Here is a 112,080-nt window from a genome sequence, read left to right as displayed (position 1 = left end):
ATCGGCAACACTACGGTTTTTGGTACCGTCATTCTAGGTTCGAGTCCTGGTGGGGAAGCTTTTTATGTCCCCGTACACTGTCGGAAGTGTCGGAGTTAGAACAGCGCAATGCCCGCCGCTTCATCGCGGCCCAAGGACTGCAAGGCCTTGCGGATCAACTAATTAATCCCAAGACAATTCTGCCTTGGCTGTTGAGTTCAGCGGGCGCTCCCCATGCCGCCCTCGCCCTCCTGGTGCCGGTACGCGAGGCGGGCTCCATGCTGCCGCAGGCGTGGTTGACCGGATGGGTAACCTCCCACAAGCTGCGCTCACGCGTATGGATAGCCGGCGCTCTAGGCCAGGCGGTCTCCGCGGCGGCTATCGCGTTGTCGGCGGCGCTTTTCGACGGTCTTTTGCTCGCCGTCTCGGTCATCGCTGCGCTCAGCGTGCTGGCGGGTTTTCGGTCCCTGTGTTCTATCGCCGCCAAGGACGTGCAGGGACGCACCGTAAGCAAGCGCATTCGGGGGCGCATCACCGGGCGAGCAACTGCTCTTGCAGGTTCAGCGGCGCTGGTCGCCGGTGTGATCCTCACGCTTTACGAGGACGCCTTGCCTACCTGGTCGCTCACTCTTCTGCTGGGTGTCGGAGCGGTTGTCTTTGTCCTGGCCGCCATGGTGTTCTCTGCGATTATCGAACCCACAGATGAAGCGCAGCGCGGGGCTCGCCCGTGGACGTCCCCGTGGTCACTTTTGCGCAGCGACAAGCTGTTTCGGGACTTCGTGATTGTCCGCTCCCTGATGTTGGTCTCCGCGCTATCCACGACGTTCATCGTGGTGCTATCCCAGGAAATAGGCCATGATCTGCGCAGCCTGGGGCTCTTCGTCGTCGCTTCGGCCTTAGCAGCGCTGATCGGCGGGCCGGTCGCCGGTCGGCTGTCCGATGCGTCCTCGAGTTCTGTCATGGCGTGGTCGGCGGGGATCTCCAGCTTGGTGATCATGGCAGTCATCGCTAGCGCCCACTACTCCCCTGACAAGGCAGCCACCTGGGCGCTTCCTGCCGGGTTCTTTGTGGTTCAGCTAGCGCACACAGCGATCCGGGTGGCGCGCAAGACCTACGCGGTCAATCTGGCCGAGGGTGATACCCGCACCCTGTACACGGGGGCCGCCAACACCCTTATGGGAGTTTTTCTCCTGGTCGCTGGTTTCATCTCCGCCCTGCTGGCTCAGGTGGGTGCGAGCGTCGCGCTGGCGTTTCTCGCACTCGTGGGGATTGCTGGGGTCGTACGTGCGGCTTCCCTCGCGCGTAACTAGGCGGCGTTATGCTTGTGCGAGATCATTGATCCACAAGTGGAGGAGAATCCATCTCGTGACATCCGAGAATCCCTGCGCGATTGTTGTTCTCGCAGCAGGTGCTGGCACACGCATGAAGTCTGCGAAACAAAAGACTCTGCACTCGGTCGGTGGGCGCACCATGCTCGCCCACGCCCTACACGCCGCTGATGGCGCTGCGCCCGAGCACATCGTTGCCGTCGTTGGCCACCAGCGCGACCAGGTCATTCCCGAGGTCGAGCAGGTCTCCCAAGCGTTGAGCTCACAGGTTCATGTTGCGGTTCAGGAGCAGCAGAACGGAACCGGTGACGCGGTCGCCCATGGACTGGCTCCGCTGGGGGACTTTCAGGGAACGGTCGTGGTGACAAACGGCGACTCCCCACTGATTCGTCCCGAAACGTTGCAGGCACTGATCGCCTCCCACACCAGTGACAGTTCTGCGGTCACCGTGCTCACGATGACTCTGGAGGATCCCACCGGTTACGGGCGCATCGTGCGCAATGAGTCCGGCGAGGTCACTGCCATCGTCGAGCAAAAGGACGCCTCTGATGCCGAGCGCGCAATCCGCGAGGTCAACTCGGGCGTGTTCGCTTTCGACGCGGACGTCTTGCGCTCAGCATTGACCAAGCTTGACACCGACAACGCTCAGGGCGAGCTGTACCTCACCGACGTGCTGGGCATTGCCCGTTCGGAAGGCCTGCCCGTCCGGGCACACATCACGGCGAACCCGGAAGAACTGGCGGGAGTGAATAACCGCGTGCAACTTGCCGAGGCTGGCAAGCAGCTCAACCGTCGCCTCGTTGAGGCCGCCATGCTCGGAGGCGCCACTATCGTCGATCCGGACTCCACCTGGATCGGTGTCGATGTGCGCATCGGTCAGGACGTCACTATCTACCCAGGCACTCAGCTCTGGGGCGAGACTGTCATTGAGGACGGGGCAATCATTGGCCCGGACACCACCCTGACCAATGTGACTGTGGGCGAAGGCGCAAGCGTGATCCGCACTCAGGCTGATGACTCCACTATCGGTGCACAGGCCAGCGTGGGTCCGTTCACCTACCTGCGCCCGGGCACCCATTTGGGCGCCCGTGGCAAACTCGGCGGATTCGTAGAGTCCAAGAATGCCACTATTGGCGACGGCTCCAAGGTGCCGCACCTGACTTACATTGGCGATGCCACCGTGGGCGAGGAGTCCAACATCGGCGCCTCCAGCGTCTTTGTGAACTACGACGGAGTGAATAAGCACCACACCACAATTGGTTCGCACGTGCGCACCGGATCCGACACGATGTTTGTCGCTCCCGTCACCGTTGGTGACGGCGCCTACACCGGTGCCGGTACAGTTGTGCTCGACGACGTCCCTGCCGGTGCGCTTGCCATCAAGGAGGGACGCCAACGAGTCATCGAAGGATGGGTCGAAAAGAAGCGACCGGGTTCTCCGGCCGCTGAAGCTGCCAAACGTGCACGCGAGAACGAAGGGAACTAACACCCATGACTGGACAGTGGACTGAGAGCCACAAGAACATGATGCTCTTTAGCGGGCGGGCTCACCCGGAGCTCGGCGAGGAAGTCGCCCGCGAGCTCGGCGTCGATCTCACCCCCATGTCCGCACGCGACTTCGCTAACGGCGAGATCTTCGTCCGTTTCGAAGAGTCCGTGCGTGGCGCTGACTGCTTCGTTCTCCAGGCACACACGCAGCCGCTGAACAAGTGGATCATGGAACAGCTCATCATGATCGACGCTCTCAAGCGCGGTTCGGCAAAGCGCATTACCGCGATCCTGCCGTTCTACCCCTACGCTCGCCAGGATAAGAAGCACCGTGGTCGCGAGCCGATTTCTGCCCGCCTGATTGCGGACCTGTTGACCGCCGCCGGTGCGGACCGCATCGTCTCGGTGGACCTGCACACCGACCAGATCCAGGGCTTCTTCGACGGCCCAGTCGACCACATGCACGCCATGCCGATTCTGACCGACTACATCAAGTCCAAGTACAGCCTGGACGACCTCGTGGTGGTCTCCCCGGACGCTGGCCGCGTGAAGGTCGCAGAGAAGTGGGCCAACATCCTGGGCGACGCTCCGCTTGCCTTCGTGCACAAGACCCGCAGCGTGGACGAGGCCAACAAGGTCACCGCTAACCGTGTGGTTGGTGACGTCAAGGGCAAGAACTGTGTGCTGCTCGACGACATGATCGATACCGGCGGAACCATTGCTGGTGCTGTGCGCGTGCTCAAGGAGGCCGGTGCCGGCGACGTGGTCATTGCTTGTACGCACGGTGTGTTCTCCGATCCGGCCCGCGAGCGCCTGTCGCAGTGTGGCGCTGAAGAGGTCATCACCACCAACACCTTGCCCCAGTCGACCGAAGGCTGGGACAACCTGACCGTGCTGTCGATTGCTCCGCTGCTGGCACGCACGATCAAGGAGATCTTCGAAAACGGCTCCGTTACCACCCTGTTCGAGGGACAGGCGTAAAGGAGACTTTCGACCCTTTCGCCCGGGTCACATCTGGGCTAATGTGTGCCTCACAACACATCTCGACGTTAAGGAATGATTGTGAGTCACACAGGCCACTCCCCCGTCCTCAGTCCTGATCATGCCCGCAAGGCATGGGAGGAACTGGGGACGCAGCATTTTGACCTCCTCATCATCGGTGGAGGTTCAGTCGGCGCAGGTACTGCGCTTGACGCAGCTACTCGCGGCTTGAAGGTCGCCGTGGTCGAGGCACGCGATATCGCTGGCGGAACCTCCTCGCGTTCCTCCAAGATGTTCCACGGTGGACTGCGCTACCTGGCCATGCTGGACTTTGCCCTGGTGGCAGAGTCGCTGCGCGAGCGTGAGCTGTCTATGTCGCATCTGGCTCCGCACCTGGTAAAGCCGCTCCGGTTCATCTTCCCGCTGACCCACCGGATCTGGGAGCGCCCGTACATGGCCAGCGGCTTCGCGCTCTATGACCTCATGGGTGGCGCGAAGTCTGTCCCGTTCCAGAAGCACCTCAGCCACAAGAAGATGATGCAGCTGGCCCCGGGGCTCAAGGAAGACGCGTTGGTGGGCGGCGTGCGCTACTACGACACGCTTGTCGACGATGCCCGTCATACCCTCACCGTTCTGCGTACCGCCGCCCAGTATGGAGCCCTGATCCGCACCTCCACCCAGGTCACAGGCTTTGTCAAGGACGGCGAGCGCGTCACCGGTCTGGAGCTGAAGGACACCGACACCGGTGAGGTCACCACCGCACACGCCAATTGCGTCATCAACGCCACCGGTGTGTGGAACGACGAGATGGAAAAGCTCGCCGGCACCGAGGGCATGTTCAATGTTCACGCGTCTAAGGGTGTGCACATCGTCGTCAAGCGAGATGTCATCGATGCCGATGCCGCGATGACCTTCGTTACCGAAAAGTCCGTGCTGTTTGTGATCCCGTGGAAGGAGCACTGGATCATTGGCACGACGGATACCGACTGGACCGGCAACCGCGCGAACCCGGCTCCCACCGCCGAGGACGTCGATTACATCCTCGATCACGTCAACGCCAAGGTGCGTCGCACGATCACCCGCGATGACATCGTGGGGGTGTACTCGGGCCTGCGCCCATTGCTGGAGGGCAAGTCCGAGTCGACCTCCAACCTCTCGCGCAACCACGCAGTTGCCAAGGTCCTGCCGGGCATGGTGTCCGTGGCCGGCGGCAAGTACACGACGTATCGCGTGATCGGTAAGGACGCTGTGGATCGCGCTGCGGATGAGATCGCTGGTGAGGTCCCCGAGTCCGTCACCGACCAGGTTCCCCTGTTGGGTGCCGACGGCTACCACGCACTGGCCAACCAGGTTCCGGCGCTGGCCCGTCGCCTGCAGCTGTCCGAGGCACAGACCACCCACCTTTTGGATCGCTACGGTTCCCTCATCTTTGAGGTTCTGGAGCCAGCCGCGGATCGCCCCGAGCTGCTCGAGCCGGTCCCGGGAGCAGAGGACTACCTCAAGGCGGAGGTGCATTACGCGGTGACCCACGAGGGCGCTCGCCACATCGACGACGTTCTCTCTCGTCGTCTGCGCGTGAACATGGAGTACGCGCACCGCGGTGCCGAGTCGGCGGAATATGTGGCCGACGTTCTGGCCGAGCACCTGGAATGGAGCGACGAAGATAAGCAGCGCGAGCGCAGTGCCTTCGACGGCTTCCTGAAGGCTACGCTCGCTGCCGAGCGCGAAGCCACCGACGAGCAGGCCAACCAGGTGCTGGCGGGCATTACTCCGGTGCACCGTTTCGTCGATACGCGTCAGGACAACTGACATGATTACAGGAGCATCTGCATTCGGATGGGAAGTTCTGGGCACAGCCCTCCTCATCCTCTTCGGTAACGGAGTCTGCCTGGCTAATAGCCTGCGCAGCTCGGCAAGTCGCGAGTCCGGTTGGCTGCTCATCGCCTTCGGCTGGGGTTTCGCGGTGTTCATCGGCGCATCCGTCGCTGATCCCTCAGGCGGACACCTCAACCCAGCCGTCACGCTCATGCTGGCTATCAATGGCGGGGTGAGCTGGTCCTTGGTGCCGTTCTACATCGCTGGTCAGCTTGTGGGAGCGATCATCGGCGCCGTCCTGGCGTACCTGACGTTCAAGCAGTCGATCGATGATCACGGGGACGGCAACCTCGGCGGCAACTTCTTCACCATTCCCGCTCACCCTGGTAACGCCTGGAACGCGGTAACGGAGTTCATCGCCACCAGCGCCCTGTTGCTGTTTATCGCGCTTGGCCCCTCGGGCGGAGAGCTCGGCCCGATGACCTACTTCGGCGTTGCCATCATTGTCGTCGCGATCGGTATGTCCCTCGGTTCACCCACTGGTTATGCCATCAACCCGGCGCGTGACCTGGGCCCCCGTTTGGCCTACGCCTTCCTGCTGCCTATCAAGGGCAAGTCCAGCGCCCAGTTTGCTTATGCCTGGGTTCCCATCGTCGCCCCGCTCGCCGCCGCGGTGTTTGTGGGCCTTCTCGCTTCTGTTCTCACTTAAGTCAAGGAGTTCTGAGACATGACCCAAAAGTACGTAGCTGCCATCGACCAGGGAACGACCTCGACCCGCTGTGTCATCGTCGACCATGACGGCCAGCTGGTTGCCTCTGGCCAGTTCGAGCACGAGCAGATTCTGCCCGAGGCCGGCTGGGTGGAGCACGATCCCGAGGAGATCTGGCACAACACTCGTCGTGCGGTCGGTGCGGCGCTTGCCGACGGCGACCTGTCCCCCGCGGACATCGTCTCGCTGGGCATCACCAACCAGCGCGAGACCACCGTCGTGTGGGATCGTTCCACGGGCAAGCCCGTCTACAACGCCATCGTCTGGCAGGACACCCGCACCACCGACATCTGCGAAGAACTCGTCGGCGACGAGGGCCCGGACCGCTGGCTTGAGCGCACCGGCCTGCTGATCAATTCCTACCCCGCTGGTCCGCGCCTGATGTGGATCCTGGACAACGTCGAGGGCGCGCGCGAGCGGGCCGAGGCTGGGGAGCTGTGCTTCGGCACGATTGATACCTGGCTGTTGTGGAACCTGACCGGCGGTGCGCAGGGCGACGGTGATCGCGACGCCCTGCACGTCACCGATGTGACCAACGCGTCGCGCACCCTGCTCATGGATCTGAAGACCTTGCAGTGGGACGAAGAACTCTGTGCAGAACTGAACATCCCGATGAGCATCCTGCCGGAGATCCGCCCCTCGGTGGGCGACTTCGGCACCGTGCGCCAGCGTGGTTCGCTTTCTGGAGTACCAATCCGCGCGGTTCTCGGCGACCAGCAAGCAGCGATGTTCGGCCAGGGCTGCTTCCGCGAGGGCGAGGCCAAGAACACCTACGGAACCGGCCTGTTCATGCTGCTCAACACGGGAACTACCCCACAGTTCTCCGATAATGGCCTGCTGACGACGGTGTGCTACCAGATCGAAAACCAGAAGCCCGTCTACGCACTGGAAGGCTCGGTGGCTATCGGCGGTTCTCTCGTGCAGTGGTTGCGCGACCAGCTCCAGCTGATCCCCAACTCCCCCGCCGTGGAAAACATGGCCCGCGAGGTCAAGGACAACGGCGGCGTGTACATCGTGCCAGCGTTCTCCGGTCTCTTCGCTCCCCGCTGGCGTGCCGACGCCCGCGGTGTGATCGTCGGCCTGACGCGCTTTTCCAACCGCAATCACCTGGCCCGCGCGGTTCTGGAAGCCACGGCTTACCAGACTCGCGAGGTCCTCGACGCTATGGTCGAAAGCTCCGGCATGGAGATCGAGAACCTGCGCGTCGATGGCGGCATGGTCTCTAATGAGCTGCTGATGCAGTTCCAGGCGGACATCCTCGGCGTCGACGTCGTTCGCCCCAAGGTCATCGAAACCACCGCGCTGGGCGCAGCCTTTGCTGCCGGGTTCGCGGTGGGGTACTGGGATGAGCTATCGACGGTGCGCTCTACCGGTGCCGTGGACAAGGTCTGGAACCCCTCCATGGACCAGGAGGAGGTGGACAAGCTCTACCGCGATTGGAACCGAGCCGTGGAGCGCTCCTACGGGTGGAAGACCGGCGAGGACACCACACTGCAACTTGGTTAGGCCCGCCGCCTGCTGCTAGTCTTGGATCCGTCTCGGCGAGGGCGCACCATGTGTGAGCCGTTATCGACGCGATGATGAAATCCAGACTTACTTTTCAAGCCTGCGATGACTCGACGAGAACACGCGAGTCCGTCGCAGGCTTTTGTGCTTGCCCTCGGCCGCGAGAACGCAACATTCTCAACTATCAAAGGAGAAAAGTCATGGCACAGACCCCTGTGATCAAGGCTGAGAACCGTACCGAGTTCGGCAAGGGTGCTTCCCGCCGTCTGCGTCGCGATTGGCGCCTGCCCGGTGTTCTCTACGGACACGGCATCGACCCGATCCACTTCCACGTGGACCTGCTCGAGATGACCGCCCTGGTGCGTAACGATGGCGTCAATGCCGTCCTCGAGCTCGAGATCGAGGGTGAGCAGCACCTGGCTATGGTCAAGCACGTTGACCAGAACGTTCTGACCCTGGACATCGACCACATCGACCTGCTGGCCATTAAGCGTGGCGAGAAGGTCGAGGTCGAGGTCCCGATCATCACCGAGGGCGAGGTTGCCCCGGGTGCTCAGCTGCTGCAGGACGTCGACTCCATCCTGGTCGAGGTCGACGCGCTGAAGATTCCGGAAGAGCTGACCGTCAACGTCGAGGGCCTGGAGATCGGCACTCAGATCACCGCTGGCGAGCTGACCCTGCCGGACGCCTGCACCCTGCTGGCCGAGGAGGATACCCTCGTCATCAACGTCACCGAGGAAGAGATTCCGGACGTGCCGGAGGAGGGCGAAGAGGCCGAGGCTGTCGAGGAAGGCGCCCCGGAGGATCCGTCCGAGGTCGAGGCCACCGAGGAGTCCTCTCAGTCCGAGGAGAGCTAAGCACTCTCTAGTGGCTTGTTAAGCCCCCGTCGCGTTGATTCGTGGCGGGGGCTTAAGCTTGTGCACTGTGACTTCTAGCGACCTCCTAGTCATTGCGCTCGGCAACCCCGGACCGAAGTACGAGAACACTCGGCACAACGCGGGCGTCTCGGTTCTCGACGAGCTCTTGTCGCGCCACCAGGCTCGCCTCAGCGCGCATAAGCGGACCAACACCGAGTGCGCTCGCCTGCACACCCCCGGGCGAACGATCATCGCTGCCCGCACCCGCAGTTACATGAATCTGTCGGGTGGCCCGGTCAAGGCTCTCGCGGATTACTTCGGCTGCTCCCCCGCTGATCTCGTGGTGCTTCACGACGAATTGGAGCTCGACCTAGGCACAGTCCGCCATCGTCTGGGCGGCGGGGACAAGGGACACAACGGCCTAAAGTCCATCAGCTCTGCTTTGGGCACGCGCGATTACCACCGCGTGAGCCTGGGAATCGGCCGGCCTCCGGGCCGCATGGACCCGTCGGTGTTTGTGCTCAAGCCGTTTAGTGCCAAGGAGCGCATCGAGCTCTCAATCATGGCGGCAGACGCTGCCGATGAAGTTGAGCGTCTGGCAACTGAGCTCTAGACCGTGAGCTTGTCTGCCTGGCGGGCGATCGTGGTCAGGTTGTATTCCCAGTCGCGTAGCGCTGCAGGTAACTGCCCCTTGGAGGGGTCGGTGAGGTATTCCCGACGTGCCGGGTCGTAATTCCACAACCAGTCCGCGTAGTGGAACCAACCATGCCGCTGTGCCATACGGAACGTCTCGTTGCGTACGTGGCGCGCAATGCCATCTACGTGCCAGAGCTCTCCCCATAACCGCGAGGTCAACTGAATGCGAGTGCAACGCGGGACGCGCTCGTCAGAGACTTCGCGCAGTACCGTTCCCCAGTGAACTGACCCAGACCGGGCATTGTCAGCCGCGTACTGCGCTAGCGTCTCAGCATCTTCCATCGCCATAATTGCTCCGGAAGCGATGTATTGCAGGGGTGGGTGAGCGGCATCCCCCATCACGATGATGCGATCACTAACCACCCAATCGGTCAGGGGGTCGCGATCCGCCATCTGCCACCACTTGTCCAACCACATGTGGGAAAGACGTCCCTGAATCTTCTCGCTGGTGTGGCCAAATGCATCGCGGAATTCATCGTTGTTGCCCCAATCGTCCGGTGCTTCTTGGCCCTTCATCAAGGATTCCAGGTAGCGCGGCGACTGGAACACGGCTACCTGATTGAGAAGCTCCCCTCCCCGAAGCGGGTACTGGATGAAGTGACAACGAGGACCGATGTAACCAACGACTGATTCCAAACCCGCCATCTCGGGATCGTCGGGAAGCGATGAGGTCCCCCGGTAGGCAACATAAGCCGAGGGAACAGGATCGTCGTCGACAAGCTTTTTTCTCAACACTGAGTGAGTGCCATCAAAGCCAACGAGGACGTCAGCTGTGACTGTCGAGACCTCTTGAGATGCACAATCCTGGATATCGACCGAGACGTGGTCCCCTTCATCTCTGCCGTCTATTACCTTCACGCTGTTGACTAGGCGAGCGCCAGCTTTTCGCGCAGCATCAACGAGGAGATTGAGCAGGTCAGAACGATGGATCACCAGGTAGGGCTCCCCGTAGTGCTCCCGGAATTCTTCTCCAAAGTCCATCGACAGGATTTGCTCTGCGGTTACTGCATCACGAAACTGCATGTGCTTAGGCAAGTAGCCTGCGGAGATTGCTTCATCAGCTAGTCCCCACTGACGAAGCATCTTGACGCCGTGAGGACCGATCTGCAGCCCGGCTCCCACTTCCTTGAATTCGGCGTGCTGTTCGTACAACGTGACTTCCGCACCACGTAGCGCCAACGCCAGTGCGCCCGAGGCCCCGCCAATGCCGCCTCCGGAGATGATGATGCGTTGTCCCTTGAGTTCAGACGTCGTAGTCATGCTGTGCTCCTTAAAAGTGAGAGGTTTTTCTTAAGTTCGATTGCGGCGAGTGCGCTGGAGTCGCATAAGTACGAGCAGACACCCAGAGGACAACAAGGCCGCGACGGCGAACATGAGGTAGTTGGATGTGGGCCCCAAGCCCCATCCGAGAAGAAGCCCTGCCAACTGGGGCGCCAGGACTGCACCGATGCGCCCCATTCCCAGGGCCCATCCCAGGCCCGTACCCCGTAGTTCGCTCGGGTAGAAACGGGAAATCGCTGCAATGATCAGGATCTGAGTACCATGCGTTCCCACACCGGCCAGGATGAGAATGACGTAGATCGCCACTGTCGATGGGGTCGCGAGCAGGCTTAGCAGGGCAAGACCAGCAAGCAGCGCGGCGACAGTTCCCGATGCCAAAGGCCCGAACCTGTCTCCTGCCCACGCCGTGATCACCGAACCAGCCACTGCGCCCAGGTTGAGCGCTAAGGCGAAGTTCAGGGACGCGCCAAGGTTGTATCCCTGATCCATCATCAGTTTTGGCAGCCAGGTCCCCAGGCCATACCAGGCCAACAAGGTGACAAAGGTAGCAACCGTGAACATCACAGTGATGGGAGCTAAACCCGGGCTAAAAAGCGCCGAGAAGCCTGCAGTTTTCCCCTTGTGCTGGGCTCGATTGTTTTGGACAGCGATCGCTTTGTCCGAAGGGATCAGACGCATCGCCAAAGGCAAACCGATGAGGATGGGGATGAGCGCAAGGAAGAACATGATGCGCCAGCCGTGCTCTTCATGGCTGGGAACGATGACTTGAGCCAGCAACGCGGCAATGGAACCGCCCAGCGGAACGCCCGACATCATGACGGTCGACCAGGCAGACAGCTTGTCCTTGGGGACGAGGTCAGCAACCATCGCGTTCACAGAGGGAACCAATCCGCCCAAGCCGATGCCGGCAATCAACCGGCAGAGACCGAACACTGCGGCAGATGGAGCCAGTCCACACAACAGGGTGAAGATGGACAGAACGACCACGGAACCAATAACTGCGGTTTTTCGTCCTACTCGGTCCGATAGACGTCCGACGGTGACTGCTCCGATAACCATTCCGATGAAGGCCATAGACCCAAGCGTTCCTGCCTGCGCTGGGGACAGCCCCCACTCCTGCATCAGTTTCGCCTGGACAGTGCCATAGACGATGAGGTCGTACCCGTCGAAGATGACAAAGAACCAACCGAGGAGGACGGCTGCGAGGTTGCGTCCGGACGCACCGAGGATGGTGAGGCCCGAAGCTCTAGATGTGGTCTGGGTCATGCACACATACTTCGGGTGTCAGGGGTTACCATCAAAGGAATTCCACATAGCGGAAAGAGAGTCCATGAATCTCAACACCCCCATCCACGGCACAACCCCCAAGGACTATCTTCAGTCCGTCGATCTAGCTCTCGCGCTGGTTACTTTGTTGCGCTCCCACGGAGAGGTAACCATCTCCACCGCAGCGCGGAGATTCGGAATTTCCCCTTCAACAGTGCACCGCTCGATGGCAATGCTGGTGTACAGGGGATTCGCAGTCCGCACCGAGTCCCGCTCCTATTTGCCCGGGCCAGCTTTAGGCGCACCCCCACTGCGCCCTGGGGTAGGCCGTGCCCTGGTCGAGGCCGCCTCCCCCTATATGCACGCCATCGCCACTGAATGTGGCGAAACCTGCCATCTCATGATCCTGACCGAGGGGACATGCCACTTCTTACACTCAGTCGAGGGCACCGCCCCCGTCCGCGTGGGGTCCAGAAGAGGGCAAGTCATGCCTGCTGAACTCAATTCGGGTGGCAGGGCGATGCTCGCAGAGCTCTCTCAAGTCGAGCTTCGTCGGCTATATCCCGACATGGCCGATGAGCCTTTCACCGACTTCAGACGCCAACTCCACCGGATTCGCCAGAGCGGCATTGCCGTAAATCGAGGGCTTTACGAAAGCGACGTATCCGCTGTCGGGGCGTGCCTAAAAAATGACCTGGGAGACATCGTTGGCGCCCTGTCTATCGCCTCCCCGTCTTCCCGATTTCCCAAGTCGCAAAAGCTCAGTACAACCACGCTTTTGAGGCATGTGCGAGATCTCAACCGGAGGCTTATCCACAGATCAACGCCCGATACAGATCACAAGTGGGGGTGAAATCACCCCCAACATGCCCCTGATTTTCCGCTATATGGAATGCAATTGAGGCCCCCGAAAGTCTTACATACGTTCTGTGACACACCACACCCATACGATCAGTGAGGAGAGGTGAGGCTTTGTGAACGAGAACGATTACTCGACCACCCATGTCGCACCCCAAGTGCCTGAGCCCACGCCCGAAGAGGAACGCGAGCTCAACGCGATGTATGACCGCATGGAGCAGCTGCATCTCAAACCGTTGTGGCGCCAGATCGGCAACCTCATGCCGAATCATCCGGAGCCCGATGCAGTTGCTCACCGTTGGGATTGGGAGGAGTTGTACTCCATCGCCCAGCGTTCGGGTGAACTCGTCCCCGTCGGCCGTGGCGGCGAGCGTCGTGCGCTCGGGTTGGCCAACCCCGGTCTTGGCGGCCCCACCTACATCGCTCCCACCCTGTGGGCAGCCATCCAATATCTCGCCCCTGGGGAAAACGCCCCGGAGCACCGACATTCCCAGAATGCTTTCCGCTTCGTCATCGAGGGCGAAGGCGTGTGGACAGTTGTCAACGGCGACGCAGTGCCCATGCGCCGCGGTGATTTCCTGCTCACCCCAGGTTGGGCCTATCACGGCCACCACAACATCGCCACGGAGCCGATGGCTTGGCTCGATGGCTTGGATATACCCTTTGCTCGCCAGATGGACACTGGCTTTTTCGAATACGGCACAGAGCGCCTGACAGACGAATCAACCCCAGAGCACTCTCGCTCGGAGCGCTTGTGGGCCCATCCGGGGCTACGCCCTGTTGCCTATCCGGGAGCACGCGCAGCCTCCCCCATTGGTCGCTACGCCTGGGAGTTCACCGATCGCGCTCTGAGCGAGCAGCTCGCTCTGGAGGATGCCGGCTTCCCCGGCGTAGTCTCCCCTGGCCACGCTGCAATCCGCTTTACCAACCCCACTACCGGTAGCGATGTCATGCCTACCATTCGTGCTGAGTTCCACCGCCTGCGCCCTGATGCGGTGACCAAGACTTTGCACGAGGTGGGTAACCGCGTGTTCCAGGTTTTCGAAGGTTCGGCTACCGCCTTTATTGGTGAGAAAACCTTCGAGCTCAAGCGCGGTGACGTGGTCAACGTACCGTCGTGGAAGCCCTGGCATATCGCCGCAGGCAGCGAGGGTGCTGACCTCTTCTGCTTCAGTGATCACCCAATCTTTGAAAAGCTCGATCTCAATCGCACTTTCAACCCGGAAGGAATTTAAACAGCTATGCGTCTTGCAACTCTGCGTAGGAACAACTCCACCCACGCCGCCCGCGTGGAGGGTGAGAACAGCGCCGTCATCATCGAGGGCTTCGCCAACGTCGGTGATCTCCTCGCCCAGGAGAACTGGCGCGAGCTGGCCGCCAACGCCTCCGGCGAGCAGGTTTCCTTTGAGCCGAACGAGCTGGACGCCGTCGTTCCGGCACCGAAGAAGATCGTGTGCGTTGGCCTGAACTACGCCAATCACATCAAGGAGATGGGGCGCGAGCTCCCGGAGCACCCGACCCTGTTTGTGAAGTTCCCGGACGCTTTGACCGGGCCATACGATGAGGTCAAGGTCCCGGACTATGCCGCTGGTGCCCTGGACTGGGAGGGCGAGCTGGCAGTGATCATCGGCAAGCGCGCTCGTCGCGTGTCCGAGGCTGAGGCCAACGACTACATCGCCGGCTACGCCATCATGAACGACTACACCACCCGCGACTACCAGTACCGCACCCTGCAGTGGCACCAGGGTAAGTCCCTGGAGAAGTCCTCCGGCTTCGGCCCCTGGCTGACCACCCCGGACTCCTTCACCTTCGGCGGCGAGCTGGCCACCTACCTCGGTGAGGAGAAGGTACAGACCACCCCGACCGATGATCTGGTCTTCAGCCCGCAGAAGCTCATCGAGTACATCTCCCACATCTATCCGCTGGACGCTGGCGACGTGATTGTCACCGGTACCCCGGGCGGCGTCGGTCACGCTCGCGACCCCAAGCGCTACATCGGCAACGGCGACACCGTCCGCGTCGAGATCGAGGGCCTGGGCCACATCGCCAACACCACGGTGTTCGAGTAATGACGTCATTTCACGACCTCTCTCTCGAACAACGGCTCGACCTCGTTCGTCGCGGCACTGCCCTGTACTCGGGGCAGCTCTCCTCTATCGACAATGAGGACTTCAGCGAACCGACGCTTCTCGACGGTTGGGACCGCGCCACTCTCATCGCGCATGTGGCGTATAACGCCAACGCACTGGTGAACCTGGTAAATTGGGCCACGACAGGGGTAAAAACCCCGATGTACGCTTCCCCGGAAGCACGCAACGAGGAGATCGCCCACGGGGCTACGCTGCGCCCAGATGCCCTGCGCAATCTGCATGACCATACGTTGGTTCGTCTCGATGTGGCCTGGCGCGATGCCCCTGAAACGGCGTTTTCCCACACTGTGACTACCGCTCAGGGTCGAGAAGTCGACATGGCCGAGACATTCTGGATGCGTGCCCGCGAGGTATGGATTCACTCGGTTGACCTCGATGTGGATGCGACGTTCTCTGACATTCCCGACGTCATTTTGCGCACTCTGTTACCCGAGATCCTGGGCAAGTGGGCAAAGAGCGACACTGGTCATGGCTTGGTACTGCTCAACACCGATACCGGAGAGAAGTTGGCGGTGCATGAAGGCGAGGAGGACACCGTTATTACGGGTTCACTGCCAGGACTGGTCCGCTGGGCCAGTGGCCGCGGCGATCGCGGAGTAACCACCCAGGATGGCTCGACAACTCCTACTCCTCCACGATGGCTTTAAGTTCCTCCATGATGTCTGCTGCTGGTCGTTCTCTGTCGTCCCAGTGAGCACCCACTAGGCAATAGGCATATTCAGGCTCGGTGCGTCGCTGCTTCAACAACGCGTTGAGGTAGGGATACACCGGGCCTATGTCATGCGTATCCGTAAAAGGAGTGCGCAGCCCGCGTGCGTATCGCCCAGAAAATGCGCGCGTGCTCACGCTTTCACCGCCAGCCAGCAAGAGCTGGCGGTTCATGGAGCTGGTACCGGCTTCTGCTGCCAGGAGGAAGGCTGAGCCGAGGGCGACGGCATCGGAGTGCTGGTGGACGTCGAGAAGCGTCTCTCTTGTGATTCCCCCAGCGGCGATGACGGGCAGGGAACCGCGGCACGCATAAAGCAGGTCGATGAGGTCTCGTGAGTCGGGCTCTTCCTCGACTGTCCACGTGGAGCGGTGCCCTCCAGCTAGCGGCCCCTGCACAATGAGTGCGTCGGCGCCCCGATGAGTGGCGGTCGCCGCGTCCTCTGGGCGCGTGACCGTTACCCAGGCCTCGATTCCGCGTTCATGCAGGGCAGCGATCTGTTCTGCACTGAAACATCCAAAGGTGGCACTCAACACCGCAGGTGGGTGTTCTGCGGAGAGTACGGCCTGGAAGATGGCATCGAAGTCGCAGGTGAAATCGACCTCCGGCAGTTCACTCACCCCGAGCTCTGCGGCGAGCTTGCGGACCTCAGACAGATCCTCCAGCGGCTCCTGGGGCATGAACACGTTGACCCCGTAGGTCAGCCCAGCACATTGCTGCATCCAGGCCTGAGCCTGATTTGCATTCACGGTCCCGGTGGCTAGAAAACCAAGGCCACCAGCTTCAGAAACGGCACGCACCAGCTCTGGGGTGCTGGGGCCACCGGCCATGGGGGCAGCGATTATCGGCATGTCTAGGTCTGCAAGCACGCTCATGCTTGTCGACTCTATGCCACACTGTCTGCTGTGAAGTGGCTTAATTTCTTTCGTCGCCGTCCACCCGAGGTCTCTTGGCTGATCGTGGGCCTCGGCAATCCCGGCAGCGAGTACGTCGACACTCGGCACAACGTGGGATTCGCCGCAGTGGATACGCTTGTCGACGAGCTGCGCCCGCAACCGCGAGTGAACGCTGAAGGCGCGATCGTGGGCAAAGCGCTAGCGGTGAAGCCCTTGACCTACATGAATGCCTCCGGTGAAGCGGTTGCCCCGCTTGCCCGTCGCCTCGGCGTTGCCCCCGAAAACATCGTGGTCATTCACGACGAGCTCGACCTCCCCGAAGGCGCCATCAAAATCAAACGCGGAGGAAATGAAAACGGCCATAATGGCCTGAAATCACTCACTGCCGAGCTCGGAACCCGCGATTACATTCGCATCCGCGTAGGAATTGGACGCCCGCCTAAGGGAGTCAGCGTGCCCGATTACGTGCTGGACCGCAGCGAAAACGATCAAACTCAGACGATCAACACCGCCGCCGAAGCTGCGCGTTTGGTCACTACAGAGGGCCTCGAGCGAGCTCAGCACAAGATTCATAGCAAACGCTAAGTGTGAGACTTTTCTCATGTATTTCGCACCCGCGGGCTTAGCGTATCTATGGTCGTAAGTACGTATTCGCAACTTCTACAAAGGAGCCAAGATGACACGTACTTTCGGAATCGCCCTCGTCGCCTCCGCTGGCCTGGTACTCACCGCCTGCGGTGATCAGGCGACCAACGTGGAGGAGAAGGCTAAGGACGCCACCTCCAGCGTCACCACAGTCACCAGCGCCGCCCCGACCTCCACGGAGAAGGCTCAGCCGGAGATCTCCAAGGAAAAGGCCGAGGACATCGCTTTGAAGGACGCCGGTGTACCGCGCGACCAGGTCACCGAGTGGGACCGCTCCGACTTCGACACCGACGACGGGCGCGACAGCTGGGAGGTCGAGTTCAACGTGGGTAACGACCAGTTCGAGTACGACATCGATGCTCACTCCGGCGAGATCATCTCCAAGGACGTGGAAAAGTAGTTACCCTGGCGGGCATGCGAACTTATGTGATCACCGGCGCCTCGGACGGCATCGGCAAAGCCGCCGTCGAACGCCTGCGTACCGCACATCCGGATGCCCGCATTCTCGCAGTCGGTCGCTCTGCAGCTAAGACGAAAGCGGTAGCTGAGCAGTTCGACTGTGAACCCCTGACGTGCGATTTCGTTTCGCTCGATCAGGTCCGCGCGTTGGCCGAGCAGATACTGGAGACCACTGATTCCATCGATGCCTTGGCCAACAACGCCGGTGGAATTTTCGACGGTCCCGACATGACCGAAGACGGGTACGAAAAGACGTGGCAGGTCAACGTCGTAGCTCCGTTCTTGCTCACCAATTTGCTGCTCGAGCCGCTGCGCAAGTCGCGCGCCACGGTGGTGGCTACCTCCTCGCTAGCCGCGCTCATCATGGCCAAGTTCGACCCCATGGACGTGCAGTCGCTGAAGAAGTTCGACACCTCGCGCGCCTACGGCAACGCCAAGCTGGGTGATGCCCTCGTTTCCGCCGAGCTCGCCCGCCGCGTTCCAGAGATCAATCCTGTCTCTTTCCATCCCGGAGTGTTGGCCTCGAATTTCTCGTCCGGAACGAACTGGGGTTTTAGCAAGTTTTACAATCTGACCCGCAAAATTGGTGTGCTTCAACCTTCCTCCGGCGGTAACCGTCTGGCCCACTTTGCCGATGGCACCCCGGGCGTGCACTTCGAACGCGGAGCGTTCTACCTCACTCCGAACAGGCCCGTGCGCATCCCGCATGCTGACGCCGCCGCTGGGGTAGTGTCCACCCTCAATGCCGAGCTCAACCTTCAGTGGTAAGAGCCTGCTTTATCGGTTCATGCGCGCCACAAACTAACCTGGAGCGCTATGAGCACCTCCTCCGAAGCCAAGCGTCGCCGCACGTTCGCCGTCATTGCCCACCCGGACGCCGGTAAGTCCACTCTTACGGAGGCATTGGCGCTGCACGCGCACATCATTTCGGAGGCCGGCGCGGTGCACGGCAAGGGCGGGCGTAAGGCCACCGTCTCGGACTGGATGGAGATGGAGAAGGACCGCGGCATCTCGGTGGCCTCTTCTGCCCTGCAGTTCGAGTACCAACCCGAGGGCCATACCGGTGAGCCCTACATGATCAACCTCGTGGACACCCCGGGCCACTCCGACTTCTCGGAGGACACCTACCGCGTGCTCTCTGCCGTGGACGCCGCGGTGATGCTTATCGACGCTGCCAAGGGCCTCGAGCCCCAGACCCTGAAGCTCTTCCGAGTGTGTAAGGCCCGCGGGTTGCCGATCGTCACGGTGATCAACAAGTGGGACCGCGTCGGCCGCGAGCCCTTGGAGCTGGTCGACGAGATCGTCACCGAGATCGGTCTCCAGCCCACGCCTCTGTACTGGCCGGTGGGCCCGGCCGGAGAGTTCAAGGGCCTCGCACACATCAACGAGGACGGCGAGGCCGATAACTACATCCACTTCCTGCGTACCGCCGGTGGCGCCACCATCGCCCCGGAGGAGCACTACTCCCCCGACGAGGCTGCTGATAAAGAGGCCGACCTATGGGAGACCGCGGTGGAAGAGGCGGAGTTGCTCGCCGCCGACGGCGCCCTGCACGACCAGGAGCTTTTCGAGGCCTGCGAGACCTCTCCCCTCATCTTCGCCTCGGCGATGCTCAACTTCGGTGTGCACCAGATCCTGGACACGCTCTGCGCCATCGCACCTGCTCCTCGCCCGCGCTCAAGCGATCCGGCTGCCGTCGCTGCCAGCACGAGCGCCATGGATGAGACCCGCGAGCTCGATGCCGACTTCTCTGGCGTGGTGTTCAAGGTGCAAGCCGGCATGGATAAGAATCACCGCGACACGTTGGCGTTCATGCGCGTTGTCTCCGGCGAGTTCGACCGCGGAATGCAGGTCACGCACGCACAGTCGTCGCGAAGCTTCTCCACCAAGTACGCCCTCACCGTGTTCGGACGGACCCGCGCGACAGTAGAGACTGCCTACCCGGGAGACATCGTGGGTCTGGTCAACGCGGGATCGCTCGCCCCGGGCGACACGATCTACGCCGGACGTAAGGTGCAGTTCCCACCGATGCCGCAGTTCGCCCCGGAGCACTTCCGTACCTTGCGGGCGAAGTCGCTGGGCAAATACAAGCAGTTCCGCAAGGCGCTCGAGCAGCTCGACGCCGAGGGTGTGGTGCAGATCTTGCGTAACGACGCTCGCGGTGACGCCGCCCCGGTCATGGCCGCGGTCGGCCCCATGCAGTTCGAAGTGATGCAGGCCCGCATGGAAAACGAGTACAACGTGGAGACCGTCACGGATCCGATCCCCTACTCCGTTGCCCGACGCACGGACGCGGAGTCTGCGCCTGTGCTGGGCAAGCAGCGCGGGGTGGAGATCTTTACCCGAACCGATGGCGAACTGATCGCCCTGTTCGGGGATAAGTGGAAGCTGGCCTTCGTAGAGAAGGAACACCCGGAGCTCACAATGGAGCCACTCGTCGCAGACTAATTTTTGCACCGGGTGTGCAATTTTGCGCTAATTATGTAATGTTGCACGGGTACTGCATCGTTTGTATCCGGAAGGACGCTGTCCCGTGTCAACATTCCTCTACCGCCTGGGACGCCTTGCCTATAGGCGCTCCTGGCCGTTTATCGCAGCTTGGATTCTCGTGCTAGCCGTTGTGGGAGGCTTTTCCGCAGCATTTGCCACCTCTCCTGCCTCGTCATTCTCCATTCCCGGACTACCCGCGGTGGAAACCCAAGACCGGATGAAGGAACTCTTCCCCTCCGCGGAAGATTCTGTCTCTGCCCCGTCCGGTTCCATCGTGATCAGGGCGAATGAGGGCACTCTGCGCGATCCGGAGGTGCAACACGAAGTCCAAGCCATGTTGGACGAGGTCAAGCAGACCGGTGCGCTTAAAAACCCCGACAGCATCGTCGATCCGGCAACCGCCGCAGCCGGGATCGAGATGAAGATGCGCCCGCAGCTCGAGGCTCAAGGTATGCCTCCGGAAGAGATCGCGAAAGACCTGGCCTCTGCCTCCCCACTTAGCGAGGACGCGAAAACCGGCACTGTCGCAGTCACCTTCGATGCCCCCACCGCCCAAGACGTAACGACTGAGCAACGCCAGGCAGTCACGGACGTACTGCAGAACGATCACCACCACATCCAGGTGGCATACAACGGCAATGGGTTTAAGGACATGGCCGGCCCCGGAGGCTCCAGTGAGCTCATCGGTCTCGCCGTTGCAGCAATTGTCCTTCTCATTGCGTTCGGATCGCTCGTAGCCGCAGGTATGCCAATTATTTCTGCCCTTATCGGAGTGGGGTTGGGATCTATGGGCATCATGCTCACCACGGCTTTCACCGACCAGGTCACTGACATGACTCCCACCTTGGCAGTCATGATCGGTTTGGCCGTTGGCATCGATTACTCCTTGTTCATCGTTGCGCGCTTCCGCACGGAGCTTGTCCGAATCACTAATTCCCAAGACCTGGGACCACAGGAATTCTCCGAGCGGGTGCGTTCTACCGACAAGCAGACTCGCTCCCATGCCATGGGGCTGGCAGCCGGCACCGCCGGTGGATCCGTGGTGTTTGCCGGGCTCACCGTCATCATCGCCTTGGCTGCGCTGTCGATCATCAATATCCCGTTTCTCACAGCCATGGCATTGGCGGCAGCAGGGACCGTCGTCATTGCGGTCCTCGTGGCATTGACCTTCTTGCCCGCCCTCTTGGGACTATGGGGCAAGCGCGCATTCAGTGGGCGTATCCCTGGGCCCCAGGTTCCCGACCCCGAAAATGAAAAGCCGACCATGGGTCTGCGCTGGGTACGCCGCATCCGTCAGCATCCCGCCCTCCACCTCGTTGCCGGCGTGATTCTGCTTGCCTTGCTCGCTATCCCAGCCGCACACATGCGCTTGGCTATGCCCACCGATGCCAGCGAGGCGCCGGGAACCCCAGCGCGCACGGCTCATGAGATGGTTGCGGACGGGTTCGGTCCTGGACGCACCGCCCCGATGATCGCACTGGTAGAGATGCCCGATGTTCCTGCCCAGGAGCGCCCGGCAGTGACAGCTCAAGCCGTGCATGACTTCGAGGCAGTCGAGGGAGTGGTCAACGCGCAAGTAGTCGCCATGAATGATGACTCAACGGCGGCGCAGGTCCTGATCACGCCTTCCACTGACGCCGTCGACGAGGCCACGAGCAATGCTCTGCAAGAGCTGCGCAACAATGAAGCGCAGTTCCACGATGCGACCGGCGCAACCTATGGCATCACTGGCGCGACTGCAGTATTCGACGATATGTCAGATCGCCTGCAAGACGTGCTCATCCCCTACATCGCCATCGTCTTGGTCTTGGCATTCATCGTGCTCATGGTGGTATTCCGCTCAATCTGGGTTCCACTCATTGCAGCCCTGGGCTTTGGGCTCTCCGTGGCAGCCACCTTTGGTGTCACGGTCGCGCTGTTCCAGGAGGGATGGCTGGGTCTGATCAGCGATCCGCAGCCGCTGATCAGCTTCCTACCGATCATGCTCATCGGCCTCGTTTTCGGCCTCGCCATGGACTATCAGGTATTCCTGGTCACGCGCATGCGTGAGGGTTATTTCCACGGCAAGACGGCCGGAAACGCTACCGCCAACGGGTTCAAGCACGGAGCCCGCGTAGTCACCTCAGCCGCGCTGATCATGATCGCGGTGTTCGCTGCGTTCATCGCGCAAGACATGCCGTTCATTCGCACTATGGGATTCGCCCTGGCCAGCGCTGTTGCCATCGACGCGTTCATCGTGCGCATGACTATCATTCCCGCAACGATGTACCTCCTCGGGGATCGCGCTTGGGCCTTCCCCCGATTCCTGCAACGCATCGTCCCCAAGGTAGATATTGAGGGAGAGAAGCTTGCTAAGGAGGTTCCGACGACATGAGCGGACTGCGGGAGGCCAAGAAAGCCGCAACGAGTCGAAAGATCGCATACGCGGCGGCGGCTCTGTCCATGGATGAAGGCGTCGATGGCCTGACGGTTGCCGCTATCGCCTCCCGCGCCGAAGTGTCTGTCCGGACCTTTCACAATTACTTCCCGTCCCGAGAAGCTGCCCTGGTCGCTTATTGTCAATTGCGTGTCGACGACTTTGCAGAGCACCTAGCTGCGCTGCCCGCACAGATCGATTTGATCGATGCTGTGGAAGAACTCCTAGTGCATATGCTCGAGACGGATAACCAAGGGCTAGATACTTTCCCCGTCATGTTTCGGGCATTGGATGTGTTGAAAGTGCTTGCCCCGGATGCGCACGAGCAGATCGACCACAAGGCGTTGGACGACCAGGCTGCGCTGCGCTTGGAGTTTGAATCGGAGCGCGAACGCGAGCTAGTCATGCACCTTCTCGGGGTCACCGCGCTCTCAGCTTTGGAGGAGTTCTACGATCTCCCAGATCCCCGCACCCCCGAGCAGGGTCAGGTCATCGCGCATCGCGCCTTTAGCGTCTTGCGGCGCCTAGGCGCTTAAGAACTCAAGCCACTGTGGCCATTCCTGCTCGAACTGGGCGCGGCCCTCTTCATAAAGACCAGCGAGCTTTTCCGGATCACGCTCGCCTGTGGACACCAAACGCGCTGTTGGGTGAAATACCAGAGCGTCGCCGTTTTTCTCCAGGCGAGCGATCTGCTCTGCAGAAGCGTTATAGCGAGAAGGCCGATTGATCATCGCCTCCGCAACGGCGGGAGTGCGCCTGGCTAGCTGGCGCACCGCCCGGGGACTGCGCACCGGTGGCTTGCGATACCCGCGCTCGCGGGTGGACAGCACGGCGAATTTGCTAAATCCCGCATCTCGCGCAGCCTGGATGAGCAGGCCGCCCGAGCTGCCCAGTGCCCCGTCGACGTAGTGCACCCCATCGATGGCTGGGGTGCGCATCAAGCCGGGCAGGGTCGAGGACGCCCGCACCCTCTTGAAGAGGTCGACCGGCTCCTTAATGTCCTTTCTTGTCCAGGCCACCCCCTCCCCAGTGTCCACCCGTGTTCCCTCGATGTGGAGCTGAGCCGGGTGGTTTAGGAACGCCTCAAAGTCGTACGGCAGGTAGTCCTCCGCCGAATTCTCATAGATGAACTCGGCATTGAAATAACCACGGCCCCGCATAAACGAGCCCCAACCACCGAATTCTGGATGTCCGGCGAAGTTGGTAAAGGACTCGCGTGCTCGGCGGGCATCTCCGCTGAGGTAGTTGGCTGCATGGCTGGATCCGGCGGAGATTCCACCCACCCAGCCGAAACGCACGTCCTCCTCAATGAGTTTGACGATGGCCGGCGCAGTCACCGCGGCCCGCATTCCACCGCCCTCGATGATGAGGGCGACCTCGTGTGCATCGATCGTCTGGTGGTTCATGCCTGACTAGTCTAAGCACATGGGATTTCTGGCTCGTTGGCTCAACAGTGAAAAGCTCCCCGAACTACCTGAAGAGGCGCTGATAGCCGACCACGCCCGGGCCGAGGTGCGCACCGCCGCCGGTTACGTGATCGTAGTGCTGGCAACCGATGCTGCCCCCGCAGTAGCCCGAGCATGCCGCCAGCGCCAACCAATTCAACTGCGCGGCGGGGATCGTCACGTCACCATCACCCCAGTTCCTCGCTCCCGCAAGGTCGCTCTGGATCCGGAACACGGGTGGATCATCCCGATTACGGATCCCATCTGCACCGCCCTGGCCGCCATGACCTCCACGCCACATACATTCGAATTCGACGGGTTGGCATTCGTCGTCGAGTGATACACCACATTCCCCACACGGCGTCTCACCCTGTGAACAACCCGGGGGTTCGCTACGATGACGCTTTAGTCCATTTTCATCTTTTTTGGCATGCATTGGAGTAACGCAGTGAAGGTTGCGATCCTCGGCGGTGACGGCTTCTGTGGCTGGCCCGCGTCCCTGTATCTATCTGACCAGGGGCACGACGTTGTCATCGTGGACAACTTGTCTCGACGCGCAATCGACGAGGAACTCGGTGCTGAGTCGCTGACTCCCATTGCCTCTATCGACGACCGCCTGGCCGCCTGGGAAGAGGTCTCCGGTAAGAAGATTGGCTTTGCCAACATCGACGTTGCCGAGGAATACGATGCGCTGCTCGATTTCCTCAACACGCAGCGCCCAGATGCCGTGGTGCACTTCGCTGAGCAGCGTGCCGCTCCGTACTCCATGAAGAACGCGCGCAACAAGCGCTACACGGTAGACAACAACGTGCGTGCGACGCATAACCTGCTGGCGGCGATCGTCGAGACGCAACAAGACATCCATGTGGTGCACCTGGGCACCATGGGCGTGTACGGCTACGGCACCGCCGGCATGAAGATTCCCGAGGGCTACCTCGAGGTGCAGGTAACCACGGACGAGGACGAGAACGGTCAGCCGGCTGAAGAGCGCACCATCACCCAGGAGATCCTGTACCCCTCCAACCCGGGCTCGGTCTATCACATGACCAAGGTGCTGGATCAGCACCTCTTTGCGTACTACGCCAAGAACGACGAGCTGCGCATCACTGATCTCCACCAGGGCATCATCTGGGGAACCACCACGGAGCAGACGGCTCGCGATGAGCGCCTGATCAACCGCTTCGATTACGACGGCGACTATGGCACGGTGCTCAATCGTTTCCTCATGCAGTCCGCCGTAGGCTACCCCCTCACCGTGCACGGCACCGGTGGCCAGACCCGCGCATTCATCCACATCCGCGACATGGTCCGCTGCATCGAGATCGCTCTGAACAATCCGCCGGCTCGTGGACAGAAGGTCAAGATCTTCAACCAGATGACCGAGACTCACCGCGTCCGCGACCTGGCAGAGCTCATCGGCAAGGTCTCCGGGGCCGAGGTCGCCCTCGTTCCCAACCCACGCAAGGAGTCCGCGGAGAATGAGCTGCACGTGGTCAACGAAACCTTCCTCGACCTGGGCCTGAACCCCACGACCCTGGCGGAGGGCCTGCTGCACGAGGTCGAAGAGGTGGCCAAGAAGTACGCCGATCGCGCTGATCTGGACAAGATCCCGGCGCGCTCCCTGTGGACGCAGAACCAGCAGGCGGGCGATCCGCGCGCTGCTGAGAAGTAGAGCCGCAAGGCCAGCACCATGCGCATTTCCATGTTCACCGAGGTCTTTTTGCCCAAGATCGACGGTGTGGTCACTCGTGTCACTCGCACCCTGGAGCAGCTGAGTGACCTAGGGCATGAGGTCCAGCTGTTCGCGCCCGGCAACCCTCCTGCCGAGTACGCCGGGTGTGAGGTCGTGGCGGTTCCCGGTTTGTCTTTCAAACCCGTCTACCCGGAAATCACGGTGGGAATCCCCTCCCCCAAGATCAACCGGGAGCTCAAGCGCTTCAACCCGGATGTGGTGCATGCGGTCAATCCGGTCGCGTTGGCCGCCTATGGTTCCATCATCGCGCGTCAGCAGGGCCGCCCCCTGCTGGGCAGCTTCCACACCAACGTGCCCGACTACACGGAGAGTCTGCGCATCGGGTGGCTGCGTCAGCCCGCCGCCTCCTGGATCCGTATGGTGCACAACATGGCGGCGGTGAACCTGTGCACTTCTGGCCCCATGGTGGATAAGGCAATCGACCAGGGAATCCGCAACGTGGAGTTGTGGCCCAAGGCGGTGGATACACAGTCGTACCGTCCTGATCGTTTCAGCCCCGCCATGCGCGAGCGCCTAACAGACGGGCACCCCGAGGCTCCGCTGGTGGTGTACGTGGGCCGCATGTCCTTGGAAAAGGACTTAGACCAACTCGCCCCGATCATGCGCGCAGTCCGCGAGCAGGTCCCCGGCGCGCGCTTGGCCATGGTGGGTTCGGGCCCAGCCATCGACGAGCTCAAGCAACTAATGGACCCGGCCTTCACCACCTTCACCGGCTACATGTCCGGCTCGGAGTTGGCCGAGGCCTTCGCCTCCGGCGACGTGTTCGCCTTCCCCTCTACCACGGAGACCCTGGGTCTGGTTGCGCTGGAATCGTTCGCCTCCGGGGTTCCCGTCGTTGGGGCGCGTGCTGGCGGCATCCCCTTCGTCATCGACGACTCCCGCACGGGGTATCTCGTCGAGCCGGGTGACACCGCTACCTGGGCTGATCGCATCTCTCAGGTGCTTCTCGACGCCTCCCTGCGCTCTTCATTGGGCACTGCAGCCCGTGCCGAGGCCGAACGCCATGGGTGGCGCGCTGCTACGGAGCGCGTCGTGGACTTCTACGAGTTGGCCATTGAGGGCAGCCCCCGGCGCTAAAGGTGGGCGATGCCCAGCCCCACCAAAAAGGTAGCGACCACGTAGCCACCGACCTTGCTCACAGTTGCCGGGTTATTACGCGCCCAGGTAAAGGCCTGGCCCACCTGGGAATGTGGTTTGCGGCGCACGTAGCCGACGCCGATGGCCACTGCGGTAGGCAGGCTGAGTGCTACCGATGCGTACGCGAACATTCCGCCGTAGCGCACCAGGTTGGAGAAATCGCCTCCGGCAAGAACCGCGATGCCACCAAAGAACGGCACCGAGGTGATGGACTGGACCAGGCCCAGGACCATGCCGGTAAAGAACGTCTTGGCGGTGGGTTGCTGCAAGGGCTCCAGCAGGCGCTGCACCAGCGGCGAGGGTTCTCCTGTGGGCCGCGAACGCAGAGTCAACAAGGCGGTGACAACACCGAGTGCGATGAGCACCATGCCAAAGATGGGAGATTCGAGTGTGCGTCGAACCACCGCTGCCAGCCCCACAAAGATGCGCATGGTGATCAGCGAGAGTACGAAGACCCCCATCCAGTCTCCGGCGATCAGCAGCGGTGTGACCTTTTTGTATTGGCCCCGCGGCAGCATGATGCCCACGCCCACGATCACGGCGATGAGCAGGGCGTTGATGGAATCGGCAAAGGCGAAAGTTGCTGCGGCAAACATTAGTAACCAACATTAGCGCCTTCCTGGCCCCATCCTGTTGTGTGCGTCCGGGCCTTCTGACATCGCCAGACTGCGTTACGTTAGGGCACATGGATCTTTCACCACCTGCCACGCTTGCTGATGTCATTGCTGATGGCCTCATCGAGCAGGCAGGGTACGACCTCACTTTCCCGCCCGCGACCAAGACGGAGATCGTGGCGCTGGCCGCGGATCCCCATATGCTCGATGCCCCGGCCGTCCTGCGCATCTTCCCGGGCAATAGGAAGTTCAACGCCACCCGCATCGCCCGCATCGTTCGCGGAGAGTGGGAGTGGCTGGCAAGTCGAACCGAGACGGTGAACATCCCGCAGTTTTTAGGCCCACAGGTGCCCAGCGAGGAGCTGTTGTACGCCGCACGAACGCTCTACGCCAACGCTCCGGTGGTCCTGGTTCCGTGCTCAGCCGAGGAAATGTTGGTCTTCGTTCTGGATGCCCACGGCGGCCAGCCGCCGTTGAAAGATGCACTTCTTACCGGACTGCCCCGCATAGAAGCTGGCTTTGCTCGGCGTGCGCTGCGCGCAACCGCGGCGTTTCGGGGCCTGGGTATCCATGAGGACGCCTACGCAGTGGAATTCTCCTCCGGTGATCGGGTGGAACTGGAAAACGACCTCCCCGTCAGCCTGGGTCCTAGTCAGCACCGGTTTGCAGACATGCGCTCGGATGGCAGCTACCTCGCCGCTGAGCACCAGCTCCTGTTTGACGGGGTGTTTCCCCGTCCAGACGTCCACGTCGATGCTCAGCAGGCGCGTGCCCGCCTCACGCCTGCGCATGGTTCGCCGGTGCTCGCGGGCGCGCAGATCGTGGCGGTGATCAGCGGCTCGACCTGGCAATGGGCGTGGGCACACCCCCAGCTCGCACCCCACCCTTGTGCGCAGGTGGCGCATGCGCTGCGACAGTTCGGTCAGGCCTACGGCATCATCCCGCTGCTGACTCCGCGTATGCCCGCCCAACGCGCTCACGACATAGGCTTGCTAACCGCACTCAAACCGGTGGCGGGCCTCTACGCTCACGGGATAGCTCCCCTCGGCGCAGATAACGCCGTCACGCTACTTCAGCATCCGGCTCTGATTCTGCCGCCCCCTACGGAAGCCGCCATAGTGGCGACGTTGAAGTCGTCGGTGGACAGTGGCGTCGATACGCAGCGGGCCATTGCGACGTACGCCCGTGCGCGCGGGATCACCACGCATGGCACCCACCTCGTCGCCCCGGACACGGGGCGACTCATTGAGGTCACTCCTGGTCAGGGCGGGCCGAGCGTAAGAGTGCTCGATACGCATTAGCGTCGCCGACCGGCCCAAAGTGCGGCGAGCGGTCCTTGTCCACGAGCACTGCGCGCACACCTTCGATGAAGTCGGGCTCGCGCCGCATTCGTTCTCCCAGCACGCGCTCGTTTTCCAACGCCTGCTCCAGGCTCACGGAGTAGTTCGCGGCAAGCAGCTCGGTGATCGCCACGAGTGCCGACGGGCTGGCGCTGGCTAGCAGCTCGCGGGTGAATTCCACGAAGTCGACATCATTGCTGGCCTCGAGAGCCGCGGAGATCTCCTCCCACGTATCAAAGCCAAAGGTCTTGTCGATCTGCTCGCGGAATCGCTCCAGCGGAGAATTCCCCACCGTCTCACGCGGCAGGCCCTCCAGTGCTGCGACACCGCGCTCGACCACGTCTGCCAGTTCCACGGTGCCGACGTGCGTAGCCAGCCCCGTGTAGACCAGGTCAGCGATGTTGAGCCGGTAGCCGGTCAGAGAGATAAAACGGCCGATCGCCTTCCCCGAGGGCAGGTGCTGCAGGGTGTGCGACATTCCCACGTCGGTGACGTAACCGATCGCGGCCTCCGGCATGGCTGCAATCGTGTTCGGGCTCATCACGCGGTGGGAACCGTGAATGCTGATTCCCATCCCACCGCCCATGAGAACGCCGTCGATAAGCGCGATATACGGCTTGGGATATTCGGCGATAAGCAGGTTGAGGGCGTATTCCTCCGCGAAGAAGGCATCCACCTCATCTTCATGTCCGTCGAGGATTTCTTGGCGAGCCCCGCGGACATCGCCACCCGCGCAGAATCCGCGCTCGGCCGCTGTCACCACCACGTGTGTGATGGCCGGATCCTCTCGCCATTGTTCAAGCTGGGCCTTGATGGCAGTCACCATGTCGGGTGAAAGTGAATTCAATGCCCGCGGGCGAGTCAGCTCGATGACTCCGGTAGTGTTTCGCACTGATAGGGCCACGTTTTCCGTCATGGCCCCAGTGTTACACATCACAGTCCCGATGCGCCGGAGGTTTTTCGTGCGAATTGTTGCACTCGACATGGATGGAACGCTTCTCGACGCCGCTGGCGCCATTCCACCAGGCTTTTGGGACGTAAAGCGCCGAGCCGAAGAGCGCGGGTGGATCATCGCCCCAGCATCCGGGCGACAGCTGGCCACCCTGGAGAACACCTTTGCCGCCGAGCCTCCGCGCGCTTTCATCGCGGAGAACGGCACAGTGGTCAGCATCGGCGGTGAGATTGTCTCCACCACGACCGTGCCCGCAGCAGAGGTTTCCGCAGCACTTGCCCGGGCCACGCAGATCGAGGCCGCCGTCGTTGTGTGCTCTCCCACGGTGGCGTTTATTCAGCGTGGGTTGCCTGCTAGCACTCGCGCGGAGATCGACAAGTACTACCACAGCGTCGAGGAAGTCGACGATGTTTATGCCTGCAGCCCGGAGGGTGTGATCAAGCTGGCGTTCTTCGGCGAGGCAGAGGCCGTGATCGCTCCTGCGCTGCGCGAGTGCGTTGACCAGGCCACGGTCGTGGTGTCCGGTGCGCAGTGGGTGGACATCATGCACCCAGAGGCCAACAAAGGCGTGGCGTTGCACCAGCTCGCCGTGGCGCTCGATTTCGACCTCGCAGATACCGTCGCGTTCGGCGATTACCTCAATGACTATGAGCTCCTTCGAACTGCCGGCACTGCCTATGCCATGGAGAACGCCCACCCGCAGCTAAAAGAAATCGCCGACGCGATTGCGCCGGCGAACACCGAATACGGTGTGGTGACAGAGCTGAACAAGCTCTTGGAGGACTAGTTCTCCACGCTGAACTCGGCCATGCGGTCCCACTCGGTCTTGCCCTCGATGAGGGTGTTGATGATCTCCGGGGTCTCCAGCAGAATCTGCGGGAACAGCTCGGTGGCGTCCTTGAAGTGCTGGGAGTTCACATGGGCCTCGGCGGCATCGTCCTGGAACGCCTCAGCCAGGTAGTAGACGTTCTCGTCCTCGGTGGAGCGGTACCAGTCGAAGAAGATGTTGCCCTCTTCCTCGCGGGTCTTACGGGTGAACTCGGCGACGTCATCCATGAAGGTGTTGACGTTTTCGGGCTTGGGACGGAATTTCACGTTGATAAGGATCATGTGCTCGATCCTAACCCCTTAGGCCTCCAGCTCTTCGCCCAGTTCCAACCACTCCATTTCTAGCTCCTCGCGCTCAGCTTGGGCCTGGCGCAGGGCCGCGTCGGCGTCTGCCAGTGCACCCACATCGGGCGTGCCGGTGGCTGCCAACTCAGCGAGCTTCGCCTCGTGCCTTGCAATCGCAGTGTCTACCTTGGCGATCTTCCTCTCCAGCGCGTTCATCTTCTTGGTGATCTCGCGTTCTTGCTGGCTCGTGAGCTTCTTCTCGGGCGCAGCTGCGGCAGGCGCAGACGACTTCTCCTCGCCCAGGTTTAACACTCCGGTATCTTGGCCCAACTCGGCACGACGCTGGAGGTACTGGCTGATTCCTCCCGGGAGATTCGTAAGCTTTCCATCACCGAAGAGGGCATAGGTGGAGTCAGCAATGCGCTCGATGAGGTAGCGGTCGTGGGAGATCACCACCAGGGTGCCCGGCCACGAGTCGAGCAGCGACTCCAGCTCCTGGAGAGTGTCAATATCCAGGTCGTTGGTGGGCTCGTCGAGAAGCAGCAGATTCGGCTCGGCCATGAGAACGCGCGTGAGCTGCAGACGGCGGCGCTCACCACCGGAGAGATCCCGAATGAAGGTGCGCTGCCGTTTCGCGCTGAACCCGAGGCGCTCGGCGAGCTGGGAGGCGGACAGTTCCTTCTTTCCCAGAGTGACATAGGTGGCTACGTCCTCGACGGCGTCGATAAGCCGCCGATCCTGGTCCAGATCGTCGAGCTCCTGGCGCAACCATCCCAAGCGGACGGTGCGCCCCTCGATACGGCGACCGGCATCTAGGGGGTGCTCCCCCGCCAATGTCCGCAGCAGCGTCGTTTTGCCCGATCCATTGACTCCGACCAAGCCGATGCGCTCGCCCGGCGCGAGGCGCCAGGTCAGGCCCGATACGAGCTCTCGCCCGTCTGGAGAGCTGATGGTCGCATCCTCGAGCTCGACCACCACGTTGCCCTGCCGCTGCTTGGAAAATGCCATGAGCTCGACGGTGTCGCGGGGAGCTGGCACGTCGGCGATCAGCGCCTCGGCTGCCTCGATGCGATAGCGCGGTTTCGACGTCCGAGCCGGCGCACCGCGCCGCAACCACGCCAGCTCCTTACGAGCCAGGTTCTGGCGACGCTGCTCCATCGCGTCTGCCTGTCGAGCCCGTTCCGCTCGTGCAAAGGTCCAGTCGTTGTATCCGCCCTCGTAGAAGTCGACACGCCCGTCGTGGACCTCCCAGGTCTTGGTGGCCACGGTGTCCAAGAACCAGCGATCGTGGGTAACCACCACGATGGCAAGCTTGCGGCTCAGCAGATGGTCCGCCAGCCACTGCACACCCTCCACGTCAAGGTGGTTCGTCGGCTCGTCCAAAACGATGAGATCGAGGTCCTGCACGAGTGCGGCAGCCAGGCTCACGCGCCGGCGCTCTCCGCCCGAGAGCTGCGACACCGTGGTATCTAGCCCGAGCTCGGCAACTCCGAGACCAGCCAGGACGTCACGCACGCGGGCGTTCGAGGCCCACTCGTAACGCTCCAGCCCCAGCGGTGCCACCACGACATCGAGGATCGTCTGCGCGGGGTCTACGTCCGTGCTTTGCGAGACCACCGCCATGCGCAGAGAGGAGGTGTGCGACACACGCCCGGCATCCGGCTCCTGCTGCCCCGTGAGCACCTTGAGCAGCGTGGACTTGCCTCCACCATTGAGGCCCACCACTCCGATGCGATCACCGGATTGAATGCCCAGGCTGACACCGTCGAGGAGAGTCTTGAGGCCATAGGAAAGCGTGACGTTTTCCAGGTTGATCAGATTTGCCATGATGCCCCTCAGTCTAAGTGCTGGCTCCGCGCTCTTTTAATTGCGCTCAGGCAACGATTTAACACGGTCTGTTACTGTCGACCTTTATGAAAAAGATTGTCACTTTCACCGCGCTCGCTGTCAGCGCGCTGACCATCGCGTCCTGCCAATCCACCAGTGATTCCGCTGCACCCACCTCCAGCAACTCCAGTGCCGCTGAGACCACAGCGGCCTCCTCAACCGAGGAGAAGGAGGTCTCCACCCTCACTCCGCGTGTCACCCTGAGTCACGACGGTGGCATCGTCACCCTCAATGCCATCAACGGCGAGATTATCTCCCAGGTCAATGAACCTGGTTTCTACCGCTTAAACCAGGCCGGTGATGGTCGCCACCTGATGGTGACTCATGGCGATGAGTTCGCGGTCTACGACTCTGGCAACCACGCCAAGGAACACGGCGACCACTACCACTACTACGAGTCGCAGCCACATCTGACTGACGCAACATACCCGGCAGAACATGCGGGGCACGTCGTCCACCACGACGACCTCACGGCCCTGTTCGCCGATGGATCCGGCGATATCACCGTGGTCAAGACCGAGGACATCGCAAACCCGGATGCAGACAAGCGCACCATCTCCACCGGTGAACCCCACCATGGTGTCGCCGTCCCGCTCGAGGATGGCTCGATCGTCCACACCGTGGGCACTGAGGATGAGCGCCACACCATCCGCCACGTCTCCGCGGACGGTAAGACGCTGGCAGAAACCACCGACTGCCCCGGCATCCATGGCGAGGCCGTGGCAGAAGGCGAGGCCCTGGTCTTCGGCTGCACCAACGGACCCGTCGTTTTTTCTGACGGTGAGTTCCACAAGATCCCGGCCGAGGGCTACCAGCGCAGCGGCAACCTCGCAGGCTCCGAGGAGTCGCCGATCGTCCTGGGTGACAACAAGGTGGACAAGGACGCCAAACACGAGCACCCCGAGTCGGTCCTGCTGATCAACTCCGCAGACAAGACCGCCAAGAAGGTCGACCTGGGCGCAACCTACTGGTTCCGTTCCCTGGGCCGTGGCCCCGAGGGTGAGGCCCTGGTGCTGACCAACGACGGCAAGCTCGTGGTCATCGATGAGGAAACCGGTGAGATCACCAACCGCATCGACGCCATCCAGCCTTGGGAGGAGAAGGAAGAGTGGCAGCAGCCGGGACCGATCCTGAAGGTGTCCGGCTCTGATGCCTACATCACCGACGCTGAGAACAACGAGCTGGTCGTAGTCGACCTGAAGAAGGGCGAGGTCTCCCTGCGCCACAAGCTCGACTTCTCCCCGGTGGAGATGGAGATCTCTACCGGCAAGAACGACTAGTTTTCGAGCTGCGCTCCCGGCACCGGGCCTCCGGCAGTGATGCCGAAGGTTCCTGATGTCTCTGACGTCACTGCACCGATTACCTCGCGTGCGGTGGCGTCGTTTTCACATAGGAAAGCCACTGTGGGGCCAGATCCGGAAACCATTGCTCGCAGCGCACCCGCTTGGTGACCAATGCGCATGATCGTTCGTAGCTCGGGCCGCAGGCTGCAGGCTGCCGCCTGCAAGTCATTGCTCATAGCCTGAGCCAGTGCCTGCTGGTCACCGGCAGCCAGCGCCTGGGCAACAGCGGAGTAATCCAGGCTGCTGGTCGCGCGCCCATCCAGCCGCAACCGATCCCACGTCTGGAACACCTCGGGCGTGGACAAGCCACGGTGAGACATCACAAATGCCCACGTGTACTCGCCTCGCTGAATGAGGGAGGTCAGCTCGTCTCCCCTACCGCGACCCAAGGCAGTACTGCCGTGCAAGCAGAAAGGCACATCCGCGCCCAACTGAGCGGCTAACTCGTGCAAGCGCTGCTGGCTCAGATCCGCGGCGAAGAATGCGTTGGCGGCCACCAGAGCGGCTGCGGCATCCGCAGATCCACCGGCCATCCCGCCAGCCACGGGAACCTCTTTGGTGATTGAGACTTCCACCTCTGGCACCACGTCAATCTCTTGGGCCACCAGCTCAACTGCTCGCCATGCCAAGTTGGAGGTATCCAGAGGGGTGAGGTGCCCATAACGTCCACCGGCGTTAATTACCTGCGGACGCCCAGCAGTGATCTCCACGGTTTCCCGCAGAGACACCGCCTGGAAAATAGTGACCAGCTCGTGGTAACCATCAGCGCGGACGTCTCCGCACCCGAGGAAGAGGTTGACCTTTCCTGGTGCGCTCGCCTTCATCGAGCCAGCCTCACGTAGTCGTCAACGCTCAGGCGCTCACCGCGCAGCTTAGGGTCGATGCCAGCTGCTACGAGTGCATCCTCAGCGGCCTGGCCTGAGCCATAATGGCCCGACAGGGCTGCTCGCAGGGTTTTGCGACGCTGGGCAAAGGCGGCGTCGATAAGCGCGAAAACCTCGGGTCGTACTGCGTGATCGAATCGATCGCGACGATCGATACGCACCAGCTTGGAATCCACGTTGGGCTCGGGCCAGAAAACGCGGCGGCCGATGTTTCCGGCCAGGCGGACGTCGCCGTAGAAGTCGGCCTTCACGCTTGGCACGCCATAGATCTTGGACCCGGGCTGCGCCGCGAGGCGATCCGCAACCTCGGCCTGCACCATCACAAGCACCCGCTCGATGGAGGGGAAGATCTCCAGAAAGTGCAGGAGCACGGGAACGGAGACGTTATACGGGAGGTTGGCCACCAAAGCCGTCGGGGATTCGACGTCTGTGGCAGTCACTTGGAGGGCGTCCTTATTCACCACGGTCAGATCACCGAAGGGTGCTCGTTGGGCCACGGTTTCCGGTAGCTCCGCGGCAAGGCGGGGATCGATTTCTACCGCGGTGACCCGCTGGGCGGTATCGAGCAATGCCACGGTGAGCGAACCCAGGCCAGGGCCGATCTCTACGACGTGGTCAGAGCTGGTGACGTCGCCAGCTGCCACGATGCGGCGCACCGTATTGGGATCGTGCACAAAATTTTGGCCCAGCTTCTTCGTGGGAGAAACGCCGAGCTTATCGGCGAGTTCACGAATTTCCGCTGGGCCAAGGAGGTGGGCTTCCGAGCGCGTCATGCCTTACAAATTACACGCCGGCCCACCGCGAAGGTGCTAGTGCTGCCCTTCCGCGAACTCCTCGACGACCTTCGCGTTGAAGGCCGGGAGATCATCCGGGGTGCGGGAGGAAACGAGCCCCTGATCGCAGTGGCACTCCTCATCAACCCAGGTAGCACCGGCGTTTTCCAGGTCCTTGCGCAGGGAGGGGTACGACGTCAGGGTGCGACCGCTTAGCACCTCAGCATCGGTCAAGATCCACGCGCCGTGGCAGATCACGCCCAGGGGCTTGTCGGCCTGAACGTGAGCCTTCACCAGCGCGACCGCGTCCTTGTCCATGCGGATGTGGTCGGCATTGCCGGTGCCGCCTGGCAGCAGGATGCCGTCGAACTGCTGATCCTTGGCGTCTGCGGAGGAAAGGTCGACGTCGACCTTGGTACCGTTCTTGCCCTCGATGGGTGCGCCGGTCTCGGTGGAAACGATGACGACTTCACCGCCGGCCTCACGTACAGCCTCTGCGGGGCTGGACAGCTCCGAATCCTCAAAGCCGTTGGTGGCTACAACTGCGATGCGCTTTCCCTGCAAGGTCTCGGTCATGGTGACAAAACTCCTTGTTCTTCATCGGGGATCGATGCGTACACCCGCCACCATAGAGACAAAAGACAAACGCGGCATCAGTGCAGTTCAATCAAGCACTCATGCCGCGAAAGCTTAAATCGGAGAGGTCTTAGCGGATACCCAACTTGGAGGTACATGCCGGCCAAGCGCCCCAGCCCTGGGATGCCTGCACCTTCTGGGCAACAGCGATCTGCTGCTCGCGCGACGCCATGTGGGCCGAAGGCGCGTACTGGGTGCCACCGAATGCCGCCCAGGTGGACGGGGTGAACTGCAGGCCGCCAGAGAAACCATTGCCGGTGTTGATGGACCAGTTACCGCCAGCCTCACACTGTGCCAGGGAGTCCCACACCGAGCCGTCGCCGACGGCGGGGGCAGCTGCGCCGGAAGCAGCCGTGACCTGCTGCGGCTTCTTGGTGCCACGAGCAATGGTGGCCGGCTTGGCTGGGTGAATCTCCACCTCGGAGAGCACCTCGGAGCCGGTCTCCTGACCATTGGTGCTGGTAATGCGCTTAACCACGCGGCGCTCACCCGGGGTTCCCGGGGTGAGCACACGCTCCTCGCCCACCTCGGCTTCCGGGTCATCCACGTAGTTAGCCGGAGCGTCGAAGGGAACTGTCTCGACGGCATTGCGCACGTCGACACGCTTGATCTTGATCTCGGTGTTGGCCGTCAGCGGCGTATCCAGGGAGGGGGAAACCTCATCGAAGGAATCCACCGTGACGCCACGGGCGGCAAGGGCCTCGCCGACGGTAGCTGCCGGGATCTCGGTGTAGGTGACCTGGCCACCATCATTGATGGCGATGATCTTGGGGGTGGTGACGTTCACGGTCATGCCCTCGGTCACCGGCGCCTGGGCGTCACCCTCCACGTTGGAGGCCGGGGAAAGCCCGTCTACCTGCCCTACCAGGTCGTTAACGGTAGCCGCGGTCGAGGTGATCTCGCGCGTTGCGCCATCGACGACGAGCGCAACCGGCTTAGCGGTCTGCACGGTGATGGTGTCTCCGTTATGCAGGCCCTCGCTGGGCGCCGGCGAAACCAGGTCGCCGTCCTTGACCTGCACCCCTGCCTTATCCAGGGCACCGGCGACGTCAGAAGAGAAAGTGGACAGAGCCATCTGCTTGCCGTCGTACTCGACGGTGACGTCCTTGTGCGTTCCCGCGGCAACTACTCCACCCAGCGCCAATGCGCCCAGTGCGCTGCCGGCAGCAATGCGGGCAGGGGTGGACGTGCGGGGGTTCATACGTGTGTGCTTTGTGCTCATGAGTGGTGTTGATCCTGTTCGTCAGGGAGACGGCCGGTCACGATCGCCAGTTCTTTGCGTAACAATAAGGTAACAAGCCCCTATTTGCCAAGCTCCTGCCCTGATTAGTGAACAACGTCCAGTCCCATCATTCACATCAGATAACTGGCCTTAACTCTCCTTTACTTGAGTTCGGGGTTTACACCAAAGACCCGATCGAAATTGGCGCTCATGTGAGAGGCGAATTCCCGCACGTCCATTCCCCGTTGTTCGGCCACGCACAGCGCCGTATGCCCGATCAGGCTGGGCTCGTTGCGCGCACCCCGGAACGGCTCTGGGGTCATGTAGGGCGCGTCCGTCTCGATGAGCACCTGCTCGATGGGCGCCAGCGCGGCCGCCTGCCGCATCTCGTCATTGCGCTTGAATGTCACATTGCCGGCGAAGCTCAAGACCCAGCCGCGATCGAGGGCGGCCCGCGCCACGTCCAGAGGAGAGGAGAAGCAGTGCAGCATCACAGTCGTAGGCAAGACACAGTCGTCCAGGATTCGCAGCAGGTGCTCATCCGCCTCGCGGTTGTGAATCATGAGCGCCTTGTCGTGACGGTGCGCTAGCTCGGCGTGCCAGCGCAACGCTTCTTCTTGCTGCTCGAGTGTGGCGGTCTTGTCGGGGTCGTGCTTGATCCAGTAGGTATCCACCCCGGTCTCTCCGATTGCCACGCAACGCGGGTCGGCCGCCATCTCCTCCAAACGGGCGCGAGTAGTCTCATCGAGCTCGTGAGCCCGCGTGGGATGAATGGCGCACGCCGCAAAGACTCGATCATTAGCGTGGGCTGCGTCCAGGGCTGCCTGAGCCTCCTCAATGCCGTCCCCCACCGTGCACATGCGTTCCACGCCGGCTGCCACAGCACGGTCAACGAACTCCTGCACGGAGGCAGCATCATGAGCTCCCGACGAAGCCAGGTGGGTGTGGGCATCAATGAGCCCAGGGATTGTCTCCGCAGGAACCGGGGTGGGGCGCGACTTCTTCTTCGACATGGTTAACCACTGTAACTACCGTGAGGCTTCATGCAGATACGCGAAGCCACTGAGGCTGATGTTCCCAACCTCACCGACATCAACACGTGGGCCGTCGAAGAAACCGTAGCGACCTTTGTGGAGGTTGCTCCCACTGAAGCCGAACGCGCAGAGTGGATGCGTGAGCGACAATCCCGCGGCTGGCCTGTTTTGGTGGCCTACGAGGGTGAAGAGTTTTTGGGATACGCCAGCTACGGGGAGTTCCGTCCGGCATCGGGGTATCGGCACACACTGGAGCATTCGATCTACGTCAGCCCCTCCACCCACGGCAAGGGCGTAGGTACAGCGTTGATGCGTGCGCTTATCGACGCTGCCCAGGCCGACCCCGAAGTATGGGATCTCATCGCCACCGTGGAGGGATCCAACGAGGCCTCTTTGCGCATGCATGAAAAGTTGGGATTTGTTGAGCGAGGCCGGCTGCCGGGCGTTGGCTTTAAGTTCGGCCGCCGCCTGGATCTGGTCTATCTGCAGCTATCGACGGAGAACACTTAGTTGGCGCGTGCCAGTTCGTCGTCGATGTACACCCGCCGGGCAGCCCGAATCCCGACCAGCCCCTGAATCACCGAGGCCAACAAGAGCGCTAGCAACACCGGCGTCCACTGCGGATCCTCCGGGCTATAGACCAGTCCGATGAGCAGCGGACCTAGGGCAGCGATGACGTAGCCGAAGGGCTGCACAAACCCGGATAGTCGCGCCGTCACCTCCGGAGACTTCGAGCGTGCAACGATCAGCGTGAGCGCGGCCGGGAAAGCCCATCCGCCTAGCCCCAGGAACACCGACCACACCAGCGGAGCTGCCGTAGGCGCCAGAATGAGGCCCAGGTAGCCGAAAACTGCGCACGCAGCGATGCCGATCAGGTGTGGCGTCAGCGATTCTGCGCGATCAATGAGCGTGGGCATAACCAGTCCGCCCACGATGCCCAATCCGCCCACTACAGCCAGCGCGGTACTGGCAACGGACTGGCGTGCACCGGCGTCGATAAGAATCTGTGGCAGGTACCCCATCTGCGAGTAGGCGTTCATGGACTGCAGCCCAAAGAACAGCGTGAGAAAAAGCGCGGTGGGAGCTTTCCACAGGGCAACTTGCCTGCGGGGCTGCTCCTTCACTTGCTGTTTCCCGGGGAAGTCAAAGCCCTGGCGCCAGGCGACGAATAGCCACACGATTACCTGCGCCAGGCCAAGGTAAACCCAGAAGAACAGGGCATGCCGCCAGGCCTGCGGGCCGTCGTAAAGCGCAGCACTGAGCGGTCCGAGCGCACCGGAGGCACCGAGCAAGGACCCATTGATCGTCATCAGGGTGACCACGTGTGATCCCCCGTGCAACTTGATCCAGGCCGGCAGGAGCACGTTGGCCAGGGCGATTCCCGCAACCACGAGCGCGGTCAGAGCGATGAACGGCAGCGCGCTGCTTACCCACGGGCGAAAACTGAGGCCAACAAGAACCAGCCCCATCCCCAGAGTGAGGGTCCGCGTCAGTCCCAATCGACGGGCGAGCGGAACCGCAGATAACCCCATGACGGCAAAGAAGGCGCCAGGCATTGCGGTGATTACCCCGGCAAGTCCACCGGCGGCGCCGAAGGCGGCCAGCACATCACCCAGCACGGGGCCTACTGAGGCAATGCCCGCGCGAAGATTCAGCGCGGCAACGATAACCGCAGCAAAAGCCACCCCAGCTGGCAGGGCAGATGAGGTGGAGGCGCGACGTGCCATTAGCTGTTCACGGGAGCCCACTCAGGGCCGGTCTGCCCCAGCTCGGGATCCAGCTTGGCCACCAGCGGCTTGGGCTTAGACAGCGCAGTTCCCGGCTCGACCGAGATGCGCTCCCAGCGCGCCTGCTGCTGGGTGTAGTCGCCGGTAATGATCGGGTAGGTCTGATCCGGGTCAGGCAACCCGACGCCAATCGGGTCGATCGGGGAATCGTCCTTGACCTCGCGGACCTCCGGCATCGCGGCCCACACGCCTTCGCGTCCCAGGGTCTCGTGGACGGCCTGCGCGGTCTTGGGCAGGTAGGGAGTCAGCATGACGTTGCAGTCGCTGACCACCTGCAGCGCAGTCCACAGCACGGTGGCCAGGCGCTCGCGCTGGGACTCGTCCTTGGCCAGCTTCCACGGCTCCATCTCGGCGATGTAGGCATTGGCCTCGCCCACCACGTGCATGGCTGCAGAGATGCCGTTCTTGAACTTGGCCTTGGCCAGATTCTCCCCGACCTCATCCATGGTGCGGCTGGCCAGGTCAAGGATGGCGTTGTCAGCTTCGGTGAGCTCGCCGGGAGTGGGCACCTCACCGAAGTTCTTGTACGCCATGGACACCGTGCGGTTGACCAGGTTTCCCCAACCATTGGCCAACTCGTTGTTGATGCGGCGAACGAACTCATCCCAGGTGAAGTCCGTATCCGTGGTTTCCGGCCCGGCAACTGCGATGAAGTAACGCAGTGCGTCTGCGCCGAACTCCTTCAGGAAGTCCTTGACGTAGATGACCACGCCCTTGGAGGAGGAGAACTTCGAGCCCGACATCGTCAAAAATTCCGACGAGACGACCTCGGTGGGCAGATTCAGCGTGCCGTAGGTGCGCTCGGACTCGCCGGCACTGTATCCGAGCAGCTCAGCCGGCCAGATTTGGGAGTGGAAGGTGATGTTGTCCTTGCCCATGAAGTAGTAACCCGGGGCGTCGGGGTTCTGCCACCAGGCCTTCCAGGCGTCGTCATCGCCGATGCGGTGCGCCCATTCGATGGAGGCAGAGAGGTAGCCCACCACGGCATCGAACCACACGTACAGCTTCTTGGCACCGTTGTCCTGCCAGCCCTCAACCGGGATCGGGATTCCCCAATCGATGTCGCGGGTCATGGCACGCGGGCGCAGGTCCTCCAGGAGATTCAGGGAGAACTTCAGCACGTTCGGGCGCCAATCCGTGCGGGTCTTCAGCCAGTCCCCCAGCATGCCGGCGAGGGATGCAAGATCCAGCAGGAAGTGCTCGGTCTCGATGAACTTCGGCGTCTCGCCGTTGATCTTGGAACGCGGATCGATGAGGTCGGCCGGATCGAGCTGGTTGCCGCAGCTGTCGCACTGATCTCCACGCGCATCGGTCGCCCCACAAATGGGGCACGTACCCTCGATGTAGCGGTCCGGCAGCGTGCGCCCGGTGGAGGGAGAGATCGCACCCAGGGTGGTCTCTTTAATCATGTAGCCGTTTTCGTACAGACCCTTGAAGAGCTCCTGCACGACGGCGTAGTGGTTGCGCGTGGTGGTGCGGGTAAACAGGTCGTAGGACAGCCCCAGGCCGGCAAGATCCTCCACAATCTGCCGGTTGTAACGATCCGCCATCTCCTTGACGGAAACGCCCTCCTTGTCGGCCTGCACCAAAAGCGGCGTTCCGTGCTCATCGGTTCCCGACACCATGAGGACGTCTGCCCCACGCATGCGCTGGTAGCGGGCAAAGACGTCAGAGGGGACGCCAAAACCGGCGACGTGACCGATGTGGCGCGGGCCGTTGGCATACGGCCAGGCCACGCAGACGAGAACGGGCTGGGCTGGAGCAGTCATGCCCACCAGGATAATTGACGCGTAAACGCCACGCGCGTGCAGGGTCTACGGGGCAAAACCCCAGACCCATCTCAGGCACTGCGCGTGGCGTTGACGTGTAAGGCGAGACTACTTCTTGTGCGGAAGCACGTGGCGACGTTGTTCGCGTCGCGCCTGGCGTGCCTCATGCTCACGGTGCAGGCGACGCTCGATGGCCAGCTGACGCTGGAAGCGCTGCTGCTCGCGGTGATCCAGGTAGATCACGTCGTTGCTGAGGTCGCGGTAAATCGCAAACATCAGCAGAATCACGATGAGCAGGAACGGGGTTGCGGCCACAATGGTGACGTTCTGGACAGCGTTGAGTGCGTCGTCGCCACCTGCGACGAGCAAGGTCAGGCCGACCAACGCGGCCAGGACGCCCCAGACCGCGGACAGCCAGGGCGCTGCGGTGGACTGTCCCTGCTGCGACATGGAGCCCATCACGGTGGAGGCAGAATCCGCCGAGGTGATAAAGAAGGTGCCCAGCAGAATCACGGCGATCACACCGGCGATGGCACCACCCGGCATCGTGTGCAGCAGGTTGAACAGCTGCTCCTCCGGGTTGCCGCTGCCGACGATGGACTTGCCATCCTGCTCCAGGGTGATGGCGGTGCCGCCGAAGATGGCGAACCACACGGTAGACAGACCAGACGGAATAAGCATCACACCTAGGCAGAACTCGCGGATGGAGCGACCACGCGAGATGCGCGCCAGGAACATGCCCACGAAGGGGGACCAGGAGATCCACCATGCCCAGTAGAAGATGGTCCAGCCGCTGATCCATTCCGCCGCGGCGCCATCGGCGCTCTCTGCAGTGCGGCCTGCCATGGCAAAGAACTGGCTCAGGTAGGTACCGATGGCACCCGGGATCAGGTTGAGCTGGGTGATGGTCGGACCGAAAACAAAGACAAAGATTGCCAGCAGAGCCGCCAGGACCATGTTGGCGTTGGACAGGTACTGGATGCCCTTGCCCACACCCGAGAGCGCGGAGAGCACGAAGGCCAGGGTGAGAACGGCGACGATGCCGGCGATCAGCCCCATGCCCGGGTTCTGCACAAACCCAGACGCCTCTAGACCGGAGCGGATCTGCAAAGCGCCTAGGCCAAGGGAGCAGGCGGTACCAAAGACAGTGGCAAAGATCGACAGGATGTCGATGATCTTGCCTACCGCGCCGTTAGCGGCCTTCTTGCCGATCAGCGGAGTAAACGCCTGTGAGATCAACTGCGGGCGGCCGATACGGAAGGTGGAGTAAGCGATGGCCAGGCCCACGATCGCGTAAACAGCCCACGGGTGCAGCGTCCAGTGGAACATCGCAGTAGCCATCGAGGCTCCCACGTTGTGTGTTCCTTGGCCTGGGATTCCGTCGGTGTAGAAGGACAGCGGCTCGGACGCACCGTAGAACATCAGACCAATGCCCATGCCGGCGGCGAACATCATGGCCACCCAGGAAATGGTGCGGAACTCCGGCTCCTCATTAATCCCGCCGAGGCGAATGTCACCGAATTTGCTGAAAGCAATGAACAAGACAAACGCGACGAAGATCGTGCCAAACAGGATGAAGGCCCAGCCAACGCTGTTGATCACCCAGTTGAAGGCGCCGGTGGAGAAGTCGCTGAAGCTTGTCGGCGCTCCCAGACCCCACGCCACAACTGCAATGATCAAAAGTGCTGCGGGAATAACGACCGACCAGTCGATCGAAGCGTCCGCGCGCTCGGACGCCAACTCGACCGGCTTGTCTTCCAAGGAGCTATCGATGGCTCCGTGGTTGTCCAGCATCGCGGCCAGCTGGCTCGTTGCAGACACCGTCGGTTCGGGTTGGACATCAGAGTGGACAGAGTGAGAGCCACCGGCGTTCACGTCTTCTGCGCGAGCGTCGGTGGCCTCCTCTTTCTGTGTTGATTTAAAGTCTGCCATGTTGGCCATTGTGGGAAAGTCCTGCGCCTTTTTCCAATTGACGCTGCGCATAGGTGACGTGCCCCTATCCCCTCTTCCGGTGGATTGCCTCAGTCCCCGTTCAGCTACCTGGCAAAACGCCCAGAATGTCACGGAAATATAACAATTTCACACCGGGCTTAGCTTTCTCGGGCAGCCAGCGCAGCGTCGTAAAGCTCGCGCGTGGGAACGGAGTAGGTACCGGCGACCTCCTTGCACGCATCCTTAAGCCGGTATCCCTGATCGACCAGCACGTGGACCTTGGGCACCAGATCCGCCGGGTCCAGCGACTCCGCCTGAGTAGCACCCTCGATGACCACGGTAATTTCTCCGCGCGCGCCCTCCTCGGCCCACTGCGCCAGGTCCCCGAGGCCGCCACGCTTGACCTCCTCGTAGGTTTTGGACAGTTCTCGACACACCGCCGCCCGCCGTTCTGAACCCAGAATCTCTGCGGCGACAGTAAGCGTCTCCGCCAACCGATGCGGCGACTCAAAGAAGCACACCGCCCGCTTCTCCCCCACCAAAGAGCTCAACCATTCCCGGCGTGGGCCCGTCTTACGGGGAGCGAACCCGTCAAAGATGAAGTGGCCGACGTTCAAGCCCGACAACGCCAAGGCGGTGGGTACCGCTGAAGGACCAGGCAAGCAGGTCACCGAAACCCCAGCGTCGTGGGCGGCGTTTACTACTGCCAGGCCCGGGTCGGACACCAACGGCATGCCGGCGTCCGAGACGACGAGGACGACTCCGTGCGCGGCGGCGTCGATAAGCGATTGCACCCGGGAGGCCTCATTGTGATCGAAGTTGGAGATCACCTTGCCTCTTATCTCCACTCCCAAAGCCGTCGCTAGGGACCTGGTACGTCGGGTGTCCTCTGCAGCGATGACGTCCGCCGCCCCCAAAGCAGCCTTCAACCGTTCCGAGGCGTCAGCGACATTGCCTAAGGGAGTGGCAGCGATAATCAGTCCGGAAGAGGGAAGGCTCGGCTGTGCGTTCATAGATACGAGCATGACACACCGCGCGCCCACCCATATACGTAGACTTGCCAGCTGTGATCAGCCTCCGCACCGCACCACGCCACAGTTCTCCCCCGCGCCGTGCTGCTGACCCCACCCGATTCCTTCCGCCCGCTCCTCGCCGGTATCGCTACGGTCGCGCGGACGTGATCTCCACAGCCGTAATCGGTGTCCTCGCCCTGGTGCTGCGCCTCCTAGGACTGGCCAAGCCCACGGCCCAAGGCACCCCAGTCTTTGATGAGAAGCACTACGTCCCGCAGGCCTGGGACATGGTGCGCTCGGCAAGCGACCCGATCCTGGGGGGCATCGAGTCCAACCCCGGCTACGGCCTGGTTGTTCACCCTCCGCTGGGCAAGCAGCTCATCGCGTTCGGTGAAATGCTGTTTGGCTACTCCCCGCTGGGCTGGCGGCTTATGACCGCGATCTTTGGCACCCTCACCGTCCTGGCAATCATGGAGCTGGCGCGCCGCCTTTCGCATTCCTGGCTCGTGGCGCTGTTCGCTGGGATCATCGCGCTTTTCGACGGTGTTCTCCTCGTCGCATCCAAATTCGGCATGTTGGACATCTTCCAGGTGTTCTTCATCGTGGCCGCAGCCCTAGCTTTGGCGCTTGACCACGAACAGATGCGCCACCGCCTCCATGCGGCCTGCGTACACGGGCTATCCATGGGGGCATTGGGCCCACGCCTAGGATTTCGCTGGTGGCGGTTTGCTGCCGGAGTCCTATTGGGGTGCGCCCTAGCGGTGAAGTGGTCGGGCCTGTACTACATCGCGTTCTTTGGACTGATGAGTGTGTTTAGCGACCTCGCACTGCGTCGCAGATACGGTGCCGCCCGCCCGGTACTAGGAGCACTAGCCCGCGACACTCTCCCCGCGCTGGCCTCGCTCGTAGCGGTCCCAGTGGCCGTGTATGCCTGGTCCTGGCGAGCGTGGTTCGCCTCGGAGACGGGGGTCTTTCGCCAAGCCGCAGTAGACGGCTCGATCGAACAGGGCTCGTGGCTGCATGCGTTGCCCGATGCCTTGGCATCCTGGATCTACTACCACCAGTCCGTGCTGGACTTTCATGCTTCCCTGACCAGCTCCGCGGGACATTCTCACCCGTGGGATTCCAAACCTTGGTCCTGGCTGGCGGCTACCCGCCCCATCCTCTACTACTCCTCCACTGACATCCCCTGCGCCAACACCACGTGCCGTTCCATGATCTACCTCTTTGGCACCCCAGCCATCTGGTGGCTGACCGTTCCGGTAGTTGCCTGGGCGCTGTGGAGGCTGGTTATCGGTCGCGATCGGCGGATGCTCATCCCCGTCGTCGCATTCGCCGCCGGATTCCTCCCGTGGCTTGCCGCCTACGATCGCCAAATGTATTTCTTCTATGCCACCGCCCTGGTGCCCTTCACCATCGTTTTGTTGGCCATGGCACTGGGGTCACTGGTGGGGCGCGGGCCCAGACTGGGGATTACCCGTCTGATTGCGCGTGAGCCGGTGATCCTTGGCTCGCTGCTGGTGATTGCCTACCTCAGCTACGTCGTCGCCTCGTTTTTGTACTTCTTGCCGCTGTTCTACGGACTCATCGTTCCCGACTGGTACTTCAACGAGCTGATGTGGCTAGAAAGCTGGCGCTAACTCGGGTTAGCACTCAGCGAGCGCCATGCCTGGCGCAGCTGCACGCCAGCATGGGCGACCCAGGTCCCCACCAGGATAAGTACGGTGACCAGGATCGCAGCCAGGGACAACAGATCGGCCATGGAGATCTCTCCAAGCACAATGTCGCGAACCGTGAAGCCGACCAAAAAAGCCGTCAACGTGGCCGGCACGACGACGAATCCAGGAATAAGGCTAGGCTTCCACGCGCACAGCGCCAGTCCAACGGCCAGCGCAAATCTCAGCCCGGCGGCTTCTACGCTTAACCTGAATAGCTGGGGATCGACCCAATCCTGGGCACGCGCAATATCGTCCGCACCAGCCAGCAATACCAGCGCCCAGCCCAGATAGGCCACAGCAAGGACAGCAACTGTGATGCGTCCGCCAGCAAGCCACGCCAACCGTGGCGAGGTGCGCCGCCGCCACTCTGATTCCACTCCCGCGAGGATCGTGTCGGAGAAGTTTTGCGGGGGCGCCATCCCCGTCGACTGCGGCTCGATGAAAGATAGCTTGTCAGACAAGCTGACCACCCGAGCCTTGTAATCCTGGCATTCCGGGCAGTTGGCCACGTGGGCATCCACGATGTCATCAGGGATGCCGGAAGATTCGCCGTCGAGACGCGCGGACAGAGCCGCCTGGATGCGCTCGTGCTCAATCACGGGTGAGCACCCCGTCCACGCTCGCTCGCCCGGGCCCAAAGACGATGACGATGAGCAGGGCAGCCGCAAGCACAGCAACGAATTCGATCCCGCCATCGCGCACAAAGAACCCGTGGCCGAAGTGAACGAAGTAACCTGCAGATAGCGCCAGGAGCATGAGCAGACCCGCGGCCGCACTCGTCAGCACACCGACGACCAGCATGGACCCGGCGATGAGCTCGACGATCGTGGCTAGCCACGCAGAGATCTGCGGCTGGGGTACGCCGCCCGCGGAGAACTGGCCGGTAGTCTCAACGATTCCGGTGACCAAAATTTTGTCCACGCCGTGCGCGATGAAAACGACGCCTACGACCACACGGACGATCAGCAAGGCTGCGTCTCGTACTGCGGGTGAATCCATGCGCAATAGACTACCTTTTCACTATGGCTCACACGCATCAGCTCCTGGACACCCCGCTGGGCACCCTGACTGTGGTGAGCTCCTCGCGTGGGCTGGTCCGCCTTGGGTTCGACGGCGAGGACGTCCTTTCGCTCTACCCCGATTCCCGGCGCGGTGAAGTTCCTGCCGCAGCGTTGATCGCGGCCTACTTCGAGGGCACCGATTGCTTGGGGCAAATCGCCGTTGATGTGGAGAACACCGGCTTCCAAGGCCATGCTCGCCAGGCGATGCGCGAGATCCCTTTCGGCCAGACGCGCACTTATACCCAACTCGCCGCTCTCTCCGGCAGCCCCAGGGCCGTGCGCGCAGCCGGCACAGCGTGCGCTACCAACCCAGTCCCCCTGGTGATCCCCTGCCATCGCATCACGCGTTCCGATGGTTCCGTGGGTAACTACCGTGGCGGACACAGCGCCAAAATTTTCCTCCTCGAGCACGAGCAACGGAACCTGAACGGCCAAAGTCACGTCTAACTCACCATGCACAACTCACCAGACCTCATCACCGGCCCCGACGGACTCGCCCGCACTCCCTGGGCATACGGCACTGACCTGCTCACCGAGTACTACGACACTGAATGGGGCATGCCCATCTACGAAGAATCCGGCCTCTTCGAGCGCCTGTGCCTCGAATCCTTCCAGGCCGGCCTGTCCTGGTCCACGATCCTGAACAAGCGGGAGGCGTTTCGCCGCGCTTTCCTGGGATTTGATGTCGATGCGGTGGCACAGATGACGCCGCAGGATGTGAAGCGCTTGCTTCTCGACGCCTCCATCATCCGCAATGAGAAGAAAATCCAGGCGGCGATCACCAATGCCCGCGCAACCGTGGAGCTGCGTTCGCAGGAAGGCTTGTCCGAGCTGATTTGGTCCTTCCGCCCAGAAACCACTCCGGAGCCGATGAGTTTGAGCGAGGTTCCCTCGAGTTCTGCGGAGTCGAAGGCTTTGGCCCGAGAGCTTAAGTCCCGTGGCTTCGCCTTCGTCGGTCCGACTTCCATGTACGCCCTCATGGAAGCCATCGGGATGGTAGATACGCACCTAATGGGGTCTCATCGCCGCGGTTGTTCGGGGTTGTGGCCCCGCTAGTGTCTCCCTCGAGTCCGGTTAAAGTAATACTTTTAGGCTAGACTTCTTCCCTAGTGCCGTCCGTTGACGACGGCGAAATACGTTCCCAGGGATTAATCGCGTGCTCTGGGGACGCACTTATTTTGTGGAGGATTCGCCCGCAGTGTTGGACATATTTGCAGATAATATTTTCCTCACCATGTTCTTGGTGATTGCCCTAGGCGCTGGCCTGGGTGCTATCCCGTTTGGTGGTATTCGCTTCGGAGCAGCGGGAACCCTGTTCGTCGGGCTCTTGGTCGGCGCGCTGATTCCCGAGCCGAGTGCTGACCTGACCATGCTCCAGAACTTGGGGCTCGGCCTTTTCGTCTACCTCGTCGGCCTGGAGGCTGGAGAGAGCTTCTTTAAGCAGCTGCGCTCCCAGCTGGGCATGATTGCCTCGGCGATTGCGGCCATCGTGGTTGGCGCAGCGGTCGCCATCATCGGCGGGTTGCTGCTGGGGGCTTCGCGGGAGATCACCGTGGGTATCTTCTCCGGCGCGCTGACGAATACCCCATCACTCTCCCTGGCTCAGAGCCAAACCGGATCGGACCTGCCGGCGGTGGGGTATTCCCTGGCCTACCCCACCGGTGTGGTGGTGGCCATTCTGGTGGTCTCGGTCTTTGTGAACCAGAAGTGGAAGGCCAAGAAGGACTCCCAGGATTCTGACGATTCAAAATTGGTGATTCGTCGCGTCAAGCTTGCCCGAGACATGACTGTCCAACAGCTCAACGACGCAGCCGAGGGCAAAGTTCGCGTGGCCACAGTGCGACGTAACGGGCACTCCTCCATCGTCGATCCGGAGCAGCCCTTAAACGCTGGTGATGTGGTCACCGTCTTTGCCGCCGAATCCATCATGCCTGCCGTCATCGAGGCTGCCGGTACCGCTGTGCCGCGGCGCTGGGGCCGCGACCGCAACGTCGCCATCGACGAGCTCACTGTCTCCAACGACGACCTGGCAGGCCGCCAGCTCAAAGAGATCAAGCTATTCCGCCGCCACCGCTCGGTAGTCACTCGCATCCGCCGCATGGATGAGCTGATTCTTGCCACCCCGGAGACCTATCTCGAGGCCGGCGACATCGTCGAGATCGCCTTCCCCATTGGCAAGCGCGACGACCTGGTCACCTTCTTCGGAGACTCCAAGCGCAACGTTTCCGAGGTAGACCTGGTCAACTTCGCCGGCGGTCTGACCCTCGGTTTCGCCGCCGCGCTGATCGTGATCCCTCTGCCGGCTGGCGCTTCCTTCGCCCTTGGCTCCGCGGCCGGCCCGCTCATCGTCGGCCTCATCCTGGGCGCCCTGCGCAATGCCCCCTGGGGCGGCACGTGGAAGCTGCCGCGCAGCGCCAACTTCACCTTGCGTCAGTTCGGCCTCATGCTCTTTCTCGCTGCCGTGGGAATCGCCTCCGGCCCAGCGTTCGCCGCCACGGCGATCAGCATGACGGGCCTCATCTCGATGATCATCGGTGCTGCCGTCACCGTGGCCACCTTGGCTACCTTCTACCTGCTCATGCGAGTCCAAGGCCAGTCGACCGCTCGTGCCAGCGGCGGTGCCTCCGGCATCATGAGCCAGCCGGCCATCCTGGAGTTCGCCTCCAGCCGTGCCGTCGATCCCCGCGTCATGCTGGGTTACAGCACGGTCGTGACCATCGCGGTGATCGTCAAGATCATCATGGTCCCGCTCATTCTTCTGGTGATTTAGGCACCAGCCAGCACCGTCAACTCCTCACTGCGCGGACGCCACAAGGCGGCTCTTCGCGCAGTGAGTTCTTTTATGTGCGGCGAGCTGATCTCATCGAGTGCGGCTATGTAGTCGGGAACCTGACGACGCGGTATCCGCAACCCCATAGTCAGATGCGGAATCCACCGCTCTCCCCGACCATCCGGATTCGCCGCACTAATCTGCCGCGCTGCCCGCTCTAGCTCCTCGTTGGTCTCCAACAACCACGCCACTGTCTGTTTGCTTTTGGTGCCAAAGACGACGGTTCCCACGCGTCGAAAAGCCGCCGGGATTAACCCAGGTAGGACTTCCCTCGCCTTATCGACGGCTTTCTCACCCATCTGCGGAGCAAACGTCACCGTGATATGAGGTGTTTGCTGTTGAGCAGGAAACCCGCGTGCGGCCAGCTCTCTGAAGATCTCCCGGATGTACTCCTCGTGCTGGTGCTCAAGGTGCAGCAGGATGTTGTCGGGAGATGTCATGTCTCAAGGGTAACCAAGCCCTATAGCCACTGTGCCCTGGGCAGACAAACGCAAAACCCGGCTCAACTGAACCGGGTTTAAAATAGTGGAGCTATGGGGAATCGAACCCCAGACCTTCGCATTGCGAACGCGACGCTCTACCAACTGAGCTATAGCCCCGCACTGCGGATCAGAGTACTCCCCCCCACCCGCGAGCGAAAACCCCTAGCTGGCGCGGCGCAATGGGCGTCGACGAGGCAGCGGCTGGTGCGGTTCCGGGGCGTCATCCACGGTGTAGCGGGCCTCGGGAAGGTAATCGAAGTCGGGCGAGGCGTCGTCTAGCTGCACCACGACTCCACCTGGGCGGCGGAAACGCTCCGGAGCGTCCACCTGGCGCACACCCATGCGTGCGCGACGCAGGTGGCGAATACGGCGAGCCCGCAGTTCGTTTTCCTGGCGCACCTGCGTACGCAGAGCAGCCAGGTAGGCAACGAGGATCACACCCGTTACAGCTGCCGCTGCCCAGACCCAGCCGCCGAAGATGATGCCGAGCACGACGCTTATCAAACCAACACCCACGATGATGGCCAGTGCTCGACGACGTCGCGCGTAGCGGTCGAGCGTGCGCGTGCGATCCGCGTCCGGATCCCAACCGCCGCGCTCACTGCGGCGGCGGGCGAACTCGATTTCTTCTTCGCTCAGCTCCGCAGGTTCGTCGGTAAGCTCGGCCTCTTCGTCCCGAGGTGCGGGCTGGTAGCTGGCGGCAGCATCGGCACGCGCGGCCGGGTGCAGGGTATCCGAGGGGCCTTCGTAGGAGGCATCGACCTCATAGGCCTCCCCAGCACCGGCCTCCTCGACCTCGTCCTCGTCCTCGAGCACCAGTGCGCTGGCAGCAGTCGATCCGCCGGCGGAAACGACCTGCTCGGTCGGCTGTTGGTCCTCAACAACCTCGCCGTCGAGGACGTCCTTGCGGCTGGCCGGCTCGTCGACAAGCTCGAACTCCTCCGGCTCGGCCGCCACAACCTCATAGTCCTGTGAGTCGCGCGGGGCGCGGCGCACGTCGGAGGCGCGCAGGCGCGGCATGCGCGGTGCAGCAACCTCACCGGAGCCACCTTCGTGCAGCACGCGGGTGTCGTCGAAGGCCTCCCCTGCCTGGCTAATCGGGCGCTGCTTACGCAACAACAGCGGCGCCAACACAAACAGCCACACCACGATGATGAGCACAACGATCAAACCGTTGGACACGCGGGTGATCCTTTCACTAGGGGTAATCAGATCACAGGATAATTGCGAAAATCGCGCAGGCTTATCGCCACGCCGCAATCTTGCCCGCTCGCACCAGGCGAGCAACACACGATTGGGGGAACTCATCGTTGAGAAGGGCGACCACGTGGTGGTCTCGCCACTGCCCATCGATGTGCAGGTTGCCTACCAAGAACCCTTCCTCACGGAAACCGTTCTTCAGCAGCACCGCTCCGGAAGCGGGGTTGGAGGGCAGATAGGTTGCTGTTAGTCGGTGGAGGCCGATGCGTCGAAAGGCGTGATCCACCCCCAACGCACACGCCGCGGTGGCCGCGCCCTTGCCCATGTGTGCGGAGTGCACCCAGTACCCAATCCAGGCATCCGAGATGGTGCCGTGCTGAATGTTGCCTATGGTGACCTGACCAGCAAATTCACCGTCGATCTCGATGACCATGGGCACCAACGTCCCGCGCTGCGCCTGTTCCTTGAACGCGCGGAAAAGACTGCGCCACGCCACGGTGCTATGGGCCTCGTGCCAAGTGGTGTGTTGCGTAGGTTCGACGGGCTTGAGCCACGCCTCGTCGGCACGCCGCATACGTGACCAGGCTGCCCCGTCGCTGCTGACCACCGGACGCAGGCGCAATTCCTCGCCGCTAAGCAGTGTGACGCAGGGTGTGACCTCCGGCCAGCCGGGGTGCACCGGGTGGGGGCGCGCGCTACTGGGCTCGCGGTTGCGGTAGGGCTTGGCCCAGGAATTGAGCATGGGCCTTAGCTTTGCGCCATGAAGAGAACGTCGACCACGTCACCGGGGCGGACCTCGGTAACATCCTCGGGAATGCGGATCATCGCGTTGGCCTCAGACAACCCCGCCAACAGGTGCGCGGGAGCACCAGTGGCGCCGCCCAATCCCTCGACAAGATAGTCCTGTGTGTGGGCATCGCGCATCAATCGAGCGCGCACATAGCCGCGACGCCCAGCAATCGAGGTGACGTGGCCGATGGACCGGGCTCGCACCACCCGGCGCGCTGCCGACGGGCGGCTCAGCGACGTCCGGATCAACGGGCGGCCGAAAACCTCGAAGCCCACCAGCGCCGAGATGGGATTTGAGGGCAACAGCAGGGCCGGGATGCGCTCGGATCCAAGCAGGGCAAAACCCTGCACCGAACCGGGGTGGAGGGCGACTCGTGAGGTATCCACATCGCCGATTTCCTCGAGCACCTCCCGCATGACCGTAGCGCCCTGCCCACCAACCGCACCGGAGATCACCAGAAGCTCGCTGCGCTGCATGTGTGTCTCGACGATCTGACGCAACCGCCGCGGCTCGCCCTCCGCAATGCCTACCCAGTGCGCATCGGCGCCAGCCTCCGTGGCGGCGGCCGTCAGAGCGTGCGAGTTTACGTCGTAGACCTGGCCCAGCTCGGGTGTCTGATCCAGTCCGACCAGCTCATGTCCGTAAGACAGTACTGTCACGCGCGGACGCGGGTAGACCAGCACTTTGGAGCGCCCCACGGCAGCCAGCAACCCGACGTGCGCTGGAGAAATCAGAGAGTCCGCAGCAACAGCAATGTCACCCGGCTGTATGTCATCTCCCTCTCGGCGCACAAAGTCCCCGCTGCGCACAGGGCGTTTGGCGGTCACGCGCTTGCTGCCACGGTCCGTCCACTCCAGGGGAAGCACCGCGTCGGCCAGGGTGGGCAGGGGCGCGCCAGCGTGCACACGCACTGCCTGCTTTGGCTGAAGACGCATCGGTTGCTGAGATCCCGCGGGCACCTCCCCCACCACCGGCAGGGAGCGCTCGACGCGAGCGGGCTCAACCTCCACCACGTCTTCCTGCTGGTCAGAATCATCTGGAGCAGGAGCAGCCTTGCGGGCCAGGCCCCGCTCTCCACCGACGTCAACAGCGCGCACGGCGTATCCATCCACCACAGCCTGCGAAAAGCTCGGCTGAGGGGAACTAGCTTGCACGTCCTCCGCGGCGATAAGTCCCAGCGACTCCGCGATTGTCACGCGCACCGGCTCAGGGGTAATCGCCGCATCGCACACGATGGCGAGATGTTCCTCAACGGATCTCAACGTCTCTCGCACCTCCTCTAGCGCCTGAGGTTACCCCGCCGACTGGGCCTCGCCCGCGCCAGACTCACCACAGGTGGTTGTGGACTTTAGAGTCCGTTGCGCTGCTCGTACTCAGCCAGGATCTTCTTGATGGAGCGGTACAGCGCCGGGGCATATCGCTCGTTGCGCAGACCGAAGTCCACGTTGGCCGGGATGTACCCCGCCGGGTTGCCCAGGTCGTGGCGCTGACCATGGTGAACCACGACGTGCACCGGGTGACCTTCCTGAATGAGGAGCTCGATGGCGTCGGTCAGCTGCAGCTCGCCCCCCTTGCCCGGCGTGATGCGCTTGAGAGCGTCGAAGATGGCGCGATCGAGCAGGTAGCGCCCGGCCGCGACAAAGTTCGAAGGGGCGTCCTCGGGCTCGGGCTTCTCCACCATGCCCGTGACCTTCTTGACCGTCGCCGCGTCGGATTCGCTGTCATCGGGAATCTCAACCACGTCGAACACGCCGTAGTTGAACACGTCCTCCCGGGCGACTTCGAAGGCACACAGCACGCTACCGCCGAACTCGGCGCGCACGCGGGCCATCTCTTCGACTACTCCGTTGGGCAGCACGAGGTCATCCGGCAGCATGACGGCAAAGGCGTCCTCATCCTCGTCGAGGACCTGCTCGGCAAGTCCCACGGCGTGGCCGAGGCCCAAGGGCTTGTCCTGCACAACGGCGACCGGCTCGATGAGCTCGCCGGCGCGCTTGACCTTGCGAACCTGCTCGTCTTTTCCGCGCTGTTCCAGAGTCTCTACCAGCTGGTCAAACTCACCAAAGTGCGCGAGGACCTCATCCTTGTTCGGCGCGGTGATCACGGCCAGGCGAGTGGCCCCGAGCTGCGAGGCCTCCTCCGCGATGAGCTCGATTCCAGGAGTATCCACGACGGGAAGCAGCTCCTTGGGCACCGTCTTCGTGGCAGGCAGGAAACGGGTTCCCATTCCGGCGGCAGGCACGACCACAGTGCGCACGCCATGTGGGGATCGGTGATCAGGGTGAACCATAGCGGTTTACCTTACCTGCTGCGTGCAGCCCGACGTTACGATGGTGAACATGAACAAGGGTGATGTTCGTCGCGCAGTCCACCAACGCCGCCGGAGCATGGATCCAGCCCGGCGCAATGAAGCGTCGCAACGCATCACCGAAGAAATCACCACCCTGTTGAGTGCAGAGGCTGCGACCCGAGTGGCCGCCTATGCTCCCGTGGGTACCGAACCAGGGGCAGGGGTACTCCTCGAGGGGCTGCGTGACAGTGGCGTCGAAATTCTGCTGCCCGTTTCCCTCCCCCACGGCCGTCTAGTGTGGGGTTTCGACCACGGGCCGGAAAGCCTCACCACCTCCGCCTACGGGCTATTAGAACCTCGCCAGCCCCACCAGGGCACCGAGGTCCTTACCACCTGCGACTTCGTGTTTACTCCAGCTTCCGCGCTGAGCCCGGAGGGGGTACGCCTGGGTAAGGGTGGTGGGTATTACGACCGCACTCTTGCGCAGCTGTCTTCGCTTGTCGACGCCCGTGGCAACCACCCAGTCATCGTCGCCGTGGTCTATGCAGCGGAGATTGTGGCAGAGGTGCCCGTGGAAAAGCATGACCTCCCCGTCGATGCCGTCGTGACAGAGCAGGGAGTGAGGTACTTCAACAGGAGAGTTGGGAACCGCTAACCCCAGTGCGTCGTCTAAAGGAGGTATGCAGACTCCTTCATTCCTTAATCATCTCCGTGCACCGGGCTATCGACGGCAGGTAACCCTCCGCCGCATTTGCGCCCTTGCTTTGCTGGCAGTCGCGGTGGCGCTAGCTGTGGCGCATGCCCGGCAGAGGGACCCGCACACGCTGGTTTTTAGCAAAGACGTAGCCCCTGGGGCCACGTTGCGTAGCGAGGATGTCACCCTTCGCCGCGTTCCGAAAGACCTGATCCCCTCCAACGCGCTGACCTCCCTCGACGAGGTGACGGGACGACAAGTCCTCTCAGCTGCGGTAGCCGGAGAACTGGTGACAGCCACCAGGGTCACTGGCCAGGAGGCACTCACCGCGCTGGGCGCAGATGCAGCAGGCTCGGCCCAGCTCAATGTCGTGCCCGTCCGGCTGGCCGACCCAGCCACCGCAGCGGTCCTGGAGCATGGAGACACCATTTCCGTGGTCACTGCTGCCGGCGATGAGCCCCAGGGGCAGCCGATCGTCATTGCGGAGCGCGGTCGCGTAGTCGTCGCGGACGACGAGAATCCCGATACGGTTTTGATCGCGTTTCCCAGCGAACTCGCCACCCGCGTAGCAGCCGCCTCGCTGACCTCTCCCCTGTCTGTCGTCCTTTTAACCTCACCCGGACCGTAATCTCCCGTACTATTCGGCTTCAGCCCTTCCAGTGAATTGGAGGCGGCAGCTATTCCCCCTATGCGAGAGTTTGAGGTTTTTAGGTGAAGGATATTCTCACTGGCTTTAAAGAGTTCATCATGCGCGGCAACGTCATCCAGCTGGCCGTCGGTGTGGTCATTGGTAGCGCGTTCACGGCAATTGTCACGTCGATCACCAAGAGCGTGATCTACCCGATCATCGCCGCATTCGGAGAGCCGAGCGCCCCTGGCCTGGGCTTCCACCTGCGTTCGGGCAACCCGGCCACCTTCGTTGACCTGAGTGCTGTAATCACCGCGGTCATCAACTTCTTCCTGGTGGCGGCCGTCGTTTACTTCATCATCGTGCTGCCCATGAACAAGCTGGTCGAGGCCCAGAAGCGTCGCGCCGGTGTGGACGAGGAAAGCGCTGATCCGACCGAGACCGAGCTGCTCGCTGAGATCCGCGACCTGCTGGCCAGCCAGGCCACCCCGCAGCAGGAGCGCAAGGCTGCCGAGGCAGAGGCTCGTCGCACGGCTGAGTCCACGGAGACTCCGGGTTCCACGCGCGTAGCCGAGTAAGAATTTAGGGCTTAATTGCCCCGTAATGAGGAGGGCGATCGTCGAAAAGGCGATCGCCCTCCTCTTCCTCTATGTCGCGGCGACCATCATAGGAATCCACTCCACCAAATGCCCCGTGCCCAGGCGAATCCGCAGTACGGTCGTAGTGTTGCGCCGTCGATGGGCGGACCGCTCGCCGGCGCGACGTACCGCCTTTAGTGGTCTTGGGGTTATTCGGCATTGTGGCTCTGCAGCTCATCGACAAGATGGTGCACGAGTGGCGGCAGGGTCGCTAGACCGTCGCGAATCGCTGACCGAGACGAAGCCAGATTGACCACCACGGTTGAGCCGGAGACACCAGCAACGCCACGGGAAACCGTGGCGTCGATCGCGCCACACATCTGTGCCGAGGTGCGCAGGGCTTGGGAGATACCGTGGACCCGCTGATCCAGGATGTCGCGCGTTGCCTCTGGAGTCTTGTCGCGCGGGCCGACTCCGGTGCCACCGATGGTAAGGACGAGGTCAACTCCGCCGATCACACCGGTCTCGATCGCCTCGCGGATATGCGAGCGCTTGGAGCGCACGATCACCACACCGTCTACGGCAAAGTGCGCCTCAGCCAGCAACTCCGCCACAATGCGAGAGGTTTCCTCGTGATCCTTGCGCTGGTAATCACTGACCAAGACGATCAGCGCCCGGCGCTGTGCAGGCACGCTCTCCTCCTCTTCGGAAGCAAGGAGAAAAGCAGCGTCCGGCTCAGCGACGTCTTCCAGACGCTTAAGGCTGTGGCCTCCGGTGAGGGACTTTTCGGCGGTGTTCATCGGGGGCGAATCTCCTCGTCTTCCTACCTGCCCAGTGGCAGGTTCTTTGTGCCCTTGAACCTACTACTTGGAGAGGGTCGCTTCTACCTTTCGAGTCTCATTGCTATTCGCATCGTGGACCTCGAGGGTGACGGTTTCCCCGAAATCGCGCGAGCGCACGGCCGCGATCAGGGCGTCAGAGGAGTCAATAAGGCGATCGTTGAGGCGCACGATGACGTCTCCCTCCTTGATGCCGGCCTTCTCCGCAGGCCCCCCGGGCTCTACCCCCGCCACTGTGGCACCGTCCACGGGGTTGCGCCCATCGACCATGACTCCAAGCAAGGGCTGAGAGGCCTTGCCATCTTCAATGAGCTGGCGAGCCACGCGCTGCGCGAAGTTCGAGGGAATAGCAAAGCCCAGACCGATGGATCCTGCCTGCCCGCCGGCACCCGATGACAGGCTAGCGATCACGCTGTTCATGCCGATGAGGTTGCCGTTCATATCCACCAAGGGGCCGCCGGAGTTGCCTGGGTTGATAGCGGCGTCGGTTTGAATGGCGTCGATTAGCGACGATTCCCCTCCCTCCTGAGAGGCGCGGACCGGCCGCTGCGTCGCGGAGACGATACCGGAGGTCACCGTGCCGGACAGGCCCAACGGCGCGCCGACCGCGACGACTTCCTGACCAACGCGCAACTGGCTGGAATCACCGAATGAGATCGTCGGCAGATCCTTGACCCCCTCAATCTTGATGATCCCGATGTCCGTGGCCGGGTCCGACGCCACGTATTCCGCATCATGGGTGCTGCCATCGTTCAGGGTGACCTGAATGCGACCGCCCTCTGCGCCGGCGATGACGTGGTGGTTCGTCAGGACGAAACCGTCGGGGGTGATGATCGAGCCCGAACCCTCGCCCGCTGCCGTAGCGGTAGCAACTTGGATGGAGACCACTGCCGGCAAGACAGCGGTGGCTACCTGCTCCACGCTGCCGTCTGGCGCCGGGGCGACGTCGGCCGGGCGCTGACGGAGGGCTTCTGAGGCTGAACTCGTCTCAGGGGTGGAATCTCCTTCACCCAGTTGATTCGCAGCGACCCCGACGACTCCACCGGTTACCACAGATCCAGCCAACATAAGCGCTAGCGCGGTCCCCAGGCCAACGCTCTTCTTTGGCTGCGGCTGTGCGGAAGCCCCGTACACCGGGGAGGCCTCGTAGCTCCTCTCCAAAGGTTCAGTACCAGCCTGCGGGTTCGGCGGGGCGGTCTGATAAGGCGAATCCACGCGTTCGTAGCTGGACGTGGGGTGGTCTTCCGGAGAGTGGAATGAGGATGAGGCGGAGTTCTGATCGCCGGTGAACCGAGAACTCGAGGAACCTGCGGAATCGTTCATAAGTCCTAACTCTTCTCCTTCGTGCTGTGATCGGACTGATGCACTACTGCGTTAAGGAAACGCACAGTCTGAATGTTTGCTGTGAACTATTTCCCCCGCTTCGCCTTGCACAAACGCGAAAAAGCCGCACTGTATTCCTGCAAGCTCCAACCAAAGTTGGAACCTCAAGAAACAGCGCGGCAGAAGAGGTGATCCGCCTAGGCGGGGGCTAGTTCCTTAGAACTGCTCAACCTCAACCAGGCCAGCCTTAGCGGCCTTGACCAGACGGCGCGGGATACGCACGGTGCGGCCGTCGATGGTGACCTCCTGGAGGGCGACGTTGTCTGCCTTCCACTGCGAACGACGCATGCGGGTGTTCGCGCGGGACATCTTGAACTTCGGAGTTGCCATGTTTTTCTACCCTCCCTCTTACTTGACTGCGGTCTTCTTCTTGCGGCGAGCCATGCCGCCGAAGCGACGCTGGAACTTCTCCACACGGCCAGCGGTATCCATAACGCGCTGTGCACCGGTCCAGAACGGGTGAGACTCGCTGGTGACGTCAACGACGATCAGCGGGTACTCGTTGCCATCCTCCCAGGTGACCGTGCGGTCAGAGGTGACAGTGGACTTGGTCAGGAACTGGGAACCGGTACCAGCGTCCTGGAAGACCACCGGGTGGTAGTCGGGGTGGATATCCTTCTTCATAAATAACCCTTCAGGATTGAGACTTCGGGTCGGTTCTTTACGGCGATTGATCCGTAAGATCGTGCCCGAGTTGGGGTCAGTAGTACATACAGCATCTTGTGCGCGAGCGCGCGCCAAAGATGAACCTTGAGTAGCCTACACGCCAAGTGGCGGTACACCTAAATCCCTTCCGGGGATCGCCCAACGCAGCCACTCCTTATATACGGCGCAACCGTTTCCAGCCCGTGATTAGGTTTTGCCCGCCATTCGCGGTAAGGTTCTCCCTTGCTGTTGTCGAAAGTAATCGTTTACGCCCCGTCAGCCAGTCGTTGGCAGTGCCCCGAACCATCCCTCACTCTCGGTTCGGCGCGGCGCTCCTGCAGGCAGATGTGGGCGGCAAGGAGAAAGAAGCACCCATGTCGGCTATTTGCCAGGTCACGGGACGCAAGCCGCAGTTCGGCAAAACCGTCTCGCACTCGCACCGCCGCCACTCGCGCCGTTGGAACCCCAACGTGCAGCGCAAGCGGTTCTACCTGCCCTCCGAGGGCCGTACCATCACCCTGAACGTTTCCACCAAGGGTCTTAAGGTCATCGACCGCGACGGTATCGAGTCCGTCGTTTCCAAGATCCGCGCTCGCGGAGAGAAGGTGTAAATCATGGCACGTAATGACATTCGCCCGATCATCAAGCTGAAGTCTACGGCTGGCACTGGTTTCACCTACGTCACCCGCAAGAACAAGCGCAACAACCCGGACCGTATCTCGCTGCGCAAGTACGATCCGGTCGCCCGCAAGCACGTTGAATTCCGCGAGGAGCGATAAATATGGCTAAGAAGTCCAAGATCGCTAAGAACGAGCAGCGCAAGGAAATTGTCGCCCGTTTTGCGGAGCGTCGCGCTGAGCTCAAGGCCATCATCAAGAACCCGAACACCTCTGACGAGGACCGTCTGGACGCTCAGTTTGAGCTGAATCGCCAGCCGCGTGACGCCTCCCCGGTGCGCGTCCGCAACCGCGATTCCCACGACGGCCGTCCGCGCGGTTACCTCCGCAAGTTCGGTCTGTCCCGTGTCCGTATGCGCGAGATGGCTCACCGCGGTGAGCTTCCCGGCGTTCGTAAGTCCAGCTGGTAAGGGGTAGCGATAACATGAAGCGCACCAATCACAAGAAGGCGCGGATCGAGCAGTCCCGCCGCCCGAAGAAGAACCCACTCAAGGGTGAGGGCATCGAGAAGGTGGACTACAAGGACATCAAGACCCTGCGTCTGTTCATCTCCGATCGCCACAAGATCCGTTCCCGTCGCGTCACCGGCCTGACCCCGCAGCAGCAGCGCGAGGTCGCCACCGCCGTGAAGAACGCACGCGAGATGGCTCTCCTGCCGTTCACCGCCCGCTAAGAGCACGCAACGTTTCTTTTCATAACAGCAGCGCGCTTGTGCCGCTGGTTATGTGACTCGGCAGAAGCTGGCCCGTTACCGGATAATCCCCGGTGACGGGCCCTTTGGCGTTCATACGGTACCCTCAGGTTTTAATACTTGTGTGCGAATAGCCCCGCAGGCGCAGCCGGTCTACGCCGGACGAGAAAAGGATGTAGAAGTCAAACCCATGCCCCTTCACGATTCCCTCCGCGAACTGGCTGAACACGCCCCGGTGTGTGCCCATCCAGCCGAGCTGAAAGGTGTTCTTGCTGAGGCCCAGGATCTCCTGCGCGCCGCACTCGACCACCGCTCCCCTGCCCCAGAACTCACCGCCTGGTTCTCGCAGCTGGTGTTCGACTGCCTGCGTAGCCCCGCTGCTGCAGACCTCTTGGCAGGTTCAACAATCGCTCCCACCGGCTCGGTAGCACGGGGAGAGGCCATGCCGTCGATGCCACTGGAATGGATTGTCACCTCCGGTTCCGGCTCCGATGCCCTCACCGAGGTATTTGCGCACGTCGGACTTCAGGCGCATGCCGTCGAGTCCCGCCCCGCGTTGCGTATCGACGCCCGCCTGGCGCACCCAACAGCTGCAGAGCCTGAACTTCTCCAGTTAGCCGTTGACCACCGTCCGCCGAGCGTGTCCACCCAGGACGGACTACCGGACCGTTCCGCACCGGTGGCTCTCGAAGGGGCCATTATGCGTCCGGTGGCCGACCTCGCTCGCTGGGCAGCCGCGGGGCAGGCTGGTCAGTTGACCGCCACACCGGATCGCCTTGCAGCCGGCACGTCAAACGGGCTTCTCACCGAGGACGAGTCTGCGGCCCTCTTGCAGGCCTGGACCACCGGCCTGACGTTGTGTCTGCGTCGCTGGGCCGGCAGGGTCAGCGACCGGGAGGTAACCCTTGGGGACCTGCCAGCCATTGACCGTTCGGCTTATGGGGACGCCGCCCGTACAGTATCTACCTGTATTCGGGCGGTGGCTGCGCGCCATGACATCGCCGTGACAGAGAAAGGATCGTGGTCTTAATGGCTGGAGCAGTGGGCCGTCCCCGCAAGAACAGTCCTCGCCGCCGCGGATCAACTGCGCGGGAAGAGATCCTGGATGCGGCTTCTGAGCTGTTTACTACTCAGGGGTTTGCCACTACATCAACGCACCAGATCGCCGAGGCCGTCGGCATCCGCCAGGCGTCTTTGTACTACCACTTTCCGTCGAAGACGGAAATCTTTCTCACGCTGCTGAACTCCACTGTCAAGCCGTCGTTGACCTTGGCGGAGCGTCTTGCCGAGTACAGCGAGACTGCTGCACTCCGTCTTTGGGCACTCGTTGCCGCGGAGGCCCGGCTATTGCTGACTCAGCGCTGGAACGTGGGCCGCCTTTATCAGCTGCCCATCGCCACGTCGGAGGAGTTTTCCGACTACCACGCGGCCCGCGCCGAGCTCGAACGCATCTTCCGCGAACTGACCATCAGCCTGGTCGGGGAAGACGACCGTCGGATTGAGCTCCCCTTCCACATGTCCCTGGCGGTCGTGGAGATGCGCGCCAATAACGGGACCGCACCTGAGTCGGTTTCCGATGAACGCCTACCCGACACCGCAGTCATGCTGGCCGACGCCGTGCTCGACATGCTGCACGTGGAGCTGCCCGAAGAGCGGGAAGCAAAAACGCTAGCCCTGCTGAAGCAGGACTAGCGTTCCTCTCGCCATCAGGCGTTAGTGGGCGAAGTGACGCTCACCAGTTAGATACATGGTCACGCCGTGCTTTTCGGCCGCGGCAATAACTTCCTCGTCACGGATGGAGCCGCCCGGCTGAACCACAGCCTTGACGCCTGCCTCCGCCAGCACCTCGAAGCCGTCCGCAAACGGGAAGAAGGCGTCGGATGCAGCCACCGCACCGGTGACGCGGTCAGCATTATCTGCCAGGGTGTTAGCTCGTTCGACGGCTAGCTTGGCCGAGTCCACGCGGTTGACCTGGCCCATGCCCACGCCGACGGTTGCCCCGTCCTGAGCGATAAGGATGGCGTTGGACTTCACACAACGCACAGCCCGCCATGCAAACTCGAGATCGGCGAGCACCTGCTCGTCAGCGGCTTCACCTGCGACGAGTTTCCAGGAGGAAGCATCATCGCCAGCAGCCTGCAGCGCATCGGCCTCCTGCACCAGGAGTCCTCCCGAGATCTGCCGGATCTCTCGGCCGCCCCGCTCTGGTGCCTCAGCGGTCAGGATGCGCAGGTTCTTCTTTTGCTTCAGGATCTCCAGGGCCTCGTCGCTAAACGACGGTGCAATGATGACCTCCGTAAAAATGCCCGACACGGTTTGCGCCATTTCCGCGGTGACCTCGCGGTTGGCGGCGATCACTCCGCCGTAGGCGCTCATCGGGTCGCAGGCATGGGCTTTGGCGTGCGCCTCGGCGATCGAATCGTCGGAAACACCGATGCCACACGGGTTCGCATGCTTGATCACCGCCACGCAAGGACGTGAGTGGTCGTGCGCTGCGCGCCAGGCCGCGTCGGCGTCCTGGTAGTTGTTGTAACTCATCTCCTTGCCATGGTGCTGCGTCGCACCGGCCAGGCCCGAAGCGCCCGGAGTGGTGTACAGAGCTGCGGACTGGTGCGGGTTCTCTCCGTAGCGCAACGTGGCCGAGCGCTGGTAGGTCTGGGCGATCCATTCCGGGGTGGTGGATTCCTCGTCCAGCTGCTCTCCCAGCCAGGTGGCCACGGCGGCATCGTATGCCGCGGTGTGGCGGAAGGCTGCCAGTGCAAGACGGGTGCGCTGCTCGCGGGTGAATCCACCGTCGTTAAGCGCGTCCGCAACGCTGGCGTAGTCCTTTGGGTTGGTGACCACGGCGACCGACGGGTGGTTCTTGGCAGCCGCGCGCACCATCGAAGGCCCGCCAATGTCGATCTGTTCAACGCACTCGTCGAAGCTGGCGCCGCTGGCGACCGTCTCCGAGAACGGGTACAGATTGACCACAACCAGCTGGAACGCAGCAACGCCCAGCTCCTCTAGCTGGGCGTTGTGTGATTCCAAACGAGTATCGGCAAGAATCCCGGCGTGTACGCGCGGATGGAGAGTCTTGACTCGTCCATCGAGGCACTCCGGAAATCCGGTGAGCTCAGAGACCTCGGTAACCTCCACACCTGCATCCTTGATGCGTGCCGCAGTGGAGCCAGTGGAGACGATCTCTACTCCAGCCTTTCCCAGGGCGCGGGCCAAGTCCTCCAGCCCAGTCTTGTCATAGACGCTGATCAGCGCCCGCTTCAGCGGCTTGCGATCCTCGCTCATACTGAAAAATTCACCTTTCCCGTTGTGGTGTCGATGTCGGCGCTGCGCAGGACCTCGACGATGAGCCTGCGCTCGACCCGCTTGATCTTCTCATGAAGCGAGCCTTCATCATCATTGCGGTCTATACGCACTGGTTCTTGAGCGATAATCGCCCCAGAATCTACCCCCGCGTCCACGTAGTGCACGGTCGAACCGGTGACCTTGACTCCATAGTTCAGCGCATCGCGTACCCCATGGGCTCCGGGGAAGGAGGGCAGAAGCGCCGGGTGCGTATTAATTGTCCGCCCCTCAAAGGCTTTGAGAAAGGCCGGTCCCAGGATCCGCATGAACCCAGCGGAGACCACAACGTCTGGGGTTTGCTTTTCGACGCTGCGGGCCAGCTGCTCATCCCACTGGCCCCGATCCCCTTCAAGGGCGACCACGCTCGTGCCGACCCCGGCGCGTCGAGCGCGCTCGAGCGCTGGGCATTCCTTATCTGCGATGACGTGAGTCACCCGGTAGCTTTCCCCCTGCGCGTCGAGAATGGCTTGCAATAGCGTTCCCGAGCCAGAGACGAGTACGACGATTGATGCAGTAGTCACGACGGTCGATCCTAGTCGGTGCGAGTGGATCCGCCCTGAGGAGCGTCGTTCTCCTCAGGATCAACGGTTTCTTCGCTGTCCTTATCGTCCTCGATGTCTTCTGCGTCTTCTGCGCCTTCTGCGTCCTCGGTGTTCTGCGCTGTTTCCGCATCGGTTTCCACCGCTGACTCCACCGACTCCACCGACTCGGCCGAATCCGCCGACTCCGCCTCTGGCGCCTCATCCCCCTCTACGATCTCGCCTTCAGGCTCCTCTACGCTCTCCACGTCCTCAGAGCTCAGCGACTGATCTTGGCCACTAACTGGGGCAAAGCGTCGTGCCAGAGCCCATGCTCCAGCCACTGCTAGTGACAGCCCTCCTAGCCACAGCAACGCCAAGCCAGCTGCAATCCAGCCTGTCGGGCCGACGTATCCATACCAACCGAGCACGCCGGCACCGAGGTAGGCAGAAAGAATGGTCATAGTTGCAGCGCCCAGGCCTGCCCCGAGCGCGCGCAGCGGATTCGGACGGGCCTTAAGCGCTACCACCAGGGCAACAATCGCGGGCACAGCAAGAAGAACTGGCGCATACCGCGATGCGACCGGCGGGATAAGAGCGAACAGAGGCAATGGGGGCAGGGGGACGAGAACGACGTCGAAAAGCCCCGCCGACCCCTGTGCCCCCACTGTGAAGTCTCCACCGAGCAGTACAGCGATCATCGCGATAATTGCATTCGGAAGGTAGAGCAGGGTCAGTGCAACCAGTCCCGTCACGCCCGATTTATCCAAGAGTGGGTACGACCCCAGCATCGCGGAGATATCGGGGTAACGCAGGATCGCAAGCACTCCAAGCAGCAAAAGCGAAAGCCCGCTGAGTAGCAGAAGGAAACGTCGTCCGTCGCGGAACCCGTCGAGCAGATCGACCGGGACGTCATACTTACGCGCTACCGCGTCCCAGAGTTGCGAACCCACGCCGATCACAAATGCAACCAGGCTGATAATGAGGCTGCGCCCAACGAGAGAGCCAAACGGGGGCGCCTGGAAGTGCCCACCGACCTGCCCCAAGACGAGGCCGGCGATCATGGTGAGCACTAGCGGAATGGCTATAGCAATTGCTGCAACGTATGCCAAGTCGATGACTGTGACTTTGCCGCGCACTATCGACCGAACCCGCCGGGCATACATCGCAATAACCAAGATGATGGGAACGAGCGGGAGCACACCGAGCGTGACTCCCTCGTACGTCATTGGCGCCCCGTGGCTGACCAGCCACCCGACCAGGAGGATTCGAATGAAATAGACCGGCGGCGCGGACATCAGGACGACTGCCGCGAGTGAAATGATGGAGACAAGTACCAGGACGAGGGCAGGTGCGATGCTGAACGTCGGGGCAAAGCGCCGCAATCTGGCCCCGGGGGTAGCCGGGCGGGGGGTGGGAACCTGCGGACGCACCGGCGTATTGGTCTTCAAACGAGTCCGCGGCGTGCGTTCTGTTCGACGACGGGGACGCTGATCGGGCTTGGCTCTCTTATTCATCGCTCACTACTGTGCCATGAGGGACGTGCGTTACGGGTGTGACGCGACGAAGGGCCCTGCGCAATGGGTGTAACGACGCCTGTGAGAAAGCCAATAAGTTATCCCCACAATCTCAGTTGCCCCCGCTGAATCGAAACGCTATTGTGACCATTCGTAGATAACAGGATGGTCACGGAAGAGTTACGAACCCACCGTGACTGCGGGCAGGTAGGACAACACTTCATGCGACATAAGACCATTGGGTCGAATGCCGGCAAGCACCGCAAGGTCAGCGCCGCGCAGACGACGAAGGGCCGTATCGCCTTCGTCGCACTCGCCACCGGGGCAATTTCTGGCGCTGGCGTCGGCGGTGCAGCTGCCGCTACCGCAAACAGCCAGCCCGAGCAGGCCGAGGCCACCCCGTCCCCGGATGTGGAGCTGTCCAGCCAGTCTGAGCCAATCGCTGACGCCCCCACCCAGGCCGCCCCGCAGGTCCTGGCCATCCCGGAGTTTAAGCCGGTCAGCGGTCTTGCCGAGCAGCTTGACAAGGCTGTTCAAGCCTCCAGCGAGCGCGCAGCCGCCGACAAGGCAATGCGCGGCTCCTCCGTGGTTAACCCGGCCGAGGGCGCTTTCACCTCCGGATTCGGTATGCGCTGGGGATCCATGCACAACGGCATCGACATCGCCAACGCCATGGGCACCCCGATCCTGGCAGCCATGGACGGCACCGTTATCGATGCAGGTCCAGCCTCTGGTTACGGTAACTGGGTCCGCATTAAGCACGACGATGGCTCCATCACCGTGTACGGCCACATGGAGACCATCGACGTCACCGTTGGCCAGCACGTGACCGCCGGCCAGAAGATCGCCGGCATGGGCAGCCGTGGCTTCTCCACCGGCTCCCATCTGCACTTCGAGATTCACCCGGGCGGTGGCGCCCCGGTCGATCCGATCGCATGGTTCGCCAGCAACGGAGTGACCATCTCTTAAGAATTACGCACCCAAGACACCGCGTCCCCATTTCCTGTTGGGGGACGCGGTTTTTTGTTGTTTCCACAAAGACGCCAGGCCCACACCCTCCCCCTCCGCACCGCCACACTAGTAACACTCGACACTTCACTCGCAGTAATCAGGTTTCCCCCCTAGGGGAACAAAACTCTCAGGAAAAAACTATTTTCACTCCAGTTTCGAACCCTGACCTGGCATGTTCGAACATTTTCGCAGCTCAATGCGCCGATTGCGGATTGATAGGTTTACCCCTAAGGACTAGCTTGATAGCAGCGTGCCTCGCGGCAGCGTTACACCATCGCAAATAAACCGATAAGGAACGACACGCCCATGAGCCAAGTCCGGACCCAACGTCGCATCGTTGGCAGCCTCAGCACTGCTGCGGCAGCTTTCGGCGTGAGCACTGTAGCCATCCCTACTGCAGCCGCCCAGGACGTCACTATCGACCTCAACGCGGTGGCAGCCGCCATTCAGGCCGCAGAGGCGTCCTCACAGGCCTCTCAGGGCAGTTCCGGAACCGACGTGCGTTCCCTCGCCAATACCGCTTCAGCGCTTTCCAGCGCCGTGGAGATCGCCACCACGCAGCCCAGCACCGCGAGCACGACGGCCACCGCGCCGTCGGCAAGCGCAGCCGAGAACGCAGCCGCAGCTGAAGCAGAGCACGAGGCCTCTGCCCTCAACCTCGCCAACGCTCTGCACCCAGAGCGCGGCCAGACCTCAGACGGCCGCACCGTGGTCTTTCCCACTAAGGGCGAATTTACGTCCGGATTCGGTCCGCGCTGGGGAACTGTTCACGAGGGCATCGACATCGCCAACGACGTGGGAACTCCGATCAAGGCTGCGATGGACGGCACCGTGGTGAACTCTGGGCCAGCATCGGGATTTGGGCAGTGGGTCGTGCTCAAGCACGACAACGGGGAGAAGACGGTGTACGGCCATATCTCTGAGTCGTACGTGTCCCCGGGCCAGCGCGTCGAGGCAGGCGAAACTATCGCCGCCATGGGCAACGAGGGCCATTCGACTGGCCCGCACCTTCACTTTGAGATCCGCCCGGACGGCAACACGGCCGTCGACCCGGTGGCCTGGTTCGCTGACCAGGGCATCGCGATGAACCTGGCCCGCCTCTAGGGTTTTCCCGTAACGCTAGAGCTTTTCCAGCGGAGTACCGGGCAACAGCATCAGACGCACTGTCCCATCGCGGCCAAAGTCGATGGTGGCCGTGAGCTTATCGCCCACCATCGAGGTGGCGGTAACGGTGCCCAGCCCGTACTTCTGGTGATTGACCTTATCTCCCACGTCCACCTTCAGCGCTGGCCCGGTAGCGGCAGTGGGCATGGACGTGCGCCGCGGCTTAGTACCGGACGTCCCCACCGGACGAGGTTCTCCCCAGCGACCAGTGCGAGAACTCGGTGCCGGCGATGACCACGCAGACTGCCCGTGAGGCTCGACGCGTCGCCAGTCGATGAGCTCCTCTGGGATTTCTCCCAAAAATCGGCTCGCCGGATTGGTGGTAGGCGCTCCCCACGACGAGCGCAGCATGGCGCGTGACAAGTACAACTGCTCCCGGGCACGCGTAATGCCCACGTAAGCCAGGCGCCGCTCTTCCGAAAGCTCCTTGGGATCACCCAACGCCCGCAGGTGCGGGAACTGCCCGTCCTCCCATCCGGTGACAAATACGACAGGAAACTCGAGGCCCTTGGCGGTATGAAGCGTCATGAGGGTGACCACTCCCTGATCATGATCCGGGATCTGGTCTGCATCAGCAACGAGGGAAACGCGCTCCAAGAAGGCTTGCAGCGATCCTGGTTCCGGCTCCCCTTCTGTGCGCTGGGCCGGTTGGCCATCCATGGTGTCGTAGGCCATCTGACGGGCTGCCTCTGAAGAAAACTCCCGGGCCACCGAGACAAGCTCATTGAGGTTGTCTAGACGGGCACCGTCCTGCGGGTCATTGGAGGCCTCGAGCTCTGCCCGGTAACCGGTGGAATCAAGCACGTCGGTTATCAACTCACCCAGATCCGGCATCCCGGTGACGTCATTGCGCATGTGCGGAAGGCGCTCGCGGATCCCGTCGATCATCTCATTGAAGCCGGCGACCGCCTTGCGGGCTCGAGTACCCAGCAAGCTAATCTCTCCAGCCGCGCCTGCGGTAAGCGCCTTGCCAAAGGAAATGCCCATCGTGTCGGCATGCAACGCCAGTGCGGCCTGCGCCTTGTCGCCAATGGCCCGGCGTGGCACGTTGATGATGCGTCGCAGGCTCACGGTGTCATCAGGATTGTCCAAGATGCGTAGGTAGGCAATGATGTCTCGGATTTCGCGACGCTCGTAGAACCTGGTTCCGCCCACCACTTTGTAGGGAATTCCCGAGCGCATGAAGATGTCCTCCAGTGCGCGCGAGGCGTTGTTGGTGCGATACATGACGGCGATGTCATCAAAGGATCGACCGCCTTCCACGAGCGAGTCGATCTCCCCGGCAATGAAGCGGGCCTCGTCGTGCTCGTTATCGGCCACGTAGCCGACGATCTTCTCCCCTACCCCATGATCGGTCCAGAGGTTCTTCTCCCGCCGGTTCTCGTTGCGGGCAATAACCGAGTTCGCAGCGTCCAGAATGGTTTGGGTGGAGCGGTAGTTCTGCTCCAGGAGGATGGTGCGTGCCTGGGGATAGTCACGCTCAAACTCTTGGATGTTCCGGATCGTCGCCCCACGGAAGGCATAAATCGACTGGTCGGAGTCGCCCACGGCACACAATTCCGGGGCATCGGGCCCATCGCCGACCAGCGTGCGCACGAGCTGGTACTGCGCGTGGTTGGTGTCTTGGTACTCGTCGATAAGCACATGCCGGAATCGCCGGCGGTAATAATCCACTACCTGCGGGTATTCACTAAAGATCCGCACGACCTCGCCGATGAGGTCATCAAAGTCGACCGCATTGGCTGCCCGCAGTCGTCGCTGATATTCCCGGTAAACCTCGGCGACGGTGGTCTCATATGGGTTCTTGGTCTGCTCGGCTGCCGTGGCCGCTTGTTCAGGGCTGACCAGCTCGTTCTTATGTTGCGAGATACCGTTGGCCAGGGCGCGCGGGGCGAACTTCTTGAGGTCGATGCCCATGTCCTTGGCAATGAGCGTAAGTAACCGGCGGGAATCGTCGCCGTCGTAGATGGAGAAGTTGGTATTCAGCCCCGGGACGAGCTGCGCCTGCTGACGCAGGATGCGCACGCACACAGAGTGGAACGTGGACACCCACATCGATTCCGCGACCGGCCCCACTAGCGAACCGACGCGCTCTTTCATCTCGGCGGCGGCTTTGTTGGTAAAGGTGATGGCCAAAATCTGCCACGGTGCGCAACCGCGCTGCCCGATGAGATAAGCAATTCGTCGGGTCAGCACAGCGGTCTTTCCGGAACCCGCGCCTGCGACAATGAGCAGGGGCGAGCCCTGGTGGAGGACTGCTTCAGCTTGGTGTTCATTGAGCCCGGCAAGGAGCGACTGCGCACTGGTATCCATAGCAACTGTCTAACCTACCTGCCGCTACGGACATCGATGGATCACCTCGCAGAGAAGATCGCACACATGTTCTTTTCCGGTCGTGGTAAAAGTTGAATACGTGTCCATGTCTGCAGCAAGAGTGCAAATGACACGCCCCCTGACGGCGTGGCCGGTTCCACTTGCCACCTTCGTCAGCACGCTAGTCACCACCGCAGCAGTTTTCATCGGCTATGGCTTTCTCAGTGGAACGTCGATGGTCAAAGCTGCCCAGGGAATCCTGAGCGCTGATGCCTCCTACTTCGCCCCAGCACTTACCGCCTTCGACACCTGGGGCTTCCTCCATTTGATGTTGCTGGTCTATGCAGTGTGGCAATTGACTCCGGCGGCTCGCCGCAGCTCCGTGCAGGAGGAGATCCGCCCTCGGGCCATTACCGCGTTCGCTTTACACGCCGTTTGGGTTTGGGCCTTCCAACTCGAGGCGCTGTGGGTGTCGCTGTTTAGTAGCGTGGCCACACTTCTCACCCTGCTCAGCATCATGCGGATAGTGCGCACCGAGTCCCGCGCCTGGCACACCCTGCTCAGCTGTCATTGCACCTTCGGCGCGTACTTGGGGTGGACGCTCGTGGAAGTTCCCATCACGCTTTTCCAGCTATGGAGCTACCAGTCTTTGGCTCTTGCCCACTCAGAATGGTGCGCCGCCGCCGCGATAACACTGCTCACGGCGACTTCGATGGGTCTGTCCTATCTCAACCGCGGTCGCCTCGTACCCGCGATCTTCACCGCCTGGCCGGTCGGCGCCATTGCTGCCGCGCGCTTAACCGGCACACATGAGTCGCTTGGGCTGGTGGCATTAGCGAGCATGGCCACCCTGGCAATCCTTGCTAGCCCCGTGGTCATCCGCCTAGCGCACCTCACGCTGCCGCCGGCGCGCTAATCTAAAGCGCATGAGCGATCCCATCGATATCCGCATGCCCTCCGGAACGGACGACCCCCTCTCCGATGCCGAGATCCAGCGCTATCGGCAGGAGATCAACCGTCTTGACCGAGAGATCCTCGATGCCGTCAAACGCCGTACAGAGATCTCACGAGCGGTGGGCAAAACGCGCCTGGGATCTGGCGGTACGCGCCTGGTTCACAACCGTGAGGTGGCCATCATCAACCAGTTCCGCGACGAGCTGGGCGACGAAGGCCCCAACCTCGCCGCTGTCCTGCTGCGCCTCGGCCGCGGCCGTTTGGGTTAGAGGTTCCTAAAGAGGCAGCGCGATGAACTTGGTCTCCAAGTATTCATCGATCCCCTCGAAGCCGCCCTCGCGCCCCAAGCCGGATTCCTTGACGCCGCCAAAGGGGGCCGCTGCGTTGGACAGTCCGCCCTTGTTTACCGCGACCATGCCGGCCTCGATGCCTTCGGCCACCCGCAGAGCACGGTCCATGTCCTGCGTGAACACGTAGGCGGCCAGGCCAAACTGCGTGTCGTTCGCCTTGGCCAGTGCCTCGCCCTCATCTGAGAACGTGTCCACGACCACGACGGGGCCAAAGATCTCCTCGCTGTGGATGCGCGCCCCCTCACCCACATTGGTAAGCACAGTGGCCGGGTAGTAATAACCTCCGTTGTCCAGTCCCTCCGGCAGGCTATCTCCGAGGAGTCGCTGGGCACCGTGGTCGAGGGCATCGTCGACAAGCTCCGTGACCTTGTCCACCTGGTCCTTGCCCGACAGCGGACCGTAGTCCGAGGACTCCGCGGTGCCGGGCCCCAGGGTGAATTCCTGAATTACCTTGACCACGCGCTCAACGAACTCATCCTTGATCGACTCCTGAACCAGGAATCGATTGGCGGCAATGCAGACCTGACCTGCGCCCCGCATCTTTGCCACTGCGACTGCCTTAGCTGCGGCGTCGATATCCGCATCCTCGAACACAACATAGGGCGCGTTTCCGCCGAGCTCTAAGGAGGTATTGATGGAGCGTTTCGACGCCTGTGCTGCCAGCTCCTGCCCCACCTGCGTGGAGCCGGTGAAGGTGAACTTGCGCAACCGTGGATCCTCTAACAGGGCTGATACGTTCGCGGAATCAGCCGTGGGCAGAACCGACAACAGTCCCTTGGGCAGACCGGCCTCGCGCAGAGCCTGGGCCAAGAACAGCATCGTCAACGGCGTCTTAGAGGCGGGCTTGATGGCAATGGTGCATCCCGCTGCCAAGGCCGGCGCGATCTTGCGAGCTCCCATCGCCAGCGGAAAGTTCCACGGGGTGATGGCCAGGCATGGCCCGACGGGTTGACGGACCGTTACCAAGCGCGCATCGCCACCAGGCGCATGGCGGTAATCGCCTCGAATCCGCACCGCTTCCTCGGCGAACCAGCGGAAAAATTCTGCGCCGTAGGCCACCTCGGCGCGCGAATCAGCCAGCGCACGCCCCAGCTCCGCAGATTGCAGCAAGGTGAGCTCGTCCTCGTGTTCCAGCAGGTACTCATAGGTCCGGTGCAAAATCTCCGATCGCTCGCGGGCGGGCGTGGCTGCCCATTCCGCTTGCGCCTGGCAGACCGCGTCAAAACCGCGCTGGGCATCAGACGCAGACGCGGCAGCAACCTGGGCTAGTGCAGTGCCGGTCGAGGGGTTGATCACCTCGAAGGTGGAGCCGGATTCGGCGTCGACAAACTCACCGTTAATAAACAGGCCAGTAGGTACGGAGGCGAGAAGTTCCTGGAGATCATTAGTCATGTCTCCGTTGTACCCGCCTTTGGGTAAATTTGGCTTAAGAATGCCCGCGTCGATCAGAGGAGCTAAATCCCATGGACATCACCGCTACGCCCCAGTGGGCGCAGCTCTCGGAGCTATTTGGACGCAAGAAGGACCTCACCCTGCGTGAGCTGTTTGCCGCGGACTCGCAGCGCGCCTCCACCCTCACTTTCGACGCAGCCGGCCTGCATGTCGATCTGTCCAAGCACCTTGTCGACGATGAGGTGTGGCAGGGACTTCTCGCACTCGTCGAGGCAGCAGGTGTCCCCGAGCGTCGCGAGGCCATGTTCCGGGGTGAGCACATCAACTCCACCGAGGACCGCGCCGTTTTGCACACCGCACTGCGCATTCCCGCCGAGGACGACCTGACCGTCGATGGCCAGGACGTGGCCGCCGACGTGCACGAGGTACTGGGCCGCATGCGCGACTTCGCGGCCGACCTGCGCTCCGGACGTTGGCTCGGACACAGTGGCCACACGATCAAGAAGATCGTCAACATTGGCATCGGCGGGTCGGATCTGGGTCCCGCGATGGCTACGCAGGCCCTGCGCTCCTATGCCACGGCTGGCATCACCGCCGAGTTCGTGTCCAACGTCGATCCGGCCGACATCTCTGCGGTGCTGGACGACGCCGATCCGCATTCCACGCTGTTCGTCGTCTCCTCCAAGACCTTCACCACGCAGGAGACCCTGGCCAATGCGCATGCCGCCAAGCGTTGGATCGTCGAGGCCTTCGACGGCGACGAGCAGGCCGTGGCCAAGCACTTCGTCGCGGTGTCCACCAACGCCGAGAAGGTGGCCGAGTTTGGCATCGACACCCAGAACATGTTCGGGTTCTGGAACTGGGTGGGCGGCCGCTATTCGCTGGACTCTGCCATCGGCCTGTCCCTGATGGCCGTCATCGGCCCGCTGGACTTCATGCGTTTCCTGGAGGGTTTCCACGCCATGGATACCCACTTCCGCACCACGGACGCGCAGCACAATGTTCCGGTCCTGATGGCCCTGCTGGGCATCTGGTACTCCAACTTCCACGGGGCACAGACCCAGGCTGTTCTGCCCTACTCCCAGGACCTCGGCCGCTTCCCGGCCTACCTCCAGCAGCTGACCATGGAGTCCAACGGCAAGTCCGTGCGTTTCGACGGCTCCCCGGTCAGCCTGGATACCGGAGCTATCTACTGGGGTGAGCCGGGTACCAACGGCCAGCACGCCTTCTTCCAGCTCATGCACCAGGGAACACGGCTGATCCCGGCTGACTTCATCGGATTCGCCCGTCCCAAGCAGGATGTGCCCACCGCCGACGGCACCGGTTCCATGCATGACCTGCTCATGGGCAACTTCTTCGCGCAGACCAAGGTGCTTGCCTTTGGTAAAACGCAGGAAGAGATCGAGGCCGAGGGCGTGCCTGCCGAGCTCGCACCGCACAAGGTCATGCCGGGCAACCGTCCGTCGACCACCATCCTGGCCGAGGAGCTGACTCCCTTCGCCCTGGGTTCGCTCATCGCGCTTTACGAGCACATCGTGTTTGTCCAGGGCGTGATCTTTGACATCAACTCCTTTGACCAGTGGGGAGTCGAGCTGGGCAAGCAGCAGGCCAACGACCTGGCCCCAGCCGTTTCCGGTGAGCAGGATCCGAATACCGGTGACAGCTCCACCGATGCTCTGATCACGTACTACCGCTCGGTGCGCTAGTAACTAAATTGCGTAGCGCACGCGAACCCCAGCCACCTCGGCATAGGAGCCTCCCACACGATAGAGTGGGAGGCTCCGTTGCAACTTTTGGTCGACGCCCGTGTTCGGCCGATCCGAGGTCATTTGAAATTCAAGTGATCGCATAGACGTGTGATTGAAAGGTATGTAGCAACTAGTGCAAGCAATCGTTGACTGGGTCGTCCATCTCATGCAGATCCTCGGTGCTCCCGGCGTGGGCATCGCCATCTTCCTGGAAAACATCTTCCCGCCCATTCCCTCTGAGGTGGTCCTCCCGCTCGCGGGCTTCACTGTCTCGCAGGGCACCCTCGGCTTCCTGCCTACCTTCATCTGGGCCACGCTCGGCTCTGTGATCGGCGCCTGGGTGCTCTACGCCATCGGCGCCATGGTCGGCGCAGACCGCCTTCGCCGCATCGCGGATTGGATGTGGTTGGTCGAGCCCGAAGACGTGGACAAGTCGCTGAGCTGGTTTGATCGCTACGGTCCCGCCTCGGTGTTCTTCGGTCGCTTCATCCCGGGCGTGCGTTCGCTGATTTCCATTCCGGCAGGTATTCATCGCATGCCCATCTGGAAGTTCACGCTCTGGACGGGCCTTGGCTCTGCAGGATGGAACGCCCTGCTCATCGGCCTAGGAATCTGGCTCGGTGAGAGCTACACCTTGGTGGAAAAGTACGTGGGCAAGTACTCCAACGTCATCTACGCCATCATCCTCGTCATTGTGGTCGTGGTGATCGCCCTCCTGATCCGCCGCAGCAAGAAGCGCAAGCAGGCATCCTCTAACCGCGTGGATTAATTCTTCATCGGCTGGCACTGCGGGCACCACCAGATGACCCGCTCCAAGTCACCATCTCCGCCGAGAAATCCGTTAACGATGCGGGTTCCGCATCTTCGACACGGCTTATTGTTCCGCCCGAATACATAGGAGTTCTCCCCGGCGCGTTTGACTCCCGTGGTCACGCGTATCGGGGAGTTTCTATTTGCCCAGATCAGGCGGCGCGACAGCTCCAGGACAGCGCGCACGTCTACACTTTTTACAGGTGTGGCGGGATGCACTCCCATGAGAAAGCAGATCTCCGCCCGGTATTCATTGCCCAGCCCAGCAACCAGCTTTTGGTCGAGCAGCGCCTGCCCAATGGTGCGCTCAGGATCCTGCTCAATGCGTGCCTGCGCCTCCTCGATGTCGAAGTGCTCGGCCAGGATATCGGGGCCCAAATACCCCATGCGCTCGTGATATTCGGCGACAGGAAAGACCCGCACCAGCCCCAGATCGTGACCCACCACCTCGATGGGGCGCGGATGCGGAGCACCTTCCAGGGTGAGCACGACGCGCGCGGTGTACCCGGGTTTACGCCAACGATCCCCCTTCAGATGCATCGCCCACGTTCCCTCCATTTTGAGGTGGGTATGCAGAATCCGCTCGTCAAACTGCATGAACAGGTGCTTGCCCAGTGGCCAGATTCGCTCGCACGTCGAGCCGGTGAAGGAGATCGTCGCAAAGCGCGGAACTCGCAGAGAAGTCGACAGCACCTCCCTCCCGGCCATGAACTGCAGGCGGCGAGAGAGTTGAAAGACGGAATCGCCTTCGGGCATGTGCGCTCCTCCTCTCCTACTCCAGGTCCTCGATGGCTTCGCTCAGGCTGCGTCCCCGGCGCACGGTACGCGGCGTTTGGGCGCGCCCGGTGATACGGATTCCGCGCGGGCTTATCGACGCCCCAGCCCGGCGCATTACCTCCAACAGCCCGGATTCGAGGGCCGCTGTCCCGTCGATTTTCTCAATGGTCAGGGCAGACAGCGTCCCGGACGAGACCACCTCGGCTAAGGCAGCCACGACGCGGGCGATGACCTCATCCGGGTCGATGCCGCCGGGGAAGGAATCGGCAAACGTGGTCATTGTGCGCCCGCCTCGGGTGAGATGGGCTGCCAGGAGGCCGTCGATGAGCACGACCAAGGCGCCCGCTGCCCGCGATGGCCCCTGCTGCGGCCACCCCAGGGCAGCACCGTAGGGGTTGGCCGGATCCGCGGCCGCCAGGACGACCACCTCGGGATCCGTGGTGCCTGACGGCCACCCGCTCACATCATGAGTATCGGCGTACCCACGCAGCCGGTCGATAATGGCCGGGGTGGAAAACTGCGCCGCCCCCAGGCCCTCCACCAGGTAGCCACGCAGGGCTTTTCCGGAGGCCTCGAACTCGCTGAGCACCTTGTAGGCCAGGGCGAAGCCGCCGGTCACGGCCTCAGCCACCACGCTGCCACGGGTAAGCGCTCCGTAGCGTTCCAGCCAGGTTTCTCCACGGATGAGTGAGCGGGCGGTCGCGTCTTGCGAAGCAGCCGGGGTCAGCGCCCAGCGGCCCACCATGTCCGGCGGGACCTGCTGGCGAGGGATGCCGGCGCGCCCCATGCGCATCCGGCTGCGTGCGGGACGTCGCTTTGCACGGTGAGCGGTCTTGCCCCCAGACAGTCGCGCGCGTACCGGGGCAAACCCGTCTGGAGAGACCAACCCGGCCTCCACCAATCCCCACAGGGCCTCGCGCACCTCATCGGTACTGCCGCTGGCGTGCGCGGACAACTCCGGGAAGTGGAATCCGCCCCCGCGACGGAGGACCTCCAGCAACTCGTGCTGGATCAGGCTCAGGCCTTCTTCCTCCAGGTCCGGCAGGAGATCTGCAGCGTAGTCTGCGGGCAGCAGCATGATCCATGGGTCCTTGGCGCCTGCTGTTCCCGCACCGACGATAAGGACCTCGCCGCTGGCGGTGAGCTCGTCAAGCATGAGCGGGGAATAGTCGCCCACCCGCGACGGCAAAACCAGCGACTCCCACGCGGAGGCGGGCAAACGCACTCCGGCGAGCTGCTCGATGACGGCGAACACCCCGTCGGCCCCTCGCAGAGGTGGGCGTTGGCCGACGCTGGCAACGTTGTGCCAGTCAACCAGGAAGCGCGCGAATGCGCTCTGGCTGACCGGTTGTGTCTGCGCACGGGCAGCCGCCAGCGAACGCGTGCGGATGTTCTTGAGGACTTCGGCAGCACAATATTCCTGCTCGTCGACGCCTTGACGGTACCGGCCTTCGATGACTTTGTGGGAATCAACCAACGGGCGCAGCGCGGAATGCGCAGCCCCCATCCCCAGCCCGAAGGCCTGTGCGAGTTCTCGCAGGACGAAGGGCCCGCGGGTCCTCACCCAACGCGCCACTAGCTGCTCCAGCGCGTCCACGATCGTGGCCTGCTGTGCCGGTATCCCCGGCGGCACCGGCACACCGAGGCCATCGCGCAGCACGGCTGCATCGGCGACCTGCGCCAAATGCGGCCTCCCCCCAATGCGCACCTGCATGACCCGTCCCGCCAGATTCGCTTCTGCGACCGTGAGCGGATCCTCCATGGTGCAGTGCAGGGTGAGCTCGTCGACAGGGACGGGTCCAATCACGCGTACCAGGTCCGCGATGTCCTCGGAGGTTTGCGCCCGAGACACCCACTGCAGCTTGTTGTGTACCTCGGCGATGATGTCGGGGTCGAGCAGCTCGCGCAGCTCGACGGTGCCGAGGAGCTTGGCCAGCAATGCGGGATCGAGAGCGAGCGCGGCGGCGCGCTTTTCTGCCAGCGGAGTATCGCCCTCGTACATGAAGGCCCCGGTGTAGTTGAACAACAGCGAGGTAGAAAACGGACTGGGTTGCTCGGTGGTGACCTCGGCGACCCGTATCCTGCGCAGCTTTAAGCCCTCCATGACCTCGCGCAGCGCAGGCAGGTCGTAGACATCGCGCAGGCACTCGCGCACCGTCTCCAGGATGATGGGGAAGCTGGGGTACTTGCGGGCTACGTCGAGCAGCTGCTCGGCGCGCTGACGCTGCTGCCACAAAGGAGCGCGCTTTCCAGGATGGCGTCTGGGCAAAAGCAACGCGCGCGCCGCGCACTCGCGGAAACGGGAGGCAAACAAGGCGGAATTACCCACCTGGTTGGTCACCGTCTCCTCGATGTCATCGGCGTCGAAGACGAACAGGGACGCATCCGGTTCCGTATCTGCCTCGGGCAGTCGCAGAACAATGCCATCGTCGCCTGCGACGGCTTGGGCATCCATGCCGGTCTCTTCGGCTATGCGTGCTCCCACCGCCAGCGCCCAAGCCGCGTTGACTCCCCTGCCGAAAGGTGTGTGCAGGACTACTCGCCAGTCACCGAGCTCATCGCGAAAGCGCTCCAACACCAGCGTCTTCTCATCGGGCACCAGCCCGGTGGCCTCTTCCTGCTCCTTGAGGTAGGCCACCACGTTGGCTCGGGCATCGGTATCCAGGTCGGGCATGTCCACCTCGCCTGCGCGCACGGCTCGACGGAACTCACCCAGCGCTACTCCCAACTCATAGGGTCGACCGAGGGAGTCTCCTCCCCAAAACGGCAGGCGTCCGGTATGCCCTGGCGCAGGGCTGACCAACACCTGGTCGCGCGTGATGTCCTCGATGCGCCAGCTGGTTGCTCCCAACGTGAAGGTATCCCCCACGCGAGACTCGTAGACCATCTCTTCATCGAGCTCTCCGACCCGGCGCGGTGTGCCCTCACCACCGGCGAGGAAAACCCCGAACATGCCGCGGTCGGGAATGGTTCCGGCATTGATCACGGCCACCCGCTGCGCTCCCGGGCGCGCGCTGAGCACACCAGTTGCGCGATCGTAGACCACACGCGGTTTTAGGTCCGCAAAGTCGGTGGAGGGGTATGTTCCGCTGGCCAGGTCGATGACTGCGTCGAACACATCGCGGGAGAGGTCGCGGTAGGCGAAGGCGCGGCGGACAGTGTGATACCACTCGTCCACATCCCAGTCCTCCACGGCCACGGCGGCCACCGTCTGCTGGGTGAGCACGTCCAAGGGGTTTTGCGGGGTGGTCAACTCCTCGATGAGTCCGGCGCGCATGCGCTCGACGGTCACGGCCGTCTGCACCAAGTCAGAACGGTGCTTTGGGTAGAAGCGCCCCACTGAGACGGCTCCCACCGAGTGCCCGGCGCGGCCCACGCGCTGCAGGCCAGAAGCCACCGAGGGAGGAGATTCGACCTGCACGACCAGGTCAATCGCTCCCATGTCGATGCCCAGCTCAAGGGAGCTGGTGGATACCACGGCTTTCAGCGTGCCCTCCTTGAGCGCCCGCTCGGTCTCCGCGCGCTCCTCTTTGGACACCGACCCATGGTGGGCCCGCGCGATTATGGCCGGGGCCTTGCCGGCCACGTCCGTGGGCTTCATCAGCTGGGCAGGATCGCGACGCAGCTGTGGACTCAGCGACTCCGGGTCGTGTTCTTCCGCCCACAACTCATTGAGCCTGCTGGTCAGACGCTCGGCAGTGCGCCGGGAATTTACAAAGACCAACGTGGAGCGATGCTGCCCAATACGCTCATAGAGCGACTGCTCTATAAACGGCCAGATCGAGCGCTGCTGAGGCAGGGCGGATTCGTGGAGGGCAGGGGTAGCGTCGACAAGCGTCTCCTCCCCCGAGCCTGAACCGAGGCCCAAAGGATCGTCGACCACGGCATTACCGATGGTCGAGCCTTCCTCGGGCACCGGGAGGTCCGCCATGTCCTCGACCGGGACCTCCACCACCAAGTCCCACTTCTTGGCCCCGGGAGGGTCGATGATGTCTACCGGACGATCCCCACCCAGAAAGGCCGCGACGCCGTCGAGGGGACGCACCGTTGCTGATAGTCCGATGCGCTGGAAGTCCCCGGCCAGATGGGCCAGCCGCTCGAGCGTGAGCGAGAGGTGCACACCACGCTTGGTGCCGGCCAAGGCGTGGATCTCATCGATGATGACGGTGTCCACGTCTTTGAGGATCCCGGCTGCCTTGGACGTCAGCATGAGGTAGGCCGACTCCGGTGTCGTGATCAGGATGTCCGGCGGGCGGCGCACCTGACGCGAGCGCTCTGCCGACGAGGTGTCCCCGGAGCGCACCCCCACAGAAATGTCCGGGACGTCGAGGCCCAGGCGCTGTGCGGTGCGCGTGATACCTGTCAGCGGCGCACGCAGGTTGTTTTCTACGTCCACGCCCAGGGCCTTCAGCGGCGAAATATACAAGACCTTGACTCCGCCGTGGCCGGAGGTCTTTTGAGGCCCCACATCGAGGTCGAGGGGCTGCTGACCTTCGCGCTCTACCAACGAGTTCAGCGCCCAGAGAAACGCGGCCAGGGTCTTGCCCGAACCGGTGGGCGCAACCACCAGGGCGTTCTCTCCCCGCGAGATTGAATCCCACGCCCCACGCTGCACGGGGGTGGGCTGTTCAAAGACGTCCCGGAACCAGGTGGCCACCTGGGGGCGGAATCGGCTCAGGACATCCTTGGTCATGATGACCAACTGTAACTGCGTGACTAGACTTTCAAGTTATGAGCGCCCAGTACTCCGATTCCCGTCTGACCGACCTGCTGGCCCAAGGCACCGGTGAGATCCTCAAAGGCATTCGCGGCGTGGGCCTGCTGCGTGGGCGTGACCTCGGCGAGGCCGGTGATGACCTCGCCCAAAACTGGATCGCCCGCGTGCTCGCCCAGCACCGCCCCGACGATGGTTTCCTCTCCGAGGAGGCTGCCGATAATCCTGAGCGCCTGGACAAGGAGCGCGTCTGGATCATCGACCCCCTCGACGGCACCAAGGAATTTGCCACCGGCCGTCAGGACTGGGCCGTGCACATTGCGCTGGTAGAAAACGGCGTGCCCACCCACGCAGCTGTCGGTCTACCCGACTTGGGTGTGGTCTTCTCCTCCTCGGAGGCGAAGTACGTGGAGGGACCGCTTGCCCGCAAGATCGTGGTGTCTCGCAACCGCCCGCCGGCAATTGCCCGTGAGGTGGCCGACAAGCTCGGTTTTGAGGCCGAGGGCTTTGGCTCCGCAGGCGCGAAGGCTATGCACGTGCTGCTCGGTGACCACGACGCCTACGTCCATGCCGGCGGCCAGTACGAGTGGGATCAGGCCGCACCTGTGGGCGTTGCCCTGGCCTCTGGCCTGCACGTCTCGCGCCTCAACGGGGAGCCTTTGACCTACAACAACCGCGACACCTACATCCCCGATCTGCTCATCTGTCGCCCCGAGCTGGCCGACGAGATCCTCGGCATCGCCGCCGAGTACCTCGAGGAGCACGGCTCGTTCCTCTAAATTCGGGGCGCTAAAGTGTGGGGCATGATCCCCACTCCCTATGAGGACTTGCTTCTCGACGTCCTGAACAACGGGTCCGCCAAGGGCGACCGGACTGGCACCGGCACGCGCAGTGTGTTCGGCCGGCAGGTCCGCTACGACCTGTCTGAATCCTTCCCCCTGCTGACCACCAAGAAGGTGTACTTCCACGCGGTGGTCGGCGAGCTGTTGTGGTTCCTCTCCGGCGACTCCAACGTGGGCTGGCTGCAGGACAACGGCGTGCGCATCTGGAACGAGTGGGCTGATGAGAACGGCGAGCTGGGCCCGGTCTACGGCGTGCAGTGGCGCTCCTGGCCCACCCCGGATGGCAGCCACATCGACCAGATCGCCCAGGCCGTGGAGATGCTGAAGTCCAACCCGGACTCGCGGCGCAATCTCGTTTCCGCCTGGAACGTCTCCGAGCTGGACAAGATGGCGCTTCTGCCCTGCCATCTGCTCTTCCAGCTCTATGTGGTCGACGGTCGCCTGAGCCTGCAGGTGTACCAGCGCTCGGCCGACATGTTCCTCGGCGTGCCATTCAACATCGCCTCTTACGCGCTGCTGACGCACATGTTGGCGCAGCAGGCTGGGCTCGAGGTGGGCGAGCTGATCTGGACCGGCGGCGACTGCCACATCTACAACGACCACGTGGATCAGGTGCGCGAGCAGCTTAGCCGCGAGCCGCGCCCCTACCCTCAGCTTGAGCTGCGCAAGGCTGACTCGATCTTCGACTACACCTTCGAGGACATCTCGGTCACGGGTTACGACCCGCACCCCACCATCAAGGCGCAGGTCTCCGTATGAGTTTGAGCGCGATCTGGGCGGCATCACGCGACGGCATCATTGGCGACGGCCAAGGCATGCCCTGGCACCTGCCGGAGGACCTGGCGCACTTTAAGGAGTGCACCCAGGGTTCCACGGTGATCATGGGCCGCGGCACCTGGGAGTCCCTGCCCGAGCGCTTCCGCCCGCTGCCCGGCCGCGAGAACATCGTGGTGTCCTCGCGCGCGCCCGGTGAGTGGTCCCGCGGCGCCCTCGTGGTCAGCTCCATCGACGGCTTGGATGGCTGGAACATCGGCGGCGGGCAACTGTACGCCTCCACCATCGATCTGGTGGATCGTGTCGAGGTCACCGAGATCGACTGCACGCTCGCCGGGGTCTACGACCAGCCCGTTTTTGCGCCGTCGCTTGAGGGCTTTGCAATCGTCGAGAAGCGAGAATGGCAGGAGTCCGAGCGCGGGCGGCTGCTGGGGGAAGAATCCGGGCGGCCGCTGCGTTATAGGTTTGTAAGTTACCGACGAAAGGACGCTTCATGAGCCACGTAACCATCTACTACGCCGACTGGTGCCCCTTCTGCAAGAAGCTGCGCGAGCGCCTCGACCGCACTGAGACCCCCTACGACCTCGTCGACGTCGAGGCTGACGCCGAGGCCTCCGAGTGGGTCAAGTCCGTCAACAACGGCGACCGCATCGTGCCCACCGTGCGCTACTCCGACGGCACGCATGCCACCAACCCCGAGGCCAGTGCCGTGCGCCGCAAGCTCGAGGAACTCTCTAACGCTTAGCGACGCCCCTGAGCAACCGGGGAATGATAGTCATCGCCACGGTGCCCGCGCCGGCTACTGCGAGAGTGGTGGCTGGGCCGAGGGCGGCGACGACGGGAGCGCCCACGACGTAGCCGACGAGCATGGCGGAGTTGTTGACGCTGCCCATCGTCGACAGCGCCTTGGGCTTGATGTCCGCAGGCACGGAGTTGACCACCACTAGGCGCAGGGCCGCGACCTGCACCCCGTTGGACGCGCCGGCGATGAAGAACAACGGGATGCAGACCCACAGCGAAGGCAGGATTCCGGGGATGCCGATCCCTAGGCCCATCACGACGCCGCTGACCAGGAGCGCTGGGAGTGCGTTGTCGTTGGTGAGGCGGGAGGAAGCGGCGGCGCCGGCGATTCGCCCGACGATGAATGCTTGAGCTATGAGTGCAAAGCCGAGGCCACTGACGTTGAGGGTCTGCGTGGCGTAGAAGACCAGGGCGACGTTGTACATCGAGGTGAAGATGATCGCCGCCCAGATGCTGGTCATCGCCTCGCGCACGACCGAGGTACCCAAGAGCAGGCGTGGGGCCTCGATGATCTTAGCCAGGAAGCTTTGGGCGGGGCGCTGGGTAATTCGTGAGGTTGTTTGCTGGTGGCCCCTGGCGGCTGCGGCGATCGTGAGCAGCGCAATGATGAGTGCTGAGGATTCGATGAGCAGGGCGAGGCGTATGGAGGCTGCGTCGAGGAGCACACCGCCAATCGCTGGGCCAACGAAGCTTCCGACGAGGCGTGCCGTGTCCAGCATCGAAAATACCTTGGCTTGGTCTTCTTCGGCCCTGCCGTCCTCGGCGAGGGTGAAGAGCGCTGGAATCGAGAGCCCGCTTAAGACGGCGGCAACGAGGTTTCCGGCGATGAGCACTGCTGGTTGCGGGAATAGCGCGAGGATAACAAGCGTTGCGGCCTCGAGAGTGAGGCTGCCTGCGATCACGTGGCGCACGTGGAATATGTCGAACAATGGTGCCAGGACCGGCGCCACGAATACCTGCGCGCACACCCCAGATACGAGCACCGCTGCGACGAGGGCTTCTCCGCGCCCGAGTCCCGCGAAGTGCAGCGTGATCGCAATGTGCGTCATTGCCCCGCAGGTGGCGATGAGAAAATACGCCGCAGCGAGGAGCCTAGGCATCAAGGAGTCACCCCCCTTCCCTTGCATGTTGAACAACCTTCAACGCATCCCGAACCGCAAAGTTGCCCCTGATTCCACCCAGGCCAGGCCATGGTTTAGGGTTGACTCTACAGACACCGAGCGCCCTTAAGCGGAAAGTTCGGAGTTGATCCGCCCCAGTAGCTCAGGGGATAGAGCACCGCTCTCCTAAAGCGGGTGTCGTTGGTTCGAATCCAATCTGGGGCACAAAATTTCAGCCGGTCGCATATCAGTGCCCGGCAATACTTCGGCCGCTGTGGACCTGCAACTATGCAAAGTCCACAGCGGTTTCACTTTCTCCGCCAGAGCTCTAAAGGAATTGGACCAAAGGAGTGGCCCTTTAGAGCTCTAGCGCCAAAAATGGCGCCCTTTGGTCCTATTCCTTTAGAGCTCTGCACCTAGCACCTCAAATCCGCCGCAGCTCCCTAGCACCCGGAAATTCGATCCTGTTACACACGTTTCGCAATGTCACCAATGTTGCTAAAGTTCCAGATGTTACTGCCCTCATAGGGCTCATCCCGCCACTCCATCACCAGCGAAGGTAGGCACACATGCCCTCCCCGTCCTTTTCTCGACGCGGCTTGCTTAAGATCGCCGCTGCCTCTGCCCTAGCCGGAACAGCTGCCACCGCCCTTCCCCGCGTAGCCATGGCCGACCAGCGAGTTCTCGGCACCGTCATCGACTACGCAGCTGGTGTACCGTCGGCCCAAGCCGTCAAGAACGCCGGCCACATCGGCGCGGTGCGCTACGTGTCGGCGCGCCGTCCGGGCGCGGAGTGGATGATCGGCAAGCCGGTCACCGCCACCGAAACCGCAGACTTTGCCGCCAACGGCCTGGCCGTGGCGTCGGTCTATCAGTTCGGCAAGAACGAGACTGCGGACTGGAAGCAGGGAGCAGCGGGCGCAGCTGTCCACGCGCCGCAGGCCATCACCTTCCACGTTGCAGCCGGCGGCCCGACCGGCGTGCCTGTCTACGTGGCCATCGACGACAACCCGAGCCGCGAGCAGTACGACTCCCTCATCAAGCCGTACCTGCAGGCCTTCGGCATTGCTCTGGAAAAGGCCGGCCTCAAGCTCGGCATCTACGGCAACTACAACGTGATCAACTGGGCTATCAGCGACGGCATCGGCGCCTACTTCTGGCAGCACAACTGGGGCTCTAACGGCAAGATCCACCCGCATGCCCACCTGCACCAGATCCGCATCGACAAGGACAAGGTTGCTGGCATCGGCGTAGACATCAACAACGTCTACCGCGAGGACTGGGGCCAGTGGACGCCGGGCAAGGCTGCCCACACCACCGCCCCGAGCACGCCAGCAACCAGCACGCCGGCCGCCTCCACTACCCAGCCAAAGCAGTCCACCCCAGTAGCGGTCTCCCCCAACCCGGGTCAGTTCCCTGACATCACGGTCAACGGGTCGTCGATTAGCGGGGAGCAGATCAGCCAGGGTGTCAAGATCGCCCAGCAGATCTCCTCCACGCTGAACTAGCTACTCGCCTGCTCGGCTAGCTTGCCGAGCTGGACCTCGGCAAACGCGGTGAGGTCGTCGGCCGAGCCGGTCACCGCGGCGGCGGCCACGTAGTTTTCCCCGAAGGTCACCGAGGAGTGCAGGGAGAGGTCGTTGGACCATCCCCACTTGGTTCCCTGCGCTCCGGGCAGCTTTGCCGTGCCAAAGTCCTGGCCATAGCCATCGGCCGCCACAGGCCCGGAAAGCGCCATCGCCACGAGGATCGGGTGGGTCTTGTCCGCCTTGATCAGGGCTGCGATGAAGCGCGTGACATCGTAGGTCGAAGTCACCGAGGTCCCCCACTCCTCAGAGCCGCGCGTGGAATACAGGTTGAATTCATCGGCCACGCGGTCGATGGACTCGGGATACTTTTCATACAGCCGCGTGGCTTCCTCATCGTCCGAGGAACTGATCATCATGACCGCGTCGTATTGCTCGTCCTCCGTGCCGTGCTCGAAGACATAGTAGGCAACGTAGAGCTTGGCCAGACTCAGCGCGGGGCGAGCGAAGCGCTCGGTGGCGGTACCAACGTGGGAACCATCGTCGAGACGCAACAGCGTGGCTTGGGAGCCCGTGGCGTTCTTCTTAAACTCCACCACGCTGGGATCCGGCCGCTCCGGCTGGGGGATTACTCCCGGGCGGGCCGCCACCGTCACCGTCGTTGTGGCGGGTGACCCGAGGGAGCGCGGGGCGTCGGAACGCCCGAGAAACCACGTCAAGGCCGCTGCACACAGGGCGCAGATGACCACGAGGCTTAAGCCAGCGGTCACAGCGGGGCGCGAAGTTGTAAACACGAGCAGTAATGCTAATGCCGCCGGTACGCATAACGCGTATCGACGGCTTTAGTCACCGAATTGCCTGAATACGACCTAGTGGTCGACGGGAGCTTCCACTCCGACACCAGTCAACGAGCGGACCTCCATCTCGGCCTGCAACGCGTCGAGATTGTCCGGCTTGCCCAGGTAGGTGCCGATCACACCAGCCAGGAAGCCCAGCGGGATGGACACGATGCCCGGGCTGGACAGCGGGAAGATCGCCCAGTCTGCGTTGGAGAACATCGCGGTCTCCGAACCGGAAACGGCCGGGGACAGGAAGATCAGCAACAGGCAGGACAGCAGTCCGGTGTACATGGAGGCCACGGCACCGGTGGTGTTAAAGCGCTTCCAGTACAGGGAGAACAGGATCGTGGGCAGGTTTGCCGAGGCCGCGATGGCGAATGCCAGGGAGACCAGGAAGGCCACGTTCTGCTGCATCGCCAGGATTCCCAACACGCTGGAGGCGATGCCGATGACCACCACGGTCACGCGGGAGACGCGCACCTGATCCTCTTCGGAGGCCTTGCCGTCACGCATCACTGCGTCGTAGATGTCGTGTGCCACCGAAGCCGATGCCGTGATGCACAAGCCGGCCACCACAGCGAGCACTGTGGCGAATGCGACGGCTGCGATGATGGCCATGAAGATCGGGCCGGCCAGTTCGAGGGCGAGCAGCGGCGCGGCGGCGTTGGCACCGCCCGGTGCGGCCAGGATGCGGTCCGGGCCGACGAAGGCTGCGGCGGCGTAGCCCAGCACGAGCGTCATCAGGTAGAAGGAACCGATGAGGATGATCGCCCAGGTCACGGACTTGCGGGCCTCGCGGGCGGTCGGCACGGTATAGAAGCGCATCAGCACGTGCGGCAGACCGGACACACCAAGTGCCAGGGCGAGGCCGAGCGAGATGAAGTCGAGCTTGCTGGTCGCAGTCTTGCCGTACTTCAGACCCGGCTCCAGGATGTCTTGGGCCTCGTAGCCCTTCTTGGCCAGGGTTGCCGACGCAGCGTGCGCGTCCACTGCCCGATCCAGGAGGGCGGCCAGGCCACCCTTGGCCATGATGAAAGCCAGCACGACCATGATGACCACACCGGTCACCAGGAGGACAGCCTTGATCATCTGCACGTAGGTCGTGCCCTTCATTCCACCGACGAGAACGTAGAAGGTCATGATCACGCCCACGACGGCGACGATGACCCCCTGCCAAAACACGTCGTGGATGTCCAGCAGAACGGCGACGAGCGAGCCGGCGCCGGCCATCTGGGCGATGAGGTAGAACAGCGAGACGAAGAGGGTGCCAAAGGCCGCAGCCAGCCGGACCGGCTTCTGGCGCAGGCGGAAGGAGAGCACGTCCGCCATGGTGAATCGGCCGACGTTACGCAGCGGCTCTGCCACGAGCAGGAGCGCACCCAGCCAGGCCACGAAGAAGCCGATCGAGTACAGGAAGCCGTCATATCCGGTCAGCGCAATGGCGCCGACGATGCCCAGGAACGATGCCGCTGAGAGGTAGTCACCCGCGATTGCCAGGCCGTTCTGAGTTCCCGAGAAGGAGGCTCCACCGGTGTAAAAGTCGGAGGCCTCGCTCGTGGTCTTGCCAGCACGAGACACGAAGTACATCGTGACCACAATGAAGGCTACGAAGACGATGATGTTGAGGACGGGGTTACCCGCAGAGGATTCTGCAGCTGCACCATCGGCAGCGAGATGGTTCACAATCATGCGTTAGCCCTCCATCTTCGAGCGAATTGCGCTTTGGCGCGGTTCAAAGTTCTTGTTGGCGTAGCCGATGTACACCCAGGTGATCAGGAATGTGGTGAAGAACTGCGCAAAGCCCAACCAGATCCCTAGGTTCAGGCCGAGCACTGTCCGTGCCATGACCTCGGGCAAGTACATGGCTGCGAGGGTGAAGCCCACAAACCACACCAAGGCTGCGATGGCGATCGGGATGGTGAATCCGCGAAAGGCTGAACGCAGCTCGCCAAATTCTGAGCTCTTTTGCATTGCGAGGAAATCCTCAGCCGTAGGTTGTCGCCGCTGCGACACAGCTACTGAGGTCGAGCCATTGCTGGCGGGTGCACTTCCCATGAAGTCTTACCTTTCTTTGTGTGGCGCACGAGATGAAGATCACCTCTTGTGCGTTACATCACTCCACTAACAGAAAAAGGTAACGTGCGACACACACCTGCGTCCACGAAATGCGAAAAAACTTAAGAATCACTGGGAGCACCCACCCCCTAAAACCATGTCCACCTGCATTTATCCCCCACCCCCTGCGACACCCCCAGAAAATAAAAAGCCCCGCGTGCCATGGCGGCATGCGGGGTGAAAGGTGGGGTACTAGTTCTGACGCACCTCACCGGGGAACTCGCGCGGATCACCAGAAAGGCGACCGATTCCCTCCACACCATCGAGCGCATCCAGGGAAGCAAGCTCCGCCGGCTCCAACTCGATGTCAACCGCTGCCGCGTTCTCCAACAGGCGTGCAGGCGTCGCCGTCTTCGGGATCACCGACACTCCCTTGTTCAGCAGGTAGGCGAGGACAATCTGGGCCTCAGACACACCGTGGTTGGCGGCAATTGAGCGCACCTCGGGATTTTCCATCAGCACTCCCCTACCCAGCGGGGCCCAGGCCTGGCCAACCACGCCCAGCTCGGAGTGCAGCTGACGCAGCGGCGCCTGGCTGAATCCCACGTGCATCTCCACCTGGTTAATCGCCGGGGTCACTCCCGTGGCGTCCACGAGGTCTTGGAGGACCTCCTCGTAGAAGTTGCACACACCGATGGATTGCACGTCGCCGAGGCCCTGCAGCTTGGCCATCGCCTCAAAGCTTTCGTTGTACAGTCCCCGCTGCGGCCACGGCCAGTGCAGGAGGTACAAGTCCAGGTAATCCAGACCAAGGCGAGCCAGGGAGCGGCGGAATGCCTGCGGGATCTCGTCCTTGCCCTGCTCGTTGTTCCAGGCCTTGGTGGCCACGAAGAGCTCTTCGCGCGTCACATCACCGGCAGCGATAGCATCCCGGATTCCCTGCCCAACGGCCCCCTCGTTGTCGTAGAGGGAAGCGGTGTCAATGTGGCGGTAACCTGCGGCGATGGCTTCGCGGACCATGCGCACGGCCTCATCGCCGTGCAGTTTGTAGGTGCCAAAGCCGATTTGCGGCATCTCAGCACCGTCGATAAGCGAAAAGGTGGGTATCGGCGTGTTGCTCATACCCACCATTGTGCCCTAAAAGGAAGGGCTTTTACTCAGCTCGCAGAAGATCGATGATGAATACGAGCGTCAAGCCAGCTAGCGGGTGACCGCCACCGGCGGGGCCGTAGGCAAGCTCCGGCGGGATGGTCAGTTTGCGGCGACCGCCAACGCGCATGCCGGGGATGCCTTCCTGCCAGCCAGCGATCAGGCCGTTAAGGGGGAATTCGATGGACTGACCGCGGTCCCAGGAGGAGTCAAACTCCTGGCCAGTGGCGTAGTCGACGCCCACATAGTGGACCTCGACCATGCCAGACTCTTTAGCCTCTGCTCCATCGCCAACGATGAGGTCCTCGATGACGAGCTCGGCAGGTGCTGGGGTGTCGGGCACCTCGATATGCGGTTTCTCCGACTGCTCCATGGCGGGGGTTCTCCTTGCGGAATTGACGTCAGTTCTCAGCGCCTGTCCATACCTACCTCAGGCATGTACGGCAGGCGAGGTCGCACCCAGTATATAAAAGCAATCGCAAAATCCCGCCCCAGCCTCACGCCACCCCGGCAACGCACAGGCCCCCAGCGTGGAATCTCTCCACAACTAGGGGCCCCTCAACGCGCTACGTTAAGCGGTATTAGCGCTGGTCACGCGGCACGAACGGGCGCTGCGTCTCGCCGGTGTAGATCTGGCGCGGACGGTTGATCTTGGTGTTCATCTCCAGCTGCTCGCGGTAGTGAGCGATCCAGCCCGGGAGGCGGCCGATGGCGAACAGGACGGTGAAGAAGTCCGTCGGGAAGCCCATGGCGCGGTAGATCAGGCCGGTGTAGAAGTCGACGTTCGGGTAGAGCTTGCGCTGGATGAAGTAGTCATCAGCCAGTGCGATCTCCTCGAGCTTCATTGCCAGGTCGAGCAGGTGGTCGCCGCCCAGGTGCTCCAGCACCTCGTGTGCGGTCTCCTTGACGATCGCCGCACGCGGGTCGTAGTTCTTGTACACGCGGTGACCGAAGCCCATGAGGCGAACGCCGTCCACCTTGTTCTTCACCTTGTTCATGAACTCGGTGGCGTCGCCGTCGTGGTTATTCTGGATGTCCTCGAGCATCTCCAGAACGGCCTGGTTTGCGCCACCGTGCAGCGGGCCGGACAGAGCGTTGATGCCGCCGGCGACGGAGACGAACATGTTGGCCTGCGCGGAACCGATCATGCGCACCGTGGAGGTGGAGCAGTTCTGCTCGTGGTCAGCGTGCAGGATGAGCAGCTTGTCCAGGGCCTTGACCAGTACCGGATCGACCTCGTACGGCTCGGTCGGGTAGCCGAACATCATGCGCAGGAAGTTCTCGCGCGCGTTCAGGGAGTTGTCCGGGTACATGTAGGGCGAACCCTTGGAGGCGCGGTAGGCGTAAGCAGCCAGCATGGGCACCTTGGCCATCAGGCGCACGGTTGCCTTGTCCAGGTGCTCCTCGTTGAGCGGGTTGAGCTGGTCCTGGTAGTAGGTGGACAGAATGTTCACCGAGGACGCCAGCACGGACATGGGGTGCGCGTTGCGCGGGAAGACGTTGAACTGGGACTTGAAGTCCTCGTCCAGCAGCGTGTGGTGGCGGATCTCGTTGTTAAAGTGGCTCAGCTGCTCCTGGGTCGGCAGCTCGCCCTTGATCAGCAGGTAGGAGACCTCGTTGAAGGTGGCCTTCTCTGCCAGCTCTGCGATGTCGTAACCGCGGTAGCGAAGAATGCCCTGCTCACCGTCAATGTAGGTAATCTTCGACTCGGTGGAGCCGGTGGACACGTAACCCGGGTCAAAGGTGACCAGGCCAGTCTCGCCCAGCAGCTTGCCCAGGACGACACCGTCGTTGCCCTCCGTGGCACGCATGATGTCCATCTCGTACTCGCCGCCGGGATAGGACAGTACGGCCTTCTGGTTGTTGTCTTGAGCCACAGTAAACCTTTCGAGTTCTATCGTCGCCCCAAGCCCCTCCCCTGCATTGGGTCAAAGTGCTTAAGGCGTCGCTTACACCTGTTCCACGCTCGCGGTCTGCGCATCCGCTTAAAAGTGCTGATACGTCCGCTGAATTCGCGTAACCGCCCGCCACTCTAGCAAAGACTGTGACCCGCATGACAGCTTTACCCACTTTGGGGACCCACCTCACCTACCCCCGGAAGTAGGAATTCCTCAAACTACTTTTCCCTACCCCCTCGCCCCAGGCGGGTGAGCGCATTATGGTGGCGGCATTACTGTCGATCGACCGATTTTCGTACTCGAGGAGTGATCACTCCATGTCCGCCCAGTCCCCCACCATTCCTTCCGACCTTCTCCCCGCCGACGGCCGCTTCGGCTGCGGCCCGTCGAAGGTACGTCCGGAGCAGATCGAAGCGATCTCCGCTGCCGCAGGAGGCGTCATTGGAACCTCTCACCGCAAGCCCGCGGTCAAGAATGTGGTGGGATCCGTGCGCGAGGGTCTCACGGAGCTCTTTTCGCTTGACGACGGCTACGAGATCGCCCTCTCCCTCGGCGGGGCGACCGCCTTCTGGGATGCCGCGACCTTCGGCCTGATTAATCGCCGCTCCGCTCACCTGGCCTTCGGCGAGTTCTCTTCCAAGTTCGCCAAAGCCTCGGCCGCGGCCCCCTGGCTGGACGACCCCCACGTGGTCGAGGCCGAACCCGGTACCGCGCCCCAGCCCGGCCAGCTAGCTGACGCCGATGCCGACGTCGTGGCCTGGGCGCACAATGAGACCTCGACGGGTGCCATGGTTCCCGTACAGCGGCCCGACACCGACGCGCTGGTGCTCATCGATGCCACCTCCGGTGCCGGTGGTCTGCCCGTGGATATGCGCGAGGCCGATGCCTATTACTTCTCTCCCCAAAAATGCTTCGCGTCCGACGGCGGTCTGTGGCTAGCTGCGCTGAGCCCGGCAGCCCTGGAGCGCATCGAGAGCATCGCCAAGTCCGACCGTTACATTCCCGCCTTCCTCGATCTACAGACCGCAGTGGACAACTCCCGGAAGAATCAGACCTACAACACCCCGGCAGTGGCCACATTGCTCATGCTGGATGAGCAGATTCGCTGGATGAACAACAACGGCGGTTTGAGCGGAATGGTTGAGCGCACCCGCGCCAACTCTGCCGTGTTGTACGACTGGGCCGAGCGCCACGAGCTGTGCACTCCCTTTGTCAGCGATCCCGAATCGCGCTCCCTTGTAGTGGGCACCGTGGACATTGACGAGCGCGTCGATGCAGCAGCTATCGCGCAGGCCCTTCGAAACAATGGCGTCGTGGATGTCGAGCCCTACCGCAAGCTAGGACGTAATCAGCTTCGCGTGGGCCTGTTCCCTGCAATCGACACAGCCGACGTGGAGGCCCTGACGGCCTGCGTGGACTACCTTTTCCAGCAGGGTGTCGGCGCGGTTTAAGTCCCTCACCCGGCGAACTGGTCTAACCTGAGATAATTGCAGTGTTATGTGGTGATTTCGCCAGCCGCCGACGAAAGGGGTACGAAGCGTCATGCGCGAGCTACGCGTAATCAGCGAGGAGTCCACCAGCACCAGCCTGGTTCTGGTGGATGAGAGTGGCGAGCAGTTCTTCCTGGTCGTCGATGACGATGTGCGGTCTGCGCTCACCGGTTCCACCCCGGCGTCCTCGCTGCCGGAGGCCTCCACGGACGAGGAAAACCCCGCACCGTCTACGCCCGAGGTGTCCGTGGCCGCTGCCGACACGCCTGCCCCGGAGCCGCGCCGCAGCCTCCCGGAGCCCGATCCCCTGTACTCCGCTCCGCTGAACATGCGCCCGCGCGAAATCCAGACTCGCATTCGCGCCGGAGCTACGACCGAGGAGCTGGCGGACGAAATGGGTGTGGCCGTCTCCCGCGTGGAGGCATACGCCCACCCGGTGCTCTTGGAGCGGCAACAGATCGCCGAGCTCGCCCGCGCCTCCCACCCGATTCGCGAGGACGGCCCGGCCAAACTGACCCTGGCAGAGGTGCTGGCTGCCGCTTTCGGCGCCCGTGGCCACTCGCTCAGCGACGCCACCTGGGATGCATTCAAGGAGCCGGACGGGCAATGGATCGTCCGGGTGTCCTGGCAGGCCGGCCTGAGCCACAACGAGGCGGAGTGGATTTTCCGTCGCCAAGCCGCCACCGGAGGCACCACGGAAGCCCGCAACGCCGTGGCCGCAGATCTCACCGACCCCGATTTTGTTCAACCGGTGCGCACGCTGACGTCGATAAGCCGCGGCACCCGCCACGAAGCATCGCTGAACTCCCCGCGGGGAGCAGAGGACACCCAGGACATCCCGGTGGTTCCGGAAGATTCGTCCGATGCCTCCCCGCGAGAGTCGCATACACAGGGTGAAGAGCTACTACAGCACCCCGATGCCGAGCAGAAGCAACCGACGCAGCGCCGCCGCAAGGCTGTTACCCCCCACTGGGAAGACGTCCTGCTGGGAGTGCGCGCCAATACCAAGCGACCCAAGAAGTAGGAGCCATGGGAACCCCGGCAGTAGTGACCCTGTGGTACGTCAACACCCCGACTCCTGCGGCGGTACTCGCTGAGGAGCCGAAGGCTGACCGCGGTTTCGGCCGCAAGTTTCTGGCGCAATTCAATCCCGCGTGGCCGATCAGCATGATCGGTCAATTCCCGCTGAATCGTTCGAGTGCTGCCAGCCGGGGCGAATGGTACGTCGGCGGATACCAGGGATTGACCGTCGTGCAGACGTGGATCGAGGACCTGGGCAACCTCTCCGAGATCGACCCTTCCCTGCTCAATGCCCGCCCTGCCACTGACGTCTACATCATTGCCGAAGGCGACGGGAACGACTTCGGCGGTTTCTGCCACGTCCACGACGGCCAGGTCAAACGAGCTTTGTCTGCCGTGCGTGACACGCTTTTCGAGGACATTGGTCTGCCCGAACCCTTCGAAGCTCCATATTGGGCGGGCGAAAAGAGCGAGCCGCGAGGCGGGATTTCGCTCCCCTTCGAACCCCGTGACCTCGCGCGGGAGGCACAGCGTGTCTATCTCGGAGCCGAAGAAGGCTTAGACATCAACGTGGTGGGATATGCGGTTGACGGCCGCCCAGAAGCCGCTCCTGTGCGGCGCGAGGACAATACCTCCAAGGTGGAGATCGCTCGGGCGGACGAGGACGAGGAGCTTTACGACGACTACGAGGTCCACCCGACGGCCCGCGAAGGCGATGAGTTTGTTCGCCTGGCGGAGGCAGCTGCCGCGGCGGCTCGCCGGGTCGGGCGAGAAGCAGCAAGCCTAGCCCGGCGCGCTCGCGGCTGGCAGGCCCAACTCAACGAGCGGCTGCGACACACTGACCGCCCGCGCTAGGCCAGCCGTGTCCTAGGACCGGCTGCGCTGGACCTCGTAGAAAGCCACCGCAGCGGAGGTGGCTACGTTCAGGGAATCGGTCCCTGCGGCCATAGGAATGACGGCGCGCACATCGGTGGCGCGCATGGCATGCTCAGTAAGCCCGGGGCCCTCAGCTCCCACCAGAATGGCCACCTTGTCTGCCCCCTCGACGGCCTTCGCCAGAGTGGTATCTCCGCCGGGGGTCATAGAGACGAGACGGAAGCCCCGCTCTCGCAGTTCCTCCAGCGATCGCTGCCAGGTGGTGTATGTGCCGGGCAGGTGTGCGAACGGGGTTCGCAGTACATGCCCCATGGACACGCGCACGCTGCGTCGATACAGCGGGTCGGCGCAACCGTTGCCGAATAGGACGCCGTCCACGCCCAGGCCGGCCGCGTTGCGGAAGATGGCACCGATGTTCTCGTGATCACCCACACCCTCCAGGACACAGAGCGTCTGCGCGTTGGCAAGGAGTTCCTCGAGCGATGGTTCCGGCGCCCGATCCGCTGCCGCGAGCAAGCCGCGGTGCAGGTCAAACCCGGCGGCCTCGGCGAGAGTTTCCCGGTCCACGGCGTAGACCGGGATGCCCTCCGGCAACCCGTATTCCTCCTCGTAGGCCTGAAGCTTCTGCGGGAACCCCACGATGCAGCGCAGCGGGAAACGAGACTCCACCAGGCGAGAGACTACGAGTGGCCCTTCGGCGATGACCAGGCCCTTGCCGCCGGGAAGATCCGGGCGGTTATCCGAGTGGTTGAGATTGCGGATGTCGTCCAGGCGCTCATCCGCGGCATCGGTGATGGTGATCATGGGCTTAACCGATCGCCTGCATGATCGGGTCTACGGCGAAAAACACCACGAACAGGGCGGATACCAGCCACATGATCCAGTGCACGTCTTTGATCTTGCCGGCGGCGACAAACATCAGGGTGAAGGCGATGAACCCGACTCCGATGCCGTTGGCAATGGAGTAAGTAAACGGCATCACCATGATCGTCAGAAACGCCGGCAGGGCGATGTAGAACTTAGACCAGTCGATCTCGGTCACACCGGTCATCATCATTGCACCCACGATCACCAGCACCGGGCTGGCGGCCTCGAGCGGGACGATCTCATACAGCGGGGTGAGAAACATCGCGGCCAGGAACAACAGACCAGTAACCACGTTGGCCAGGCCGGTCCGTGCGCCATCGCCCACGCCGGCTGCCGAGTCGGCGAACACGGTGTTGGAGGAGGCAGACGCAGCACCTCCGGCCACAGCGCCAAGGCCCTCGACCACAAGCGCTTTCTTCATACCCGGCAGGGTTCCGGTCTCATCGACCAAGCCGGCCTGGCGGCCCAGGCCGGTCATCGTGCCCATGGCGTCGAAAAAGTTAGCCAAAAGAAGAGTGAACACGAGCAGGGTGGCTGCAACTACGCCGATGCGCGTGAAGGCGCCGAACAGGTCGACGTTGCCCAATAGGGAGAGGTCAGGGAGAGTTCCCAGCGCCTGCGGAGCCTCGGGCACTGCCATAGCCCAGCCGCCGAGGTTTTCGTTGCCCTGGGCATCAAAGGCCGGCCCGACGTCGAAAAGCGCCTCGACGATGATGGACAGGATCGTGGTCACAACAACGCCGATGAACAATCCGCCGGGCACATTGCGCACCACCAGGATGCCGCCTAGAACCAGGCCAAAGATGAAGATGACGGTGGGCCAGGCAGAGATCGACCCGCCAATTCCCAGGCTGACCGGGACCGTGGTGCCGGCGGCATCGGGCACACGGGTGACAAAGCCACCGCCCACAAAACCGATGATGGAGATGAAGGCGCCGATGCCCACGCTCATCGCGGCCTTCATGGAGGCTGGGATGGCATTAAAGACCGCTGCTCGGAAACCGGTAATGGCCAGGAGCACGATGATCAGGCCTTCGATAACGATCAGGCCCATGGCTTCCGGCCAGGTCAGGCCCTCCCCGGCAACCGCGGTGACTGCCACCAGAGTGTTCAGGCCCAGGCCCGCGGCGATGCCGAAGGGGTATTTGGCGATGACGCCGAAGAGGATGGTCATCACGCCGGCTACGAAGGCGGTAACCGCGGCCACCCGGCTCACCCCGAGGACAGTGCCCTCAGAGTCTGCTCCCGTTCCCAGAATGAGGGGGTTGAGCAGGATGATGTAGGCCATGGCGAAGAAGGTGACCACGCCAGCGCGGATCTCCGCGCCTACCGACGAGCCACGCTCTGTGATGTGAAAGAAACGGTCCACCCCGGAAACGGGGCGGGGATGGTGTGCTGGCGAAGCTTCCGGCGAAGCTTCCGGCGTTCCGGCAGAGGCCGAGGTTGCAGACATGTGGCGGGCATTCCCCTTCATGACGGGCGGTAATCAACAAGGCGTCCGTAACAGGCATTCCTTAAGGGCCTGCACAGTCGCCTTTTAGAGTGTCACCCTGCCGGGCATGGCGCAAAACCGTCCCACACCGCTGCTCAAGCGCCAAACGGCTTTTTAGAAAATCGGCTTCTCGTCGTCGAAGACCTCACCCGGCTGGTCGTGCGTCTTCAGCTTCGTTTCGGAGTGCGCACCGCACCCGTAGGTGGCGTTGACCAGGATTCCGTCTGCGGAGAATTCGTTGACGCACACGCCGAAGTGCCGTCCGATGGGCTCTGCCGCCGGGATAAAGAAAGCACAGCTCGCACAGTTCAGCGCCGCCTTCTCTGCAAACTCGCTGGTCGGCCCGTAATTACCCACGCGCCAGCGATGCTTGGCATCCTGCAGCCCCTTCAAGCTCAGATGCCGCGTCCGCCGCTCCGGGCCTTCCACGCTTGCCGCCTGTGGCGAATCTGCGCTCTCTACCAGGCGGGGATCGTCGGCGGGAGCGGGCATGAGATCTCCCGGCCCGAGATCGCCCGGGCGCACGCGCTGGGAGTAGGGAACCCATTCGGGAACCGCCAGCGCATGGCCGCTCGGCGCAGGCACGAGCGCCAACTCGTTGATGGTGACTTCGTCGCTGCCCTCTGCACAGGCCACTACGACGTTCCATTCCCACCCGGGATAGCCGGGGACCTCGGCGGCGAAGCGGTGAATCGCGACGTGCTTATTGATCCCCGTTACGCCCACGTGTTCGCCCACGCCGGTCTCCCCGCAGTCGATGAGTGCTTCGCGCGCGATCTCAATGGCCTGCGGAGTCAGCAGCGGGGAACGGCGATGCGGGCGGGATGAACGGGCTTGTCGAGGTTGGGACACGCTCCCCATTATGGGATACGTCCGTCATAATGGCGCGCATGGCCCCATCTGCTCGCCCGATTCCGCTTCTTATCTGCGCCCTCAGCGTGGTGTTAGCCAGTGGCTGCACGGTTCCTTCGGCGGATCCTTCTCCTGATTCGGCGCAACCGCACGTCGAGAAGCTCCGCGCAGACATCGTGCGCACCCATTCCTTCGATCCAGCGCTGTTTACCCAGGGCCTCGAAGTCGAGCCCGAGGGCACGCTGCTCGTATCCACCGGCATGTGGGGCGAGTCTGGAATCTTTCGCCGCACCATCGAAGGCTACACGCTAGACAGCGAAGCGCTGCCCAATACAGTTTTCGGCGAAGGTGCCACGCGTTTCGAGGACACCATCTGGCAGATCACCTGGAAATCCGGCACCGCCATTAAGCGCGACGCACACACGCTGCAGGAACAATCCCGCACCACCTACGAGGGCGAGGGCTGGGGGTTGTGTTCCTTCGACGATCAGCTAGTCATGTCTAATGGCACGGCGCAGCTGCGCTTGCTCGACCCACATACTTTTGCAGAACGCTCCCGCCTGACCGTCACGCTCAACGGCGAACCCGTTACCCAGCTCAACGAGCTCGAGTGTGTCGACGACTCCGTCTACGCCAACGTGTTCCAATCCACCGACATCATGCGTATCGACGCCCTTTCCGGCCAGGTCACCGGTGTCATTGACGCATCCTCGGTCCCGAACTCGGGCCCGGCGGGCGACCCAAATGCGGTGCTCAACGGGATTGCTCACGTGCCAGGAAGTGACACGTTCTGCCTCACTGGCAAGCGCTGGTCCGAAATGTCCGAGGTGCGCTTCCGGCCCAGCGAGTAGTGCGCATTAGAATTTGCCACCATGGCGACTCGGAAAGAGGCAAAGCGCAAGTCCCTGCTCCAGCTACTCACTCTTTTGGTGGTAGCTGCGGTCATTGTGGCCGTGGTGGTATTGGCCCAGACCTGGCTGAAGAACCGGCCGGACCCCCTCCCCCAAGAAACCGCGTTGACCGTGTCCTGGGGCGACCAGAAGCGCGAAGTTCTGCCCTATCTCGTCGCCGAGCCGGGAGCCCAGGCGCAGGACGGACAAGTGGACACGATTGAGGTGAGCGACCAGGACACGGTCACGATCGAGGTCCCGGATCACGTTGCCGACCACGACTGGACGGCAGTCATGATTTATAGCGATCCAGCAGCCAACGACCAGGTGGTCCACGGGCCGCACGAAGCCAGCTCGGTGGAGGTGGCGGTGACCTCAGAACGCGGCAGTGATGCCAAGCTGAGTGTGGTGGAGATCCAGTCGGTGCTCATCGGCAAAGACGAGCAGGGCCAGGAAGCTCCGTTTACCACCGTGTGGTCGGTGGCCACACAGCACGCTTAGGCGTCGAGCTCCTTGGCGATGGCCCGCAGGATTCCAGCGACCTGACGGCCCTCCTTACGCTCTGGGTAGCGCCCGGCTGCGAGCGCCGGCTGGATCTGGGTCTCGATGACGGTGAGCACGTCCGAAAGCATGCTGGAGAGCTCTTCTGGCTTGTGCTTGTGCGCGTGACGACGCTGCGGGGAGTCCAGAACCTTCACCCGCAAGGCCTGGGGCCCGCGCCGACCCGCTGCGAAGTCGAACTCGATGCGCTGGCCCTGCACAAGTTCCTCGACACCGTCGGGAAGTACGGAGGCGTTGACGTAAACATCCTCGTCACCGGGATTGGATACGAAGCCGAATCCCTTCTCGCTGTCGTACCACTTCACCTTGCCGATCGGCATTAGTCTCACCGTGTCCTTTCATTCATCCCACGCGCGTAATCGCGGGGTCAGCGTCGCAGGGGTTCACACACCCTCTTCTGCGAGGCGGTTCTGCCCCAGAATTGCCAACCACTCATCTCCCGCTTGATCACGGGGACGTGACGGTAGTAGCGAGAGCCCCTGCCGATTAGTAAGACACAGAATTCTACCAGTTCTGCCCCGCAGCACGGTAGGTGCTCGGCCTTTGCAAACTGGCCAGAGATAACAAAAGTGACATAGCTCACGTTTTTTATTCCCGCAGCTCACTAGGGGTAAACCCTGACACCATGTGAACAATGTGACAAACGAGGCCTTCGAAGAGGGGCGGAGCGTGACTATTTCGTTATAAAGCGCTAGGGTTGCCCCCAGCACTGTAGCCAGCCTGAACACTTTCGGCGCTTAACGCATACCTTGCCCTCGTCCCCGCGGGGAGCGCCTAGGGATTTTCCCTTAAGCTGGCCGAGCAAAAGAGTTCGAGTGCAGCGAACTTCATATCGATATTGCAGAGATCAAGAACGCTTCCACAGCATTGAGCCTCGAGGGGACGAGGACGGGGTCTACTCTTCGCGCTCCAGCCAGGTGCGCCGAAGGTATACCGCACTCCGTGGGGTACATCGCAGGCACGTCTGTGGGCACGACGACAAGTAAGGACTCTTTTCACACATGGCACGTCACGCACGTAAGAACGCTTCCACCGCCGCCAAGCTGGCCGCCACCACCGCCGCCTTCGGCGCTGCTACTTCCCTGATCTCCACCCCGATCGCTTCCGCTGCTCCGGATTCCGACTGGGATCGCCTGGCACAGTGTGAGTCCGGTGGAAACTGGGCCATCAACACCGGCAATGGCTTCCAGGGCGGCCTGCAGTTCACCCAGTCCACCTGGCAGGGTTACGGTGGCGGCGAGTTCGCTCCGTCCGCTCACCTGGCAACCCGCGAGGAGCAGATCGTCGTTGCCGAGCGCACCCTCGCCGCTCAGGGTTGGGGCGCATGGCCGGCTTGCTCCGCCAAGCTTGGCCTGAACTCCGCTCCCACCCAGCGCACCGCGCCGGCCGCTACCCCTGCCGCTCCGGCCGCCGCCCCGGCAGCAGTTCAGACCATCGCAGCCAACGCCGCTGATGAGTCCACCGCTGTTGACAACCTGTACAACGCGCTCAAGGACGCCCTTGCTTCCTACGGTGTGCAGGTCCCGGCCCAGGTCGATGCCTTCTACGAGGCCAACCGCGATAACCTCAACGGCTTCTACGAGTCCAACAAGCAGCTCATCGACTCCGTACTGGCTAACCGCTAAGCGTTGAGCAGGTTCTTGACCTAGAACCACCTAAAGCCGCCCGCCTGGAAATTAAGAAATCCAGGCGGGCGGCTTTTTAGATTTTTGAGGCTACGCGCTAGCGGTTAATGCGCGTGTAGGGGTGAACGTAACCGAGCTGGTCCGCCGGCAGCGGAAGCTCCAGGTCATCCCCGTAGGGGCTTGCCGCGCCCGCGGTGCGGGAAACGGTCTCAGACACGGCGTGGAAGCCTTCCGGCACATTCACGGGCCACGCAGGGTTGTGGGCGTGCCCCTTCTTCTCGATGTTCGACATGCCTTCTATTGAACCAAACATCCCCCGGAAAAGTAAGCGCAACCGGCGTCTAACACCAGATGAGGGGCATTAGACTGACTCGGCAGAATGGATAACCACAGTTTTCGCACTTGGCTCAGCCAGCGAACAGATGATCAGCTGACCCAGCTGCTGCGCTTGCGACCCGACGTAGCCCACCCGCTTCCCCCCACTATGGCAGCTCTGGCCACCCGCCTAAGAGTTCATGCCTCGCTGGCGCGAGCCGCTGCTGAGCTCAGTGCGCTGCAGTTGGCGGTTCTTGAGGCAGCCTCTGCCGCCGGCGCCGAGTTCGAGGCCGTCTCCGTCACCGCCATCGTTGAAGTGCTTACTCCCTATGGCGCCAGTCCGGAGAGTATCGAGTGCGCACTCGAAGAGCTTGAGGATCGGGCCTTGCTTATCCAAGAAGACGCTTCCGTCCTATTGACCGAGGTCCTTTCCACCCTGCCCCCAAGTTTTCACGTGGTGGGCACCCAGGACTTGTCGTGGGTACGCGCAGCGCTGGAGGAGCTCGATCCCAAGCAGCATTCGCTCCTGAACGCTTTGGCCAGAGCAGACGGGATAGGCCACAGCAAAGACGCCGCTCTGGATGCTGACCCCACTCGCCCCATCCCCCGCCTTATTGAGGCAGGCCTTCTCGAAAGAGCCGACGGATCGCACGTCCGCTTGACCGCAGCGGTGGCCGCCGTCTTGCGAGGCCAACCACCCATCCCCTTAACGCCGGTACAGCCTCACCCCAGCGAGGATGCACAACGCCTAAATTCCACCGGTGCTGCTCAGGGACTGGAGTTCTGCCGACTGGTCGCCGACCTGATCGCGCAGCTCTCACAACAGCCTGTGGCACTGAACAAGGACGGCCGGCTGGGAGCACGATCCTGCGCCGGGTTAGCCAAGACTCTGGCTGACCCCAGCGCGACCGAAACCAACATCGCCTGCGCCATCACGGTGGCCGCCAGCGCAGGTCTTATAGGTACGGGCCTTACCTCTCACGTGCCCGACCCGCTGCCCTCCGAGGCAAACTACCTCGCAGCCACCCGCGGGGCAGACGAGTGGCTCGAACTATCAGCGGCCGAGCGCTACAGCGCGCTTATCGACGCTTGGCTTGCCAGCCCCTGGGCAACCTGGGAGAGCAATCGTCCGCTCGAGACAGAGACCCGGCATTCGGATCTGCCGCGCCACAAACGCCTGGTGCTTGCTGGTTATCCGCTGCATACCCCAATTTCCACCGAGGATGCTCGCATTCGCGCACTCAGCATCCGGCCCGTTCTGGGGCTGAATCTCGCTCCCGAGCGCATCTCCGGCGTGGCGGAGGAGGCCCGCCTGCTCGGCCTCCTAGTTCCGTCAGCGCAGGAAGATGCGGCTACCAGTATTGCTTCCCAGGCGGCACAGAATGAGGACTTTGAGGCCACTCTCCTCGAGATCGTCCCGGCGGAGGTCGATCAGTTCATCGTCCAGGGCGATCTCACCCTGCTCGTTCCCGGTCCTCCTACACCCGAACTCGCCCGGGAGCTCAACGTCTGCGCACAAGTGGATACGCCTGGCCTCGCCAGCACCTACCGCTTCACGGAAGCGACCGTGCGGCGTGCCTTCGACGCCGGCAGAAGTGAGAGCGAGCTCCACGAATGGCTCGCCGGCCACAGCATGAGCGAGCTTCCCCAGGCTCTCATGTTTCTCATCTCGGATGTTGCCCGCCGGCACGGTGCGCTGCGCGGTGGGGCGATAGCCTCCTATCTGCGCTGCGCTGACCCGGAGATCCTCTCAGCGCTCATGGCCTCGCCACAGGCCGCCCAGGCGCGCTTGCGCCTGATCGCGGACACGGTGGCCGTCTCCGAGCTTCCCCTGGCGCAGGTGGTTTCGTTGGCGCAGCAGGCAGGTTTTCATCCCGCCGCCGAGGATTCTTCCGGAGCCACAATCGACTTGCGCCCTGAGCCTGCACGGCTGTTTGCTCAACCACAGGTGGCCAAGGGGCGTCGAGAAGCGCCCGAACCAGAGGTACTGACGCGGGCCGTTGCCGCCATGCGCGAGCGTGACAACCCTGCTCCCGAAGAGTCTGGGGCAGATGTCACGGCACTTCTTACCGCGGCTGTTCGCGGCGGGCGCAGCGTGAGCGTGACAGCGGTGAACGCACAAGGGGCGGAGATTACTTCGCAGGTGACTCCGGTGTCGGTCGCGGGTGGGCGCGTGGATGCCCGCAACTTAGCGACGGGCGCGACCGTGCGTATTCCGCTTTCCCGCATAAAAAATGTGCGCATGAACTAGACAGATTGTTGGGTTTATACAATACTTTGGTCTATGTCCCCAAAGAAAAAGCCGTCTGACCCAATTTTCAATCGGGTGCGCGTCCTACGCACCGAACGGGACATGTCGCGCGCCCAACTCGCCGAGCTCATCGACGTCAATCCGCAAACCGTCGGGGCCCTTGAGCGCGGCGACCACTCCCCCAGCCTCGACCTCGCCTTCCGCATCTGCGCGGTCTTCGACCTCCCTGTGGAGGCCGTATTTTCGCGCACGCCGTTCACTCCCATGTCGGCCGAAATCTTCGCAAAAGGAGAGCGTTCATGACCAATCTGCAACACCGACTCTGGCACTCGATAGACAACACGCCGACCCCGACCTGGGTCGACCGCTGGCGTACCCCTGGGCGCACCCGGGCGCTGGTAATCACCTATTTCACCTTCCTCGCCGTGAGCTTTCTCTGCGAGGTCGGAATGTTCTTTTCGCTCCATTTCCTGTGGCCGCTGCTCGCCGCCATGCTCGTCGCCATGATCGCGTGGACGCTGCTGCGCAACACCATCGGCGCTAAGGACATGGCCCCGCGCCACGCCCTCGACGAATACGAAAACGAGGTGCTCGACGCCTGGCGCTCCCGGGCGTTGACCCTGCTCAACACCCTGCTCGTTGTCGGCGCGGCGGCGTCGATCATCCTCGGACTCGTGGCCGCCGACGGCATCCGCACCCAGATCTTCGCCACGGCGGTGGGCATCTACATGCTCTTCACCTACCTCGCCGTGAGCACCCTGCCCGCCGTCGGATTCGCTCTGACCTTCAACCAACCCGCAGAGGACTAATGCCCGCTCTACACATTGACCACCTGAACAAGTATTTCGGCGACCACCAGGCGCTAAACGACATGACGTTCACCGTCCGCGAGGGCGAGATGTACGGCTTCGTCGGCTCCAACGGCGCCGGTAAGTCAACCACCATGCGCATCGCCCTGGGCGTGCTCACCGCCGACTCCGGCGAGGTCCGCTTCGGCGACACCCCGATGAACGACGACCTACGCCGCCGCATCGGCTACATGCCGGAGGAGCGTGGGCTGTACAACAAAGAGAAGATCGGCGACCAGCTCGCCTTCCTGGGCCGACTCCACGGCATGACCGCCCCCGCGGCCAAGAAGTCCTCCGAGTCCCTCCTCGAGCGCCTCGGACTGACCGAGCGCATCGGCGACAAACTTTCCGACCTCTCCCTGGGCAATCAGCAGCGCGTCCAGCTCGCCGCCTCCCTGGTCCACGATCCGGAACTGCTCATCCTCGACGAGCCTTTCTCCGGCCTCGACCCCGTGGCCGTCAGCGTCATGAGCGACATGCTTGTCGAGCGCACCAACGCCGGCATCCCCGTCGTCTTCTCCTCCCACCAGCTCGACCTGGTGCAGCGCCTCTGCGACCGCGTCGGCATCGTCGCCCACGGCCACATGATCGCCGAGGGCACCGTCGACGAGCTCCGCTCCGGCGGTCCCGTGCGCTTCGAGGTGCACACCGAGGCCCGCGACTGGTACCCGGCGTCCACGACGCTTATCGACGACCGCCCCGGCCACATCGTCCTGGAAACCGACTCGCCCGAGCGCGATCAGGAGATCCTCCAGGCCGCGATGGCCGCCGGCCCCGTGCATTCCTTTTCCCGCCAGGTCCCCGACCTCAATGAACTCTTCCAGGAAGTGGTCACCCGATGAGCTACTCGTCCATCAACACCGTCGCCACCGTGGCCAAACGCGAGATCGCCGTGGCCGCCAAAAGCAAGGGCATGATCGTCTCCCTGGCCCTCACCCTCATCCTCATCGTCGGCGGCATTGCGGCGCTCTCCTACTTCCTCAGCGACGACAGCGAACCCAGCGCGCCGCGTATCGCGGCCACGGACTCCGCCGTGCTCGAAGGCACCGGCGCCGAGGTCAGCTCGGTCACGGACCGCCCCGCCGCCGAGGAGGCGGTGCGCAACGGCGACGTGGAGGCCGCGCTGGTCTCTGGAGAAAACGGATGGGAGCTGCTGGCGGATGGGACGGCTTCGCCGTCGATAAGCAGTCTCGTCTCCCAGGCCGTCTCCGCCTACGAGACCAACCAGGCGCTCGCCGCCGTCGGCGTGACGCCGGAGGAATTCGACCAGGCCATGGGCCCCGCCACCGTCTCCATGGTTGACGTGTCCGCGGAGGGCGAGCAGTCCGAGGGCGAGATGATGTCCACCCTCACCGCCTTGGCCGGCATCATGCTGCTGGTCTTTTCCATCATCACCTTCGCCGCCAGCATCGGCTCGCGGGTGACCGAGGAGAAGTCCTCGCGTGTCGTCGAACTCATCCTCGCCTCCGTGCGCCCGATGGACTTCCTCGCCGGCAAGATCATCGGCAACGTGATCTTCGGCCTTGCCTGCACCGCCCTGTGGCTGGTCGCCGCGGCGATTTCCCTGAAGTTCTCCGGATTGGTCGATGGCATGGAGTTCTCCTGGGCGATCCTTCCCATCCTGCTGGTGTCGTTCATCCTGGGCATGCTGTTTTTCGGCTCGCTCTACGCTGCCGCCGGCGCCATGGTCCAGCGCACAGAGGATCTGCAGTCGACGCAGCTGCCCATCATGCTCATCATCTTCGTCTCCATGTACGTGCCCATGTTCGGCTGGACCTCTGCGGACGCGACGTGGATGCAAGCCATGGCCTGGATCCCGCCCGTGTCCATCACCACCGCGCCGCTGCAGTACGCGGCCGGCAACATGAGCCTGGGCGAGTTCGGGCTGTCCATGCTGCTCATGGCTGTCGTGACCGCCGTGGTCATCTGGCTGGTTGCGCGCATCTACCGCGCGTCCATCCTCAACAACGGCAAGAAGATGACCTGGGCGAAGGCCCTCACCGCACGTCCGGCGTAAACTGACGGGCCTATGACTATTGGTAACGGCCCGCTCATCGTCCAGTCGGATAAGACCGTGCTCCTCGAGGTCAACCCGCAAACCGTCGGAGCCCTGGAGCGCGGCGATTACTCCCCCAGTCTCGACCTCGCTTTCCGGGTCTGTGCCGTCTTCGACCTCCCCGTAGAGGCCGTATTCTCGCGTACCCCGTTCACTCCGCTCTCCGCCGAAATCTACGGAAGGTAAACACTCATGTCTCTGCGCTCCTCAGCTACTGTGAGCCGCCGGAATCGCTTAATTAGGCTTGCCGATGCGCTGCTCGGAATACTGATACTTACCGCTGTCGTTGCCTTCTTCAACCCGTTCGCAGCGATCATGATCGCCATCATTCCCGTTGTCGGACTGGTTTGGTCTCTGTACTCGCTCCGAAAGAGCATTAATGGCATCGATCTCCCTAATGCACCCAGGGACGAATACCAGCAACACCAGGTATACGATGCACGCACCGTTGGCCTGCGCACGGCGATCTTTAGCATCGTCGGGCTCATGATTGTTTCCAGCTTCCTGGCCGTGGCTTCCCGCTTCACCACACTCACGGTTACAGAAGCCACGGGTACCCTCTATCCGCTCTTTCTCGCCGCGATCCACGCCATACCCTTCAGCGTGACCCGCTCCCTTGCAGGCGCCATTAACCGCGACGAGCTCATCTCTGCCCCGGAGTAAAACGGAGCAAATTCCAGCTCCCCGAGGTCCCTGCCTAGACTGGTTGCTCATGACAGTCGGGCAGGGACCTCTCATTGTGCAATCGGATAAGACCGTCCTTTTGGAGGTAGCCCACCCCCAGGGCGACGAGGCCCGCGCCGCCCTCGCCCCCTTCGCGGAGCTCGAGCGCGCCCCCGAGCACATCCACACCTACCGCATTACCCCGCTGGCCCTGTGGAACGCCCGTGCTGCCGGCTTCGACGCTGAGCAGGCCGTAGACGTCCTGGAGCGCTACTCCCGCTTCCCCGTCCCGCAGTCCCTGCTTATCGACGTCGCCGAGACCATGAGCCGCTACGGCCGGGTCAGTATCCAGGCCCACCCCGCCCACGGGCTCGTACTCGCGGCAGAGGAACCGGCGATACTCACCGAAATCTCCCTTCACAAAAAGATCGCCGCGATGCTGGGCCAACGCATCGACGACTCCACGGTGGTCGTATTCCCCTCCGAGCGTGGCCGCCTCAAACAAGAACTGATCAAGGTCAACTGGCCAGCCGAGGACCGCGCCGGATACGTCGACGGCGAATCGCATCCCATCGCCCTAGCCGGCGATTGGTCCGTGCGCGATTACCAACAACAGGCCACCGAATCCTTCTTCGAGGGCGGCTCCGGCGTTGTGGTGCTTCCGTGTGGCGCCGGCAAGACGATCGTGGGAGCTGCCGCCATGGCCCAGGCCCAAACCACCACCCTCATCCTGGTCACTAACACCGTCGCCGGGCGTCAGTGGCGCGACGAGCTCCTGCGCCGCACCACGCTGACCCCAGAAGAGATCGGCGAATACTCCGGCGAGCGCAAAGAAATCCGCCCCGTCACCATCGCGACCTACCAGGTAGTCACCCGCAAGACCAAGGGTGAGTACCGCGCTCTCGAGCTTTTCGACTCCCGCGACTGGGGCCTGATCATCTACGACGAGGTCCACCTCCTCCCGGCCCCCGTCTTCCGGCTGACCTCAGATCTGCAATCTCGCCGACGCCTCGGCCTCACCGCCACACTGGTGCGCGAGGATGCCCGCGAGTCCGACGTCTTCAGTCTCATTGGCCCCAAGCGCTACGACGCCCCCTGGAAAGAGCTTGAAGCACGCGGTTTCATCGCCACCGCAGAATGCACCGAAGTCCGCGTGACCATGACCAACGAGGAACGCTTGGTCTATGCCACCGCCGACACCCGCGACCGCTATCGCATCGCCGCTTGTTCCTCCTCCAAGACTCGCGTGGTGCGCAAACTTCTCGACTCCCACCAAGGCCTCCCCTGCCTGATCATCGGGGCATTCATCGAACAGTTAGAAGAGCTCGCCACTGCTCTCGATGTTCCGCTTATCGACGGCAAAACTTCCACCAAGAAGCGAGAACAAGCCTTCGCAGCCTTCCGTGCCGGAGAAATCTCCGTGCTCGTGGTTTCCAAAGTGGCGAACTTCTCCATCGACTTGCCCGAAGCAGCTGTGGCCATTCAGGTCTCCGGCACCTTCGGCTCCCGCCAGGAGGAAGCGCAGCGCCTTGGACGCCTCTTACGCCCCAAGCAGAGCGAGAACGAGGCCCACTTCTACACAGTGGTCACACGCGATTCCATCGACGCCGAATACGCAGCACACCGCCAACGATTCCTTGCCGAACAGGGATATGCCTACCGCATCATCGACGGCATTGATGTGTAACTACCCTTGGGAACGTGAAGGTATTCAAATTCCAGGTTGACGAGCCCTTTGCCCGCAAGCACAATGAGATGATTCGCGACACCCGTCGCGTGCGCGCCGGAGGCATCGGCCTGGGCATCATGATCATGCTTATCGCCCTGGCGGTCTACCTCTGGCCCGCAAACCAGGCCATCTGGGCACTCATGGTTCTACTCGTGGCCATCGCGCTTGGCATCACGTTCATCGTTATCGGTTTTACCGTGGCCAAGAAATTCGGCAACGCTCAGCCGCTGTACGACCGCTATCCCCTAGCCCCGGCCATCATCGCAGAGATCAATGAGCGCGACTTTGTACTCATGGCGCTGGTGAACACTAACGTAGACCCCGACCTCGAACCTGCCTGGGCCCTAGCACTGCGCACAGTCACCGCTATCCCAGGCATCAAGCCAACACTAGGCACTAAAGTCCCGGTCGCGGCAGTTCTGGGGCGCCGAACATCGCACGACTCCGGACGCTGGCAGGAAATATCCCCGATGCCCATCGCTTGGGGAACCCCCGACAAGACAGTCATCGACATGGCCCGTGACGCGATCCCCCGCGAACAATGGGGAAAGCTGGAGCGCCACCGCAAGCGCCTCGAAGACGTAAAAAAGACCCCGTATAACCTGCTCGAGCTCTAGCGCTTTTAAACGCCCTCTCCCCCGCGCCCACGGACTCCTCGAAACCTGCTGAAGCTTATTCGCATACAGCGAGACCGCGGGCGTTCCTTTATGCGCAGATCATCCCCTCACCAATTCGGGTGCCTGATCTGAAACCTACGGGACGCGAGACGCTCTGCGGCTCATGCGTAGCGGAACCGTCGTTGCCCCTTGATGGCCCAAAAGGGGCCTTGCCCATGAGTGGAAGCAAGCCGAGACTCGCCACTTTCCCCTTTAGACGACCACCTCAACAATGGGAAGACTAAAAGGCCTGAGCCCCAGCGTTGCCTCGCTGCACCGTCTAATACTTCGTCCTAGTACGGCAACCTAGATGCCGGCAAAGCAGCTTTTTCCCTTGGCGTCACAAAGGCTGAGTGTAACGTCAGTTCCTAACCGGCGAGAGCTGCTCGTCATCTGCTATTCGTCCTCCGAGCACGAAAAAGTGGGGTGTGCTACCAGGACGAAGTCCAAGTAACACACCCCACACCATATTTACTTATCTATTTTTTTGGTCGGCGGTAACCTACTCTCCCACACCCTCCCGAGTGCAGTACCATCAGCGTGGACAGGCTTAGCTTCCGGGTTCG

The 112,080-nt window shown here is 62.4% G+C and carries 111 protein-coding genes, 2 tRNA genes and 1 rRNA gene; 65 read left to right on the top strand and 49 right to left on the bottom strand.

Translation table 11 applies throughout. The features are described from left to right. The first annotated feature begins 86 nt into the window (after positions 1 to 86). From FHE74_RS00565 to pth (FHE74_RS00530), 8 genes are all read left to right on the top strand, one after another. Positions 87 to 1,289 carry an MFS transporter gene (locus FHE74_RS00565; protein ID WP_246049073.1) on the top strand — a complete coding sequence of 401 codons (1,203 nt, stop codon included), beginning with the start codon at positions 87 to 89 and terminating at the stop codon, positions 1,287 to 1,289. Positions 1,290 to 1,344: 55 nt separating this feature from the next. After that, positions 1,345 to 2,793, top strand: coding sequence for a bifunctional UDP-N-acetylglucosamine diphosphorylase/glucosamine-1-phosphate N-acetyltransferase GlmU (gene glmU, locus FHE74_RS00560; protein WP_139464474.1), 1,449 nt, complete (start codon positions 1,345 to 1,347; stop codon positions 2,791 to 2,793). A 5-nt stretch (positions 2,794 to 2,798) separates the two neighbouring features. Then, entirely contained in the window at positions 2,799 to 3,776 is a 978-nt protein-coding gene (locus FHE74_RS00555; protein WP_139464473.1) for a ribose-phosphate diphosphokinase, read from the top strand. Positions 3,777 to 3,851: 75 nt separating this feature from the next. Beyond that, on the top strand, positions 3,852 to 5,585 hold the full coding sequence (locus tag FHE74_RS00550; protein WP_139464472.1) for a glycerol-3-phosphate dehydrogenase/oxidase: 1,734 nt from the start codon (positions 3,852 to 3,854) through the stop codon (positions 5,583 to 5,585). A gap of 4 nt (positions 5,586 to 5,589) precedes the next feature. Further along, complete coding sequence (locus tag FHE74_RS00545; RefSeq protein ID WP_139464576.1) at positions 5,590 to 6,300, top strand: MIP/aquaporin family protein; 711 nt, start codon at positions 5,590 to 5,592, stop codon at positions 6,298 to 6,300. An 18-nt stretch (positions 6,301 to 6,318) separates the two neighbouring features. Continuing rightward, the gene (gene glpK / locus FHE74_RS00540; protein WP_139464471.1) at positions 6,319 to 7,866 is read left to right on the top strand and encodes a glycerol kinase GlpK; all 1,548 of its coding nucleotides are present in this window, start codon (positions 6,319 to 6,321) and stop codon (positions 7,864 to 7,866) included. A 200-nt stretch (positions 7,867 to 8,066) separates the two neighbouring features. Continuing rightward, positions 8,067 to 8,723, top strand: coding sequence for a 50S ribosomal protein L25/general stress protein Ctc (locus FHE74_RS00535; RefSeq protein ID WP_139464470.1), 657 nt, complete (start codon positions 8,067 to 8,069; stop codon positions 8,721 to 8,723). Positions 8,724 to 8,790: 67 nt separating this feature from the next. After that, on the top strand, positions 8,791 to 9,336 hold the full coding sequence (gene pth / locus FHE74_RS00530) for an aminoacyl-tRNA hydrolase (RefSeq protein WP_139464469.1): 546 nt from the start codon (positions 8,791 to 8,793) through the stop codon (positions 9,334 to 9,336). On the opposite strand, the gene FHE74_RS00525 is transcribed toward pth (FHE74_RS00530), so the two are convergent. Beyond that, on the bottom strand, positions 9,333 to 10,679 hold the full coding sequence (locus FHE74_RS00525) for an FAD-dependent monooxygenase (protein ID WP_139464468.1): 1,347 nt from the start codon (positions 10,677 to 10,679) through the stop codon (positions 9,333 to 9,335). The two genes, pth (FHE74_RS00530) and FHE74_RS00525, sit on opposite strands and share 4 nt — an antisense overlap. Before the next feature lie 30 nt (positions 10,680 to 10,709). After that, on the bottom strand, positions 10,710 to 11,966 hold the full coding sequence (locus FHE74_RS00520; RefSeq protein ID WP_139464467.1) for an MFS transporter: 1,257 nt from the start codon (positions 11,964 to 11,966) through the stop codon (positions 10,710 to 10,712). On the opposite strand from FHE74_RS00520, the gene FHE74_RS00515 reads away from it, so the two are divergent. The 4 genes from FHE74_RS00515 to FHE74_RS00500 all read left to right on the top strand — a co-directional run bounded on the left by FHE74_RS00515 (position 11,851) and on the right by FHE74_RS00500 (position 15,621). After that, positions 11,851 to 12,819 carry an IclR family transcriptional regulator gene (locus FHE74_RS00515; RefSeq protein ID WP_342773725.1) on the top strand — a complete coding sequence of 323 codons (969 nt, stop codon included), beginning with the start codon at positions 11,851 to 11,853 and terminating at the stop codon, positions 12,817 to 12,819. The genes FHE74_RS00520 and FHE74_RS00515 overlap by 116 nt on opposite strands. A gap of 205 nt (positions 12,820 to 13,024) precedes the next feature. After that, positions 13,025 to 14,059, top strand: coding sequence for a cupin domain-containing protein (locus tag FHE74_RS00510; protein ID WP_246049094.1), 1,035 nt, complete (start codon positions 13,025 to 13,027; stop codon positions 14,057 to 14,059). A 6-nt stretch (positions 14,060 to 14,065) separates the two neighbouring features. After that, complete coding sequence (locus FHE74_RS00505; protein WP_139464464.1) at positions 14,066 to 14,893, top strand: fumarylacetoacetate hydrolase family protein; 828 nt, start codon at positions 14,066 to 14,068, stop codon at positions 14,891 to 14,893. Beyond that, positions 14,893 to 15,621 carry a maleylpyruvate isomerase family mycothiol-dependent enzyme gene (locus FHE74_RS00500; RefSeq protein WP_139464463.1) on the top strand — a complete coding sequence of 243 codons (729 nt, stop codon included), beginning with the start codon at positions 14,893 to 14,895 and terminating at the stop codon, positions 15,619 to 15,621. The genes FHE74_RS00505 and FHE74_RS00500 overlap by 1 nt, the downstream gene beginning before the upstream one ends. On the opposite strand, the gene FHE74_RS00495 is transcribed toward FHE74_RS00500, so the two are convergent. After that, positions 15,599 to 16,555 (bottom strand): nitronate monooxygenase, encoded by a 957-nt coding sequence (locus tag FHE74_RS00495; protein ID WP_139464462.1) that lies wholly within the window; start codon positions 16,553 to 16,555, stop codon positions 15,599 to 15,601. The genes FHE74_RS00500 and FHE74_RS00495 overlap by 23 nt on opposite strands. 21 nt (positions 16,556 to 16,576) lie before the next feature. Between FHE74_RS00495 and pth (FHE74_RS00490) the strand changes: the two genes are divergently transcribed. The 6 genes from pth (FHE74_RS00490) to FHE74_RS00465 all read left to right on the top strand — a co-directional run bounded on the left by pth (FHE74_RS00490) (position 16,577) and on the right by FHE74_RS00465 (position 23,122). After that, entirely contained in the window at positions 16,577 to 17,161 is a 585-nt protein-coding gene (pth, locus tag FHE74_RS00490; protein WP_139464461.1) for an aminoacyl-tRNA hydrolase, read from the top strand. A 91-nt stretch (positions 17,162 to 17,252) separates the two neighbouring features. Beyond that, positions 17,253 to 17,621 carry a PepSY domain-containing protein gene (locus tag FHE74_RS00485; protein ID WP_139464460.1) on the top strand — a complete coding sequence of 123 codons (369 nt, stop codon included), beginning with the start codon at positions 17,253 to 17,255 and terminating at the stop codon, positions 17,619 to 17,621. A gap of 14 nt (positions 17,622 to 17,635) precedes the next feature. After that, positions 17,636 to 18,448 carry an SDR family NAD(P)-dependent oxidoreductase gene (locus tag FHE74_RS00480; RefSeq protein ID WP_139464459.1) on the top strand — a complete coding sequence of 271 codons (813 nt, stop codon included), beginning with the start codon at positions 17,636 to 17,638 and terminating at the stop codon, positions 18,446 to 18,448. A 48-nt stretch (positions 18,449 to 18,496) separates the two neighbouring features. Continuing rightward, complete coding sequence (locus FHE74_RS00475; protein ID WP_139464458.1) at positions 18,497 to 20,128, top strand: peptide chain release factor 3; 1,632 nt, start codon at positions 18,497 to 18,499, stop codon at positions 20,126 to 20,128. An 85-nt stretch (positions 20,129 to 20,213) separates the two neighbouring features. Beyond that, complete coding sequence (locus FHE74_RS00470) at positions 20,214 to 22,544, top strand: MMPL family transporter (protein WP_139464457.1); 2,331 nt, start codon at positions 20,214 to 20,216, stop codon at positions 22,542 to 22,544. Beyond that, complete coding sequence (locus FHE74_RS00465) at positions 22,541 to 23,122, top strand: TetR/AcrR family transcriptional regulator (RefSeq protein WP_139464456.1); 582 nt, start codon at positions 22,541 to 22,543, stop codon at positions 23,120 to 23,122. Before FHE74_RS00470 ends, FHE74_RS00465 begins: the two co-directional genes overlap by 4 nt. On the opposite strand, the gene FHE74_RS00460 is transcribed toward FHE74_RS00465, so the two are convergent. Next, positions 23,111 to 23,992: a patatin-like phospholipase family protein gene (locus FHE74_RS00460; protein WP_139464455.1), complete on the bottom strand. Its 882-nt coding sequence runs from the start codon at positions 23,990 to 23,992 to the stop codon at positions 23,111 to 23,113. The two genes, FHE74_RS00465 and FHE74_RS00460, sit on opposite strands and share 12 nt — an antisense overlap. Before the next feature lie 19 nt (positions 23,993 to 24,011). Between FHE74_RS00460 and FHE74_RS00455 the strand changes: the two genes are divergently transcribed. The 3 genes from FHE74_RS00455 to FHE74_RS00445 all read left to right on the top strand — a co-directional run bounded on the left by FHE74_RS00455 (position 24,012) and on the right by FHE74_RS00445 (position 26,861). Beyond that, positions 24,012 to 24,371 carry a hypothetical protein gene (locus FHE74_RS00455; RefSeq protein ID WP_139464454.1) on the top strand — a complete coding sequence of 120 codons (360 nt, stop codon included), beginning with the start codon at positions 24,012 to 24,014 and terminating at the stop codon, positions 24,369 to 24,371. A 108-nt stretch (positions 24,372 to 24,479) separates the two neighbouring features. Further along, positions 24,480 to 25,703, top strand: a complete 1,224-nt coding sequence (locus FHE74_RS00450) for an NAD-dependent epimerase/dehydratase family protein (RefSeq protein WP_139464575.1) — start codon at positions 24,480 to 24,482, stop codon at positions 25,701 to 25,703. Between the two features lie 18 nt (positions 25,704 to 25,721). Then, complete coding sequence (locus FHE74_RS00445; RefSeq protein ID WP_139464453.1) at positions 25,722 to 26,861, top strand: glycosyltransferase family 4 protein; 1,140 nt, start codon at positions 25,722 to 25,724, stop codon at positions 26,859 to 26,861. Here the strand turns inward: FHE74_RS00445 and FHE74_RS00440 are convergent. Next, entirely contained in the window at positions 26,858 to 27,517 is a 660-nt protein-coding gene (locus FHE74_RS00440) for a hypothetical protein (protein ID WP_139464452.1), read from the bottom strand. The genes FHE74_RS00445 and FHE74_RS00440 overlap by 4 nt on opposite strands. Positions 27,518 to 27,606: 89 nt before the next feature. Between FHE74_RS00440 and FHE74_RS00435 the strand changes: the two genes are divergently transcribed. Then, a complete protein-coding gene (locus tag FHE74_RS00435) occupies positions 27,607 to 28,836 on the top strand; it encodes a DUF6882 domain-containing protein (protein WP_139464451.1) in 1,230 nt (409 codons plus the stop codon). Here the strand turns inward: FHE74_RS00435 and FHE74_RS00430 are convergent. Then, positions 28,787 to 29,791 carry a 3-hydroxyisobutyryl-CoA hydrolase gene (locus tag FHE74_RS00430; protein WP_139464450.1) on the bottom strand — a complete coding sequence of 335 codons (1,005 nt, stop codon included), beginning with the start codon at positions 29,789 to 29,791 and terminating at the stop codon, positions 28,787 to 28,789. The two genes, FHE74_RS00435 and FHE74_RS00430, sit on opposite strands and share 50 nt — an antisense overlap. A 46-nt stretch (positions 29,792 to 29,837) precedes the next feature. Between FHE74_RS00430 and FHE74_RS00425 the strand changes: the two genes are divergently transcribed. Beyond that, positions 29,838 to 30,614 (top strand): HAD family hydrolase, encoded by a 777-nt coding sequence (locus FHE74_RS00425; protein ID WP_281279375.1) that lies wholly within the window; start codon positions 29,838 to 29,840, stop codon positions 30,612 to 30,614. Here FHE74_RS00425 and FHE74_RS00420 read toward each other — a convergent pair. Both FHE74_RS00420 and FHE74_RS00415 read right to left on the bottom strand, forming a co-directional pair. Continuing rightward, positions 30,611 to 30,937 carry a putative quinol monooxygenase gene (locus FHE74_RS00420; RefSeq protein WP_139464449.1) on the bottom strand — a complete coding sequence of 109 codons (327 nt, stop codon included), beginning with the start codon at positions 30,935 to 30,937 and terminating at the stop codon, positions 30,611 to 30,613. The genes FHE74_RS00425 and FHE74_RS00420 overlap by 4 nt on opposite strands. A gap of 18 nt (positions 30,938 to 30,955) precedes the next feature. Beyond that, a complete protein-coding gene (locus tag FHE74_RS00415) occupies positions 30,956 to 32,767 on the bottom strand; it encodes an ABC-F family ATP-binding cassette domain-containing protein (protein ID WP_139464448.1) in 1,812 nt (603 codons plus the stop codon). Positions 32,768 to 32,853: 86 nt separating this feature from the next. Between FHE74_RS00415 and FHE74_RS00410 the strand changes: the two genes are divergently transcribed. Then, positions 32,854 to 34,107 (top strand): hypothetical protein, encoded by a 1,254-nt coding sequence (locus FHE74_RS00410; RefSeq protein WP_139464447.1) that lies wholly within the window; start codon positions 32,854 to 32,856, stop codon positions 34,105 to 34,107. On the opposite strand, the gene FHE74_RS00405 is transcribed toward FHE74_RS00410, so the two are convergent. The 5 genes from FHE74_RS00405 to FHE74_RS00385 form a co-directional block, all read right to left on the bottom strand. Further along, positions 34,104 to 34,994 carry a 4-(cytidine 5'-diphospho)-2-C-methyl-D-erythritol kinase gene (locus FHE74_RS00405; protein WP_139464446.1) on the bottom strand — a complete coding sequence of 297 codons (891 nt, stop codon included), beginning with the start codon at positions 34,992 to 34,994 and terminating at the stop codon, positions 34,104 to 34,106. The genes FHE74_RS00410 and FHE74_RS00405 overlap by 4 nt on opposite strands. After that, complete coding sequence (gene rsmA / locus FHE74_RS00400; RefSeq protein WP_139464445.1) at positions 34,991 to 35,827, bottom strand: 16S rRNA (adenine(1518)-N(6)/adenine(1519)-N(6))-dimethyltransferase RsmA; 837 nt, start codon at positions 35,825 to 35,827, stop codon at positions 34,991 to 34,993. Before rsmA ends, FHE74_RS00405 begins: the two co-directional genes overlap by 4 nt. A gap of 36 nt (positions 35,828 to 35,863) precedes the next feature. Beyond that, complete coding sequence (locus tag FHE74_RS00395; protein ID WP_139464444.1) at positions 35,864 to 36,403, bottom strand: type 1 glutamine amidotransferase domain-containing protein; 540 nt, start codon at positions 36,401 to 36,403, stop codon at positions 35,864 to 35,866. A gap of 130 nt (positions 36,404 to 36,533) precedes the next feature. After that, positions 36,534 to 37,685, bottom strand: coding sequence for a resuscitation-promoting factor (locus tag FHE74_RS00390; RefSeq protein ID WP_139464443.1), 1,152 nt, complete (start codon positions 37,683 to 37,685; stop codon positions 36,534 to 36,536). 161 nt (positions 37,686 to 37,846) lie between these two features. Next, complete coding sequence (locus tag FHE74_RS00385; protein ID WP_139464442.1) at positions 37,847 to 38,698, bottom strand: TatD family hydrolase; 852 nt, start codon at positions 38,696 to 38,698, stop codon at positions 37,847 to 37,849. Between the two features lie 30 nt (positions 38,699 to 38,728). Here FHE74_RS00385 and FHE74_RS00380 point away from each other — a divergent pair, with 30 nt between their 5' ends. Next, the gene (locus tag FHE74_RS00380; RefSeq protein WP_139464441.1) at positions 38,729 to 39,229 is read left to right on the top strand and encodes a GNAT family N-acetyltransferase; all 501 of its coding nucleotides are present in this window, start codon (positions 38,729 to 38,731) and stop codon (positions 39,227 to 39,229) included. On the opposite strand, the gene FHE74_RS00375 is transcribed toward FHE74_RS00380, so the two are convergent. From FHE74_RS00375 to rsmI, 4 genes are all read right to left on the bottom strand, one after another. Beyond that, on the bottom strand, positions 39,226 to 40,446 hold the full coding sequence (locus FHE74_RS00375; protein ID WP_139464440.1) for an MFS transporter: 1,221 nt from the start codon (positions 40,444 to 40,446) through the stop codon (positions 39,226 to 39,228). The two genes, FHE74_RS00380 and FHE74_RS00375, sit on opposite strands and share 4 nt — an antisense overlap. Beyond that, a complete protein-coding gene (metG, locus tag FHE74_RS00370) occupies positions 40,446 to 42,275 on the bottom strand; it encodes a methionine--tRNA ligase (protein WP_139464439.1) in 1,830 nt (609 codons plus the stop codon). Before metG ends, FHE74_RS00375 begins: the two co-directional genes overlap by 1 nt. A gap of 108 nt (positions 42,276 to 42,383) precedes the next feature. Next, on the bottom strand, positions 42,384 to 44,207 hold the full coding sequence (locus tag FHE74_RS00365; protein WP_218973311.1) for a BCCT family transporter: 1,824 nt from the start codon (positions 44,205 to 44,207) through the stop codon (positions 42,384 to 42,386). A 158-nt stretch (positions 44,208 to 44,365) separates the two neighbouring features. After that, the gene (rsmI, locus tag FHE74_RS00360) at positions 44,366 to 45,220 is read right to left on the bottom strand and encodes a 16S rRNA (cytidine(1402)-2'-O)-methyltransferase (protein ID WP_139464438.1); all 855 of its coding nucleotides are present in this window, start codon (positions 45,218 to 45,220) and stop codon (positions 44,366 to 44,368) included. Between the two features lie 32 nt (positions 45,221 to 45,252). Here rsmI and FHE74_RS00355 point away from each other — a divergent pair, with 32 nt between their 5' ends. Continuing rightward, positions 45,253 to 46,860: a dolichyl-phosphate-mannose--protein mannosyltransferase gene (locus FHE74_RS00355; protein ID WP_139464437.1), complete on the top strand. Its 1,608-nt coding sequence runs from the start codon at positions 45,253 to 45,255 to the stop codon at positions 46,858 to 46,860. Here FHE74_RS00355 and FHE74_RS00350 read toward each other — a convergent pair. Together FHE74_RS00350 and FHE74_RS00345 are read right to left on the bottom strand one after the other, a co-directional pair. Next, a complete protein-coding gene (locus FHE74_RS00350; protein WP_180339631.1) occupies positions 46,857 to 47,537 on the bottom strand; it encodes a zf-HC2 domain-containing protein in 681 nt (226 codons plus the stop codon). The genes FHE74_RS00355 and FHE74_RS00350 overlap by 4 nt on opposite strands. Beyond that, on the bottom strand, positions 47,530 to 47,937 hold the full coding sequence (locus FHE74_RS00345; RefSeq protein WP_139464435.1) for a DoxX family protein: 408 nt from the start codon (positions 47,935 to 47,937) through the stop codon (positions 47,530 to 47,532). The genes FHE74_RS00350 and FHE74_RS00345 overlap by 8 nt, the downstream gene beginning before the upstream one ends. A 23-nt stretch (positions 47,938 to 47,960) precedes the next feature. Between FHE74_RS00345 and FHE74_RS00340 the strand changes: the two genes are divergently transcribed. From FHE74_RS00340 to FHE74_RS00330, 3 genes are all read left to right on the top strand, one after another. Beyond that, the gene (locus FHE74_RS00340) at positions 47,961 to 48,446 is read left to right on the top strand and encodes a methylated-DNA--[protein]-cysteine S-methyltransferase (protein ID WP_139464434.1); all 486 of its coding nucleotides are present in this window, start codon (positions 47,961 to 47,963) and stop codon (positions 48,444 to 48,446) included. Positions 48,447 to 48,452: 6 nt separating this feature from the next. Beyond that, positions 48,453 to 49,055, top strand: a complete 603-nt coding sequence (locus tag FHE74_RS00335; RefSeq protein WP_139464433.1) for a DNA-3-methyladenine glycosylase I — start codon at positions 48,453 to 48,455, stop codon at positions 49,053 to 49,055. Between the two features lie 178 nt (positions 49,056 to 49,233). Continuing rightward, positions 49,234 to 50,769 carry an aspartate-alanine antiporter-like transporter gene (locus FHE74_RS00330; RefSeq protein WP_218973310.1) on the top strand — a complete coding sequence of 512 codons (1,536 nt, stop codon included), beginning with the start codon at positions 49,234 to 49,236 and terminating at the stop codon, positions 50,767 to 50,769. Here FHE74_RS00330 and FHE74_RS00325 read toward each other — a convergent pair. The 6 genes from FHE74_RS00325 to FHE74_RS00300 form a co-directional block, all read right to left on the bottom strand. Further along, the gene (locus tag FHE74_RS00325) at positions 50,766 to 51,269 is read right to left on the bottom strand and encodes a 2'-5' RNA ligase family protein (RefSeq protein ID WP_139464431.1); all 504 of its coding nucleotides are present in this window, start codon (positions 51,267 to 51,269) and stop codon (positions 50,766 to 50,768) included. The genes FHE74_RS00330 and FHE74_RS00325 overlap by 4 nt on opposite strands. An 86-nt stretch (positions 51,270 to 51,355) precedes the next feature. After that, positions 51,356 to 51,428: transfer RNA gene (locus tag FHE74_RS00320), tRNA-Ala, on the bottom strand. Positions 51,429 to 51,473: 45 nt separating this feature from the next. Continuing rightward, on the bottom strand, positions 51,474 to 52,493 hold the full coding sequence (sepX, locus tag FHE74_RS00315) for a divisome protein SepX/GlpR (protein ID WP_180339630.1): 1,020 nt from the start codon (positions 52,491 to 52,493) through the stop codon (positions 51,474 to 51,476). 61 nt (positions 52,494 to 52,554) lie between these two features. Then, positions 52,555 to 53,253: a GNAT family N-acetyltransferase gene (locus FHE74_RS00310; protein WP_139464430.1), complete on the bottom strand. Its 699-nt coding sequence runs from the start codon at positions 53,251 to 53,253 to the stop codon at positions 52,555 to 52,557. Positions 53,254 to 53,258: 5 nt separating this feature from the next. Continuing rightward, positions 53,259 to 54,563 (bottom strand): molybdotransferase-like divisome protein Glp, encoded by a 1,305-nt coding sequence (gene glp, locus FHE74_RS00305; protein ID WP_139464429.1) that lies wholly within the window; start codon positions 54,561 to 54,563, stop codon positions 53,259 to 53,261. A gap of 86 nt (positions 54,564 to 54,649) precedes the next feature. After that, positions 54,650 to 55,591, bottom strand: a complete 942-nt coding sequence (locus FHE74_RS00300; RefSeq protein WP_139464428.1) for a UTP--glucose-1-phosphate uridylyltransferase — start codon at positions 55,589 to 55,591, stop codon at positions 54,650 to 54,652. A 49-nt stretch (positions 55,592 to 55,640) separates the two neighbouring features. Here FHE74_RS00300 and FHE74_RS00295 point away from each other — a divergent pair, with 49 nt between their 5' ends. The 3 genes from FHE74_RS00295 to mscL all read left to right on the top strand — a co-directional run bounded on the left by FHE74_RS00295 (position 55,641) and on the right by mscL (position 57,491). Next, positions 55,641 to 56,246: a 5-formyltetrahydrofolate cyclo-ligase gene (locus tag FHE74_RS00295; RefSeq protein WP_180339629.1), complete on the top strand. Its 606-nt coding sequence runs from the start codon at positions 55,641 to 55,643 to the stop codon at positions 56,244 to 56,246. Positions 56,247 to 56,271: 25 nt separating this feature from the next. After that, entirely contained in the window at positions 56,272 to 56,913 is a 642-nt protein-coding gene (locus tag FHE74_RS00290; protein ID WP_139464426.1) for an SAF domain-containing protein, read from the top strand. Between the two features lie 92 nt (positions 56,914 to 57,005). Then, positions 57,006 to 57,491: a large conductance mechanosensitive channel protein MscL gene (gene mscL, locus FHE74_RS00285; RefSeq protein WP_139464571.1), complete on the top strand. Its 486-nt coding sequence runs from the start codon at positions 57,006 to 57,008 to the stop codon at positions 57,489 to 57,491. 209 nt (positions 57,492 to 57,700) lie between these two features. Here mscL and FHE74_RS00280 read toward each other — a convergent pair whose 3' ends face one another. The 4 genes from FHE74_RS00280 to FHE74_RS00265 form a co-directional block, all read right to left on the bottom strand. Then, complete coding sequence (locus tag FHE74_RS00280; RefSeq protein WP_139464425.1) at positions 57,701 to 58,291, bottom strand: MogA/MoaB family molybdenum cofactor biosynthesis protein; 591 nt, start codon at positions 58,289 to 58,291, stop codon at positions 57,701 to 57,703. Between the two features lie 63 nt (positions 58,292 to 58,354). Beyond that, positions 58,355 to 59,653: a S1C family serine protease gene (locus FHE74_RS00275; RefSeq protein WP_139464424.1), complete on the bottom strand. Its 1,299-nt coding sequence runs from the start codon at positions 59,651 to 59,653 to the stop codon at positions 58,355 to 58,357. 216 nt (positions 59,654 to 59,869) lie between these two features. Continuing rightward, positions 59,870 to 60,043: a 50S ribosomal protein L32 gene (gene rpmF / locus FHE74_RS00270; protein WP_139464423.1), complete on the bottom strand. Its 174-nt coding sequence runs from the start codon at positions 60,041 to 60,043 to the stop codon at positions 59,870 to 59,872. Positions 60,044 to 60,061: 18 nt separating this feature from the next. After that, complete coding sequence (locus FHE74_RS00265; protein ID WP_139464422.1) at positions 60,062 to 60,337, bottom strand: type B 50S ribosomal protein L31; 276 nt, start codon at positions 60,335 to 60,337, stop codon at positions 60,062 to 60,064. 395 nt (positions 60,338 to 60,732) lie between these two features. Here FHE74_RS00265 and rpmB point away from each other — a divergent pair, with 395 nt between their 5' ends. From rpmB to FHE74_RS00235, 6 genes are all read left to right on the top strand, one after another. Beyond that, on the top strand, positions 60,733 to 60,969 hold the full coding sequence (rpmB, locus tag FHE74_RS00260; protein WP_139464570.1) for a 50S ribosomal protein L28: 237 nt from the start codon (positions 60,733 to 60,735) through the stop codon (positions 60,967 to 60,969). Positions 60,970 to 60,972: 3 nt separating this feature from the next. After that, positions 60,973 to 61,137 (top strand): 50S ribosomal protein L33, encoded by a 165-nt coding sequence (gene rpmG, locus FHE74_RS00255; RefSeq protein WP_139464421.1) that lies wholly within the window; start codon positions 60,973 to 60,975, stop codon positions 61,135 to 61,137. Between the two features lie 2 nt (positions 61,138 to 61,139). After that, positions 61,140 to 61,445 carry a 30S ribosomal protein S14 gene (gene rpsN / locus FHE74_RS00250; RefSeq protein WP_139464420.1) on the top strand — a complete coding sequence of 102 codons (306 nt, stop codon included), beginning with the start codon at positions 61,140 to 61,142 and terminating at the stop codon, positions 61,443 to 61,445. Between the two features lie 14 nt (positions 61,446 to 61,459). After that, positions 61,460 to 61,708 carry a 30S ribosomal protein S18 gene (rpsR, locus tag FHE74_RS00245; protein WP_139464419.1) on the top strand — a complete coding sequence of 83 codons (249 nt, stop codon included), beginning with the start codon at positions 61,460 to 61,462 and terminating at the stop codon, positions 61,706 to 61,708. Positions 61,709 to 61,916: 208 nt separating this feature from the next. Next, positions 61,917 to 62,756, top strand: a complete 840-nt coding sequence (locus FHE74_RS00240; protein ID WP_139464418.1) for a putative nucleotidyltransferase substrate binding domain-containing protein — start codon at positions 61,917 to 61,919, stop codon at positions 62,754 to 62,756. Beyond that, positions 62,756 to 63,418 carry a TetR/AcrR family transcriptional regulator gene (locus FHE74_RS00235; RefSeq protein ID WP_139464417.1) on the top strand — a complete coding sequence of 221 codons (663 nt, stop codon included), beginning with the start codon at positions 62,756 to 62,758 and terminating at the stop codon, positions 63,416 to 63,418. Before FHE74_RS00240 ends, FHE74_RS00235 begins: the two co-directional genes overlap by 1 nt. Positions 63,419 to 63,439: 21 nt before the next feature. Here the strand turns inward: FHE74_RS00235 and purH are convergent, their stop codons facing one another. From purH to FHE74_RS00220, 3 genes are read right to left on the bottom strand one after another with little or no spacing between them, the layout of a single operon-like run. Next, positions 63,440 to 65,011, bottom strand: coding sequence for a bifunctional phosphoribosylaminoimidazolecarboxamide formyltransferase/IMP cyclohydrolase (purH, locus tag FHE74_RS00230; protein WP_139464416.1), 1,572 nt, complete (start codon positions 65,009 to 65,011; stop codon positions 63,440 to 63,442). Next, positions 65,008 to 65,592, bottom strand: a complete 585-nt coding sequence (purN, locus tag FHE74_RS00225) for a phosphoribosylglycinamide formyltransferase (RefSeq protein ID WP_246049068.1) — start codon at positions 65,590 to 65,592, stop codon at positions 65,008 to 65,010. The genes purH and purN overlap by 4 nt, the downstream gene beginning before the upstream one ends. 11 nt (positions 65,593 to 65,603) lie before the next feature. Then, positions 65,604 to 67,106: a cell division protein PerM gene (locus FHE74_RS00220; protein WP_139464414.1), complete on the bottom strand. Its 1,503-nt coding sequence runs from the start codon at positions 67,104 to 67,106 to the stop codon at positions 65,604 to 65,606. Positions 67,107 to 67,328: 222 nt separating this feature from the next. On the opposite strand from FHE74_RS00220, the gene FHE74_RS00215 reads away from it, so the two are divergent. Together FHE74_RS00215 and FHE74_RS00210 are read left to right on the top strand one after the other, a co-directional pair. After that, on the top strand, positions 67,329 to 68,075 hold the full coding sequence (locus FHE74_RS00215) for a M23 family metallopeptidase (protein WP_139464413.1): 747 nt from the start codon (positions 67,329 to 67,331) through the stop codon (positions 68,073 to 68,075). Positions 68,076 to 68,423: 348 nt separating this feature from the next. Then, entirely contained in the window at positions 68,424 to 69,221 is a 798-nt protein-coding gene (locus tag FHE74_RS00210; protein ID WP_139464412.1) for a M23 family metallopeptidase, read from the top strand. A gap of 15 nt (positions 69,222 to 69,236) precedes the next feature. Here FHE74_RS00210 and pcrA read toward each other — a convergent pair whose 3' ends face one another. Continuing rightward, positions 69,237 to 71,594, bottom strand: coding sequence for a DNA helicase PcrA (gene pcrA, locus FHE74_RS00205; RefSeq protein WP_139464411.1), 2,358 nt, complete (start codon positions 71,592 to 71,594; stop codon positions 69,237 to 69,239). 127 nt (positions 71,595 to 71,721) lie between these two features. On the opposite strand from pcrA, the gene FHE74_RS00200 reads away from it, so the two are divergent. Continuing rightward, positions 71,722 to 72,510, top strand: a complete 789-nt coding sequence (locus FHE74_RS00200; protein ID WP_139464410.1) for a hypothetical protein — start codon at positions 71,722 to 71,724, stop codon at positions 72,508 to 72,510. A gap of 10 nt (positions 72,511 to 72,520) precedes the next feature. Further along, positions 72,521 to 72,817, top strand: coding sequence for a chorismate mutase (locus FHE74_RS00195; protein ID WP_139464409.1), 297 nt, complete (start codon positions 72,521 to 72,523; stop codon positions 72,815 to 72,817). Positions 72,818 to 72,823: 6 nt separating this feature from the next. On the opposite strand, the gene FHE74_RS00190 is transcribed toward FHE74_RS00195, so the two are convergent. Continuing rightward, positions 72,824 to 74,290 (bottom strand): NAD-dependent succinate-semialdehyde dehydrogenase, encoded by a 1,467-nt coding sequence (locus FHE74_RS00190; RefSeq protein WP_139464408.1) that lies wholly within the window; start codon positions 74,288 to 74,290, stop codon positions 72,824 to 72,826. 71 nt (positions 74,291 to 74,361) lie between these two features. Between FHE74_RS00190 and pgi the strand changes: the two genes are divergently transcribed. Together pgi and FHE74_RS00180 are read left to right on the top strand one after the other, a co-directional pair. Further along, entirely contained in the window at positions 74,362 to 75,996 is a 1,635-nt protein-coding gene (pgi, locus tag FHE74_RS00185; protein WP_139464407.1) for a glucose-6-phosphate isomerase, read from the top strand. Positions 75,997 to 76,171: 175 nt separating this feature from the next. Beyond that, positions 76,172 to 76,807 (top strand): DedA family protein, encoded by a 636-nt coding sequence (locus FHE74_RS00180; RefSeq protein WP_139464406.1) that lies wholly within the window; start codon positions 76,172 to 76,174, stop codon positions 76,805 to 76,807. Here the strand turns inward: FHE74_RS00180 and FHE74_RS00175 are convergent. Then, positions 76,804 to 77,604 carry a DNA-formamidopyrimidine glycosylase family protein gene (locus FHE74_RS00175; protein WP_139464405.1) on the bottom strand — a complete coding sequence of 267 codons (801 nt, stop codon included), beginning with the start codon at positions 77,602 to 77,604 and terminating at the stop codon, positions 76,804 to 76,806. The genes FHE74_RS00180 and FHE74_RS00175 overlap by 4 nt on opposite strands. Before the next feature lie 16 nt (positions 77,605 to 77,620). Then, on the bottom strand, positions 77,621 to 82,318 hold the full coding sequence (locus FHE74_RS00170) for an ATP-dependent helicase (protein WP_139464404.1): 4,698 nt from the start codon (positions 82,316 to 82,318) through the stop codon (positions 77,621 to 77,623). Positions 82,319 to 82,356: 38 nt separating this feature from the next. On the opposite strand from FHE74_RS00170, the gene FHE74_RS00165 reads away from it, so the two are divergent. Genes FHE74_RS00165 through FHE74_RS00150 form a run of 4 tightly spaced genes read left to right on the top strand, consistent with a single transcriptional unit; the run spans position 82,357 to position 84,700 of the window. Beyond that, on the top strand, positions 82,357 to 83,118 hold the full coding sequence (locus FHE74_RS00165; protein ID WP_139464403.1) for a 3'(2'),5'-bisphosphate nucleotidase CysQ: 762 nt from the start codon (positions 82,357 to 82,359) through the stop codon (positions 83,116 to 83,118). A 24-nt stretch (positions 83,119 to 83,142) separates the two neighbouring features. Further along, positions 83,143 to 83,940: a thymidylate synthase gene (locus FHE74_RS00160; RefSeq protein WP_139464402.1), complete on the top strand. Its 798-nt coding sequence runs from the start codon at positions 83,143 to 83,145 to the stop codon at positions 83,938 to 83,940. Beyond that, entirely contained in the window at positions 83,937 to 84,452 is a 516-nt protein-coding gene (locus tag FHE74_RS00155; RefSeq protein ID WP_139464401.1) for a dihydrofolate reductase, read from the top strand. Before FHE74_RS00160 ends, FHE74_RS00155 begins: the two co-directional genes overlap by 4 nt. Then, positions 84,449 to 84,700: a mycoredoxin gene (locus FHE74_RS00150; RefSeq protein ID WP_139464400.1), complete on the top strand. Its 252-nt coding sequence runs from the start codon at positions 84,449 to 84,451 to the stop codon at positions 84,698 to 84,700. The genes FHE74_RS00155 and FHE74_RS00150 overlap by 4 nt, the downstream gene beginning before the upstream one ends. Here FHE74_RS00150 and FHE74_RS00145 read toward each other — a convergent pair. Beyond that, on the bottom strand, positions 84,690 to 85,856 hold the full coding sequence (locus tag FHE74_RS00145) for an MFS transporter (protein WP_246049066.1): 1,167 nt from the start codon (positions 85,854 to 85,856) through the stop codon (positions 84,690 to 84,692). The genes FHE74_RS00150 and FHE74_RS00145 overlap by 11 nt on opposite strands. 152 nt (positions 85,857 to 86,008) lie before the next feature. Here FHE74_RS00145 and FHE74_RS00140 point away from each other — a divergent pair. Continuing rightward, a tRNA-Arg gene (locus FHE74_RS00140) sits at positions 86,009 to 86,081 on the top strand. A 344-nt stretch (positions 86,082 to 86,425) separates the two neighbouring features. Further along, positions 86,426 to 87,364, top strand: coding sequence for a DUF1906 domain-containing protein (locus FHE74_RS00135; RefSeq protein WP_139464399.1), 939 nt, complete (start codon positions 86,426 to 86,428; stop codon positions 87,362 to 87,364). On the opposite strand, the gene FHE74_RS00130 is transcribed toward FHE74_RS00135, so the two are convergent. The 6 genes from FHE74_RS00130 to FHE74_RS00105 all read right to left on the bottom strand — a co-directional run bounded on the left by FHE74_RS00130 (position 87,361) and on the right by FHE74_RS00105 (position 93,302). Then, positions 87,361 to 88,038, bottom strand: coding sequence for a hypothetical protein (locus FHE74_RS00130; protein WP_425456308.1), 678 nt, complete (start codon positions 88,036 to 88,038; stop codon positions 87,361 to 87,363). The two genes, FHE74_RS00135 and FHE74_RS00130, sit on opposite strands and share 4 nt — an antisense overlap. 213 nt (positions 88,039 to 88,251) lie before the next feature. After that, positions 88,252 to 89,910 (bottom strand): solute symporter family protein, encoded by a 1,659-nt coding sequence (locus tag FHE74_RS00125; protein ID WP_139464397.1) that lies wholly within the window; start codon positions 89,908 to 89,910, stop codon positions 88,252 to 88,254. 3 nt (positions 89,911 to 89,913) lie between these two features. Further along, positions 89,914 to 90,192, bottom strand: a complete 279-nt coding sequence (locus tag FHE74_RS00120) for a DUF485 domain-containing protein (RefSeq protein WP_246049064.1) — start codon at positions 90,190 to 90,192, stop codon at positions 89,914 to 89,916. 336 nt (positions 90,193 to 90,528) lie between these two features. Next, positions 90,529 to 91,398 (bottom strand): aldo/keto reductase, encoded by an 870-nt coding sequence (locus tag FHE74_RS00115; protein ID WP_139464395.1) that lies wholly within the window; start codon positions 91,396 to 91,398, stop codon positions 90,529 to 90,531. A gap of 31 nt (positions 91,399 to 91,429) precedes the next feature. Continuing rightward, positions 91,430 to 91,798, bottom strand: coding sequence for an FKBP-type peptidyl-prolyl cis-trans isomerase (locus FHE74_RS00110; protein ID WP_139464394.1), 369 nt, complete (start codon positions 91,796 to 91,798; stop codon positions 91,430 to 91,432). A 208-nt stretch (positions 91,799 to 92,006) separates the two neighbouring features. Further along, the gene (locus tag FHE74_RS00105) at positions 92,007 to 93,302 is read right to left on the bottom strand and encodes a citrate synthase (protein ID WP_139464393.1); all 1,296 of its coding nucleotides are present in this window, start codon (positions 93,300 to 93,302) and stop codon (positions 92,007 to 92,009) included. A 338-nt stretch (positions 93,303 to 93,640) separates the two neighbouring features. On the opposite strand from FHE74_RS00105, the gene serC reads away from it, so the two are divergent. The 3 genes from serC (at position 93,641) to FHE74_RS00090 (ending at position 96,688) form a co-directional block, all read left to right on the top strand. Continuing rightward, on the top strand, positions 93,641 to 94,774 hold the full coding sequence (gene serC / locus FHE74_RS00100) for a phosphoserine transaminase (protein WP_139464392.1): 1,134 nt from the start codon (positions 93,641 to 93,643) through the stop codon (positions 94,772 to 94,774). A gap of 91 nt (positions 94,775 to 94,865) precedes the next feature. Continuing rightward, positions 94,866 to 95,837: a septation protein SepH gene (gene sepH, locus FHE74_RS00095; protein ID WP_139464391.1), complete on the top strand. Its 972-nt coding sequence runs from the start codon at positions 94,866 to 94,868 to the stop codon at positions 95,835 to 95,837. A gap of 5 nt (positions 95,838 to 95,842) precedes the next feature. Beyond that, complete coding sequence (locus FHE74_RS00090) at positions 95,843 to 96,688, top strand: DUF6928 family protein (RefSeq protein ID WP_139464390.1); 846 nt, start codon at positions 95,843 to 95,845, stop codon at positions 96,686 to 96,688. 12 nt (positions 96,689 to 96,700) lie between these two features. On the opposite strand, the gene FHE74_RS00085 is transcribed toward FHE74_RS00090, so the two are convergent. The 3 genes from FHE74_RS00085 to FHE74_RS00075 form a co-directional block, all read right to left on the bottom strand. Then, positions 96,701 to 97,513 (bottom strand): TrmH family RNA methyltransferase, encoded by an 813-nt coding sequence (locus tag FHE74_RS00085; protein WP_139464389.1) that lies wholly within the window; start codon positions 97,511 to 97,513, stop codon positions 96,701 to 96,703. Between the two features lie 4 nt (positions 97,514 to 97,517). Next, a complete protein-coding gene (locus tag FHE74_RS00080) occupies positions 97,518 to 99,029 on the bottom strand; it encodes an NCS2 family permease (protein ID WP_139464388.1) in 1,512 nt (503 codons plus the stop codon). Between the two features lie 153 nt (positions 99,030 to 99,182). After that, entirely contained in the window at positions 99,183 to 99,929 is a 747-nt protein-coding gene (locus FHE74_RS00075; protein ID WP_139464387.1) for a DUF3027 domain-containing protein, read from the bottom strand. 20 nt (positions 99,930 to 99,949) lie between these two features. Between FHE74_RS00075 and FHE74_RS00070 the strand changes: the two genes are divergently transcribed. After that, positions 99,950 to 100,771 (top strand): glutaminyl-peptide cyclotransferase, encoded by an 822-nt coding sequence (locus tag FHE74_RS00070; protein ID WP_425456298.1) that lies wholly within the window; start codon positions 99,950 to 99,952, stop codon positions 100,769 to 100,771. A gap of 21 nt (positions 100,772 to 100,792) precedes the next feature. After that, complete coding sequence (locus FHE74_RS00065; RefSeq protein ID WP_139464385.1) at positions 100,793 to 101,311, top strand: DUF2771 domain-containing protein; 519 nt, start codon at positions 100,793 to 100,795, stop codon at positions 101,309 to 101,311. Here the strand turns inward: FHE74_RS00065 and FHE74_RS00060 are convergent. After that, positions 101,308 to 101,691, bottom strand: coding sequence for a cold-shock protein (locus tag FHE74_RS00060; protein ID WP_139464384.1), 384 nt, complete (start codon positions 101,689 to 101,691; stop codon positions 101,308 to 101,310). The genes FHE74_RS00065 and FHE74_RS00060 overlap by 4 nt on opposite strands. A gap of 681 nt (positions 101,692 to 102,372) precedes the next feature. Here FHE74_RS00060 and FHE74_RS00055 point away from each other — a divergent pair. After that, positions 102,373 to 102,996: a resuscitation-promoting factor Rpf1 domain-containing protein gene (locus tag FHE74_RS00055; RefSeq protein ID WP_139464383.1), complete on the top strand. Its 624-nt coding sequence runs from the start codon at positions 102,373 to 102,375 to the stop codon at positions 102,994 to 102,996. Between the two features lie 97 nt (positions 102,997 to 103,093). On the opposite strand, the gene FHE74_RS00050 is transcribed toward FHE74_RS00055, so the two are convergent. After that, complete coding sequence (locus FHE74_RS00050) at positions 103,094 to 103,288, bottom strand: hypothetical protein (RefSeq protein WP_139464382.1); 195 nt, start codon at positions 103,286 to 103,288, stop codon at positions 103,094 to 103,096. 87 nt (positions 103,289 to 103,375) lie between these two features. On the opposite strand from FHE74_RS00050, the gene FHE74_RS00045 reads away from it, so the two are divergent. From FHE74_RS00045 to FHE74_RS00005, 9 genes are read left to right on the top strand one after another with little or no spacing between them, the layout of a single operon-like run. Next, positions 103,376 to 105,562: a helicase-associated domain-containing protein gene (locus tag FHE74_RS00045; RefSeq protein WP_139464381.1), complete on the top strand. Its 2,187-nt coding sequence runs from the start codon at positions 103,376 to 103,378 to the stop codon at positions 105,560 to 105,562. Positions 105,563 to 105,595: 33 nt separating this feature from the next. Continuing rightward, the gene (locus FHE74_RS00040) at positions 105,596 to 105,865 is read left to right on the top strand and encodes a helix-turn-helix transcriptional regulator (RefSeq protein WP_139464380.1); all 270 of its coding nucleotides are present in this window, start codon (positions 105,596 to 105,598) and stop codon (positions 105,863 to 105,865) included. Continuing rightward, positions 105,862 to 106,371: a hypothetical protein gene (locus tag FHE74_RS00035; protein ID WP_139464379.1), complete on the top strand. Its 510-nt coding sequence runs from the start codon at positions 105,862 to 105,864 to the stop codon at positions 106,369 to 106,371. Before FHE74_RS00040 ends, FHE74_RS00035 begins: the two co-directional genes overlap by 4 nt. Beyond that, on the top strand, positions 106,371 to 107,252 hold the full coding sequence (locus FHE74_RS00030; RefSeq protein WP_139464378.1) for an ABC transporter ATP-binding protein: 882 nt from the start codon (positions 106,371 to 106,373) through the stop codon (positions 107,250 to 107,252). The genes FHE74_RS00035 and FHE74_RS00030 overlap by 1 nt, the downstream gene beginning before the upstream one ends. Beyond that, positions 107,249 to 108,427 (top strand): ABC transporter permease, encoded by a 1,179-nt coding sequence (locus tag FHE74_RS00025; protein WP_139464377.1) that lies wholly within the window; start codon positions 107,249 to 107,251, stop codon positions 108,425 to 108,427. Before FHE74_RS00030 ends, FHE74_RS00025 begins: the two co-directional genes overlap by 4 nt. A gap of 12 nt (positions 108,428 to 108,439) precedes the next feature. After that, positions 108,440 to 108,652, top strand: a complete 213-nt coding sequence (locus FHE74_RS00020) for a helix-turn-helix transcriptional regulator (RefSeq protein ID WP_139464376.1) — start codon at positions 108,440 to 108,442, stop codon at positions 108,650 to 108,652. 6 nt (positions 108,653 to 108,658) lie between these two features. After that, positions 108,659 to 109,129, top strand: a complete 471-nt coding sequence (locus FHE74_RS00015) for a hypothetical protein (RefSeq protein WP_139464375.1) — start codon at positions 108,659 to 108,661, stop codon at positions 109,127 to 109,129. A gap of 49 nt (positions 109,130 to 109,178) precedes the next feature. Continuing rightward, positions 109,179 to 110,816 (top strand): DNA repair helicase XPB, encoded by a 1,638-nt coding sequence (locus tag FHE74_RS00010; RefSeq protein WP_139464374.1) that lies wholly within the window; start codon positions 109,179 to 109,181, stop codon positions 110,814 to 110,816. 14 nt (positions 110,817 to 110,830) lie between these two features. After that, on the top strand, positions 110,831 to 111,475 hold the full coding sequence (locus FHE74_RS00005) for a DUF3239 domain-containing protein (RefSeq protein ID WP_139464373.1): 645 nt from the start codon (positions 110,831 to 110,833) through the stop codon (positions 111,473 to 111,475). Between the two features lie 528 nt (positions 111,476 to 112,003). Here the strand turns inward: FHE74_RS00005 and rrf are convergent. Continuing rightward, a 5S ribosomal RNA gene (gene rrf, locus FHE74_RS10845) occupies positions 112,004 to 112,080 on the bottom strand; the annotation flags it as partial.

The organism is Corynebacterium tapiri (assembly GCF_006334925.1).
Classification (GTDB): domain Bacteria; phylum Actinomycetota; class Actinomycetes; order Mycobacteriales; family Mycobacteriaceae; genus Corynebacterium; species Corynebacterium tapiri.
This window is presented reverse-complemented; position numbering and strand designations above follow the sequence as displayed.

Coding starts and splice junctions, on each gene's coding strand:
- FHE74_RS00110 (WP_139464394.1), bottom strand. CDS start 91,798: ATGGAGCAGTCGGAGAAACCGCATATCGAGGTGCCCGACACCCCAGCA.
- FHE74_RS00275 (WP_139464424.1), bottom strand. CDS start 59,653: ATGAACGATTCCGCAGGTTCCTCGAGTTCTCGGTTCACCGGCGATCAG.
- FHE74_RS00055 (WP_139464383.1), top strand. CDS start 102,373: ATGGCACGTCACGCACGTAAGAACGCTTCCACCGCCGCCAAGCTGGCC.
- FHE74_RS00325 (WP_139464431.1), bottom strand. CDS start 51,269: ATGACATCTCCCGACAACATCCTGCTGCACCTTGAGCACCAGCACGAG.
- FHE74_RS00550 (WP_139464472.1), top strand. CDS start 3,852: ATGATTGTGAGTCACACAGGCCACTCCCCCGTCCTCAGTCCTGATCAT.
- FHE74_RS00380 (WP_139464441.1), top strand. CDS start 38,729: ATGCAGATACGCGAAGCCACTGAGGCTGATGTTCCCAACCTCACCGAC.
- FHE74_RS00160 (WP_139464402.1), top strand. CDS start 83,143: ATGATCCCCACTCCCTATGAGGACTTGCTTCTCGACGTCCTGAACAAC.
- FHE74_RS00175 (WP_139464405.1), bottom strand. CDS start 77,604: ATGCCCGAAGGCGATTCCGTCTTTCAACTCTCTCGCCGCCTGCAGTTC.
- serC (WP_139464392.1), top strand. CDS start 93,641: ATGTCCGCCCAGTCCCCCACCATTCCTTCCGACCTTCTCCCCGCCGAC.
- FHE74_RS00520 (WP_139464467.1), bottom strand. CDS start 11,966: ATGACCCAGACCACATCTAGAGCTTCGGGCCTCACCATCCTCGGTGCG.
- FHE74_RS00195 (WP_139464409.1), top strand. CDS start 72,521: ATGAGCGATCCCATCGATATCCGCATGCCCTCCGGAACGGACGACCCC.
- FHE74_RS00395 (WP_139464444.1), bottom strand. CDS start 36,403: ATGACCGAGACCTTGCAGGGAAAGCGCATCGCAGTTGTAGCCACCAAC.
- FHE74_RS00215 (WP_139464413.1), top strand. CDS start 67,329: ATGCGACATAAGACCATTGGGTCGAATGCCGGCAAGCACCGCAAGGTC.
- rsmA (WP_139464445.1), bottom strand. CDS start 35,827: ATGACGCGCTCGGAAGCCCACCTCCTTGGCCCAGCGGAAATTCGTGAA.
- rpmG (WP_139464421.1), top strand. CDS start 60,973: ATGGCACGTAATGACATTCGCCCGATCATCAAGCTGAAGTCTACGGCT.
- FHE74_RS00020 (WP_139464376.1), top strand. CDS start 108,440: ATGACTATTGGTAACGGCCCGCTCATCGTCCAGTCGGATAAGACCGTG.
- FHE74_RS00075 (WP_139464387.1), bottom strand. CDS start 99,929: ATGGGGAGCGTGTCCCAACCTCGACAAGCCCGTTCATCCCGCCCGCAT.
- FHE74_RS00060 (WP_139464384.1), bottom strand. CDS start 101,691: ATGCCGATCGGCAAGGTGAAGTGGTACGACAGCGAGAAGGGATTCGGC.
- FHE74_RS00330 (WP_218973310.1), top strand. CDS start 49,234: ATGTTCTTGGTGATTGCCCTAGGCGCTGGCCTGGGTGCTATCCCGTTT.
- FHE74_RS00460 (WP_139464455.1), bottom strand. CDS start 23,992: ATGAACCACCAGACGATCGATGCACACGAGGTCGCCCTCATCATCGAG.
- FHE74_RS00210 (WP_139464412.1), top strand. CDS start 68,424: ATGAGCCAAGTCCGGACCCAACGTCGCATCGTTGGCAGCCTCAGCACT.
- FHE74_RS00280 (WP_139464425.1), bottom strand. CDS start 58,291: ATGAACACCGCCGAAAAGTCCCTCACCGGAGGCCACAGCCTTAAGCGT.
- FHE74_RS00010 (WP_139464374.1), top strand. CDS start 109,179: ATGACAGTCGGGCAGGGACCTCTCATTGTGCAATCGGATAAGACCGTC.
- FHE74_RS00385 (WP_139464442.1), bottom strand. CDS start 38,698: ATGTCGAAGAAGAAGTCGCGCCCCACCCCGGTTCCTGCGGAGACAATC.
- FHE74_RS00525 (WP_139464468.1), bottom strand. CDS start 10,679: ATGACTACGACGTCTGAACTCAAGGGACAACGCATCATCATCTCCGGA.
- FHE74_RS00265 (WP_139464422.1), bottom strand. CDS start 60,337: ATGAAGAAGGATATCCACCCCGACTACCACCCGGTGGTCTTCCAGGAC.
- FHE74_RS00115 (WP_139464395.1), bottom strand. CDS start 91,398: ATGAGCAACACGCCGATACCCACCTTTTCGCTTATCGACGGTGCTGAG.
- FHE74_RS00440 (WP_139464452.1), bottom strand. CDS start 27,517: ATGTTTGCCGCAGCAACTTTCGCCTTTGCCGATTCCATCAACGCCCTG.
- FHE74_RS00235 (WP_139464417.1), top strand. CDS start 62,756: ATGGCTGGAGCAGTGGGCCGTCCCCGCAAGAACAGTCCTCGCCGCCGC.
- FHE74_RS00420 (WP_139464449.1), bottom strand. CDS start 30,937: ATGATCCTTATCAACGTGAAATTCCGTCCCAAGCCCGAAAACGTCAAC.
- FHE74_RS00510 (WP_246049094.1), top strand. CDS start 13,025: ATGTATGACCGCATGGAGCAGCTGCATCTCAAACCGTTGTGGCGCCAG.
- rpmB (WP_139464570.1), top strand. CDS start 60,733: ATGTCGGCTATTTGCCAGGTCACGGGACGCAAGCCGCAGTTCGGCAAA.
- FHE74_RS00050 (WP_139464382.1), bottom strand. CDS start 103,288: ATGTCGAACATCGAGAAGAAGGGGCACGCCCACAACCCTGCGTGGCCC.
- FHE74_RS00035 (WP_139464379.1), top strand. CDS start 105,862: ATGACCAATCTGCAACACCGACTCTGGCACTCGATAGACAACACGCCG.
- FHE74_RS00390 (WP_139464443.1), bottom strand. CDS start 37,685: ATGAGCACAAAGCACACACGTATGAACCCCCGCACGTCCACCCCTGCC.
- FHE74_RS00455 (WP_139464454.1), top strand. CDS start 24,012: ATGGGATTTCTGGCTCGTTGGCTCAACAGTGAAAAGCTCCCCGAACTA.
- rpsN (WP_139464420.1), top strand. CDS start 61,140: ATGGCTAAGAAGTCCAAGATCGCTAAGAACGAGCAGCGCAAGGAAATT.
- rpmF (WP_139464423.1), bottom strand. CDS start 60,043: ATGGCAACTCCGAAGTTCAAGATGTCCCGCGCGAACACCCGCATGCGT.
- FHE74_RS00480 (WP_139464459.1), top strand. CDS start 17,636: ATGCGAACTTATGTGATCACCGGCGCCTCGGACGGCATCGGCAAAGCC.
- FHE74_RS00505 (WP_139464464.1), top strand. CDS start 14,066: ATGCGTCTTGCAACTCTGCGTAGGAACAACTCCACCCACGCCGCCCGC.
- FHE74_RS00310 (WP_139464430.1), bottom strand. CDS start 53,253: ATGCTCAATTCCTGGGCCAAGCCCTACCGCAACCGCGAGCCCAGTAGC.
- FHE74_RS00150 (WP_139464400.1), top strand. CDS start 84,449: ATGAGCCACGTAACCATCTACTACGCCGACTGGTGCCCCTTCTGCAAG.
- FHE74_RS00135 (WP_139464399.1), top strand. CDS start 86,426: ATGCCCTCCCCGTCCTTTTCTCGACGCGGCTTGCTTAAGATCGCCGCT.
- FHE74_RS00170 (WP_139464404.1), bottom strand. CDS start 82,318: ATGACCAAGGATGTCCTGAGCCGATTCCGCCCCCAGGTGGCCACCTGG.
- FHE74_RS00430 (WP_139464450.1), bottom strand. CDS start 29,791: ATGACGGAAAACGTGGCCCTATCAGTGCGAAACACTACCGGAGTCATC.
- FHE74_RS00515 (WP_342773725.1), top strand. CDS start 11,851: ATGAGGTCGTACCCGTCGAAGATGACAAAGAACCAACCGAGGAGGACG.
- FHE74_RS00220 (WP_139464414.1), bottom strand. CDS start 67,106: ATGAATAAGAGAGCCAAGCCCGATCAGCGTCCCCGTCGTCGAACAGAA.
- FHE74_RS00500 (WP_139464463.1), top strand. CDS start 14,893: ATGACGTCATTTCACGACCTCTCTCTCGAACAACGGCTCGACCTCGTT.
- FHE74_RS00445 (WP_139464453.1), top strand. CDS start 25,722: ATGCGCATTTCCATGTTCACCGAGGTCTTTTTGCCCAAGATCGACGGT.
- FHE74_RS00030 (WP_139464378.1), top strand. CDS start 106,371: ATGCCCGCTCTACACATTGACCACCTGAACAAGTATTTCGGCGACCAC.
- FHE74_RS00340 (WP_139464434.1), top strand. CDS start 47,961: ATGGCTCACACGCATCAGCTCCTGGACACCCCGCTGGGCACCCTGACT.
- FHE74_RS00495 (WP_139464462.1), bottom strand. CDS start 16,555: ATGAGCGTGCTTGCAGACCTAGACATGCCGATAATCGCTGCCCCCATG.
- FHE74_RS00435 (WP_139464451.1), top strand. CDS start 27,607: ATGGATCTTTCACCACCTGCCACGCTTGCTGATGTCATTGCTGATGGC.
- FHE74_RS00365 (WP_218973311.1), bottom strand. CDS start 44,207: ATGGCAGACTTTAAATCAACACAGAAAGAGGAGGCCACCGACGCTCGC.
- FHE74_RS00165 (WP_139464403.1), top strand. CDS start 82,357: ATGAGCGCCCAGTACTCCGATTCCCGTCTGACCGACCTGCTGGCCCAA.
- FHE74_RS00145 (WP_246049066.1), bottom strand. CDS start 85,856: ATGCCTAGGCTCCTCGCTGCGGCGTATTTTCTCATCGCCACCTGCGGG.
- FHE74_RS00040 (WP_139464380.1), top strand. CDS start 105,596: ATGTCCCCAAAGAAAAAGCCGTCTGACCCAATTTTCAATCGGGTGCGC.
- FHE74_RS00300 (WP_139464428.1), bottom strand. CDS start 55,591: ATGGTTCACCCTGATCACCGATCCCCACATGGCGTGCGCACTGTGGTC.
- FHE74_RS00465 (WP_139464456.1), top strand. CDS start 22,541: ATGAGCGGACTGCGGGAGGCCAAGAAAGCCGCAACGAGTCGAAAGATC.
- FHE74_RS00045 (WP_139464381.1), top strand. CDS start 103,376: ATGGATAACCACAGTTTTCGCACTTGGCTCAGCCAGCGAACAGATGAT.
- FHE74_RS00410 (WP_139464447.1), top strand. CDS start 32,854: ATGAAAAAGATTGTCACTTTCACCGCGCTCGCTGTCAGCGCGCTGACC.
- FHE74_RS00025 (WP_139464377.1), top strand. CDS start 107,249: ATGAGCTACTCGTCCATCAACACCGTCGCCACCGTGGCCAAACGCGAG.
- pcrA (WP_139464411.1), bottom strand. CDS start 71,594: ATGGATACCAGTGCGCAGTCGCTCCTTGCCGGGCTCAATGAACACCAA.
- FHE74_RS00125 (WP_139464397.1), bottom strand. CDS start 89,910: ATGATTGTGAACCATCTCGCTGCCGATGGTGCAGCTGCAGAATCCTCT.
- FHE74_RS00090 (WP_139464390.1), top strand. CDS start 95,843: ATGGGAACCCCGGCAGTAGTGACCCTGTGGTACGTCAACACCCCGACT.
- FHE74_RS00200 (WP_139464410.1), top strand. CDS start 71,722: ATGACACGCCCCCTGACGGCGTGGCCGGTTCCACTTGCCACCTTCGTC.
- FHE74_RS00335 (WP_139464433.1), top strand. CDS start 48,453: ATGCACAACTCACCAGACCTCATCACCGGCCCCGACGGACTCGCCCGC.
- FHE74_RS00190 (WP_139464408.1), bottom strand. CDS start 74,290: ATGACTAATGATCTCCAGGAACTTCTCGCCTCCGTACCTACTGGCCTG.
- FHE74_RS00295 (WP_180339629.1), top strand. CDS start 55,641: ATGAACAAGGGTGATGTTCGTCGCGCAGTCCACCAACGCCGCCGGAGC.
- FHE74_RS00555 (WP_139464473.1), top strand. CDS start 2,799: ATGACTGGACAGTGGACTGAGAGCCACAAGAACATGATGCTCTTTAGC.
- FHE74_RS00120 (WP_246049064.1), bottom strand. CDS start 90,192: ATGCAAAAGAGCTCAGAATTTGGCGAGCTGCGTTCAGCCTTTCGCGGA.
- FHE74_RS00155 (WP_139464401.1), top strand. CDS start 83,937: ATGAGTTTGAGCGCGATCTGGGCGGCATCACGCGACGGCATCATTGGC.
- pgi (WP_139464407.1), top strand. CDS start 74,362: ATGGACATCACCGCTACGCCCCAGTGGGCGCAGCTCTCGGAGCTATTT.
- FHE74_RS00475 (WP_139464458.1), top strand. CDS start 18,497: ATGAGCACCTCCTCCGAAGCCAAGCGTCGCCGCACGTTCGCCGTCATT.
- FHE74_RS00085 (WP_139464389.1), bottom strand. CDS start 97,513: ATGATCACCATCACCGATGCCGCGGATGAGCGCCTGGACGACATCCGC.
- FHE74_RS00290 (WP_139464426.1), top strand. CDS start 56,272: ATGCAGACTCCTTCATTCCTTAATCATCTCCGTGCACCGGGCTATCGA.
- FHE74_RS00485 (WP_139464460.1), top strand. CDS start 17,253: ATGACACGTACTTTCGGAATCGCCCTCGTCGCCTCCGCTGGCCTGGTA.
- metG (WP_139464439.1), bottom strand. CDS start 42,275: ATGACTGCTCCAGCCCAGCCCGTTCTCGTCTGCGTGGCCTGGCCGTAT.
- FHE74_RS00415 (WP_139464448.1), bottom strand. CDS start 32,767: ATGGCAAATCTGATCAACCTGGAAAACGTCACGCTTTCCTATGGCCTC.
- FHE74_RS00240 (WP_139464418.1), top strand. CDS start 61,917: ATGCCCCTTCACGATTCCCTCCGCGAACTGGCTGAACACGCCCCGGTG.
- FHE74_RS00405 (WP_139464446.1), bottom strand. CDS start 34,994: ATGAAGGCGAGCGCACCAGGAAAGGTCAACCTCTTCCTCGGGTGCGGA.
- FHE74_RS00015 (WP_139464375.1), top strand. CDS start 108,659: ATGTCTCTGCGCTCCTCAGCTACTGTGAGCCGCCGGAATCGCTTAATT.
- FHE74_RS00080 (WP_139464388.1), bottom strand. CDS start 99,029: ATGTCTGCAACCTCGGCCTCTGCCGGAACGCCGGAAGCTTCGCCGGAA.
- purH (WP_139464416.1), bottom strand. CDS start 65,011: ATGAGCGAGGATCGCAAGCCGCTGAAGCGGGCGCTGATCAGCGTCTAT.
- rpsR (WP_139464419.1), top strand. CDS start 61,460: ATGAAGCGCACCAATCACAAGAAGGCGCGGATCGAGCAGTCCCGCCGC.
- FHE74_RS00345 (WP_139464435.1), bottom strand. CDS start 47,937: ATGGATTCACCCGCAGTACGAGACGCAGCCTTGCTGATCGTCCGTGTG.
- sepH (WP_139464391.1), top strand. CDS start 94,866: ATGCGCGAGCTACGCGTAATCAGCGAGGAGTCCACCAGCACCAGCCTG.
- FHE74_RS00375 (WP_139464440.1), bottom strand. CDS start 40,446: ATGGCACGTCGCGCCTCCACCTCATCTGCCCTGCCAGCTGGGGTGGCT.
- rsmI (WP_139464438.1), bottom strand. CDS start 45,220: ATGAACGCACAGCCGAGCCTTCCCTCTTCCGGACTGATTATCGCTGCC.
- FHE74_RS00065 (WP_139464385.1), top strand. CDS start 100,793: ATGGCGACTCGGAAAGAGGCAAAGCGCAAGTCCCTGCTCCAGCTACTC.
- FHE74_RS00535 (WP_139464470.1), top strand. CDS start 8,067: ATGGCACAGACCCCTGTGATCAAGGCTGAGAACCGTACCGAGTTCGGC.
- FHE74_RS00070 (WP_425456298.1), top strand. CDS start 99,950: ATGGCGCGCATGGCCCCATCTGCTCGCCCGATTCCGCTTCTTATCTGC.
- glpK (WP_139464471.1), top strand. CDS start 6,319: ATGACCCAAAAGTACGTAGCTGCCATCGACCAGGGAACGACCTCGACC.